The 115,343-nt window shown below is 62.3% G+C and carries 93 protein-coding genes and 1 other RNA gene (2 of these 94 running past the window's edge); 50 read left to right on the top strand and 44 right to left on the bottom strand.

Annotated features, from left to right (window positions below):
• Positions 1-1,547: the 5' portion of an electron transfer flavoprotein-ubiquinone oxidoreductase gene (locus tag I6L38_RS09530; RefSeq protein ID WP_216989469.1), read on the bottom strand. The gene continues 97 nt to the left of window position 1, outside the view; only the first 1,547 of its 1,644 coding nucleotides appear in the window; it begins with the start codon at positions 1,545-1,547; its stop codon lies off the left edge, out of view.
• A gap of 123 nt (positions 1,548-1,670) precedes the next feature.
• Between I6L38_RS09530 and I6L38_RS09525 the strand changes: the two genes are divergently transcribed.
• The 5 genes from I6L38_RS09525 (at position 1,671) to aroG (ending at position 7,484) form a co-directional block, all read left to right on the top strand.
• Positions 1,671-2,420 (top strand): electron transfer flavoprotein subunit beta/FixA family protein, encoded by a 750-nt coding sequence (locus I6L38_RS09525; RefSeq protein WP_024941955.1) that lies wholly within the window; start codon positions 1,671-1,673, stop codon positions 2,418-2,420.
• 100 nt (positions 2,421-2,520) lie between these two features.
• The gene (locus I6L38_RS09520; RefSeq protein WP_216989468.1) at positions 2,521-3,447 is read left to right on the top strand and encodes an electron transfer flavoprotein subunit alpha/FixB family protein; all 927 of its coding nucleotides are present in this window, start codon (positions 2,521-2,523) and stop codon (positions 3,445-3,447) included.
• 224 nt (positions 3,448-3,671) lie between these two features.
• A complete protein-coding gene (serC, locus tag I6L38_RS09515; RefSeq protein ID WP_216989467.1) occupies positions 3,672-4,760 on the top strand; it encodes a 3-phosphoserine/phosphohydroxythreonine transaminase in 1,089 nt (362 codons plus the stop codon).
• Between the two features lie 171 nt (positions 4,761-4,931).
• Complete coding sequence (gene aroA, locus I6L38_RS09510) at positions 4,932-6,215, top strand: 3-phosphoshikimate 1-carboxyvinyltransferase (protein ID WP_010633771.1); 1,284 nt, start codon at positions 4,932-4,934, stop codon at positions 6,213-6,215.
• A 213-nt stretch (positions 6,216-6,428) separates the two neighbouring features.
• The gene (aroG, locus tag I6L38_RS09505) at positions 6,429-7,484 is read left to right on the top strand and encodes a 3-deoxy-7-phosphoheptulonate synthase AroG (RefSeq protein ID WP_005301605.1); all 1,056 of its coding nucleotides are present in this window, start codon (positions 6,429-6,431) and stop codon (positions 7,482-7,484) included.
• 91 nt (positions 7,485-7,575) lie between these two features.
• Here aroG and I6L38_RS09500 read toward each other — a convergent pair whose 3' ends face one another.
• The gene (locus I6L38_RS09500) at positions 7,576-9,171 is read right to left on the bottom strand and encodes a methyl-accepting chemotaxis protein (protein ID WP_005301603.1); all 1,596 of its coding nucleotides are present in this window, start codon (positions 9,169-9,171) and stop codon (positions 7,576-7,578) included.
• A gap of 260 nt (positions 9,172-9,431) precedes the next feature.
• Between I6L38_RS09500 and hutW the strand changes: the two genes are divergently transcribed.
• A complete protein-coding gene (hutW, locus tag I6L38_RS09495) occupies positions 9,432-10,802 on the top strand; it encodes a heme anaerobic degradation radical SAM methyltransferase ChuW/HutW (RefSeq protein ID WP_216989466.1) in 1,371 nt (456 codons plus the stop codon).
• Between the two features lie 72 nt (positions 10,803-10,874).
• On the opposite strand, the gene xseA is transcribed toward hutW, so the two are convergent.
• The 6 genes from xseA to I6L38_RS09465 form a co-directional block, all read right to left on the bottom strand.
• Positions 10,875-12,239, bottom strand: coding sequence for an exodeoxyribonuclease VII large subunit (gene xseA, locus I6L38_RS09490; RefSeq protein WP_017779637.1), 1,365 nt, complete (start codon positions 12,237-12,239; stop codon positions 10,875-10,877).
• A gap of 101 nt (positions 12,240-12,340) precedes the next feature.
• Complete coding sequence (locus tag I6L38_RS09485) at positions 12,341-13,270, bottom strand: DMT family transporter (RefSeq protein WP_216989465.1); 930 nt, start codon at positions 13,268-13,270, stop codon at positions 12,341-12,343.
• Positions 13,271-13,408: 138 nt separating this feature from the next.
• Positions 13,409-13,828: a biopolymer transporter ExbD gene (locus I6L38_RS09480; protein ID WP_216989464.1), complete on the bottom strand. Its 420-nt coding sequence runs from the start codon at positions 13,826-13,828 to the stop codon at positions 13,409-13,411.
• Entirely contained in the window at positions 13,828-14,583 is a 756-nt protein-coding gene (locus tag I6L38_RS09475) for a MotA/TolQ/ExbB proton channel family protein (RefSeq protein ID WP_216989463.1), read from the bottom strand. The genes I6L38_RS09480 and I6L38_RS09475 overlap by 1 nt, the downstream gene beginning before the upstream one ends.
• 2 nt (positions 14,584-14,585) lie before the next feature.
• A complete protein-coding gene (locus tag I6L38_RS09470; RefSeq protein WP_216989462.1) occupies positions 14,586-15,398 on the bottom strand; it encodes an energy transducer TonB in 813 nt (270 codons plus the stop codon).
• 235 nt (positions 15,399-15,633) lie between these two features.
• Entirely contained in the window at positions 15,634-17,520 is a 1,887-nt protein-coding gene (locus I6L38_RS09465; protein WP_216989461.1) for a potassium transporter Kup, read from the bottom strand.
• Between the two features lie 446 nt (positions 17,521-17,966).
• On the opposite strand from I6L38_RS09465, the gene guaB reads away from it, so the two are divergent.
• The 3 genes from guaB (at position 17,967) to I6L38_RS09450 (ending at position 21,754) form a co-directional block, all read left to right on the top strand.
• Positions 17,967-19,430, top strand: a complete 1,464-nt coding sequence (gene guaB, locus I6L38_RS09460; protein ID WP_005301581.1) for an IMP dehydrogenase — start codon at positions 17,967-17,969, stop codon at positions 19,428-19,430.
• 83 nt (positions 19,431-19,513) lie between these two features.
• On the top strand, positions 19,514-21,103 hold the full coding sequence (gene guaA, locus I6L38_RS09455; RefSeq protein WP_043172061.1) for a glutamine-hydrolyzing GMP synthase: 1,590 nt from the start codon (positions 19,514-19,516) through the stop codon (positions 21,101-21,103).
• Positions 21,104-21,481: 378 nt separating this feature from the next.
• Positions 21,482-21,754 (top strand): hypothetical protein, encoded by a 273-nt coding sequence (locus I6L38_RS09450; protein ID WP_010633780.1) that lies wholly within the window; start codon positions 21,482-21,484, stop codon positions 21,752-21,754.
• A gap of 89 nt (positions 21,755-21,843) precedes the next feature.
• On the opposite strand, the gene I6L38_RS09445 is transcribed toward I6L38_RS09450, so the two are convergent.
• The 4 genes from I6L38_RS09445 to I6L38_RS09430 form a co-directional block, all read right to left on the bottom strand.
• Positions 21,844-23,004, bottom strand: coding sequence for a UvrD-helicase domain-containing protein (locus I6L38_RS09445; protein WP_216989460.1), 1,161 nt, complete (start codon positions 23,002-23,004; stop codon positions 21,844-21,846).
• A complete protein-coding gene (locus I6L38_RS09440; RefSeq protein ID WP_216989459.1) occupies positions 22,994-24,622 on the bottom strand; it encodes an ATP-dependent endonuclease in 1,629 nt (542 codons plus the stop codon). The genes I6L38_RS09445 and I6L38_RS09440 overlap by 11 nt, the downstream gene beginning before the upstream one ends.
• A gap of 433 nt (positions 24,623-25,055) precedes the next feature.
• Positions 25,056-25,883, bottom strand: coding sequence for a bifunctional transcriptional activator/DNA repair enzyme AdaA (locus tag I6L38_RS09435; RefSeq protein ID WP_216989458.1), 828 nt, complete (start codon positions 25,881-25,883; stop codon positions 25,056-25,058).
• Between the two features lie 51 nt (positions 25,884-25,934).
• Positions 25,935-26,699 (bottom strand): SDR family oxidoreductase, encoded by a 765-nt coding sequence (locus I6L38_RS09430; RefSeq protein ID WP_216989457.1) that lies wholly within the window; start codon positions 26,697-26,699, stop codon positions 25,935-25,937.
• Between the two features lie 314 nt (positions 26,700-27,013).
• Here I6L38_RS09430 and I6L38_RS09425 point away from each other — a divergent pair, with 314 nt between their 5' ends.
• Both I6L38_RS09425 and I6L38_RS09420 read left to right on the top strand, forming a co-directional pair.
• Positions 27,014-28,363 (top strand): leucine-rich repeat-containing protein kinase family protein, encoded by a 1,350-nt coding sequence (locus I6L38_RS09425; protein WP_216989456.1) that lies wholly within the window; start codon positions 27,014-27,016, stop codon positions 28,361-28,363.
• Between the two features lie 216 nt (positions 28,364-28,579).
• Complete coding sequence (locus I6L38_RS09420) at positions 28,580-29,233, top strand: thiopurine S-methyltransferase (protein WP_017779648.1); 654 nt, start codon at positions 28,580-28,582, stop codon at positions 29,231-29,233.
• A 320-nt stretch (positions 29,234-29,553) separates the two neighbouring features.
• Here the strand turns inward: I6L38_RS09420 and I6L38_RS09415 are convergent, their stop codons facing one another.
• Positions 29,554-32,328 (bottom strand): insulinase family protein, encoded by a 2,775-nt coding sequence (locus tag I6L38_RS09415; protein WP_216989455.1) that lies wholly within the window; start codon positions 32,326-32,328, stop codon positions 29,554-29,556.
• Between the two features lie 162 nt (positions 32,329-32,490).
• On the opposite strand from I6L38_RS09415, the gene sixA reads away from it, so the two are divergent.
• From sixA to I6L38_RS09400, 3 genes are all read left to right on the top strand, one after another.
• Positions 32,491-32,958 (top strand): phosphohistidine phosphatase SixA, encoded by a 468-nt coding sequence (gene sixA, locus I6L38_RS09410; protein WP_017764303.1) that lies wholly within the window; start codon positions 32,491-32,493, stop codon positions 32,956-32,958.
• 133 nt (positions 32,959-33,091) lie between these two features.
• Positions 33,092-33,298 carry a DUF1107 domain-containing protein gene (locus I6L38_RS09405; protein ID WP_005301545.1) on the top strand — a complete coding sequence of 69 codons (207 nt, stop codon included), beginning with the start codon at positions 33,092-33,094 and terminating at the stop codon, positions 33,296-33,298.
• A 201-nt stretch (positions 33,299-33,499) separates the two neighbouring features.
• Positions 33,500-34,417, top strand: a complete 918-nt coding sequence (locus tag I6L38_RS09400) for a DMT family transporter (RefSeq protein ID WP_017781390.1) — start codon at positions 33,500-33,502, stop codon at positions 34,415-34,417.
• A gap of 48 nt (positions 34,418-34,465) precedes the next feature.
• Here the strand turns inward: I6L38_RS09400 and I6L38_RS09395 are convergent, their stop codons facing one another.
• Complete coding sequence (locus I6L38_RS09395; protein WP_043171653.1) at positions 34,466-36,082, bottom strand: peptide ABC transporter substrate-binding protein; 1,617 nt, start codon at positions 36,080-36,082, stop codon at positions 34,466-34,468.
• A 384-nt stretch (positions 36,083-36,466) separates the two neighbouring features.
• Here I6L38_RS09395 and fbp point away from each other — a divergent pair, with 384 nt between their 5' ends.
• Entirely contained in the window at positions 36,467-37,501 is a 1,035-nt protein-coding gene (fbp, locus tag I6L38_RS09390) for a class 1 fructose-bisphosphatase (RefSeq protein ID WP_017781392.1), read from the top strand.
• Positions 37,502-37,587: 86 nt separating this feature from the next.
• Here fbp and mfd read toward each other — a convergent pair whose 3' ends face one another.
• Positions 37,588-41,052, bottom strand: coding sequence for a transcription-repair coupling factor (mfd, locus tag I6L38_RS09385; RefSeq protein ID WP_043171654.1), 3,465 nt, complete (start codon positions 41,050-41,052; stop codon positions 37,588-37,590).
• 9 nt (positions 41,053-41,061) lie between these two features.
• Positions 41,062-41,637, bottom strand: coding sequence for a hypothetical protein (locus tag I6L38_RS09380; RefSeq protein WP_010633791.1), 576 nt, complete (start codon positions 41,635-41,637; stop codon positions 41,062-41,064).
• Positions 41,638-41,713: 76 nt separating this feature from the next.
• Here I6L38_RS09380 and I6L38_RS09375 point away from each other — a divergent pair, with 76 nt between their 5' ends.
• From I6L38_RS09375 to lolE, 3 genes are read left to right on the top strand one after another with little or no spacing between them, the layout of a single operon-like run.
• On the top strand, positions 41,714-42,949 hold the full coding sequence (locus I6L38_RS09375; RefSeq protein ID WP_005301533.1) for a lipoprotein-releasing ABC transporter permease subunit: 1,236 nt from the start codon (positions 41,714-41,716) through the stop codon (positions 42,947-42,949).
• A gap of 40 nt (positions 42,950-42,989) precedes the next feature.
• Complete coding sequence (lolD, locus tag I6L38_RS09370; RefSeq protein ID WP_005301532.1) at positions 42,990-43,688, top strand: lipoprotein-releasing ABC transporter ATP-binding protein LolD; 699 nt, start codon at positions 42,990-42,992, stop codon at positions 43,686-43,688.
• On the top strand, positions 43,688-44,929 hold the full coding sequence (lolE, locus tag I6L38_RS09365; protein WP_043171656.1) for a lipoprotein-releasing ABC transporter permease subunit LolE: 1,242 nt from the start codon (positions 43,688-43,690) through the stop codon (positions 44,927-44,929). The genes lolD and lolE overlap by 1 nt, the downstream gene beginning before the upstream one ends.
• Before the next feature lie 86 nt (positions 44,930-45,015).
• On the opposite strand, the gene yfbR is transcribed toward lolE, so the two are convergent.
• Positions 45,016-45,606: a 5'-deoxynucleotidase gene (gene yfbR / locus I6L38_RS09360; protein ID WP_010633794.1), complete on the bottom strand. Its 591-nt coding sequence runs from the start codon at positions 45,604-45,606 to the stop codon at positions 45,016-45,018.
• A gap of 72 nt (positions 45,607-45,678) precedes the next feature.
• Positions 45,679-46,113 carry a YccF domain-containing protein gene (locus tag I6L38_RS09355; RefSeq protein WP_005301529.1) on the bottom strand — a complete coding sequence of 145 codons (435 nt, stop codon included), beginning with the start codon at positions 46,111-46,113 and terminating at the stop codon, positions 45,679-45,681.
• Between the two features lie 428 nt (positions 46,114-46,541).
• On the opposite strand from I6L38_RS09355, the gene tig reads away from it, so the two are divergent.
• From tig to ppiD, 6 genes are all read left to right on the top strand, one after another.
• On the top strand, positions 46,542-47,852 hold the full coding sequence (tig, locus tag I6L38_RS09350; protein ID WP_017781395.1) for a trigger factor: 1,311 nt from the start codon (positions 46,542-46,544) through the stop codon (positions 47,850-47,852).
• A gap of 86 nt (positions 47,853-47,938) precedes the next feature.
• The gene (gene clpP / locus I6L38_RS09345) at positions 47,939-48,562 is read left to right on the top strand and encodes an ATP-dependent Clp endopeptidase proteolytic subunit ClpP (protein WP_005301526.1); all 624 of its coding nucleotides are present in this window, start codon (positions 47,939-47,941) and stop codon (positions 48,560-48,562) included.
• 146 nt (positions 48,563-48,708) lie between these two features.
• On the top strand, positions 48,709-49,983 hold the full coding sequence (clpX, locus tag I6L38_RS09340) for an ATP-dependent protease ATP-binding subunit ClpX (RefSeq protein WP_005301524.1): 1,275 nt from the start codon (positions 48,709-48,711) through the stop codon (positions 49,981-49,983).
• 141 nt (positions 49,984-50,124) lie between these two features.
• Entirely contained in the window at positions 50,125-52,479 is a 2,355-nt protein-coding gene (lon, locus tag I6L38_RS09335) for an endopeptidase La (RefSeq protein WP_005301522.1), read from the top strand.
• A 240-nt stretch (positions 52,480-52,719) separates the two neighbouring features.
• Complete coding sequence (gene hupB, locus I6L38_RS09330; protein WP_005315375.1) at positions 52,720-52,992, top strand: nucleoid-associated protein HU-beta; 273 nt, start codon at positions 52,720-52,722, stop codon at positions 52,990-52,992.
• 151 nt (positions 52,993-53,143) lie between these two features.
• Positions 53,144-55,057 (top strand): peptidylprolyl isomerase, encoded by a 1,914-nt coding sequence (gene ppiD / locus I6L38_RS09325; protein ID WP_043171658.1) that lies wholly within the window; start codon positions 53,144-53,146, stop codon positions 55,055-55,057.
• 249 nt (positions 55,058-55,306) lie between these two features.
• Here the strand turns inward: ppiD and I6L38_RS09320 are convergent, their stop codons facing one another.
• The 5 genes from I6L38_RS09320 to I6L38_RS09300 all read right to left on the bottom strand — a co-directional run bounded on the left by I6L38_RS09320 (position 55,307) and on the right by I6L38_RS09300 (position 61,624).
• Positions 55,307-56,899, bottom strand: coding sequence for an ABC-F family ATPase (locus I6L38_RS09320; RefSeq protein WP_010633798.1), 1,593 nt, complete (start codon positions 56,897-56,899; stop codon positions 55,307-55,309).
• Between the two features lie 235 nt (positions 56,900-57,134).
• Positions 57,135-58,790, bottom strand: coding sequence for a cation acetate symporter (locus I6L38_RS09315; protein WP_043171659.1), 1,656 nt, complete (start codon positions 58,788-58,790; stop codon positions 57,135-57,137).
• Positions 58,787-59,098 carry a DUF485 domain-containing protein gene (locus I6L38_RS09310; protein ID WP_005301514.1) on the bottom strand — a complete coding sequence of 104 codons (312 nt, stop codon included), beginning with the start codon at positions 59,096-59,098 and terminating at the stop codon, positions 58,787-58,789. The genes I6L38_RS09315 and I6L38_RS09310 overlap by 4 nt, the downstream gene beginning before the upstream one ends.
• Before the next feature lie 109 nt (positions 59,099-59,207).
• Positions 59,208-59,834, bottom strand: coding sequence for a 3'-5' exonuclease (locus I6L38_RS09305; protein WP_005301512.1), 627 nt, complete (start codon positions 59,832-59,834; stop codon positions 59,208-59,210).
• Positions 59,835-59,836: 2 nt separating this feature from the next.
• The gene (locus I6L38_RS09300; protein WP_216989454.1) at positions 59,837-61,624 is read right to left on the bottom strand and encodes a putative nucleotidyltransferase substrate binding domain-containing protein; all 1,788 of its coding nucleotides are present in this window, start codon (positions 61,622-61,624) and stop codon (positions 59,837-59,839) included.
• 176 nt (positions 61,625-61,800) lie between these two features.
• On the opposite strand from I6L38_RS09300, the gene I6L38_RS09295 reads away from it, so the two are divergent.
• Positions 61,801-62,607 carry a crotonase/enoyl-CoA hydratase family protein gene (locus I6L38_RS09295; RefSeq protein WP_043171661.1) on the top strand — a complete coding sequence of 269 codons (807 nt, stop codon included), beginning with the start codon at positions 61,801-61,803 and terminating at the stop codon, positions 62,605-62,607.
• Positions 62,608-62,673: 66 nt separating this feature from the next.
• On the opposite strand, the gene I6L38_RS09290 is transcribed toward I6L38_RS09295, so the two are convergent.
• Positions 62,674-64,173, bottom strand: a complete 1,500-nt coding sequence (locus I6L38_RS09290; RefSeq protein WP_017779667.1) for a sodium:alanine symporter family protein — start codon at positions 64,171-64,173, stop codon at positions 62,674-62,676.
• Positions 64,174-64,489: 316 nt separating this feature from the next.
• Between I6L38_RS09290 and I6L38_RS09285 the strand changes: the two genes are divergently transcribed.
• On the top strand, positions 64,490-64,927 hold the full coding sequence (locus I6L38_RS09285; RefSeq protein WP_043171662.1) for a GNAT family N-acetyltransferase: 438 nt from the start codon (positions 64,490-64,492) through the stop codon (positions 64,925-64,927).
• A gap of 18 nt (positions 64,928-64,945) precedes the next feature.
• Positions 64,946-65,755, top strand: coding sequence for a zinc-dependent peptidase (locus I6L38_RS09280; protein ID WP_043171663.1), 810 nt, complete (start codon positions 64,946-64,948; stop codon positions 65,753-65,755).
• Positions 65,756-65,837: 82 nt separating this feature from the next.
• Here the strand turns inward: I6L38_RS09280 and I6L38_RS09275 are convergent, their stop codons facing one another.
• From I6L38_RS09275 to I6L38_RS09235, 9 genes are all read right to left on the bottom strand, one after another.
• Positions 65,838-66,434, bottom strand: a complete 597-nt coding sequence (locus I6L38_RS09275; RefSeq protein WP_017764320.1) for a GPR1/FUN34/YaaH family transporter — start codon at positions 66,432-66,434, stop codon at positions 65,838-65,840.
• Between the two features lie 660 nt (positions 66,435-67,094).
• Positions 67,095-69,995: a DUF748 domain-containing protein gene (locus tag I6L38_RS09270; protein ID WP_201881850.1), complete on the bottom strand. Its 2,901-nt coding sequence runs from the start codon at positions 69,993-69,995 to the stop codon at positions 67,095-67,097.
• A gap of 48 nt (positions 69,996-70,043) precedes the next feature.
• Positions 70,044-70,805 carry an ABC transporter substrate-binding protein gene (locus I6L38_RS09265; protein WP_043171664.1) on the bottom strand — a complete coding sequence of 254 codons (762 nt, stop codon included), beginning with the start codon at positions 70,803-70,805 and terminating at the stop codon, positions 70,044-70,046.
• Positions 70,806-70,843: 38 nt separating this feature from the next.
• On the bottom strand, positions 70,844-71,266 hold the full coding sequence (locus I6L38_RS09260; protein WP_005301493.1) for a MerR family DNA-binding transcriptional regulator: 423 nt from the start codon (positions 71,264-71,266) through the stop codon (positions 70,844-70,846).
• Positions 71,267-71,277: 11 nt separating this feature from the next.
• Positions 71,278-72,234: a hydroxymethylglutaryl-CoA lyase gene (locus I6L38_RS09255; RefSeq protein ID WP_043171665.1), complete on the bottom strand. Its 957-nt coding sequence runs from the start codon at positions 72,232-72,234 to the stop codon at positions 71,278-71,280.
• Complete coding sequence (locus tag I6L38_RS09250; protein ID WP_043171667.1) at positions 72,231-74,195, bottom strand: biotin carboxylase N-terminal domain-containing protein; 1,965 nt, start codon at positions 74,193-74,195, stop codon at positions 72,231-72,233. The genes I6L38_RS09255 and I6L38_RS09250 overlap by 4 nt, the downstream gene beginning before the upstream one ends.
• 109 nt (positions 74,196-74,304) lie before the next feature.
• A complete protein-coding gene (locus I6L38_RS09245; protein WP_043171668.1) occupies positions 74,305-75,144 on the bottom strand; it encodes an enoyl-CoA hydratase-related protein in 840 nt (279 codons plus the stop codon).
• A 9-nt stretch (positions 75,145-75,153) separates the two neighbouring features.
• On the bottom strand, positions 75,154-76,755 hold the full coding sequence (locus I6L38_RS09240; RefSeq protein ID WP_043171669.1) for a carboxyl transferase domain-containing protein: 1,602 nt from the start codon (positions 76,753-76,755) through the stop codon (positions 75,154-75,156).
• Positions 76,752-77,900 carry an isovaleryl-CoA dehydrogenase gene (locus I6L38_RS09235; RefSeq protein WP_043171670.1) on the bottom strand — a complete coding sequence of 383 codons (1,149 nt, stop codon included), beginning with the start codon at positions 77,898-77,900 and terminating at the stop codon, positions 76,752-76,754. Before I6L38_RS09235 ends, I6L38_RS09240 begins: the two co-directional genes overlap by 4 nt.
• A gap of 246 nt (positions 77,901-78,146) precedes the next feature.
• On the opposite strand from I6L38_RS09235, the gene I6L38_RS09230 reads away from it, so the two are divergent.
• The 9 genes from I6L38_RS09230 to ffs all read left to right on the top strand — a co-directional run bounded on the left by I6L38_RS09230 (position 78,147) and on the right by ffs (position 87,681).
• Positions 78,147-79,658 carry a CoA-acylating methylmalonate-semialdehyde dehydrogenase gene (locus tag I6L38_RS09230; RefSeq protein ID WP_043171671.1) on the top strand — a complete coding sequence of 504 codons (1,512 nt, stop codon included), beginning with the start codon at positions 78,147-78,149 and terminating at the stop codon, positions 79,656-79,658.
• 80 nt (positions 79,659-79,738) lie between these two features.
• On the top strand, positions 79,739-80,896 hold the full coding sequence (locus tag I6L38_RS09225; protein ID WP_025201631.1) for an acyl-CoA dehydrogenase family protein: 1,158 nt from the start codon (positions 79,739-79,741) through the stop codon (positions 80,894-80,896).
• Positions 80,897-81,019: 123 nt separating this feature from the next.
• Positions 81,020-81,832, top strand: coding sequence for an enoyl-CoA hydratase (locus I6L38_RS09220; RefSeq protein WP_195878530.1), 813 nt, complete (start codon positions 81,020-81,022; stop codon positions 81,830-81,832).
• A 59-nt stretch (positions 81,833-81,891) separates the two neighbouring features.
• Positions 81,892-82,995: an enoyl-CoA hydratase/isomerase family protein gene (locus tag I6L38_RS09215; RefSeq protein WP_216989453.1), complete on the top strand. Its 1,104-nt coding sequence runs from the start codon at positions 81,892-81,894 to the stop codon at positions 82,993-82,995.
• A gap of 27 nt (positions 82,996-83,022) precedes the next feature.
• Positions 83,023-83,943: a 3-hydroxyisobutyrate dehydrogenase gene (gene mmsB, locus I6L38_RS09210; RefSeq protein ID WP_216989452.1), complete on the top strand. Its 921-nt coding sequence runs from the start codon at positions 83,023-83,025 to the stop codon at positions 83,941-83,943.
• Positions 83,944-84,014: 71 nt separating this feature from the next.
• Entirely contained in the window at positions 84,015-84,776 is a 762-nt protein-coding gene (locus tag I6L38_RS09205; RefSeq protein ID WP_042006412.1) for an SDR family oxidoreductase, read from the top strand.
• Between the two features lie 389 nt (positions 84,777-85,165).
• Positions 85,166-86,602: an arginine-ornithine antiporter gene (gene arcD / locus I6L38_RS09200; RefSeq protein ID WP_010633821.1), complete on the top strand. Its 1,437-nt coding sequence runs from the start codon at positions 85,166-85,168 to the stop codon at positions 86,600-86,602.
• Between the two features lie 91 nt (positions 86,603-86,693).
• Positions 86,694-87,482 (top strand): sulfite exporter TauE/SafE family protein, encoded by a 789-nt coding sequence (locus tag I6L38_RS09195; protein WP_019840551.1) that lies wholly within the window; start codon positions 86,694-86,696, stop codon positions 87,480-87,482.
• 102 nt (positions 87,483-87,584) lie between these two features.
• An RNA gene (gene ffs, locus I6L38_RS09190) (signal recognition particle sRNA small type) lies at positions 87,585-87,681 on the top strand.
• Between the two features lie 409 nt (positions 87,682-88,090).
• Here ffs and I6L38_RS09185 read toward each other — a convergent pair.
• On the bottom strand, positions 88,091-89,011 hold the full coding sequence (locus I6L38_RS09185) for a LysR family transcriptional regulator (protein WP_216989451.1): 921 nt from the start codon (positions 89,009-89,011) through the stop codon (positions 88,091-88,093).
• Positions 89,012-89,134: 123 nt separating this feature from the next.
• Here I6L38_RS09185 and I6L38_RS09180 point away from each other — a divergent pair, with 123 nt between their 5' ends.
• Genes I6L38_RS09180 through I6L38_RS09170 form a run of 3 tightly spaced genes read left to right on the top strand, consistent with a single transcriptional unit; the run spans position 89,135 to position 91,725 of the window.
• On the top strand, positions 89,135-90,052 hold the full coding sequence (locus tag I6L38_RS09180) for an alpha/beta hydrolase (protein ID WP_201880767.1): 918 nt from the start codon (positions 89,135-89,137) through the stop codon (positions 90,050-90,052).
• 49 nt (positions 90,053-90,101) lie between these two features.
• Positions 90,102-91,031: an alpha/beta hydrolase gene (locus I6L38_RS09175; protein WP_026141351.1), complete on the top strand. Its 930-nt coding sequence runs from the start codon at positions 90,102-90,104 to the stop codon at positions 91,029-91,031.
• A 55-nt stretch (positions 91,032-91,086) separates the two neighbouring features.
• The gene (locus I6L38_RS09170) at positions 91,087-91,725 is read left to right on the top strand and encodes an SDR family oxidoreductase (protein WP_201880765.1); all 639 of its coding nucleotides are present in this window, start codon (positions 91,087-91,089) and stop codon (positions 91,723-91,725) included.
• Positions 91,726-91,773: 48 nt separating this feature from the next.
• Here the strand turns inward: I6L38_RS09170 and I6L38_RS09165 are convergent, their stop codons facing one another.
• Positions 91,774-92,754 (bottom strand): LysR family transcriptional regulator, encoded by a 981-nt coding sequence (locus I6L38_RS09165; RefSeq protein WP_080761011.1) that lies wholly within the window; start codon positions 92,752-92,754, stop codon positions 91,774-91,776.
• 193 nt (positions 92,755-92,947) lie between these two features.
• Between I6L38_RS09165 and I6L38_RS09160 the strand changes: the two genes are divergently transcribed.
• The gene (locus tag I6L38_RS09160; protein ID WP_216989450.1) at positions 92,948-93,931 is read left to right on the top strand and encodes an aldo/keto reductase; all 984 of its coding nucleotides are present in this window, start codon (positions 92,948-92,950) and stop codon (positions 93,929-93,931) included.
• A gap of 119 nt (positions 93,932-94,050) precedes the next feature.
• On the top strand, positions 94,051-95,079 hold the full coding sequence (locus tag I6L38_RS09155) for an MBL fold metallo-hydrolase (protein ID WP_254204200.1): 1,029 nt from the start codon (positions 94,051-94,053) through the stop codon (positions 95,077-95,079).
• Between the two features lie 109 nt (positions 95,080-95,188).
• Here the strand turns inward: I6L38_RS09155 and I6L38_RS09150 are convergent, their stop codons facing one another.
• The 3 genes from I6L38_RS09150 to I6L38_RS09140 all read right to left on the bottom strand — a co-directional run bounded on the left by I6L38_RS09150 (position 95,189) and on the right by I6L38_RS09140 (position 98,490).
• Positions 95,189-97,012 carry an ATP-binding protein gene (locus tag I6L38_RS09150; protein WP_254204199.1) on the bottom strand — a complete coding sequence of 608 codons (1,824 nt, stop codon included), beginning with the start codon at positions 97,010-97,012 and terminating at the stop codon, positions 95,189-95,191.
• An 8-nt stretch (positions 97,013-97,020) separates the two neighbouring features.
• Positions 97,021-97,260 carry a hypothetical protein gene (locus tag I6L38_RS09145; protein ID WP_235589348.1) on the bottom strand — a complete coding sequence of 80 codons (240 nt, stop codon included), beginning with the start codon at positions 97,258-97,260 and terminating at the stop codon, positions 97,021-97,023.
• A gap of 357 nt (positions 97,261-97,617) precedes the next feature.
• On the bottom strand, positions 97,618-98,490 hold the full coding sequence (locus tag I6L38_RS09140; protein ID WP_216989448.1) for a LysR family transcriptional regulator: 873 nt from the start codon (positions 98,488-98,490) through the stop codon (positions 97,618-97,620).
• 158 nt (positions 98,491-98,648) lie between these two features.
• On the opposite strand from I6L38_RS09140, the gene I6L38_RS09135 reads away from it, so the two are divergent.
• Positions 98,649-100,082, top strand: a complete 1,434-nt coding sequence (locus I6L38_RS09135; protein WP_216989447.1) for a glycoside hydrolase family 1 protein — start codon at positions 98,649-98,651, stop codon at positions 100,080-100,082.
• Positions 100,083-100,179: 97 nt separating this feature from the next.
• Here I6L38_RS09135 and I6L38_RS09130 read toward each other — a convergent pair whose 3' ends face one another.
• Entirely contained in the window at positions 100,180-102,105 is a 1,926-nt protein-coding gene (locus tag I6L38_RS09130; RefSeq protein WP_216989446.1) for a bifunctional diguanylate cyclase/phosphodiesterase, read from the bottom strand.
• The gene (locus tag I6L38_RS09125; protein ID WP_017781427.1) at positions 102,105-102,590 is read right to left on the bottom strand and encodes a molybdopterin-dependent oxidoreductase; all 486 of its coding nucleotides are present in this window, start codon (positions 102,588-102,590) and stop codon (positions 102,105-102,107) included. The genes I6L38_RS09130 and I6L38_RS09125 overlap by 1 nt, the downstream gene beginning before the upstream one ends.
• A 302-nt stretch (positions 102,591-102,892) precedes the next feature.
• Here I6L38_RS09125 and I6L38_RS09120 point away from each other — a divergent pair, with 302 nt between their 5' ends.
• The gene (locus tag I6L38_RS09120; protein ID WP_216989445.1) at positions 102,893-104,203 is read left to right on the top strand and encodes an HD-GYP domain-containing protein; all 1,311 of its coding nucleotides are present in this window, start codon (positions 102,893-102,895) and stop codon (positions 104,201-104,203) included.
• On the opposite strand, the gene I6L38_RS09115 is transcribed toward I6L38_RS09120, so the two are convergent.
• Positions 104,200-104,955, bottom strand: coding sequence for an SDR family NAD(P)-dependent oxidoreductase (locus I6L38_RS09115; protein WP_216989444.1), 756 nt, complete (start codon positions 104,953-104,955; stop codon positions 104,200-104,202). The two genes, I6L38_RS09120 and I6L38_RS09115, sit on opposite strands and share 4 nt — an antisense overlap.
• Positions 104,956-105,080: 125 nt before the next feature.
• On the opposite strand from I6L38_RS09115, the gene I6L38_RS09110 reads away from it, so the two are divergent.
• From I6L38_RS09110 to I6L38_RS09100, 3 genes are all read left to right on the top strand, one after another.
• Positions 105,081-106,016: a LysR family transcriptional regulator gene (locus I6L38_RS09110; RefSeq protein WP_216989443.1), complete on the top strand. Its 936-nt coding sequence runs from the start codon at positions 105,081-105,083 to the stop codon at positions 106,014-106,016.
• A 160-nt stretch (positions 106,017-106,176) separates the two neighbouring features.
• On the top strand, positions 106,177-107,022 hold the full coding sequence (gene nfo / locus I6L38_RS09105; protein ID WP_139397083.1) for a deoxyribonuclease IV: 846 nt from the start codon (positions 106,177-106,179) through the stop codon (positions 107,020-107,022).
• A gap of 33 nt (positions 107,023-107,055) precedes the next feature.
• Positions 107,056-108,045: a Gfo/Idh/MocA family protein gene (locus tag I6L38_RS09100; RefSeq protein WP_216989442.1), complete on the top strand. Its 990-nt coding sequence runs from the start codon at positions 107,056-107,058 to the stop codon at positions 108,043-108,045.
• A gap of 114 nt (positions 108,046-108,159) precedes the next feature.
• Here the strand turns inward: I6L38_RS09100 and I6L38_RS09095 are convergent, their stop codons facing one another.
• Positions 108,160-109,068 (bottom strand): LysR substrate-binding domain-containing protein, encoded by a 909-nt coding sequence (locus I6L38_RS09095; protein WP_216989441.1) that lies wholly within the window; start codon positions 109,066-109,068, stop codon positions 108,160-108,162.
• A gap of 99 nt (positions 109,069-109,167) precedes the next feature.
• On the opposite strand from I6L38_RS09095, the gene I6L38_RS09090 reads away from it, so the two are divergent.
• The 4 genes from I6L38_RS09090 (at position 109,168) to I6L38_RS09075 (ending at position 113,528) form a co-directional block, all read left to right on the top strand.
• Complete coding sequence (locus I6L38_RS09090) at positions 109,168-110,148, top strand: TDT family transporter (RefSeq protein ID WP_010633860.1); 981 nt, start codon at positions 109,168-109,170, stop codon at positions 110,146-110,148.
• A 253-nt stretch (positions 110,149-110,401) separates the two neighbouring features.
• On the top strand, positions 110,402-111,391 hold the full coding sequence (lpxM, locus tag I6L38_RS09085) for a lauroyl-Kdo(2)-lipid IV(A) myristoyltransferase (RefSeq protein WP_017764371.1): 990 nt from the start codon (positions 110,402-110,404) through the stop codon (positions 111,389-111,391).
• Between the two features lie 170 nt (positions 111,392-111,561).
• The gene (locus tag I6L38_RS09080; RefSeq protein ID WP_162519809.1) at positions 111,562-112,557 is read left to right on the top strand and encodes a lauroyl-Kdo(2)-lipid IV(A) myristoyltransferase; all 996 of its coding nucleotides are present in this window, start codon (positions 111,562-111,564) and stop codon (positions 112,555-112,557) included.
• Between the two features lie 110 nt (positions 112,558-112,667).
• Positions 112,668-113,528, top strand: coding sequence for a PA4780 family RIO1-like protein kinase (locus I6L38_RS09075; protein ID WP_017782756.1), 861 nt, complete (start codon positions 112,668-112,670; stop codon positions 113,526-113,528).
• A gap of 51 nt (positions 113,529-113,579) precedes the next feature.
• On the opposite strand, the gene I6L38_RS09070 is transcribed toward I6L38_RS09075, so the two are convergent.
• Together I6L38_RS09070 and I6L38_RS09065 are read right to left on the bottom strand one after the other, a co-directional pair.
• Positions 113,580-114,122, bottom strand: coding sequence for a GNAT family N-acetyltransferase (locus tag I6L38_RS09070; protein WP_216989440.1), 543 nt, complete (start codon positions 114,120-114,122; stop codon positions 113,580-113,582).
• A protein-coding gene (locus I6L38_RS09065; RefSeq protein WP_216989439.1) for a GGDEF domain-containing protein crosses the window boundary here: on the bottom strand, positions 114,119-115,343 show its 3' portion. Its footprint extends 14 nt past the window's final position; 1,225 of the gene's 1,239 nt are visible here — the last part of the coding sequence; its start codon lies beyond the right edge, outside the window; the stop codon is at positions 114,119-114,121. The genes I6L38_RS09070 and I6L38_RS09065 overlap by 4 nt, the downstream gene beginning before the upstream one ends.

Genomic DNA, 115,343 nt, shown 5'->3' with positions numbered 1-115,343 from the left:
CAGTTGGCCGCGTTGATCTGCAGGCGGGGCTGGCTCTCCGACCCCAGGATCTCGAACACCCCGGCCGGGCAGTAGCGCTGGGCGGGTTCGGCCCAGGTGGGCAGGTTGACCGCCACCGGGATCGTCTCATCCTGCAGCTTGAGGTGGCAGGGTTGATCCTCGTCGTGGCTGGTGTTGGCCAGATAGACAGACGAGAGCTTGTCGAAGCTGAGCTTGCCGTCTGGCTTGGGATAATCGATGGGCTGGCAGCGGCTGGCCATGCGCAGCTGGCGGTAGTCCGGCTCCTTGTCCAGCAGGGTGAACGGCGACGAACGAGCAAACAGCCGTTGCTCCAGCCAGTTGAAGGCGCCACCGAGCCAGGGGCCCCAGCGGTGCAGGGCGGCGCCGAAGTTGCGCGCCGTTTTGAGCTCATGAGCCAGCCAGCTCTGTTGCAGCGCATCGCCGTATTCGGCCAGATCCCGGCCCCCTTCATCGCCGCCGCGCAGGCTCATGGCGACTGTCTTGGCCGCCAGCATGCCGGACTTCATGGCGGTGTGGATCCCCTTGATGCGGGAGAAGTCGAGGGTGCCGGCATCGCAACCGATGAGCAGGCCACCGGGAAAGTGCATGCGGGGCAGGGAGTGCCAGCCCCCCTTGGCGATGGCGCGGGCGCCGTAACTGATGCGCTCGCCCCCCTGCAATGCCGCGGCGATGAGCGGGTGATGCTTGAGGCGCTGAAACTCGTCAAACGGGCTGAGCCAGGGGTTGCGGTAGTTGAGATCGACAATCAGCCCGACCGCCACCTGATCCTGCTCCAGATGATAGAGATAGAAGCCGCCCTGGCTCTTGTCTTCCTTCCCCTCGGAGAGCGGCCAGCCGCTGCCGTGCAGCACTTGGCCCGCTTTGCCCTGGCCGGGGGGAAGCTGCCACAGCTCCTTGAAGCCGATGGCGTAGTGCTGCGGCTGGGCGCTGTTTTCCAGATGAAAGTCGGCGATCAGCTGCTTGCCGAGATGGCCACGGGCCCCTTCGGCAAACAGGGTGTAGCGACCGAGCAGCGCCATGCCGGGCACGTGATCCGCTTTCGGATTGCCCGCCCAATCTAGCCCGAGATCGCCGGTGATCACACCCTTGACCCGTCCTGCTTCCATGATGAGTTCGCTTGCGGTAAAACCCGGGTATATTTCGACTCCCAGCTGCTCGGCCTGCTGACCGAGCCAGCGACAGAGGTTGCCGAGGCTGATGATGCGGCTGCCCTCGTTGTGCATGCGTGGCGGCACCGCCCAGTTGGGCAGTTGTAGGGCGCGGCTGTCGCTTTGCAGCAGGTGCACCTGATCGTCGTTGACCTCGACCCCGAGCGGGGCCTGTTGCCAGCTCTCTGGCAGCAGCTCCTTGAGGGCGACGGGATCCAGCAGGGCGCCGGAGAGCAGATGGGCGCCGATCTCCGCCCCCTTCTCCAGCAGGCAGACCGACAGCTCGGCATTGTGCTGCTTGAGGGCGATGGCGGCACTGAGTCCCGCCGGGCCGCCACCGACGATGACGACATCAAATTCCATTGCTTCGCGTTCCATCTTGCCTCTGTGCTCGACTTGGCCTAGGGTAGTGCTGGTAGTTTACGTAAACGTAAAGTAAATGTAAGCAAAAAATGTGAGGGTTTTCATGGATTCACTCAACAGAAGCGAGGGATGCGCGTCATGAAGCTGCTGGTCGCGGTCAAGCGGGTGCTGGATTACAACGTCAAGGTCCGGGTCAAGAGCGATGGTTCGGACGTGGAGCTGGCCAACGTCAAGATGGGGATCAACCCGTTTTGTGAAATTGCGGTGGAAGAGGGGATCAGGCTGCGCGAAGCCGGCGTGGCGAGCGAGCTGGTGGTGGTGACCTTCGGCCCCGAGGCGGCGGCCGAACAACTGCGTCACGCCCTGGCGCTGGGGGCGGATCGGGCCCGTCATTATGTGACCGGCGAGACCCTGACCCCGCTCACCGTGGCGCGCGCCCTGCAACAGGTATGCGAGCAGGAAAAGCCCGATCTGGTGCTGCTCGGCAAGCAGTCCATCGATTCCGACAACAACCAGGTGGGCCAGATGCTCGCCGCCCTCAATGACTGGCCGCTCGCCACCTTCGCCTCCGCCATCAAGCTGGTGGAGGGGGAATTGCAGGTGACCCGCGAGATTGACGGCGGACTCGAGACCCTCGGCATGGCGCTGCCGGCGGTGGTGACAGTGGATCTGCGCCTCAACGAGCCGCGCTTTGCCTCGCTCCCCAACATCATGAAGGCCAAGCGCAAGCCGCTCGAGAGCGCGCCTTTCGCCGACCTCGGCGTCGAGCCGGCCGGTCAGACCCGGCTGCTCGGGGTGATGGCCCCCGCTGCCCGCAGCGCCGGCATCATGGTGAGCTCGGTGGACGAGCTGCTGGACAAACTCAAGCACGAAGCGAAGGTACTCTGATGCTGCCAGCAATCAACAGAACCCCGCCCGCCGGCAGCAAGCTCGGGGGCGTGATGGGCACACAGGCAGGGACATCAACGGACGATAGCAAGGGGCAGTCATGAGCGTATTGATCATTGCCGAACATCATCAGGGCCAGTTGGCCGACAACGTGGCCCGTCTGGTCACCGCTGGGGGCCAGCTGGGCGGCGAGGTGCATCTGCTGTTGCTGGGGCAGGGGTTGACCGAGGCGGGTGAACAGGCCGCCGCCCTGCAGGGGGTGAATCGGGTGCTGCTGGCCGAGCACCCCATGCTGGCAGAGGGGCTGAGCGACGGAGTCGATCCGCTGCTGGCCCATATCGCGCGGGATTATCAGCACTGCCTGATGGCCGCCAGCACCCAGGGCAAGGATCTGCTGCCGCGGGTGGCGGCCAGGCTCGGGGTGGAGATGCTCTCCGAGGTGACCGGCATCGAGAGCGGCGACACCTTCCTGCGCCCCATCTACGCGGGCAACGCCGTTGCCCGGGTGGCGAGCAGCGCCCCCATCAAGGTGCTCACCATCCGGCCCACCGCCTTCGCCAAGGCGGCGAGCGGCGGCCAGGCAGAGGTAGATCGGTTGCCGGTGAGCGAGGTGGCCTGCCGTACCCGCCTCATCGAACGGCGCGCCGTGCGCTCCGCCAGACCCGAGCTCGCGGCGGCGCGGGTGGTGGTCTCCGGCGGGCGGGCGCTCGGCTCCAAGGCGCAGTTCGCGCTGATCGAGGCGCTGGCTGACAAGCTGGGCGGCGCGGTAGGGGCGTCGCGGGCGGCGGTGGATGCGGGCTTTGTCGCCAACGATCTGCAAGTGGGCCAGACCGGCAAGGTGGTGGCGCCTGAGCTCTACATCGCGGTCGGCATCTCGGGCGCCATCCAGCATCTGGCGGGGATGAAAGAGTCCAAGGTGATCGTCGCCATCAACAAGGACAGCGAAGCCCCCATCTTCCAGGTGGCCGACTACGGGCTGGTGGGGGATCTCTTCACCTTGCTGCCGGAGCTCACCGCCAAGCTGTAACCTGATGAAAAAAGGGGGCCTGGGGCATTGAGCGCCGGCAGGTGCCCATTTCCATGCATGTTCTCTGCAAGCCCTGACCCGTTCAGGGCTTTTTTCTGCCAAGAGCTCTGGCTGCGGGTCGGCAAAAGGTTGAGCCAGCTCCCAAAAAGCCTTTGATCCGGGGGCTGCACTTGTGTAAAACCAGACAAGTCCCCGATCACACTCATCCACTCACGGAAAGCGTCATGAGCAAACAGATTTACAACTTCTGCGCCGGCCCCGCCATGTTGCCGGTCGAAGTCATGGAGCGCGCCCAGCGCGAATTTTGTAATTTCCAGGGGCTGGGAGCCTCGGTCATGGAGCTCTCCCACCGCGGCAAGCCCTACATGGCGGTCGCCGAGAAGGCCGAAGCGGATCTGCGCGAGCTGTTGGCGGTGCCGGACAACTACAAGGTGCTGTTCATGCACGGCGGTGGCCGCGGCCAGTTCTCCGCGGTGCCCATGAACCTGCTGGGGGGCGCCAACAAGAAGGCCGACTTCCTGCTGACCGGGGTCTGGTCACAGAGCGCGGTGGATGAGGCCAAAAAGTATGGCGATATCCAGACCTTCCAGGGGGTTGCCAAGAACGAACAGGGGATCTCCCACCTGCTGCCGACCCCGGCGTTTCGCGCCGATGCGGCCTATGTGCACTACTGCCCGAACGAAACCATCGACGGCATCGAGATGTTCGACATCCCGGCCACCGGCGAGGTGCCGCTGGTGGCGGATCTCTCTTCCACCATCCTCTCCCGTCCCATCGACGTGAGCCGTTTTGGCATCATCTATGCCGGTGCCCAGAAGAATATCGGCCCCTCTGGGCTGGCCATCGCCATCGTGCGCGACGATCTGCTGAACCAGGCCCGCGCCGATGTGCCGTCAATCTTCGACTATCAGCTCACCGCCAAGAACGACTCCATGTTCAACACCCCGCCCACCTACGCCTGGTATCTGGCCGGGCTGGTGTTCGAGTGGCTCAAAGAACAGGGCGGCCTTGCGGCGATGGAAGCGCGCAACAAGGAGAAGGCCGATTTCCTCTACGGCTATCTCGATCAGTCCAGCTTCTATGGCAACCAGGTGGATGCCAGCTGCCGTTCGCGGATGAACATCCCGTTCCAGCTGAAAAATGCCGAGCTGGACAAGCTGTTCCTGGCCGAATCGGAAGCCGCCGGCCTGCTGGCGCTCAAGGGACACCGCATCGTCGGCGGCATGCGCGCCAGCCTCTACAACGCCATGCCGCTGGAAGGGGTGAAGGCGCTGATCAGCTTTATGGACGGCTTTGCCAAGCGCCACGGCTGAGGCGTTATTCCCCGATTGCCGACGCCGGGGACTCCCCGGCGTCTGTTTTTTCCCTGATGCCGGACCGGCCGCCCCCGCGGCCTGCTTTTGTGCCACCCGCAGTCTTGCCGAGCAGGGCGCGGGCTGCTAACGTCCGGTCAGGTCATTTTTTTGAGATCGTACAGGAAGTCTATGAATTCGTTGCGTTTGGAACCCATTTCTCGTGTGGCCGGTGAGGTCAATCTGCCCGGCTCCAAGAGCGTGTCCAACCGGGCCCTGCTGCTGGCAGCCCTGGCCCGTGGCACCACCCGGCTCACCAACCTGCTCGACAGCGATGACATTCGTCACATGCTGGCGGCGTTGACCCAGCTCGGGGTCAAATACAAGCTCTCCGCTGACAAGACCGAGTGCACCGTGCACGGTCTGGGTCGCAGCTTCGCGGTGAAGGAGCCGGTCAATCTGTTCCTCGGCAACGCTGGCACCGCCATGCGACCGCTGTGTGCCGCACTGTGTCTGGGCTCCGGCGAATACACCCTGGGCGGGGAGCCGCGCATGGAAGAGCGCCCCATCGGCCATCTGGTGGATGCCCTGCGCGAAGCGGGCGCCCATATCCAGTACCTGAAGAAAGACGGCTATCCGCCGCTGGTGGTGGATGCCAAGGGGCTGTGGGGCGGCGATGTCCATGTCGACGGTTCCGTCTCCAGCCAGTTCCTGACCGCCTTCCTGATGGCGGCGCCCATGGCGGCGGGCGACACCCGCATCCACATCAAGGGGGAGCTGGTCTCCAAGCCCTACATCGACATCACCCTGCACATCATGAAGCAGTTCGGGGTGGTCATCGAGCACGACAACTACAAGCTGTTCTACATCAAGGGCAACCAGAGCTACGTCAGCCCGGGCGACTTCCTGGTGGAAGGGGATGCCTCCAGCGCCTCCTACTTCCTCGCGGCGGGCGCCATCAAGGGCAAGGTACGGGTCACCGGCATCGGCAAGCACAGCATTCAGGGCGATATCCACTTCGCCGACGTGCTGGAGAAGATGGGTGCGCGCATCACCTGGGGCGATGACTTCATCGAGGCCGAGCAGGCGCCGCTGCACGGCATCGACATGGACATGAACCACATCCCCGATGCGGCCATGACCATCGCCGTGGCTGCCCTGTTCGCTGAGGGACCCACCTCGATTCGCAACATCTACAACTGGCGGGTGAAGGAGACCGACCGCCTGCACGCCATGGCGACCGAGCTGCGCAAGCTGGGCGTCGAGGTGGAGGAGGGGCGTGACTTCATCACTGTCACCCCGCCAGCGCAGCTCAAGCATGCGGCCATCGATACCTACAACGACCACCGCATCGCCATGTGCTTCTCGCTGGTGGCGCTGTCCGATACTGCTGTCACCATCAATGATCCGGGTTGTACCTCCAAGACCTTCCCGGACTACTTCGACAAGCTGGCCAGCATCAGCCAGCGTGCATGAGTCAACCAGGCCCGCCTCGCTGCGGGCCTGTTTCTTTGGGCTGCCCCGGCCTGCTGTTCCCCTCTTTTCATCCTCGCTTAGCAGCATTATTCAAACTTGCAAGGTGGGTTAAGAAAATTCCTTATCCGATAATGTAATTTTCTATTTACACCGCTGCTTGTGCGGGCTAGATTGAAGTTTCTTTATCGCAGTCATCTAGCAGGAAGCCTTATCATGCAGCATCAAACCGACGACGTTCGTATTAGTGAAATCAAAGAGTTATTACCCCCGGTTGCGGTGCTTGAGAAGTTTCCGGCCACCGAGGTCGCATCCAATACCGTCTTTGAATCCCGTCAGGCCATCCATCAGATCCTGGCCGGTGAAGATCAGCGCCTGCTGGTGGTGATCGGCCCCTGTTCCATTCACGACCCGGCCGCCGCGCTGGAGTACGGCAAGCGCCTCAAGGTGCTGCGTGACGAACTCAAGGGCCAGCTGGAGATAGTGATGCGGGTCTATTTCGAGAAGCCGCGCACCACGGTGGGCTGGAAGGGGCTGATCAACGATCCTTACCTCGACAACAGCTGCCAGATCAACGACGGCCTGCGCATCGGTCGCAAGCTGCTGCTGGATCTCAACGACATGGGGCTGCCGACAGCCTCCGAGTTCCTCGACATGATCACCCCGCAATACGTGGCGGATCTGATGAGCTGGGGCGCCATCGGGGCCCGCACCACCGAATCCCAGGTGCACCGCGAGCTGGCCTCCGGTCTCTCCTGCCCGGTGGGCTTCAAGAACGGCACCGACGGCACCATCAAGGTGGCCATCGATGCCATCGGCGCCGCCAGCGCGCCGCACCACTTCCTGTCTGTCACCAAGTATGGCCACTCCGCCATCGTCGCGACCCGGGGCAACCCGGACTGTCACATCATTCTGCGCGGCGGCCGTGAGCCGAACTACAGCGCCGCCCACGTGGACGAGGTGGTGAAGGGGCTGGACAAGGCCGGTCTGCCGCAGAAGGTGATGATCGACTTCAGCCACGCCAACAGCAGCAAGCAGTTCAAGAACCAGATGCTGGTGGCCGAGGACGTGGCTGGTCAGCTGCGTGCCGGCAGCAAGGCGGTGTTCGGCGTCATGGTGGAGAGCCACCTGGTGGAGGGTCGTCAGGATCTGGTGGAAGGGTGCGAACTCACCTTCGGTCAGAGCATCACAGATGCCTGCATCGGCTGGGCCGACACCGAGATCCTGCTGCGCAATCTGGCCGATGCGGTGGCCACCCGCAACGCAGGTTAATGTCGGCCAGGCGTGCCTGAAACAACACGCAAAACAAAAGCGCGACCCTGAGTCGCGCTTTTTTATTGGCCGCCGCGGGCGGCAGGCATGATCACCAGCGGTAGGTCTTGAGCAGCTGCTCGAGCTTGCGGCACTGCTCCACCAGCTGGACGCTGGCGAGATTGGCGGCGTGGGCCTGGCCCAGGGTGTCGTTGGAGGTGTTGCGAATGTCGCTCACCGAGCCGTCCACCTCGCTGCAGACCCTGTCCTGCTCCTCGGCGGACTGCGCCATCTGGGCGTTGAGATCGTTGATGCTGCTGATGCGGCCGATGATGTTCTGCATGGCGGCCAGGGTCGCCTCCGTCTTGTGGATGCTCTCGTCCGCCTTGGCCTTGGCATCCCCGATCACCGACACCGCGCTCTGGGCCTCGTTCTGCAGGGCGGCGATCATCTGGGAGATCTCCTCGCTGGCGGCGCGGCTGCGGTTGGAGAGGGCGCGCACCTCGTCGGCCACCACCGCAAAGCCGCGGCCCTGCTCGCCGGCCCGGGCCGCCTCGATGGCGGCGTTGAGGGCGAGCAGGTTGGTCTGATCCGCGATCCCCTTGATCACCTCCAGCACCCCGTCGACCGCCAGACAGCGGTTGTCGAGCTGCTGGATCACCTTGTCGACCCGCTCTATCTCCGCCGACATCTCGCCCATGTCGTTGATGGAGTGCTGGGCGAGGCGACTGGTGTTGGCCGCATCCTGATTGGTGAGGGCGGAGAGCTCGGCGCTCTTGCGGGCGTGTTCGCGCACCTCGTGGGAGCTGGCGGCCAGCTCGCTGACGGCGGCGGCCACCTGTACCGTCATGCTCTCCTGCTGACGGGCCGAGCCTTCGGTCTGGGTCGCCACCTGGCGGATCTGGTTGGACTCCTGATAGAGCTGGTGGGTGGCGCTCTCCACCTCCTGCAGACTGTGGCGAAACCCCTGCACCATGGCGCTGACGGCGCGGGTCATCTCGCCCAGCTCATCCCGGTTGGGGTTTTCCAGGGGGAGGGAGAGGTCCCGCTCCTTGGCCATGCGGGTCATGGCCAGCTGCAGATGGCGCACCGGCCGCTTGATGTAGCGCTGCAGCACCCAGCCCAGCAGGCCGAAGCCGAGCCCGAACACTGCCACCAGGCTGCCGCTCAGGATCAGGTTGTTGCGATGGATCTCGCCAAAGGTGTGGCTGAGATCGTAACTGATGCGCACCGCCCCCATGACGGTGCCTTCCGCCACCTGGTGGCAGGTGGTGCACTGGGTACCGCGATACTCCTTGTAGGCCTTGAAGGGCTTGATCAGGGTGAGCTGGTTGCCCTGCTGCTCGAGAATGGTCTCGCCTTGGTTGATGGCGCGCTCGTCCAGCTTGTCTTCAATCTGCTGATCCGGGTGGCCTGGGCCGAACAGGCTGGTGACCGCCGGGGCGCGGATCAGGCGGGCCTCGACGATGCCGGCCTCGCTCTTGAGTTTGGTCTGCACGATCTGGCGATTGGCGATGGCCCCCGTCATCATCAACACGTTGAGCTGATCCATGTAGGTGTTGGCGGCGCTCTCCACCTTTTCACCCGCCAGCCGGATGGCGAGATCCCGTTGCAGCCAGGCGGAAAGCTCGAAGCTGAGGGCGAAGGTGCAGCCGATGACCAGGGCGAGGGGGAGAAAGATTTTCCAGTTCAGAGACAGATTTTGCATCGTTGGCAGGTCCATGCGCAGGTGAGCGATCGTCAATGGTTGATGACTCTCCCCCGTTTGCTCATCAGAACGGGGGAGATGGTTCTCTATCGGCTCACCCTACCTCATCTTGAGTAAATTAACTGTTAACTGGATCCATGATAGAGGTTAATGGTGCGTAGCAAACGAGGGCTGTTCGTCGTTGAGTTGATCCAGCACAAATTTGGCATTTATTGATAGTGGTTATCATTTGCATTATTTCACTCGATAGCCTGCCTGCGATGACACCACTGCTGACCCCGACCATGACCGGTCTTGCCACCCCGGATCCCCTCAAGTTCGCCTTTGGCGCCAAGACCTCGGCCCACGCCAGTCGCGGCGGCATGCGTCCGCTCACCCTCGACCATGCCGACTGGCAAGCCTGGTGGCGCCGCGAGAGCGAGGCGGACGAGCGGGCGCTCTATATCCACATCCCGTTTTGCCGCAAGCGCTGCAGCTTCTGCAATTTCTTTGAAAATGGTGCCAACCCGGCCCGCATCACCCGCTATGTCAACGCGCTCTGCGGCGCGCTTGCCAAGGCGGCCGAGACACCCTTCACCCAGAGCCGCCCCTTCTCGGCCGTCTATGTGGGGGGCGGCACGCCGACGGACATGAGCGCCGAGGAGCTGGCGATGCTGGCCGCCGCCATCCGTCGCTTTCCTTTGACTGCGGATGTGGAGGTGACCCTGGAGGGGCGCCTCAACGGTTTTGACGATGCCAAGTGGCACAGTGCGCTGGCGGGCGGCTTCAACCGCTTCTCGTTCGGGGTGCAGAGCTTTGATACCGAGGTGCGCCAGGCGGCGGCCCGCTTCGACGACCGGGAGACCCTGCTGACCCGGCTGGAGGCGCTGACCCGTCACGACGACGCGGTGATCGTGGCCGATCTCATCTTCGGCCTGCCTGGCCAGGATGATGCCGTGTGGCGTCAGGACATCGCGGATGTGATGGCGAGCGGGGTGCACGGGGTGGATCTCTATCAGCTCATCGCCATGGCCGGCACCCATCTGGCCCGTGCCGAGGCGAAGGGCAAGCTCGGTTGGGCCGCCGACGGCCAGCAGCGGGCTACCATGTATGCCTATGGCGCCCAGATGCTGGAACAGGGGGGCTGGCAGCGGCTCTCCTGCAGCCACTGGCGGCGCGGTGAGGCCGAGCAGAGCCGCTACAACCAGATGGCTAAGCGCGGCGCCGAGATCCTCCCCTTCGGGGCCGGGGCTGGCGGCAACGTGCATGGGCACGGCCTCATGTATGGCCGGGATCTGGCGCTCTGGCATGAGGCGCTGGCGGCGGATCTGCGGGCCCCCGGCATGGTGATGGGGCGCAATCCCAATGGCCGCCTCGATGGTCTGCTGCGCGGTGCGCTCGACAGCGGCTGGCTAGCGCTGGCCCGCTTGCCGACGCCGCTGCGGGCACATCTGCAACCCTTGTTCGAGGCCTGGCAGCTGCATGGGCTGGCGACGCTGAGCGAGGCACGGCTTGAGCTCACCTTGGCGGGGCGCTTCTGGAACGTCAATCTGCAGGCCGGGCTGTTTGAATACTTGCAGCTCAACCCGCTGGCGGGGTCGGGTACGGCGCCAGCCGATCCGGCGCAGGCGGTGCGCCACTCGCTGGTGTGAGTGTGCTGGCCGAGCGGGCCTGACAAAGAGAGGATGATAAACAAGGGGGCACCTGATGTGCCCCCTTGTGCGTTATGGCTGGTGGACCTCTTCCACCCGCACCCGCAGCTGTCCCTCTGCAAGCTGGGTGACCAGCGTCTGGCCGGCATCGACCTGGGCGGCGCGGCTGATCACCTCACCGCTTTGGGTGCGGGTGATGGAGTAGCCACGGCCCAGGGTGGCGAGCGGGCTCACCCCGTCGAGGCGGGCGCTGAGCATGGCGAGGCGGTGGTCGGCCAGATCCCGGCGCTTGGCGATGAGGGCATGAAGGCGCTCCTCGGCCAGCTGGTGGCGGCGCTTGCCGGCGGCCAGCAAGCGCTCCGGGCTCTTGCCCTGCAGGCGCAGCTCCAGGTTGGCGAGGCGCCGCTCCCCCTGATGCAGTTTGTGGTTCATCAGCTGCTGCAAGCGGGCGGAGAGCTCGTCGAGGCGCTGGGATTGCTGCTCCAGCCGCCGCTTCGGATCCTGATGGTCGAGCCGCTTTTGCAGCAGGATGAAATCGTGGCGGGCAGCGGTCTGCTGGCGGTTCATGGCCTGCAGCAGTTGCTGCTTGAGATGGGCGAGGCGCTGGGCACGGGCGCTCTGATCCGGCGCCACCAGCTCGGCCGCCGCCGACGGGGTCGGGGCGCGCAAGTCGGCGGCAAAGTCGCTGATGGTGACGTCCACCTCGTGGCCTACCGCGCTCACCACCGGGATGGCGGAGTGGGCGATGGCGCGCGCCACCGCCTCTTCGTTGAAGCACCAGAGATCTTCGAGCGACCCGCCGCCACGCCCTACGATCAGCACATCCACCTCGGCGCGGCGGTTGGCCAGGGCAATGGCAGAGACGATCTGGCCGATGGCGGCGCTGCCCTGCACCTGGGTCGGGTAGATAAACACCGGCAGATCCGGCGCGCGGCGTTTGAGCACCGTCAGCATGTCATGGAGGGCAGCACCGGTGGCGGAGGTGATGAGGCCCACCGCGCGCGGTTCGCGCGGCAGCGGTCGCTTGCGCCCCTCGTCGAACAGTCCCTCGGCGCCGAGGCGGCGCTTGAGCTCCTCAAAGCGCAGCGCCAGCACGCCATCGCCCGCCGGCTGCATCGATTCGATGATCAGCTGGTAGTCGCCGCGCGGCTCATAAAGCGAGACCCGCGCCTGCACCAGCACCTGCATGCCATCCTGTGGGCGAAAGGCCACCCGCCGGTTGTTGCCCTTGAACATGGCGCAGCGCACCTGGGCCGACATGTCCTTGAGGGAGAAGTACCAGTGGCCGGAGCTTGGCATCGCCAGGTTGGAGAGCTCGCCGGTCAACCACACCAGCCCCAGATCCTGCTCCAAGATCATGCGCACGGCGCTGTTGAGGCGGGTGACGGTAAAGACCTGCTGTTGTCTGCTTTGACTCGGTTCGTTGCGGTAGTTCAAGGCTGGTCCTGCGCTGTGTGCCCCGCCTTGGGGGCGGGGGCATAAAACAATGGCGCCATCTTAACGCAGTTCGGGGCGAACGCCGAGCGGCGCTGGCCCGTTCAGCGTGCGTCCGGATCCTGAGGTTGCGCCCAGGCCCGAGCGGCCGGGGTGCTGGCCTGGCTGGTCACCAGCCAGACCGAGAGGCAGACGACCAGGCCCCCCAGCACGAAGCCCTGGCTCAAGGTCTCGCCCAGCACCAGCGCGCCCCACAAGATGCCAAAAGGGGGAATCAGGAAGGTGACGGTGAGACTGCGCAGCGGGCCGATATCGGCGATCAGTCGAAAATAGAGCAGGTAGGCGAGGGCGGTGCAGACCACGCCGACCGCCAGCACGCTGGCCCAGGCGGTGGGCACGGCCCAGTCGACCACGGGGCCGGCCGCCAGCTGGTAAGCGAAAAAGGGCAGCAGGAAGAGGCTGGCACCCAGCTGGCTGCCAAAGGCCACCAGCTTGGCATCGAGCCCGCCGCGATGGGTGATCCAGCTGCGGGTGAGAAAGCCGGCAAGGCCGTAGCAGGCGGTGGCAAACAGGCAGGCCAGCACCCCGGGCAGCAGATGCCCATCGGCACTCACCTCGCCAGTAGTCGTGATGAGGCTGATCCCGATCACCCCCAATACCACCCCCAGCCATTTGCGCCTATCAAGGCGCTCGTTGAAGCAGGAAAAGCCGATGAGGGCCCCCATCAGCGGCGTGGTGGCGTTGAGGATGGCCGAGTAGCCGGCCGGCAGCCAGAGGGCGGCGATGGCGTACATCAGAAACGGGATGGCGGAGTTGATGACGCCAAGCAGCATGGCGGACTTGAGCTTGCCCTGAAACCCCATGGGGGCGCGCAGCAGCAGGAGCATGACGGCAAGCCCGATAAGGGCGAACAGTACCCGCAGGAAGGTGGTGTTGACGGCGCCAAACGCCGGGGCGGCGATGCGCATGAACAGGAAGCTGGCGCCCCAGATGGCGGCCAGCAGAAGCAGGCGCCCATAATCGGCAGGTTTCATTGAGTCGTCCTTGCGGTGATGGTCGCCAATATTGGCGCTGCGTCCGCATGATGCCGACAAGGTGCCTGTGCTGGCAACTGCCAGGATGGTAGCAGGGCATCCATGCCCTGCCATACCAGTGTGTGGGCGAAGGGAGCGTTACGGCTCCGGCTGGCTCACGAAGGCAATCTTGTGCAGACCGTGCCGGGAGGCCTGGGCCATCACCCTGGCGATGATGCCGTACTCCACCTTGCGATCGATGCGCAGCTGGATCTCGGGCAGCTCCCCCTCGGCCTGGCCGGCGCTCTCCATCTTGGCGAGCAGGGCGGCCTCGTCGACCTCCTGATCGTTCCAGTAGAGCTTGCCGGCCTCATCGATGGCGAGGTTGATCTCCTGCTTGTCTGGCTGGTTGAGCTGGCTGCTGGCCTCTGGCAGCTCCAGCTTGACCGCGTTGGTGAGCAGAGGGGCGGTGATCATGAAGACGATGAGCAGCACCAGCATGACGTCGATCATCGGGATCATGTTGATCTCGGAGAGGGGTTGATCGGCCCCCTCGTCCGACAGTTTGCCAAATGCCATCAGCCGCGCCCCTCTCTGGTTTTCCGCTCCATCAGCGGAGTGACCTTGGTGGTGGCGACCTGCTCGAAGCCGGTCACCAGCAGGGTGAACAGATCGTGGCCAAACTCCTCCAGCGCCGCGAGCCTGAGGCGATTGCGCCGCACGAAGAAGTTGTAGATGAGCACGGCCGGCAGGGCGACCGCGAGGCCGAAGCCGGTCATGATCAGCGCCTCGCCCACGGGGCCGGCAACCTTGTCCAGACTGCTCTGACCGGCGGCGCCGATGGCCAGCAGGGCGTGGTAGATGCCCCAGACGGTGCCGAACAGCCCGATGAAGGGGGCCGCCGAGCCCACCGAGGCGAGGAAGGCCAGCCCCTGCTCCAGCAGCACCCGCTCCTGGGTGATGGCCCGGCGCATGGCGCGCAGCAGATATTCATCCGGCGAGCCCAGCTTGCAGCTGACTGCACGCTCCTCGGCCCGCTTCAGCTGGGCCACGGCCGCCAACGCGGCGCCGGTCAGCCGGCCATAGGCCTCCTGCGGCGGCAGGTGTGCCAGCTGGCGCTCCATCTCCTGCACGCTGTCGTGCTGCCAGAAATCGGCGACGAAGCGGGCATTGAGGCGTTGTTCCCGCTGTGCGAGATAGCCCTTGAGCAGGGCGTAATAACAGGTGCCAAGGGACATCAGTACCAGCAGGATGAAGGGGATCAGCCCTACGCCGCTGTTCTGGCTGAGCAGGTGGGCGATGCCCATGCCGTTGCTTGCGATTTCAGGATCCATGTTCAAGCCCTTAATTTGAAAATGATGGTGACTCTTGCCGAGGCCTCGACGGCCACGTTGTTCTGTCTGGCAGGAATGAATTTCCAGCGGCTGACGGTCTTGCGGGCCGTCATGTCCAGCCGCCGATAGCCGCTGCTCTTGGCCACCTCCACCGAGGCGGCGGTGCCCTCGGCCGTCACCCGCACATTGAGGATGACCCGCCCCTCTTCTCCCCGTCGTCTCGACTCATAGGGGTATTGGGGCTCGGGGTTGTTGAGCCGTGCATCACGGGCTATGGGGGCGCTGTTGCCGGCGCCGCCGCCAGCCTTGCGGGCAGGATGCTGACTGGCACTTTCGCCGCTCGCCTGTGCGGCCGTTGCCGCCGTCGCAGGGGCGGGCGAGGTGACCGGTGGTTGCGGACTGCTCACCGGCATGACCTTGGCGGGCTGCACCGGCGGGGGACTGTGTTTAAGCGATTTGACCACCGGCTTGACGCTCTTTTTGACTTGCTTGAGCGGCGGTTTTTTGGGTAGTGGCAACGGCCTGGCCTTTTGCTGCACTTTTTGTACTTGCTGCTCTCGCTGCACTTTTTGTATTTGCTGCGCTGTGGTAGCAGGGGCGGGGGCCGCCTTGGCAGGCGCTTCATTGGTTGCAGCTTCGCCGACCCAGCGGGCCGACAGGGTCAGCGGCAAGGGCGGGGTGATGGGCGCAGGCTGGTGCGCATAGAGCCACCAGAAGGCGGCAAGATGCAGGGCGATCGCGATGGCAAGGCAAACGAGACGGGCGGCGTCGGGATCGTTGGCGGGCAGTGTTGGTCTCGGGCTGCAGGCGTCCATCACTGGGCTCCCTTCCTGGTCTTCATATTAATACTCAAACGGCTGGTGTGAGGGCGCCCGAACCGGCGCCGATGCCGCAAGCTTGCCCGACGAATAGCCCGTCAAACAATAACTATTATCAATCGTGTTTTAATCGTAACAGGATGAAAAACAGGAAGATAAGTATCGATACTGGGCCCCTTTACCACCTCACTGGTTGCAACGCCGGCTTCTGGTAATGAGTGATGGCTGCGGGTTACAGCTCCAGCAATACCCCGAGCTCCACCACCCGGTTGGCGGGAATATGAAAGAAGTCGGTCGCCTTGAGGGAGTTGCGGTTCATCCAGACGAACAGACCCTCCCGCCAGCGCGCCATGCCGGGCAGATCGGTGCTGACCAGGTTCTCGTGGGAGAGGAAGAAAGAGGTCTTGGCCATGGTGACCTTCAGATCCTCCTGGGCGCAGGCCTGGAAGATCTCCTCCATGGAGGGCACCTCCTTGTAGCCGAAGTGGGCGACCACCTGCCAGAACCCCTCGCCAAGGTGGGTGAGTTCGATGCGCTCCTTGAAGGAGAGCCAGGGCTCGTCCTTGATCTGAACGGTCAGGAAGATGACCCGTTCGTGCAGGATCTTGTTGTGTTTGAGATTGTGCAGCATGGCGTGGGGCACCACCTGCACCGACTTGGAGAGAAACACGGCGGTGCCGGGTACCAGCAGTGGCGGGTCTGCCTGCATGTTGTCGACAAACCCTTTCAGCGCCAGTGACTTGTGTTCCAGCTTGTCGAGCACCAGCTCCCGTCCGCGCTTCCAGGTGGTCATCACCAGGATGGCCAGCAGCGCAAACAGGATGGGGAGCCAGCCACCGGCCAGAAACTTGGTGGTATTGGCGGCAAAGAAGGTGACATCGACCAGCAGCAGCGGCGCGCATACCAGCGCAATGAGCCAGCGCGACCACTTCCAGCGGCGGGCGGCCACCACCATCAGCAGCAGGGTGGTGAGCGCCATGGTACCGGTCACCGCGATGCCGTAGGCGGCCGCCAGGTTGCTTGAACTCTTGAACCAGAGGATGACGATGACGATGCCCCCCAGCAGCAGCCAGTTCACCAGCGGCAGGTAGATCTGGCCTATCTCGTGCTCCGAGGTGTGGCGGATCTCCTGGCGCGGCAGGTAGCCGAGCAAGATGGCCTGGTGCACCACCGAGTAGGTGCCCGAGATCACCGCCTGGGAGGCGATGACGGTGGCCAGGGTGGCGAGGATCAGCAGCGGAAAGGCCAGCCAGGAGGGGGCGAGCAGGTAGAAGGGATTTTCGATGGCGGCGGGATTGCGCAGCAGCAGGGCCCCCTGGCCGAAGTAGTTGAGCAGCAGGGCGGGCATCACCAGGGAGCCCCAAGCCAGCTGGATGGCGCCACGGCCAAAGTGGCCCATGTCGGCGTAGAGCGCCTCCGTGCCGGTGACGCAGAGCACGACCGCCCCCAGGGTGATGAAGGCGACCCCCGGTCGGCTGGCCATGAAATCGAGGGCGTAGAGCGGGTTGATGGCCTGCAAAATGGCGGGATTCTGCCCGATCTCATAGGCGCCGAGCGCCGCCAACACTCCGAACCAGAGCAGCATGACCGGGCCGAACAGGCGGCCGATGCCGGCGGTGCCGTAATGCTGGGCCCCGAACAGGATCACCAGTACGGTGAGGGTGATGGGCAGCACGAAGGGCGCCAGCTCCGGGGTGATCACCTGCAGCCCTTCGACCGCCGAGAGCACCGAGATGGCGGGGGTGATCACCGCATCCCCGATAAACAGCCCCACGCCGACCAGACCCAGCATCATGAGCAGGGCGCGCGACCTGGCCGGAAGGCGGCGGGAGGCCAGCGAGGCGAGGGTGAGGATCCCCCCTTCTCCCTTGTCGTCGGCCCGAAGCACCAGCAGCACATATTTGAATGAGACCACGATCATGATGGTCCAGAAGAAGAGGGAGACGATGGAGAGGATCCCAGCCGGGGTGGGTTGCAGGCCCAGGTGTCCGGCGAAACTCTCCTTGAGGGCATAGAGCGGGCTGGTGCCGAGATCGCCATAGACGACCCCCAGTGCCGCCAGGGTTATGGCCATGCGCCCTTGCGGGTGTCCGTGATTCATCATGAAATTCCATTTCAATTCAGAATGTTAATCATGATACGCAGGCGCCGGCTCAAAGCAAACCCGCGCCGTGAAAAGGTCACTTAGCTGAACGTGCCAACCCGGGTGAACCAGTTTGGATACGGCGCAACTTGGCTTAGTTGTTGACGGACTTGCCAGAGGCGAGTGACCCGGTTTACGAGGGCGCTCGACAGGTGCCAACGGGTCTGCAAAGGGGGAGGGGTTGCGGGGGGGCCTGAAAAAATTAAACGGGGGCTTTTTTGCATAAAACCGCAATGAGGCAACTCTTTTGCCTGCAAACGGCCGTTTTATGACGAAAATTGTTGGGTTTTTAGCGCCTTGGCGGCTGAAAAGGTCAAAACGCCATAAAAAATTCAAAAAACTTCTTTACCAGTGACCAATGCGTGAGTAAACTTCGTCGGCAATATTTTACACCCCCACTTCCTCAACGGTGAGATATTGCCATGCTCAGGATTGCCAAAGAAGCGTTAACCTTCGACGATGTACTGTTGGTTCCCGCCCACTCCGAAGTTCTTCCCAATACTGCCGATCTGCGTACCAAGCTGACCTCTGCCATCAGCCTGAACATCCCCATGATCTCCGCTGCCATGGACACAGTGACCGAAGCCCGTCTGGCTATCGCACTGGCCCAGGAAGGCGGTATCGGCTTTATCCACAAGAACATGTCCATCGAGCAGCAGGCTGCAGAAGTGCGCAAGGTCAAGAAGTACGAGAGCGGCGTGGTCACCGACCCCGTCACCGTACGCCCTGACCTGACCATCGCCCAGATCAAGGAGCTGAGCCACAAGAACGGTTTCGCCGGCTATCCGGTGGTGACCGAAGGCAACCAGCTGGTGGGCATCATCACAGGTCGTGACGTGCGCTTCGTGACCGATCTCTCCCAGACTGTCGAACAGATCATGACCCAGAAGGATCGTCTGGTCACCGTGCGTGAAGGGGCGCCTCGTGAAGAGGTGGTTGGCCTGATGCAGAAGCACCGTATCGAGAAGGTGCTGGTGGTCAACGCCGACTTCAAACTCAAGGGCATGATCACCGTCAAGGACTTCCAGAAAGCCGAGCGCAAGCCGAACGCCTGTAAAGATGACAAGGGTCGTCTGCGGGTCGGTGCCGCCGTCGGTGCCGGTGCTGGCAACGAAGAGCGCGTCGCCGCCCTGGTGGAAGCCGGTGTGGACGTGCTGCTGATCGACTCCTCCCACGGCCACTCCCAGGGCGTGCTGGATCGCATCAAGGCGACCCGCGAAGCCTACCCTGATCTGCAGATCATCGGCGGCAACGTCGCGACTGCCGCGGGCGCCAAGGCGCTGGCCGCTGCCGGTGTCAACGCCGTCAAGGTCGGTATCGGCCCGGGCTCCATCTGTACTACCCGTATCGTGACCGGCGTGGGCGTGCCCCAGATCACTGCCATCTCCGACGCCGTCGATGCGCTGGAAGGCACCGGCATCCCGGTGATTGCCGATGGCGGCATCCGCTTCTCCGGTGACGTGGCCAAGGCCATCGCCGCTGGCGCCAGCTGCGTCATGGTGGGCTCCATGTTTGCCGGTACCGAAGAGGCGCCGGGCGAGATCGAGCTCTACCAGGGCCGCTCCTTCAAGTCCTACCGTGGCATGGGTTCTCTGGGCGCCATGTCCAAGGGCTCCAGCGACCGTTACTTCCAGACCGACAACGCCGCCGACAAGCTGGTGCCGGAAGGGATCGAAGGCCGCGTGCCGTACAAGGGCCGCCTCAAAGAGATCATCCACCAGCAGATGGGCGGTCTGCGCTCCTCCATGGGCCTGACCGGCAGCGCCACCATCGATGACATGCGCACCAAGGCCGAATTCGTGCGCATCTCGGGCGCCGGGATGAAAGAGTCCCACGTCCACGACGTGACCATTACCAAAGAAGCCCCCAACTATCGGATGGGCTGATAAAACGGGGCTGCGGCCCCGTTTCTCCACCCCTTTTTTATCCCGTGCTTTTTGTGACAACAGCAGCCTGATGCAGGAATAAAATGACTAAAGACATTCACCAGCACCGTATCCTTATCCTCGACTTCGGTTCCCAGTACACCCAGCTGATCGCCCGCCGCGTGCGCGAAATCGGCGTCTACTGCGAACTGTGGGCCTGGGATGTGACCGAAGAGCAGATCCGCGAATTCAATCCGAGCGGCATCATCCTCTCCGGCGGCCCCGAGTCCGTCACCGAAGCGGGCAGCCCGCGCGCCCCCGAGTACGTGTTCAACGCCGGCGTGCCGGTGTTTGGCATCTGCTACGGCATGCAGACCATGGCCGAGCAGCTGGGTGGCAAGGTGCAATCCTCCACCGAGCGTGAATTCGGTTACGCCAAGGTGGAAGTGCTGGGCAACGCCGGCAAGACCAGCGCGCTGCTGCGCAACATCGAAGATGCCATCGCCGACAACGGCAATGCCCTGCTGGATGTCTGGATGAGCCACGGCGACAAGGTCACCACCATCCCGGCCGACTTCACCACCATCGCCCAGACCGCCACCTGCCCGCATGCCGCCATGGCCAACGAGGCCAAGCGTTTCTACGGCGTGCAGTTCCACCCGGAAGTGACCCACACCCGTCAGGGTGCCCGCATGCTGGAGCACTTCGTCAAAGACATCTGCGGCTGCGAATGCCTGTGGACCCCGGCCACCATCATCGACGACGCCGTTGCCCGCATCCGCGAGCAGGTGGGTGACGACGAGGTGATCCTGGGCCTCTCCGGCGGTGTGGACTCCTCCGTGGTTGCCATGCTGGTGCACCGCGCCATCGGCGATCGCCTGACCTGCGTCTTCGTCGACAACGGTCTGCTGCGCCTGAACGAAGGCACCCAGGTGATGGAGATGTTTGGCGATCACTTTGGTCTGAACATCGTCAAGGTCGATGCCGAAGAGCGCTTCCTCTCTGCCCTTGCCGGTGTTGATGAGCCGGAAGCCAAGCGCAAGATCATCGGCCGCGTGTTCGTCGAAGTGTTTGACGATGAAGCGAAAAAGCTGAAAAACGCCAAGTGGCTGGCACAAGGTACCATCTATCCTGACGTCATCGAATCGGCTGCCAGCAAGACCGGCAAGGCCCACGTCATCAAGTCTCACCACAACGTCGGCGGCCTGCCGGAAGAGATGAAGATGGGGCTGGTAGAGCCGCTGCGCGAGCTGTTCAAAGACGAAGTGCGCCGCGTGGGCCTCGAGCTGGGTCTGCCCTACGACATGCTCTACCGTCACCCGTTCCCGGGCCCGGGTCTGGGCGTGCGGGTGCTTGGCGAAGTGAAGAAAGAGTACTGCGATATCCTGCGCCGCGCCGATGCCGTCTTTATCGAAGAGCTGCGCAAAGCCGACCTCTACAACCAGGTCAGCCAGGCGTTCGCCGTGTTCCTGCCGGTGCGCTCCGTCGGCGTCATGGGCGATGGCCGCAAGTACGACTGGGTCATTGCGCTGCGCGCCGTCGAGACCATCGACTTTATGACTGCTCACTGGGCTCACCTGCCGTACGACTTCCTAGGTCACGTGTCGAATCGCATCATCAACGAGATCAACGGTATCTCCCGCGTGGTGTACGACGTCTCCGGCAAGCCGCCCGCAACCATCGAATGGGAATAAGCGGCTAACGCCCTTTCGCCCTTCAAGCATAAAAATGTAAAAAAGACGCCCTTGCGGCGTCTTTTCTTTTTCCAATCGTTTGCGCCTCATTTTTCCTCTCGCTAGCCGCTTTCTTGCCTCCCTGCCTCTGTCAGATATGACAGGGGGTGTTTTATGGATCTCGCACTAGGCTCAGCCATGCCAATTGAGACCGATGCTGTGAGGCGAGGGTCGTGGCAGCAGGGGAGAGTGACGACAGCAACGCCTTTATGTGCACTGTCGACACCGGACATGCCAAATCTGGTATGACCCCCGGTGGAGTCCGGACACCACTTGAATAAACGGGGCGGAACCCGAACAGCCAAACGAGTAGGGACAAGAGATCACGGAGGGTTTGTTATGTCAGAACAAGCAGTGTTGTTGGGCGGATGGACTGCCTACCACAAGCTGAGCGCCAAAGATCAGGCCGTATTCAACCAGGCACTGGAAGGATTTGTCGGGGTGCAGTACACCCCCTTTGAAGTCTCCACCCAGGTCGTCGCCGGCACCAACTACCGTTTCAAATGCAAAACTACTGTGCCGCTGCCCAACCCGATCCATGGGGAAGCCGTGGTGCAGATCTTCCAATCCCTGGATGGCTCGGCCCATATCACCTCCATCACCCCGATCTGATTGGGTTGCGGGGCAAGGTGGGGAGGGGGAGATCTCCTAACCGGTTTGTTCTAACAACCAGCAATAAGAAAGACGCCTTAGGGCGTCTTTTATTGTTTATAAAACTCTGCACCTTCAAATATTTCACTGGGGTCATAGTCTAACACAATAGCTACACTGTAACGAGCACGAGTTAATGCCACGTATAGCTTAGCACGAGTGGCGGGTTTTAATTTTTCGGGTTGATCTGTGTGGCGAAACCAATCTTCCATATCATCTGTCGGATATATAATTGCACGGTCTACAGTGAGACCTTTAGACTCACCGAAATTCATTGAATCATAGGATTTATCTATTTTTGATGCTGAGTTCCAGCGTAACTGTATTGGCTTATATGTTCTTAAGTATTCAGGGCATAGTTTTTTTGAAACGATGAAGACTCCTTGGTGCTGAATGTTATCTTTACGGCAATCAACACACTCACATGCATCTACAGCAGGGAGTTGAGGGTAAAGTTTTGAGGAGAAATCACATATACTTTGGCAGCAACGATGAGATTTATTTAAAATCGTTTCATCTATCTGACATGTGATACGTTTTCCTAGCATTTTTTCAGATTTAACAAAATCTTTAATGTTTCCATTACTATACTCAGCATGTTTATTCGTATTATGGGTCTGATAAGTAACTTGCCTTGGATCTCCCACTATTATCACTTGGGAATTTGACTTGAAGAGGAGCTTTATTAACTCTAAGTCAAAACCAGCCAGATCTTGAACTTCATCTATGCATATAATGCTATACAGAGATGTAATTCTATTAACTACAGCTTGATTACTGGCTTTATTTGCTTCAAAAGCAAATTTTGAAATCTTGTCAGAATATAGTTTAAAGTCAGAGGTGAAATAATATTTATTGAAGTTGTTTTTATCTGACCAATAAACATTTTGCCCATTCTTATTTGTATACCTTAGTCCTGAACGCTGATTAACTAGAATAAAACCAATGCGTATTTTAGCTAAAGAGCTATTTAGTTGGCACTGGTATGGTCTAACCCAGTGCTTTAGGAGAAATGAAAACCATGTGGTAATAGTTACATTGGGTGGTACTGCGCCAACCTCAGATATGAATTTTCGTTTAATCTCTTGTTCATTTGACTCAGTGTAAGTTGTAATCAAAATTGATTCATTAGGCTTTTTTAACGCAATATCTACCAAATAAGTTGTTTTTCCAGAGCCCGCGGCTGCAATTATAAGACTATTATCTTTCATTGCACCACTCCACTGCGTTAGTGATGTATTGTGGATAATTAAAGGTTATTTTTGATTCGAAAACATTGAGAGCCCAGCTAGTTTTCTGTGTTTGTAGTTTTTCTGATAATAACTCAGCGGTATTAAATTTACCTATATCTAAACTAAGTACTTTACATAATTCAATTAAATTATCTTTGTTTGCATCAACAAACTGTGGTTCAAGTGTGTTTAGGTGGTTTCGATTGTCTGAAAAGATTTTTATGTGAAGGCTGTCATGATAATCTCGATATTTTTTTATGATTCTCTCATCATGATTACCATCGTTATCTGTTATTACAGCTACGTTTTTGTTTATTTTTTTTGCAATTTCCAAAAAACGCTTGAATGTCAATTTCACAGAAATAACATCAATACCATGCTCAATAGGTAATGATCCAAGGTTTTTATCCATATAGGCTTTTTGAAATATGAGTTCATCTGAATCACCCTCAACAAGCACCGCTCTTCTACAAAGGAGAAGCCTTAATGTTTGGTAACCTGGTAGTTTTTTAAAAAAATCAAAAGTGTCTTTTGATAAATCAGTGAACTTTGTGACCTTGTGATCATTTAATAAAATTAAATTTTCAAGGCCAAGTTTATTGGCTACAAAACTACTGTGTGTTGAAATAATAACTTGTTTGTCAGCTGAGTTATCAACTATTGATTTTAACAAATGATTTAACTTGGAATGTGATAGGTGATTCTCAGGTTCTTCTATTAATAACAGACTAGCCTCTTTTGCTTTTTTGTGAGCTAGAGCAAGATTCGTTTTTATGATGCACTGATACCCTTTGCCTATTTGATGGAAAGGAATATCTCCCAAATAGGTCATTAAACTGGATTCCCAAGCATTTTGAGACCCTAAGTCAACGGAGATACGAAGATGATCACCTTGGACATTTGATTTACCATCAATTTTATTGTTAATTACTTTAACCGCATCATCTTCAGAAAAGCTATCTTTCATCTTTCTATATGCCTGAGATAGCTTAACTTTTTCACTATCGTCTAAGTCATTTTTTATAATTCTTGATATATATATATCAGAACCGTTTTGATACTTACTGGATGTTGAATCTATTAGAACAGATTTAATTGGAATGCTTCTTGATGTAACTGCGTCTCTATCGAAAGATGACCAAGATATTTTATAGTACTCTATTGGCAGTGTATTTATTTTCTCTCCACTGCGTATTAGCTCTGAATACTCATCAGTATAAGTGTCATCAAACTCGACTTTGAATGATACACCACATGCATCACTCCGTTCCTTGTTACCCGTGCCTTGTAATTTTGGTGCGGAAGCCTTTTCAAAAAAAACTTCTATACAAACTTCTGGTAAAAAACTCGGCTCGCGATTGTTAACTTTTTCTAAATATTCGGCGACAGCCTTGTTGTTGAATATATATTGGGTTAGTTCGTTTTTTAAATATCTACCGTATAATATACCACTCAATGCTAAATGAGCTGCCTCAAGGATTGTTGATTTTCCAGAACCATTGTCACCGACAAGAATATTTACGCCTTTGTTAAAGTCGATTGAGAACTTGCTGTAATAGCATTTGTAGTTATAAATGTTAATCTTTTCTATTTTCATTGAACACTCCTATTTATATAGATATTAATTTGGAGGCTATGTATTTAAATTTGTTAGCCAGTGTACAATTATCCTTGGTGCTTTTTGAAGCACTACATGCTGAGTCTGTGAGGTCACAATACGTAATCCGATAGGAGTAACGTAAATTGCTCCGCGAATTTGATCTTTGGTCTCAGCCCAAAATCCGCTCAGCAAACGGTGCAATGCGCTGCGCTTATTGCACCCTACGTGTTTCGTCAATCCGATGGGGGTGGTGGTGTGGAACGCCATGTCCCGTCACCAAGGCAACAAAAGGGGCGATCTGTGCCCCGATTCTTCTCATATTCCCGTTTTATATCACTGCCTGCTCGTTCGGCGTGACCTTGATAGTTTGCTGACTCACCACCAACACTCCTGTTTCTCCCCCATCAGGGCGAGCAGAAAAAGGCCAGGTTCACTCATACCTCGCCGCTTCCCAGGCGTGTATCGCCTGTTTGCGGGTCTCGCCCCAGTGATAGCCGCCGAGCTTGCCGTTTTGCTGAATGACTCTGTGGCAGGGGATCATCAAGGCGACGGGGTTGGCGCCCACCGCCAGCCCCACGGCGCGGGCGGCCTTGGGGTTGCCGACGGCGCTTGCCACCTGGGCGTAGCTCACCACCTTGGCGGGCGGGATCTGCAGCAGCGCCCGCCAGACGCTGATCTGAAAGTTGGTACCGCTCACGTGCAAGGAGATGGGGCGATCCGGTGCCTTGCTGCCATCGAACATGGTGTCGATGACCCCCTGAGTACGTGATGGCGCCTCCCTAAGTTCTGCCTCTGGCCAGTTGTGGGCGAGGGTAGTCAACGGCGCCTCTGGGGCCTGGTCATCGAGAAACGAGAAGTTGCACACCCCCCGCGGGGTCAGGGCGACGAACGCCTGGCCGAAGGGGGTGTCGTGCACCCCGTGATCGATGATCAGCCCGGCCCCGCGCTGTTTGTACTCGCCCGGCGTCACCGCTTCTAACTGCACGAAGTGATCGTAGAGCCGCGAGCCGCTGCTCAGGCCCAGGGTATCGGCCACCTCCAGCAGCGGGCGCGACTCCTGCAGCAGCGCCTTGGCCCGCTCCAGGGTCAGCACCTGCAGATAGCGTTTGGGCGTTACCCCGGCCCAGCGGCTGAACAGCCGCTGGAAGTGAAAGGGACTTAAGTGAACGTGCGCCGCTATCTCGTCCAGGGTGGGCTGGCGCGCCACCTGGCTTGCGATAAAACGGATGGCATCGGCGATGCGGGCGTAATCAGACATAAGGCGCTCTCACGATAAGTTTGCAGCCGCAGGATCTTGGGTGCGACAAGGTCATGTGCGACAAATAGATACCCCACCATCGGCCAGCAGGGCAATGCCGGTGGTAAAGCTGGATGCATCGGACGCCAGATAGAGGGCCGAGCGGGCGATCTCCTCCGGTTGGGCCAGCCGTTTGAGGGCATGCATATGCTGCACAAAGGCGAGACTCTCCGGTGTATCGGTAAAGGCCCGCCCCATGGGGGTGTCGGTGCCCCCCGGCAGCAGGGCGTTGACCCGCACCCCTTGTGCCCCGAACTCTGCAGCCAGCACCTGGGTCAGACCGATGAGACCCGCCTTGCTCGCGGCATAGGCCGCCATGCCGGGCAGCCCCAGGGTATGGCCGACGAAGGTGGAGGTGAAGATAAGCGAGCCGCCCCCGCGTGCCTGCATGGCGGGGATCTGGTACTTGGCCCCCACAAAGGCGCTGGTGAGGTTGGTATCCAGGGTCTCTTGCCACTGCGCCAGTTCAAGCGCCGGCACGCTGCCCGGTGTCCCCGTGGTGCCGGCGTTGTTGAAGGCGATATCGAGTCCGCCGAAACGAGTCAGTGCGAGATCCACCAGGGCGCGGGCATAGGTTTCGCTTTTCACATCTCCCGCCAGGCTCACCGCCTGCCCCCCCTCATGGCGGATCTCCTCCACCAGCAGATCCAGCTCGGGCTGGCGGCGGGCGCCGACGACGACGCTGGCCCCCTCCCTTGCAAACAGGATGGCGCTGGCGCGGCCGATGCCGGAGCTGGCGCCGGTGATGATGGCGACCTTGTTGGACAGTAATGACATGGCAGTTCCCTCGCTGGTGTGTTGTGCAGGCGCACAGGGTTGGTAATGGATTCGACCCTCGATAGGTTCGACCCCACTCTGGTTCGGCTCCACTATGGCAACCGGCCCTCGCAGACACGACCCGGATCTTGCTCTCTTTGCCCCCATGCCGCTTTGCTGGGCGCAGATAGCGGCCCTTGCGGCAACAAAACAGGGGATCTTCGGCCGTCATTCTCTATAATGCCTCCTCTTTTTTTGACTGCCGGTTTGACTGCTGGGCCAACCACCGGTAGCGCCGTTGGCCGCGAGCCGGTCACCCCGATAGAGACGATGTCATGCATACCCTGGAACAGTTGCGCGCAGGTGAACTCTGCGGCGCCCGCCACCTCAAACTCGCCGAGAACCTGACGGTGTTCCCGCCCGAAATCTTGAGTCTCAAAGAGACGCTGGAGGTGCTGGATCTCACCGGCAACCAGTTGAACCGGCTGCCCGACGAGCTGGCCGAGTTCAGCAAGCTGCGCATCATTTTCTGCTCCGAGAACCGCTTTACCGAGCTGCCCGAGGTGCTGGGGCGCTGCCCAGCGCTCACCATGGTGGGCTTCAAGGCCAACCGGATCGCCAAGGTTCCCGCTACGTCGCTGCCGGCGGGGCTGCGCTGGTTGATCCTGACCGACAACGCCATCGAGCAGTTGCCCGATGAGCTGGGTCAGTGCGGCGCCCTGCAAAAGCTGATGCTCTCGGGCAATCGCCTGCGCGAGCTGCCGGCAACCCTAGCCAACTGCCAGCGTCTGGAGCTGGTGCGCATCGCCGCCAACCGGCTCGACGCGCTCCCGGATTGGCTGGCGAGGCTGCCGCGTCTCGCCTGGCTGGCGTATGCAGGCAACCCCTTCAGCGACAGGCAGGAGCAGCGGCTGGGCCAGTGCGCCTCGGTGGCCGATATCCCGTGGGCTGCACTGACGGTGGGGGAATTGCTGGGGCAGGGGGCATCCGGTGTCATCCATCGCGCCGAGCTGGCCACGTCGGCGGGGCCGCGGGCGGTAGCGGTCAAGTGTTTCAAGGGGGCCGTGACCAGCGATGGGCTGCCCCGCTGCGAGCTGGCGGTGTCGCTGGCGGCTGGTCGTCATCCCCATCTGGTCGGGGTCGAGGGGCGGGTGGGCGATCACCCCTCCGGCATTCCGGCGCTGGTGATGGCGCTGATAGACCCCGACTTTATCAACCTGGCAGGGCCGCCGAGCCTGGACTCCTGCACTCGCGATATCTACCAGGGCGATGCCTGCTTCACCCCGGCTGCGCTGCTGGCCATGGTGCAGGGGGTGGCGAGCGCCGCCCTGCATCTGCACGGGCGTGGCATCCTGCACGGCGATCTCTACGCCCACAACATGCTGCACTCCTCACAAGGTGAGGGCCGGCTGCTGCTCGGGGATTTCGGCGCCGCCTCCTGTTATGAGCGAACCAACGGCGAGCTGGCCGGCTTGCTGGAGCGACTGGAAGTGAGAGCCTTCGGCTGCCTGCTGGAAGAGCTGCTGGCCCGCTGCGTCCCCCGTGATGACCGGCTGGACGTCCTGCATGCCCTGGTGGATGACTGTCTCGCCGAGGTGGTGGCGGCGCGTCCAGATTTTACCGAGATTGTGGCAAGGCTTGCTGCGGTGGCGCCGGTAATGTGCGCCGAGCCAGTTTTGCTCTGATCCGGCTCGCCCTGCCGTCGCGGCAGCAAGCAGGCAAAAAGCAGGCGAGCAAGAGCAGGAGTGGATGACAAAAAGATGTCAAAAGGGGGCCTTCGGGCCCTTTTTTGTTTTGCCGTGTTTTTTTGGGCAAAAGTTGCGGCTGCGGCCCTGTTGGTGCTTGCGCGCAGCGAACTAAGTTGTGATATTGAGGCATCTTTACATGACAGGGGTGACGGGATGGAAGCGGCTTTTTGGCATCAGCGTTGGGAAGAGAACCGGATCGGCTTTCATCAGGCGGATTTCAATCGCTGGCTGCAATCCTGGTGGTCGGCCCAGCAGCAGGGCGAGCCCGTGCTGGTGCCCCTGTGCGGCAAGTCCCGCGACATGCTCTGGCTGAGCGGGCAGGGCCATCCGGTCGACGGGTTCGAGCTCTCGTCCGTCGCCATCAACAGCTTTTTCAGCGAGAACAAACTGAGTGAAACGGTGAGTGCCGAGGGGCCCTATCAGTGCCATCAGCACGACAGCCTGCGCATCTATGAGGGGGATTTTTTCGCCGCCCCCGAACTTGGCCGCCGCTATCGGCTGGCTTACGACAGGGCGGCCCTCATTGCGCTGCCGACCGCCATGCGCCGTCAATATGCCGAGCTGATGAGCCGGCTTATCGAGGCGGGTGGTCAGATCCTGCTGGTGACTCTGGAATATCAGCCGGAGCAGCAGCGTCAGCCGCCGTTCTCGGTGGGGGAGATGGAGGTGCGCACCCTGTTCGAGCGCCACTTCCAGGTAGAGGTGCTGGGACGAGCGGCCGAGCTCGATCACCCCAGGGTGCTGTCGGGCCAGCTCTCCTACTTCGACGAGGTGGCCTACCGGCTGGTGCGCCGTCCACAGGCCTGACCAAAAGCCTGACCAAAAGCGTGAGCTGAGGCGATAAAACTGGCCATAAAGCTGCAGCTGGTTGACTCTTTATTACCTCCTTTGACATAGATCAACGTGACAAGGGAGGGGAGTGCCTAAGATGAGCCTGTTTCTCAATCACTGTTGTCATCGGCAGGCGCGCTCTGGTTTGGGACTGCCCGCCGACCATCAACTCAGTGTCTGATTTTCACGCTCATGTTCACTTTTGGCGGCTCTGGTCGCAATTGATTATGGTTTTTCCAGCCGACCCCACGGGGTCGGCTTTTTATTGGCTGCAAGAAGGGGAACCGGAGGCCTGATCAGGCCTCGAAGGTGGCGGCGTTGAGCCGGAATGCGCGCGGGTCGTCGATAAACTGGCCGGTGATGCGCTCGTCGTGCTCGTGGCCCTGACCATAGCTGCAGAGGATCAGCCGATCCGACGTTCTCGATCTCAGCTGGGTGATAAAGCGCACCAGATCGGCACGGCTCAGGTTGCCGACTTCCTCGCACACCCTTTCGCGCTGATCAAAGCCCAGATCCTTGTTGCCGATGCTGACCCAGAGCCGCTGGCCGCGGCTGCGCAGGTTGGCATCCCGCTCGCTCAGCTGGGCTTGCAGGCCCGCCTTGCTGTCCTGCCACTGGCGGGCAGTGAGCTCGAGCATGGCCAGCGGAAACAGATCGATGAACTCCTCCACCGCATCCAACAGGATCTGCGGCCCGGCCACTGGCGACTGGATGTAGAAGATGAGGCCGGGATGGCGGTTGAGGGGCAGGTTGCCGGCCCCCACCACGTAGCCGAGCTGCTGACGGGTGCGCAGCTCGTGAAAGAAGGTGGAGGACATGATGTGGTTGGCCAGGGTGAAGCAGGCCAGATCCCGTGCCCGGGTGGTGCGCGACTGGTAGTAGACCAGCAGGGCCGAGTCTTCATGCTCGCAGCCCTGTTCGCGAATGAGGGTGCCCCTGTCCTGGATGGAGATGAGCGGGCGACGGGTCTCGGCACTGGGCTGGCTGTTGACGCCGAGGTGGCGCTCCAGCAGAGCGGCGAGCTCGAGGGCCTCGGCAGCGGTCCAGTCGCCGTGCACCAGGGTCTCTACGTGCACCTCGGCAAAGAGGCTCGCCACGAAGGCGGGCATCTCGCCCAGCTCGACACTGCGAAGGTGGCGCAGCAACTGCTCGAACGGCGGGTTGTTGGGCTGCAGCAGGCTGGTGAGCTGGTTGAACAGCTGGGAGATGGGGCGCGCCTTGGACTGGTTGTCCCAGTTGCGGATGAGCTGCTCCTTGATTTCGGCAAAACGGGCCGGATCCGGGTAACCCAGGGTGCGGTTGCCGAGGATCATGTCGAGCAGCAGCGGCTGCTTGTCGGCAAAGCCGCTCAGGTTGATGGTAAAGCCGCCCTGATGGGCATAGATCTGGTAACCGAGCCCCGCCAGCTCCGCCGGGTAGGTGAGGGCGTTGAGGTGGTCGGTGAGCAGCTCCACCGCGAGGCGTGCCATGGCGATGTGGCGCGGGCTCTTGACCGCGTGCTCGCTGTCGATGGAGATGTAGAGGTTGCCCTTGGGCACGCTGAACTGATGCTCATGCAGGTGCCAGAGCCGAAAACCGGGCCGATCGATGAGGCAGGCGGGCATGTCGGCGGCAAGCTCGGGCGTGCGCACGTCGAGCCGGTTGCTGATAAAGGGGTTGGGCAGCGGCAGGGCCAGCGCGGGATCCGGCTCGCTCTGCTGCCAGCGGATCTTCTCCGCCTCGGTGATGATGGAGACGCTGTAAGGGGTCTGATACCAGCGGGCCAGCCGGTCCGTGCCGAGCTCCGGCGCCGTGACTGTCATGCGCAGGTTGTGGGGGGTGAGCTTGGCGAGCAGGCGGCGAATGAGCGGCTCGTCGTATGCGCGCATCATGTAGTCGCCGTAGAGCAGGTCATCTGGGGCGTAGCTGAACAGGTTCAACACCAGCCCGGAGACGGTGTCGAGCGCCCGGCCCCGCTCCTGAAAACGAAACGCCGATTCGAGTACGGTGCGTTTCTCGTCATAGCGCCAGGCTTCCACTCCGCCGCGCTCGATGAGCTTCAAGTAACCGAACAGGGCTGCCACTATCTCGTTGACGTGCTCGAGCCCGAGCGGGGTCAGCCCGAAGTTGACGCCAAAATCCTTGAAGTTGGCGCCGCTGATGCCACCGCCGGCGGAAAGCTGGTTGACCCAGCCCTTCGCTTTCAGCAGAGAGAGCAGGCTGCCGTCCCCTTCGTAACCGATGAGGTGGCTCAGGAAGGTGAGGGGCTTCTTGTCGTAATACTCATCCACGTTGGGCAGCGGGAAGGTGAGCGCGAGCTTGCGGGTCTCCTTGACCGGGTTGATCTGGATGCGAATGCCCAGGTCATCGAGCCGGTAGAGGGGCATGTCGAGGGTCGGCGTTCCCAGATTGCGATTCAAAATGGGAGCGAAAAAGCGATCGCACCAACCCAGCTGGGTCTCGATGGCGGCAGGAGAGATCATCACCAGCGCCATGCGATCCGCGCTGTAGTGGGTTTCGTAAAACCGGATAAGGTCGGAGCGCAGATCCCGGCCGGGCAGATCGGCCAGGGTATCCAGGTTGCCCACCGAGAATTTGGCGAAGGGGTGGGCGGGATTGACCGTCTCCTTGTGCACCTGGTAGCTGCGGCGCACGTCGTCCTGCAGCTTGAGGCGGTATTCGGAGTCGACCGCGTTGCGCTCCTTGTCCACCCACTCGGGATCGAAGGTGGGGCAGATGAAGAACTGGGAGAAGCGATCCAGCCCTGCCTCGAAGAAGCCGTTGTCAATTTCGAAGAAGAAGTTGGTGAACTCGGTGCCAGTCCAGGCGTTGTTGCTGCCGCCATGACGGCTCATAAATTGCTGGTATTCACCAGGTTTGGGATAGGTGAAGGTGCCAAGGAACAGCATATGCTCAAGGAAATGAGCCATCCCCTGCCGGTCCGCCGGATCGTCGAAATGGCCGGTGTTGACGGCCAGGGAGGCGGCGGACTTGTCGGTGTCGGGATCGCAGATCAACAAGACCCTGAGCCGGTTCGCCAGCTCCAGATAGTGGTATTGCCGATGGTCGTTGGGACTGGCATATGGGCTCATTGGCGCGTGACTCTTGTTGGATTTATTTGAATTTAAACATGATTATCGACCCCGCTACCCAGTGAGGCAAACCCTTTTCTGAGAGGTAGCGCAATTGTTTCCCCCGGCATGGCGGGGTAAGATCCCCCCGCTATCAAAACAGGCCCGTTGGGCGAGGTTGTAATGAAAATCTACATCATGCGTCATGGCCAGGCTGGCATGAATGCGAAAACAGATGAACAGCGTCCACTGACCGAGCAGGGAATTGAAGAGTCCATCCACATGGCCCGCTGGCTGGCCCCCCAGCTTGGCGGCAAGCTGGATCGGGTGATCCACAGCAACTATCTGCGCGCCAGACAAACCTGGCAGAGCATATGCAGTGAATTACCCAAGGCGGGGGCCGTCGAAGAGAGCGGTGACATCACCCCTTACGGTGATCCGGCCTTCGTGGCGAGCTACCTCACTACGCTGGCAGCCAAGCACGACAGCATCCTGATGGTGAGCCACCTGCCGCTGGTGGGATACCTGGTGCAGAGCCTCTGTCCGGCGGCCGGTGCCCCCATGTTTGCCACCTCGGGCCTGGCCTGTATCGAGTGGCAAGATGGCAAGGGGGCCTTGCTCTGGTTGGAAGGACCACATACAATACGCTAAAAGTTAATAAAAAGTTATAGATTGGTTTTTTGGGGACGAGAGTTGCGATTTTTCCGGATTTTTATACAGATTTGACGGAATTATTTCGCAGAAGCTGCTGTCATACGGATACAACTGCAAGAGGTTGCAAACGATGAGAGTATTCAAGAAGTACCTGCCACTGATGGTGGCAAAACATGTCAAAACCTTCTTCAAGGGGCGGATTTACATCCACGGCAGAGGACGCTTCGACTTCCAGTCCGGCTTGCTGATGATGCCCACGTCGGCGGACATTCCCCACCGCCAGACCGTGGTCGAGGTCAACGCGTTGATCTCGAGACTGCACATGGATGCGGCGTGATTGCTTCGTCACCTCGCTGATCCGTATCATGCCCGCCACCGTGCGGGCATGATTGTTTTTGGGGCCATTCCGGCCTCTTTGGCGCTGTTCGGTTCCCCTTTTTGTCAGGCAATCCACCCTAGACGGTGTGGCGCTTGCTAATCCTGCCGGCCTCCCTATACTCCCGCCTGAAATACCCGCTGGCTTTTTCTGGATATAGCGATGCCCCTTGCCTTCTTGTTTCCCTTCTCCTGCATGGCCATCTGGGCCGGCAACGCCATCGTCAGCAAATTGGCGGTGGGGGTGCTCTCGCCAGCGGCGCTGGCCTGGTCACGCTGGATGGTGGCTGCCATCGTGCTGACCCCGTTTCTGGCCCATCGGGCCTGGCGCGAGCGGGCCAAACTGCGGGCCGGCTTCTATCAGCTGGCGGCGCTGGCCCTGCTCGGCATGGTGCTCAACCAGACCTTTGGCTACTACGCGGCGCAGACCCTGGGGGCGACCGAGATCGGCCTGATGATGGGGCTGACGCCGTTGATGACTGTGCTGCTCAGCATCTGGTTGCTGCGCGAACGTCCCACCTGGGGTGCGCTGTTAGGCGGCGTCATCTCCATTCTGGGATTGGCCATTTTGCTGGGGCAGGGGGATCCCGCCCGCCTCTTTACCCAGGGCATCCACATCGGCTCCGTCTACATGCTGCTGTCGGCGGGCACCTATGCGCTCTACAGCGTGCTGCTCAAGAAGTGGGATCTGGGGCTCGACAACTGGTCCATGCTCTACGGCCAGGTGCTCTGCAGTCTGCTGTTCCTCACCCCGTTTTATCTGCTGGTGGATGGACACTGGCCGGACGGGCGGGCGCTCTGGCTGATCCTCTATGCGGGGATCCCGACCTCAGCCCTGTCCCCCTGGCTCTGGATGCAGGGCATTGCTCTGCTCGGGGCAAGCCGCACCGCCATCTTCATGAACCTGTTGCCGGTGATGACAGCGGGCCTGGCCATCAGCTGGCTCGGCGAGAGATTGACCAGCTACCACCTGATCGGCGGTGGCATGACCCTGTTTGGGGTCTTGCTGGCCCAGCTGCTGGTACAACCTGTGGTGCTGCGCCGGCGCAGGGTGGCACTGGCCGCCTGCCAGGAGGATTGAAAAAAAGACCGCCGAATGGCGGTCTTTTTTTATGCGGGATAGCTAGCCTCACTGCGCGGTGAGGTAGAGGTCCTTCGAGTAGACCAGATCCTGCGGATTCTGGTAGGGGTAGCCCTTGATGTTGGGCTTGAGCAGGCGGGACTTGACGTAGAAGTAGACCGGGGCGATGGGGGCGTCGGCCTCGATCACCGCTTCCGCCTGTTGATAGAGGCGGTTGCGCTCGGCGCCATCCTGCGAGTCGTGGGCCTTGCTCAGCAGGGCGTCGTACTCCTTGTTGAACCACTTGCCGCTGTTGGCGCTGCTGCTGGAGGTCAGGATATCGAGGAAGGTGGAGGCGTCGTTGTAGTCCCCGTTCCAGGAGTAGCGACTGACCCCGAAATCCCCTTCGTTGAGGGCCGAGACCATGGTTTTCCACTCCATGTTGTTGAGCTTGGCCTGGACACCCAGGTTGTGCTTCCACATGGAGGAGATGGCCAGCGCTATCTTCTTGTGCCCCTCGTTGGTGTTGTAGAGGATGTCCACCGTCAGCGGCTTGTCCGGGCCGTAGCCCGCCTCGCCGAGCAGCGCCTTGGCCTGCTTGATCCGCTCCTCCTTGCTCATCAGCTCGCTGGCCGGTCGCTTGAGCTCGAAGCCGTCGACGATGGGCGGGGTCAGGCTGAAGGCGGAGATCTGACCCTGTCCCAGGATCTTCTCGGTGATGGTGTCCCGGTCGATGGCAAGCGACAGCGCCTTGCGCACCTTGGGGTCATCGAACGGTTTGCGCTGGGTGTTGAACACGTAGTAGTAGGTGGCCAGGGTCGGCACGCTCACCAGCTCCTGCGGGCTCTGTTGCTTGAGCTGCTTGTACTGCTCAAGCGGGTAGCTGGTGTAGTGCAGCTCGCCGGCGCGGTAGCGGTTGTAGGCGGCGGTATCTGAGACGATCTCCAGATAGAGCACCTTGTTCAGCACCGTATTCTTGTTGTCCCAGTAATGGGGGTTGCGCTCGGCGATGAGGCGTTCGTTGGGGGTCCACTCCTTGAGCACGAAGGCACCGTTGGAGACGATGTTGCCCGGCTTGACCCACTCATGACCGAACTTCTCGATGGTCGCTTTGGGCGCCGGGAAGGTGGTGTAGTGGGAGAGGGTCTTCAGGAAGAAGGGGACCGGGTTTTTCAGGGTGATCTGCAGGGTATGGGCATCGAGCGCCTTGATACCCAGCGTATCCGGGCTCTGCTTGCCCTGGATGACCTCGGCGGCATTGGTGACGCCGGTCAGCTCGATGAACCAGGCGTAGTTGGAGGCGTTCTTGGGATCCGCCGCCCGCTGCCAGCCATAGACGTAATCGGCTGCCGTCACCGGCTCGCCGTTGGACCACTTGGCATCGGGTCTGAGCTTGAAGGTGTAGACGGTGCCGGTGGGATCGAGCTGGTAACCCAGGGCGCCGGCAGGTTGCAGCTTGCCGTCCCCGTCCAGGGTGTAGAGCCCCTCGAACAGATCGTTGACGATTTCGCTGCCCGCGCTCTCCTCCACCATCTGGGGATCGATGGAGGCGGGTTCGGTACCTATGTTGCGGATGAAGGTTTGCTGTTCTGCGGGTAACAGCTTGGTACCGGCCGGTACCTGGGCCGCCAGGACGGGGAGTGCGAACAGTGCGGCCACCGTGCCGGCAATGAGAGTCCTTTTCATTGAATATCCTTATGTTTTTTTGCTTCCAAAGCCTGGCCAGTGTGCGGGATTGATGGCGAGATCTCAAGAGGCAGACCGGTCTCCTTTGGCATGCGCCCCAGATAGGGGGCAGAGCGGGGATCTTGGCGCCTTCATGGCAACATCTTCGTGATTTTTTGCCACGAATTAACATTCTAAAAGTTACCGATTGAAACCAGTTTATGGCGAGTTCCGGGCAGAAAAAATGGCGGGAATGTGCATTTATCAAGCGGCTTAATTCGCTGCAAAAACAAAAAACAGACGTTACATTAGGTTACAAAACAACGCTGCCGAGGATCGGCACTTTTTTTGCTGATGCTTGCAAACGTTTTCAATGCCAACGGAAACGATCTTAAAGGAACCATAATGCGAAACATGATCACCATGGGCGAGTTCATCGTCAAAAAGCAGGCGGATTATCCCACTGCGACCGGCGAGCTGACCTCTCTGCTCAGCTCCATTCGCCTGGCTGCCAAGGTGGTGAACCGGGAGATCAACAAGGCGGGGCTGGCGGACATCATCGGCTCCATGGGTGCTGAAAACGTGCAGGGCGAGGTGCAGCAGAAGCTGGACGTCTACGCCAACGAGCGCTTCAAGGCGGCGCTGGAAGCCCGTGGCGAAGTGTGCGGCATGGCCTCCGAAGAGGAGGAGGATTTCGTCTCCTTCGATTCCGAGCTCTCCCGTCACTCCAAGTACGTGGTGCTGATAGATCCCCTCGACGGCTCCTCCAACATCGACGTCAACGTCTCCGTCGGGACCATCTTCTCTATCTATCGCCGGGTCAGCAAGCCGGGTGCCGGCGTCACCCTGGAAGACTTCCTGCAGCCGGGCAACCGCCAGGTTGCCGCCGGTTACGTGGTCTATGGCTCCTCCACCATGCTGGTCTACACCACCGGCTTTGGCGTCAACGGCTTTACCTACGACCCCTCCATCGGCTGCTTCTGCCTCTCCCACGAGAACATCCGCATTCCGGAGGAGGGCAAGATCTACTCCATCAACGAGGGCAACTACATCAAGTTCCCGGACGGGGTGAAGAAGTACCTCAAATATTGCCAGGAGCGGGACGAGGCGACCCACCGCCCTTATACCTCTCGCTATATCGGTTCTCTGGTCTCCGATTTTCACCGCAACCTGCTCAAGGGTGGCATCTACATCTATCCGTCCGGCACCAACTCGCCGAACGGCAAGCTGCGTCTGCTCTATGAGTGCAACCCCATGGCGTTCCTGGTGGAGCAGGCGGGTGGCAGAGCCTCCGACGGCTTCAACCGCATCATGGATATCCAGCCCACCGCGCTGCACCAGCGCACCCCCTATTTCGTGGGCTCCACCAAGATGGTGGAACGGGCCGAGGCCTTCATGCGGGAGTTCTCCGCCCACGAGAACCCGGCCGAGCAGGCTTGACCGCTTGTGTCACGGGATAAAAAACGGGAGCCAATATGGCTCCCGTTTTATTTGGGTGAGTGGCTAGCCGCTCAAGGAATGCCACCTCAGGGGCTGGCGTGGCTGGCGAGATCCGCCAGCAGACCATCCACCAGTTTGAGGCGCATGGCCCGCTCCTGAGTCGGCACCTGGAAGCGCAGCCGGGTCGGTCCGTCCATCTTGTAGATGCGCGGTTGCTCGGAGAGCAGCTTGACCAGATAGGCCGGGTTGACGCGGGTCTCCTGGGTGAAGTCCAGGTAACCGCCGCGCTCACTCATCTCCACCCGGCGAATGCCAAGGGCAGTTGCGCGCTGGCGGAAGGCGGCCAGCTCCATCAGGGTTTTGGTCGCCTCCGGCAAGAGGCCGAAGCGGTCGATCAGCTCCACTTTGAGTTCGCGCAGCTCCTGCTCGTCCGCCGCACTGGCGATCCGCTTGTACATGGAGAGCCGCATATTGACGTCCGGGATGTAGTCGTCCGGGAGCAAGGCCGGCAGGCGCAGCTCCACCTCGGTGTGTTGACTCATGAGCTGTTCGAGGGACGGCTCCTTGCCATGTTTGAGCGCCTCCACCGCCTGCTCCAGCATCTCCATGTAGAGGGTGAAGCCGACCGATTCGATCTGGCCGCTTTGATCGTCGCCCAGCAGCTCGCCTGCGCCGCGGATCTCCAGATCGTGGGTGGCGAGCGCAAAGCCGGCGCCGAGATCTTCGAGCGACGCAATGGCCTCCAGCCGCTTGGCCGCATCCTTGGTCATCAGCTTGGGATGAGGGGTGAGCAGGTAGGCATAGGCCTGGTGGTGGGAGCGGCCGACCCGGCCCCGCAGCTGGTGCAGCTGGGCCAGGCCCAGATGATCCGCCCGGTCCATGATGATGGTGTTGGCGCTTGGCACGTCGATGCCGGTCTCGATGATGGTGGTGCAGACCAGCAGGTTGAAGCGCTGGTGGTAGAAGTCAGACATCACCCGCTCGAGCTCCCGCTCGCGCATCTGGCCGTGGGCGATGCCGATGCGCGCCTCCGGCACCAGCTCGGCAAGATCCGCCGCACACTTCTCGATGCTCTCCACGTCGTTGTGCAGGTAGTAGACCTGACCGCCACGCTTCAGTTCCCGCAGCACCGCCTCGCGCACCACCGCCGGCTCGTGCTGGCGCACGAAGGTCTTGATAGCCAGGCGCTTGGCGGGCGGGGTGGCGATGATGGAGAGATCCCGCATGCCCGACATCGCCATGTTGAGGGTACGCGGAATGGGGGTCGCCGTGAGGGTGAGGATATCCACGTCGGCGCGCAGCGCCTTGATCTTCTCCTTCTGGCGCACCCCGAAGCGATGCTCCTCGTCGACGATGAGCAGGCCCAGATCCTTGAAGGTGAGCTCGGCGCCCAGCAGCTTGTGGGTGCCGATGATGATGTCCACCTTGCCCTCGGCCATCTCCTTCATCACCGCGCTCTGCTCCTTGGCGGAGCGGAAGCGGCTCAGCACCTCGACCCGCACCGGCCAGTTGGCGAAGCGGTCGCGGAAGTTGTCATAGTGTTGTTGGGCCAAGAGGGTGGTGGGCACCAGCACGGCCACCTGCTTGCCGCCATGCACGGCCACAAACGCCGCCCGCATCGCCACCTCGGTCTTGCCAAAGCCCACGTCGCCGCACACCAGCCGGTCCATGCTCTTGGCCTGACACATGTCGCCGAGCACAGCATTGATGGCGTTGAGCTGATCGTCGGTCTCCTCGAACGGGAAGCCAGCGGCAAACTGGCGATAGGCCTCGCGGTCGTGCTTGAAGGCAAAGCCGGCGCGGGCCGCGCGGTGGGCGTAGACATCGAGCAGCTCGGCCGCCACGTCGCGCACCTTCTCGGCCGCCTTGCGCCGCGCCTTGACCCAGGCCTCGCCGCCGAGCTTGTGGCTGGGCGGATTGTCGGATCCTGTATAGCGGCTGATGAGGTGCAGGCTGGTGACCGGCACGAACAGCTTGTCGCCACCGGCGTATTCGAGGGTCAGAAACTCGGTGGGCAGGCCGCCGGCGTCTATGGTCTCCAGCCCCAGATAGCGGCCGACCCCGTGATCCAGATGCACCACCGGCTGACCCTGGGTCAGCTCGCCAAGGTTTCGGATCACCGCATCGGAGCTTAAATTCTTGCTCTTCTCCCGTTGCCGTTTGCTGCGGATCTTGCCGCCCAGCAGTTCGGTTTCGGTGATGAGCGCCAGCTCCTCTTGCCCCGGCTCTCGCAGCAAGAAACCGCGTTCGAGCGGTGCCACCAGCAGGCCGTGGCGGGCCTTGCTGGTGATGAAGGCATCGAGCGAGGTGAACTCCTTGGGTTGCAGCGCGATGCGCGCCAGCAGATCCCCCAGCACCTCGCGCCGACCTTCGGACTCCACCGCAAACAGGGTGCGGCCGGCAAAATCTTGCAGGAACTGGCTGAGGGCCAGCAGCGGCTGCTCCTTGCTGTGATCGAGCTGAAGATCCGGTAGCGCCGAGAGGGGCAGGTCGTGCTGGCCTGCATCACCGGCGGTGGGGGCCTCCTGCAGCCGTACGGCCGCGTACTGGCCGAGCGCCGCAAACAGCTGCTCCACCGGCAGGTAGATCTGCTGGGGCGGCAGCAGGGGACGGGTATTGTCCCAGCGCCTGTCTTCGTAGCGCTGGCCGATGTCGTTCCAGAAGCGCTGGGCGGCGGGGTAGATCTCCCCCACGGTCAGCAGCAGGGTGTTGTCCGGCAGGTGATCAAACAGGCTGGCGGTCTGCTGGAAGAAGAGCGGCAGATAGTACTCGATGCCCGCCGGCCAGCGCCCCTTGCTCACCTCCTGATAGATGGAGCCCTCGGCGCGGGAGATCTCGAACTGTTCGCGATACTGGCCGCGAAACAGCTCGATGGCGGCTTCATCGGTGGGAAACTCCCGGGCCGGCAACAGGCTGACGCTCTTGACCGGCTCGCTGGAGCGTTGGGTCTCGGGGTCGAACGGGCGGATGGAGTCCACCTCGTCGTCGAAAAAATCGATGCGATAGGGGCTGCTGCTGCCCATGGGGAAGAGATCGAGCAGGGAGCCGCGGGCGGCAAATTCGCCGTGCTCCAGCACCTGCTCCACCGCCACGTAACCAGCCTCGGCCAGGCGTGCGCGCAGTTGCTGCAGGTTGAGGCGCTGGCCGCTCTTTACCATCAGGCTGTATTTGTCGAGATAGACCCGGGGCGCCGTGCGCAACATCAGGGTGGAGATGGGCACGATCAACACGCCGCTGCTCATCTGCGGCAGCTTGTAGAGGGTCTCGAGCCGCTGGGAGATGATGTCCTGATGGGGGGAGAAGGTGTCGTAGGGCAGGGTCTCCCAATCCGGGAACAGCAGTACCGGGCAGCCCTTGTCGGCCAAGAGGTACTGCAGTTCCTGTTCGAGGCGCAGGGCACTCGGGGTATCGGCGGTCACCAGCAGGACGGGGCGATGAGCCTCCTCGGTGAGGCGGGCGGCCATCAGCGAGAGGCTGCTGCCTGTCAGCTGGCCGAGCGTTAACTTTTGGCCCGCCTTGGCGGGCAAGGCGGGGAGCTTCATTGGCATCATTCGATTCTTTTAACGTTGACGGTCTTGCGCACGAAGTTTGAGTTGTTTGGACTGGATATGCAGGCTGGCGCGTACCAGCAGTTCGCGGTCATCCTCGCGGATCCGCACATAGTCGAGCACCACCTGGGTGCCGTGCTCGCTCGGTTCCAGCTGCTTGACCTGGCCGTAGCAGTAAATGGCGGAGGCCTCTTCGCGCAGAAAGATCTTGAGCCGCACTATCTGGTGCAGGTGCGGTGCCTCGCCGTGGCCCTGGCGCGGGTGCAGATAGGTGAGCTGGCCGGCGCCAAAGCGCAGGGTGTGGAAGCGGTGCTCCGGGTGATCCTGCACCGACAGCACATAGCCCATGATCATGTCGATCTTGCGCGACTGCTGGTTGATGATCTCCACCAGATCGTGCATCGACTCACTCTGGTTGCGGAGCAGGCGACTGGTCACCATGTCGATGGAGGTGATGGAGGAGGCGATGCGAAAGGGTTCGGGCAGCTCGGCTTCCAGAGCCTCCAGCGAGGGCAGGTGAAAATCGCCGGGCATGGGGATCACATTGACCGGCGTGGCATGGGTGACACTGAAGAACTGTTCCTGCATGGAGGCTATCCCTTGTTGTCATAGACGGTTTCCCTTTATTATCCGGTATCTTATTTTGTTGGCAACGTAGATATCCTTGAAGACTGGACTTTTTCAGCCACTGTCGCTGGCCATCGGCCTGCGTTACGCAGGCTCGCGACGCAGCAATCGCTTCGTGTCATTTATCTCCCTGTTTTCCACTTTCGGCATTGCCATCGGGGTCGCGGCCCTGATGGTGGTCATCTCGGTGATGAACGGTTTTGAAGGGCAGCTCAAGGGGCGCATCCTCGGGGTGATCCCCCATGTGGTGGTGACCAGCCCGGCGGGGCGCATCGACGCCGCGCCGCAGGGGCTGCCGGACTTGGCCAGGTTGCCCCACGTGATCGCCCATGCTCCCATGCTCGACAGCGAAGGCATGTTGCAAAGCCCCGGTCAGCTCACCGGCGTGAGCGTGCAGGGCATCGATCCCGCCCAGTGGCCCAAGGATGACATCCTGCACGCCCAGATGCAGATGGGGCGTCTGGACAGCCTGCAAGCTGGCGAATACCACATAGTGCTGGGGCAGGGGGTGGCCAATCGTCTCAAGGTCTCCATGGGCGACCAGGTCCGTCTGATCCTGACCGAAGGCACCCGTTTCACCCCGTTTGGCCGGGTGCCGGCCCAGCGCCTCTTCACCGTCTCCGGCATCTTCGGGGTCGGCGCCGACGTGGACAGCCAGGTTGCCCTGATTGCGCTGGGAGATGCCCAGCGTCTGCTGCGCCTGCCTGCGGACAAGGTAGGCGGCATTCGCCTTTGGCTGGATGATCCCTTCGCCGCCGACGAGGTGGTGAAGACGGCGCTGCCGGACGGGTTGGAGTGGCAGGACTGGCGCCGCGAGCGCGGCGAGCTGTTCCAGGCGGTGGCCATGGAGAAGCGGATGATGGGGCTGATGCTGGTGCTGATCATCGCGGTCGCTACCTTCAACATCCTCTCCGCCCTGGTGATGGTGGTGACCGACAAGGAAGGGGAGGTCGCCATCCTGCGAACCATGGGCATGAGCGAGTCTGGCATCGTCAAGATCTTCATGGTGCTGGGAGCCTCCAGCGGCGTCATCGGCGCCCTGTTCGGGGGGCTGGCGGGGCTGGCACTCTCCATGGGGCTCAACCCTCTGCTCAATGCGGTGGGGCTCAACCTCTATATGACGGCCGGCGGCTCGGGCCTGCCGGTCATCGTCGAACCCGCCCAGGTCGTGACCATTTTGCTGGGCGCCGTGCTGCTCAGCTTCAGCGCCACCCTCTACCCGGCAGCCCGTGCGGCCCGGGTCAAACCGGCGGAGGCGCTGCGCTATGAATAATTCATCTTCTGTTGTTACTGGTGCAAGTGGAGCCCCCTTTATGAATCAATCCGTCTCCTGCGAGCCGCTGCTGCGCTGTCAGGCCCTCAACCATGTCTACAAAGAGGGCGATCTGGAGACCCAGGTACTCAAGGGCATCGATCTTAGCGTGGCGCCCGGTGAGATGCTGGCGGTGGTGGGTAGCTCGGGCTCCGGCAAGACCACCCTGCTGCACCTGATGGGGGCGCTCGACAACCCCTCCAGCGGCGCCGTGCTGTTCAAGGGGCAGGACATCCACCGCTGGGACAGCCGCACCCAGGCGAAGTTTCGTAACCAGGAGCTGGGGTTTGTCTACCAGTTCCACCACCTGCTCTCCGAATTCAGTGCGCTGGAAAATGCTGCCATGCCGCTGCTGATCGCCGGCGAGTCGGTGGCGAGCGCCACCGAGAAGGCGAGCAAGATGCTGGGGCGGGTAGGTCTCTCCCATCGTCTCAACCACAGACCGTCCGAGCTCTCCGGTGGTGAGCGCCAGCGGGTGGCCATCGCCCGCGCCCTGGTCAACGAACCCAGCCTGGTGCTGGCGGACGAGCCCACCGGCAACCTGGATCACGCCAGCGCCACCGCCGTCTATGAGCTGCTCTGCGAGCTCAACCGCGAGCTCGGCACCGCGTTCGTGGTGGTGACCCACGACTTGAGCCTGGCGGCCAAGCTCCATCGCCGGGTGACCTTGGTGAGCGGCGTGATGGCGGAGGTCGCCTGATGTTCAAACCGCTGCCCCTGTTTCTGGGCCTGCGTTACAGCCGCTCCCGCCGTCGCAACGGCTTCATCGCCTTTATCTCCGCCTCCTCCCTCATCGGCATCGCCCTCGGGGTGATGGCGCTGATCCTGGGACTCTCCGCCATGAACGGCTTTGAGCGGGAGCTCAAAAACCGGGTGCTCTCCGTGGTGCCCCACGGCGAGCTGATGGGGATGGAGGCGCCGCTCCCCAACTGGCCCAAACTGCGGGATTACCTGCTGGCCCAGCCCGGAGTGGAGGCTGCCGCCCCTGTGATCCGGCTCGACGGCTTGCTGGAGCACGGCAGCGCCCTCAAGGGGTTGCAAGTGCGCGCCGTGCTGCCGGAGCTCGAGGCTAATCTCTCCGATGCGGGCAACTACATGACGGGGCGCGGCCTGCGCGAACTGCAAGCCGGCGAGCACGGCCTTATTCTCGGCAAGACCATCGCCGACAAGCTGGGGGTCAAGATAGGGGATACCGTCACCCTGCTGCTGCCTCAGGGGGGCGATGCCACCGGCATCAAGAACCCGAAGCGCGAGTCTCTTACCGTGGTGGGGCTGCTCGAGATCGGTGGTCAGCTCGATGGGGTGCTCGGCTTCATGCATCTGGCGGATGCCCAGGCCATCACCGGCATGGGTAGCGCGGTAGAGGGTTTCAGCCTCAAGGTGAACGACGTGCTCAAGGCGCAGTCCATCACGGTGGCGGCCGCCCAGAAGTTTCCGCACTACGTCTACATCAGCAGCTGGATGAGCCGCCAGGGCTATCTCTATCAGGACATCCAGATGGTGCGCACCGTGATGTACGTGGTGATGCTGATGGTGGTGGCGGTGGCCTGCTTCAACATCGTCTCCACCCTGGTGATGGCGGTGAACGAGAAGCGCAGCGAGATCGCCATCTTGAAGACCATGGGGGCGAGCCCGGGCCAGATCCGGCTCACCTTCGTCATTCAGGGGATGGTGAACGGGGTGGCAGGGGCTCTGCTCGGCGCCCTGCTGGGCGGCCTGCTCTCCAGCAAGCTGACCCAGATCCTGAGCGCCATTGAAGGGGTGATCGGCCACCGTTTCCTCAATCCGGACATCTACTTCATCGACTTTCTGCCGACCGAGCTGCACATGCAGGACTTGCTCATCGTGACCGGCGCCGCCATCCTGATGAGCCTGGTGGCGACCCTTTACCCCGCCTGGCGGGCGAGCGGGCTGGTGCCGTCGCGCGAGCTGGGGCACTGATACGCGGCATCTTGTCTGCTGAGAAAAACGAAAGACCCGCCGGCGCAAACCGGCGGGTCTTTCTGTTTTGAGGGGAGCTGGCTGGTTTAATGGGCGTTGAGTTCATCGAGTGGCAGGGAGAAGCTCGCCACGAAGATGTCGATGAAGTAGCGCATCTCGTCGCTCATCCGGGCGGCCAGCATCTGCTCGAGGCGCTTGCGCGCCGGCTCGAACTCCCGGTTGCCGGCGTTGATCTCCTCCAGGCACTTGGTATAGGCGCAGAGAGTGTCGGCATCCTTCACCAACCTGGCCAGCTCGCCGTCCTGGGCACCCGAGTCCAGCAGCGGGCGAAAATCCTCCACCAGCTCAGGCGGCAACATGCCGAGCAGGCGCTGCTCGGCCGCCAACTCAATCTTCTTGTATTCGCGGGCAATCTCGGGATTGAAGTACTTGACCGGGGTGGGCAGATCGCCGGTCAGCACCTCGCTGCTGTCGTGATAAAGGGCCATCACGGCGGCGCGATCGGCATCCACACTGCCGCCAAAGAGCCGGTTTTTGATGAGGCCGAGGGCGTGGGCCACCATGGCCACCTGCAGGCTGTGCTCGGCGATGTTCTCGGGCTGGATGTTGCGCATCAGCGGCCAGCGGTAGATGAGTTTCATGCGGGCGAGATTGGCGAAGAAGTGGCTGGGCAGCATGGGGTACCTCAAGATGGCAATGAAAAAGGGCAGACCCTAGTCTGCCCTTTTTTGCGGTCGGCGGCATCGCCCTTAACGAATATAGCGACCGGATTCGGCTTCCTGATTGGTGACGATCATCTGGCCGATGGGGGCCAGGCTGATGAGCGCCAGCTTGAGGTGCTGAATGCCGAACGGGATGCCGATGATGGTGACGAAGCAGGCCAGCGCCGAGGCGATGTGGCCGATGGCCAGCCAGATCCCGATCAGCACGAACCAGATGATGTTGCCAATCAGCCCCATGGTGCCGGTGCCCATGTCGCTCAGCCCCGTCATGGTCTTGCGGTTGACTGCCTGCTTGCCAAACGGGAAGAAGGTGAAGGTGCCGATGACGAAGCAGGCGCGTCCCCAGGGGATGCCGATGAGGGAGATGAAACAGAGCAGTCCGGCCAGCCACCAGGCCAGCCCCATGAAGACGCCTCCCAGTACGAACCAGAGCAGATTGAACAAGAAGCGGAAAAAGGCCATGTCGGTGACTCCAGACTTATCAAGATGGCTGCCACCATAACGAGCGATGGTTATGGACGCAATGGTTGAAGGGGCGGGGCGGACAATTTGGGTCGCAGCCTGCACGCCGTGGCCGGTCTGCCGGCTGATGAGCTGAAAAAGTAGGCTCTTGCACGAAAAAAGGTGAGCAAGTGCAAATTCTTGCAGTCTGCATCCTTGAAGTCGGGCTCGGTTTTCCCCATATAAGGGGCAGTTTTGCGCGAATTGTGCCATTGCCAGCCCGGTTTGGGGACGTGTGGCTCGACTCGATCAAAGTGCGCCGCTATAATGTCGCGTCATATTTTCTCATCACAAAGACAGTCGTTGTCTTTATAAACAGGAAGACTCCGGGCTTTGCCCAGGGGCAATAAAGGGTCAGCACGCAGTGCTGAGTTGAACGAGGTAGAAGAATGCAAGTTTCTGTAGAGACAACCCAGGGTCTGGAACGCCGTCTTACCATCACCGTACCGGCCGCTACCGTTGACGCCGCCGTGCGCAAAGAATTGAACGGCCTGGCCAAAACCCGTCGCATCGACGGTTTCCGTCCTGGCAAGGCTCCGGTTGCCATCATCAAGAAAATGTTCGGCGCCATGGCTCATGCTCGCGTTGCTGACGAAATGATGCAGAGCAACTTCATCAAGGCCATCATCGACAACAAGCTGAGCCCGGCCGGTGCCCCGACCATGGATCCGAAAGAGATCAAAGAGGGTCAGGATTTCGAATTCACCGCCACTTTCGAAGTGTACCCGGAGTTCGAAGTTGCCGGTCTGGAGACCATCAAGGTCGAGAAGCCGGTTGCTACCGTGAAGGATGAAGATCTGGCCAACATGATCGACACCCTGCGCAAGCAGCACGCTACCTGGAGTGAAGTGGACGCCGCCGCTGCCGATGGCATGCGTGTGACCATGGACTTCGTCGGTTCCATCGACGGTGAAGAGTTCGACGGCGGCAAGGCCGAAGGCTTCAACCTGGTGCTGGGCGCCGGCCGCATGATCCCTGGCTTCGAAGACGCCATCCTGGGCAAGAAAGCAGGCGACGAGTTCACCATCGACGTAACCTTCCCGGCTGACTACCACGCTGAAAACCTGAAAGGTAAAGCTGCCAAGTTCGCTTCCAAGCTGAACAAGGTGGAAGAGCAGATCCTGCCTGAGCTGACCGAAGAGTTCGTCAAGCGTTTCGGCATCGAGAGCGGCAGCGTTGAAGAGCTGAAAGCCGAAGTGCGCAAGAACATGGAGCGCGAACTGGCTCAAGCCCTGAAAAACAGCGTGAAAGAGCAGGTGCTGAACGGCCTGGTTGAAGCCAACCAGATCGATCTGCCGAAGGCTGCCGTTGCTCAGGAAATCGATGCCCTGCGTCAGCAGGCACTGCAGCGTTTCGGCGGCTTCCAGGGCGGCAACGCACCTGAACTGCCGGCCGAGCTGTTCCAGGCCCAGGCCGAGCGTCGCGTACGCGTAGGTCTGCTGCTGGGCGACGTGATCCGTACCAACGAGATCAAGGCTGACGACGCCCGCGTCAACAGCATCATCGAATCCATGGCCACTGCCTACGAAGATCCGAAGGAAGTGATCGAGTACTACCAGAAGAACGAGCAGATGCTGAACGGCGTTCGCAACCTGGCGGTAGAAGATCAAGCCATCGACCTGATCCTCTCCAAGGCCCAGGTGACCGAGAAAGAAGTTGCATTTGACGAAGTGATCAACAAGTCCGGTGCCGCTGCCTAAGAACATTTGACTTAAGGTCAAGACTGTTAAGTATAATGGCTCGTGTGATCTCCACTCGGGCCATTTTATTTTAGGGACAATGCCTTATGTACAAGAACTATAACGATGTGACTGAATCCCCACGCAATGCGCTCATCCCGATGGTGGTAGAGCAAACCGCGAAAGGGGAGCGTTCCTACGACATCTATTCTCGTCTGCTGAAGGAGCGGGTGATCTTCCTGACCGGTCAGGTTGAAGATCACATGGCGAATCTGGTGGTGGCTCAGCTGCTGTTCCTGGAGTCCGAAAATCCGGATCAGGACATCAGCATCTACATCAACTCTCCGGGTGGGGCCGTCACGGCCGGTATGTCCATTTATGACACCATGCAGTTCATCAAGCCGGACGTCAGCACTGTGTGCATGGGGCAGGCCTGTTCCATGGGCGCCTTCCTGCTGGCCGGTGGTGCCAAGGGCAAGCGTTTCTGCCTGCCCAATGCCCGCGTGATGATCCACCAGCCGCTGGGCGGTTTCCAGGGCCAGGCATCTGATATCCAGATCCACGCCCAGGAGATCCTGAAGATCAAGAATACCCTGAACGAGCGTCTTGCCTTCCATACCGGACAGGACATGGCCACCATCGAGCGTGACACCGACCGTGACAACTTCATGTCCGCCGAGCAGGCCGTGGCCTATGGTCTGGTTGATGGTGTCCTGAGCCGCCGCGGCTGAGCCACGAGCTAGCCCGTACCATCATTGAGGACATCATCTGATTTGGTGATGCCCTCAATCGGCAGATCAGGCATGGGCAGGGTGTTCCGGACTGTTGTAAACTCAACAGGACAATCCATCCTCTATTGATAAAACGAGGTTGCTGAATGACAGAAAAACGCAAGGGTGAGGGTGATAAGCTGCTCTACTGCTCTTTTTGCGGCAAAAGCCAGCATGAAGTGCGCAAGCTGATCGCTGGCCCTTCCGTCTACATATGTGATGAGTGCGTCGAGCTGTGCAACGACATCATCCGCGAGGAGATCCGTGAGATCTCGCCCAAGCGCGATGGTAGCGAGCTGCCGACCCCTCATGAAATCCGCGCTCATCTGGATGACTATGTGATCGGGCAGGAGTACGCCAAGAAGGTGTTGGCGGTAGCCGTCTACAACCACTACAAGCGGCTGCGCAGCGGCAGCGAGTCTGGTGGTGTGGAGCTGGGCAAATCCAACATCCTGCTGATCGGTCCGACCGGCAGCGGCAAGACCCTGCTGGCCGAAACCCTGGCCCGTCTGCTGGACGTGCCGTTCACCATGGCCGACGCCACCACATTGACCGAAGCCGGTTACGTGGGTGAGGACGTGGAGAACATCATCCAGAAGTTGCTGCAAAAGTGCGACTACGACGTGGAGAAGGCCCAGCGCGGCATCGTCTACATCGACGAGATCGACAAGATCTCCCGCAAGTCGGACAACCCCTCCATCACCCGCGACGTCTCCGGGGAAGGGGTGCAGCAGGCCCTGCTCAAGCTGATCGAAGGGACCATCGCTTCCGTGCCGCCGCAAGGTGGTCGCAAGCACCCGCAGCAGGAGTTCTTGCAGGTTGATACCTCCAAGATCCTGTTCATCTGTGGTGGCGCCTTTGCCGGTCTGGACAAGGTGATCGAGCAGCGCTCCGTCAAGGGCACCGGCATCGGTTTTGGTGCCGAGGTCAAGTCCAAGAGCGCCAAGGCGACCTTGAGCGAGAGCTTTGCCAAGGTGGAGCCGGAAGATCTGATCAAATACGGTCTGATCCCCGAGTTCATCGGTCGTCTGCCGGTGGTCGCGACCCTGACCGAGCTGGACGAGGCTGCCCTCATCCAGATCCTGAAAGAGCCGAAGAACGCGCTGACCAAGCAGTATGCCGCGCTGTTCGATCTGGAAGGGGTGGAGCTGGAGTTCCGTGACGACGCCTTGAACGCCATTGCCCGCAAGGCTATGGAGCGCAAAACCGGCGCTCGCGGTCTACGTTCCATCGTGGAAGCCGTGCTGCTGGATACCATGTATGACCTGCCGTCGCTGGACGGTGTCAGCAAGGTGGTGATCGACGAGACCGTGATCAAGGGGGACTCCGCGCCCTTGATGATCTACGAAAATCCCGAGACCCAGGCCGCAGCATCAGAGTAAATGTCTGATTTTTAATCAAATGAAAGGGGCTTTTTGCCCCTTTCATGCTTTTTGCGGTTTCGGCGATTGAATCTCATCTAAGCGCCCCCATATACTCAGTCAAGCGCTTTGCCAACGGTATAACAAGCCGAGAGGACATATATGAACCTAGAGCGTTCAGAACGCATCGAGATTCCCGTCCTGCCTCTTCGTGACGTGGTGGTTTATCCCCACATGGTCATTCCACTCTTTGTGGGGCGGGAAAAATCCATTCGCTGTCTGGAAGCGGCCATGGAGCAGGACAAGAAAGTTCTGCTGGTGGCCCAGAAGGATGCGTCAACCGATGAGCCGACGGTGGAGGAGATCTTCTCCGTCGGGACAGTGGCCAATATTCTGCAGATGCTCAAGCTGCCCGACGGCACCGTCAAGGTGCTGGTGGAAGGGGGCCAGCGTGCCCGTCTTGAGCGGATGATCGACGACCGGGACTTCTTCGTTGGCGAGGCGCAGTACATCGCCTCCAAGGCGATCGACGAGAAGGACCAGGACGTGCTGGTACGTTCTGCCATCGGTCAGTTTGAAGGTTACATCAAGCTCAACAAGAAGATCCCGCCCGAGGTGCTCACCTCGATTTCGGCGATCGACGACGCGGCGCGCCTGGCCGATACCATGGCTGCCCACATGCCGCTCAAGCTCGAAGACAAGCAGAAGGTACTGGAAATCGCCTCCGTGTCCGAGCGCATCGAGTTTCTGATGGCCATGATGGAGTCGGAGATCGACCTGCTGCAGGTCGAGAAGCGCATCCGCTCCCGGGTCAAGAAGCAGATGGAGAAGAGCCAGCGCGAGTACTATCTCAACGAGCAGATGAAGGCCATCCAGAAAGAGCTGGGTGAGCTGGAAGACAGCCCGGATGAGTTCGAGGCCCTCAATCGCAAGATTGAAGAGGCCGGCATGCCGGAAGATGCGCGTGAGAAGGCGCAGGCCGAGCTTGCCAAGCTGAAGATGATGTCCCCCATGTCGGCGGAAGCCACCGTGGTGCGCAGCTACGTCGACTGGATGGTGCAGGTGCCGTGGAAGGCGCGTTCCAAGGTCAAGAAAGACCTGGGCAAGGCGCAAGAGGTGCTGGATGCCGATCACTATGGCCTGGAGAAGGTCAAGGATCGCATCCTCGAGTATCTGGCGGTGCAGGCGCGGGTCAACAAGCTCAAGGGCCCCATCCTCTGTCTGGTTGGGCCTCCCGGTGTGGGCAAGACCTCGCTCGGTCAGTCCATCGCCAAGGCCACCGGTCGCAAATATGTGCGTATGGCGCTCGGCGGCGTGCGTGACGAGGCGGAGATCCGCGGTCATCGTCGTACCTACATCGGTTCCATGCCCGGCAAGCTCATCCAGAAGATGGCCAAAGTCGGCGTGAAGAACCCGCTGTTCCTGCTCGACGAGATCGACAAGATGAGCTCGGACATGCGAGGCGATCCCGCCTCCGCCCTGCTGGAAGTGCTGGATCCCGAGCAGAACAACAGCTTCAACGATCACTACTTGGAAGTGGATTATGACCTGTCGGACGTGATGTTCGTGGCCACCTCCAACTCCATGAACATCCCGGGTCCACTGCTGGACCGGATGGAAGTGATCCGTCTGTCCGGTTACACCGAAGACGAGAAGCTCAACATCGCCAAGCAGCACCTGGTCTCCAAGCAGATCCAGCGCAACGGCCTGAAAGAGTCCGAGATCACCATCGAGGATTCCGCCCTGGTCGGGGTGATCCGCTACTACACCCGCGAGGCGGGGGTGCGTAGCCTGGAGCGCGAGATCTCCAAGATTTGTCGCAAAGCGGTCAAGCGCATCCTGCTGGACAAGAGCATCAAGCATGTTCAGGTCAATCAGGCCAACCTCAAGGAGTTCCTCGGGGTACAGCGCTTCGACTACGGCAAGGCGACCGACCAGAACCAGGTGGGTCAGGTCTGTGGTCTGGCGTGGACCGAAGTGGGGGGCGATCTGCTCACCATCGAGACCACCAACATGCCGGGCAAGGGCAAGCTCACCTACACAGGCTCCCTCGGTGACGTGATGCAGGAGTCCATCCAGGCGGCCATGACGGTGGTGCGGGCCCGTGCCGAGAAGCTGCGCATCAATGCGGACTTCTACGAGAAGCGCGACATCCACGTGCACGTACCGGAAGGGGCCACCCCCAAAGATGGTCCTAGCGCCGGTATCGCCATGTGTACCGCCCTGGTCTCCAGCTTGACCGGTAATCCGGTTCGTGCTGATGTGGCCATGACGGGGGAAATCACCTTGCGCGGCGAAGTGCTGCCCATCGGCGGTCTCAAAGAGAAGCTGCTGGCGGCTCATCGTGGTGGCATCAAGCGTGTGCTGATCCCGAAAGAGAACGAGCGGGACCTCGAGGAGATCCCGGACAACGTCAAACAAGACCTTGAAATTCATCCGGTTCGCTGGATTGACGAGGTGCTGGAACTGGCGTTGCAGGACAATCCGCAAGGGTTTGAGCGCGTTTCTGTCGTATAAATGTTGATGCGCCGCAAATTTGGCGCATTCGGGCGGTGGTTAAGGCTTGCATGCTCCGGATAACGGAAGTAGCCTTGACCACCGATCGGGAACTCATGATGAGTCGCAAGGCGTGATGTGGCGCGGGTTTGCGCCAGATTGTCACTTGCAACTGATCAGGAGGCTTGCTATAAAACCTCCACTTGTTGTGGCCAGGGAAATCGGCGCCGCAGCGATGTTCGATAAAAGGGGAATATAAGAGTGAATAAATCTCAACTGATTGACAAGATTGCAGACGGTGCTGATATCTCCAAAGCCGCTGCTGGCCGTGCGCTGGATGCTTTCATTGACGCCGTCGGTGAAGCTCTGAAAGAGGGTGACCAGGTTGCTCTGGTTGGTTTCGGTACTTTCGCCGTGCGCGAACGTGCTGCCCGTTCTGGCCGTAACCCGCAAACTGGCGCGACCATCGAAATCGCCGCTGGTAAAGTTCCTGCCTTCAAAGCCGGTAAGGCCCTGAAAGACGCGGTCAACTAAGCCGGGCGCTGATTCTACATCGGCTACCGTCCTTGGTCACAGACCAGACAAGTGAGAGGGCTCTCCCTCATACTGATTGACCAAGGCGCATCGCAATCGGTGCGCCTTTTCATTATTTACGCCCATCGAGTTCGGGAGCATAAGTACAAACATGATGTTGGATAAACTACGCGAAGGGGCGCAGGGCAAGGTGGCCAAGGTTATCTTGGGCCTGATTATCCTCTCCTTTGCCTTGGCCGGTGTAGGTAGCTATCTGAACGGTCCGGCCCGTACCGCCCCCGCCACCGTCAACGGCACGGATATCACTGCCGCGGCACTGGAAAATGCCTACCGCAACGAGCGCGCCCGCATGGAGTCCCAAATGGGGGAGTCCTTCAATCAGCTGGCCGCCAATCCCGATTACATGAAACAGTTCCGTCGCGGCGTACTGGACAGACTGATCGATCAGGCCCTGTTTGACAGCAAGGCCCGTGAACTGGGTCTGCGGGTCAGCGATGAGCAGATCAAGCAGGCCATCGTCGCCATGCCCGAGTTTGCCGAAGAGGGCAAGTTCAACAACGATCGCTACCTGCAGCTGATCCGCCGTGCCGGCATGACCCCCGAGATGTTCCGTGACTCCCTGCGCCAGGACATGGTGCGTCAGCAACTGATGGGCGCCCTGTTGGGCACCGAATTTGCGCTCAAGGGTGAAGCCGAGCAACTGGACAAGCTCTACAACCAGACTCGCGATCTGCGTCTGGTGCGCCTGGCCGCCTCCGCCTATCTGGGTGACGTAAAAGTCTCCGATGAAGAGGTGGAGCAGTACTACAAGGCTAACAGCAACCGCTTCATGAACGACGAGCAGGTTAAGGTCGACTATCTGCTGCTGGACGCCGCCACCCTTGGCAAAGACGTCAAGGTGAGCGAGCAGGATGCCCAGGACTACTACGATCAGCACCAGGATCTGTTCCAGCGTGCCGAGCGTCGCCACGTGGCTCACATCCTGATCCCGTTTGGCAAGGACGAGAAAGCCGCCGAGCAGAAGGCTGAAGCCGTACTGGCCAAAGCCAAGGCGGGTGACGACTTCGCTGCCCTGGCCAAGGCCGACTCATCCGATACCTTCTCCGCCAAGAAGGGCGGCGAGCTGGACTGGTTCGAGAAAGGGGTGATGGATCCGGCGTTCGAGAAGGCGGCCTTTTCCCTGGCCAAGGCCGGCGATCTCTCCGCCGTCGTCAAGAGCCCGTTCGGCTTCCACGTCATCAAGCTGCTGGGGGTTGAACCGGCCCAGACCAAGCCGTTTGCCGATGTGAAGGCAGAGACCATCAGCCGTCTGCAGAGCGACAAGGCCAAGGAGCTGTTCTTTGCCGAGCAGCAGAAGATGGCCGACAGCAGCTTCGAGAACCCGGACTCGCTGGACTTGACCGCCGAGACCATGGGCCTCAAGGTGCAGTCCACCGGTTACTTCAGCCAGGCTGATGCGCCGGCACCGCTCAACGATCCCAAGGCGCTCTCTGCGGCCTTCTCCGAGCAGCTGCGCGATGACAACACCAACTCCGACGTGATCGAGCTGGCTGACGGCAAGGCGCTGGTGATGCACATCACCGGTCACCAGCCGAAAGCGGCCAAGCCGCTGGCGGAAGTGAAAGATCAGGTGATTGCCGCCATCAAGCACGACAAGGCCAGTGAAGTGGCCCGTGGCAAGGCGCAGGGTCTGCTGGACAAGCTCAAGGCTGGCGAGAACATCCAGCCCGAGCTGACCGCACTGGGTCTGAAGGTGGAGAGCCACGATGGCGTCGCCCGTTTCGCCCAGGATCTGGACCAGAACCTGGTGGCACAGGCCTTCCGCATGCCTCATCCGGTCGATGGCAAGCCGAGCGTCGAGCTGGTGACCGAAGCCAATGGCGACCGCGTGGTGGTGGCCCTGGACAAGGTGACCGTCGCCAAGGAGCCGTCCGGCATGGCCAAGCTGCTGCAAGGCCAGCTGGGTCAGGGCAAGGCTCAGGTGAGCTACAAGTCTCTCATCGACGAGCTGCGCAAGTCTGCCAAGATTGAGTACTTCACCGACGTGGAAGCCACGGTCGAATAAGTCGAACCGATCCCAGTCGATATGAGAACGGCCCCTTGATGGGGCCGTTTTTTTATCTGCACGCGGCAGAAGGGGCGGGATGTGCTGCTCCTTCTGACCGAAATAAGCTGCCTTGCCGAAGATAAGCTGCGGGAGCCAAACCCTTGGCTCTTCTGGTCTGCATCCCAAGAGGGAGTCTTGCCAACAGGCATAAAAAAACCGGCACTCAGGTGCCGGTTTTCATTGACGGGATATGCGGGCAGGAGGGCGTTACACCACGCCCTGAGTGCGCAGGTAATCCTCGTAGGTGCCGCCGAAGTCGCGGATGCCGTTCTCGGTCAGCTCCAGGATTCTGGTCGCCAGAGAGGAGACGAACTCACGGTCGTGGGAGACGAAGATCAGGGTGCCCTTGTACATCTCCAGCGCCAGGTTCAAGGATTCGATGGATTCCATGTCCAGGTGGTTGGTCGGTTCATCCATGATGAGGATGTTGGGGCGCTGCATCATCAGCTTGCCGAACAGCATGCGGCCCTGTTCACCACCGGAGAGCACCTTGACCGGCTTCTTGATATCGTCCTGGGAGAACAGCAGGCGGCCCAGCACGGAGCGTACGGCCTGCTCATCTTCGTTCTCCTGTTTCCACTGGGCCATCCAGTCGAACACGTTGAGGTCGGTGTCGAAGTCCTCGGCGTGATCCTGGGCGTAGTAGCCGATCTGGGCGTTTTCGGACCACTTGATGGTGCCGGTATCCGGTGCCAGAGCCCCAACGAGGGTCTTGATCAGGGTGGATTTACCGATACCGTTGGTACCCAGAATGGCGACCTTCTCGCCTACTTCCAGCATCATGTTGAGCCCCTTGAACAGGGGGCCGTCGCCATAACCCTTGGAAACGCCTTCGATCTCCAGGATGTTGCGGTAGAGCTTCTTCTCCTGCTCGAAGCGGATGAAGGGGTTCTGACGGCTGGAGACCTTCACTTCCTCAATCTTGATCTTGTCGATCTGCTTGAGGCGAGAGGTGGCCTGGCTGGACTTGGAGGCGTTGGCGCTGAAACGGGAGACGAAAGATTGCAGATCGGCGATCTGGGCCTTCTTCTTGGCGTTGTCGGCCAGCAGGCGCTCACGGGCCTGGGTGGCGGCGGTCATGTACTCGTCGTAGTTGCCCGGGTAGACGCGCAGCTCGCCGTAGTCCAGATCCGCCATGTGGGTGCAGACGGAGTTCAGGAAGTGACGGTCGTGAGAGATGATGATCATGGTGCTCTCGCGATCGTTGAGCACCTGTTCCAGCCAGCGAATGGTGTTGATGTCCAGGTTGTTGGTCGGTTCGTCCAGCAGCAGGATGTCGGGGTTGGAGAACAGCGCCTGTGCCAGCAGCACCCGCAGTTTCCAGCCCGGCGCCACTTCGCTCATGGGGCCGTTGTGCTGCTCGATGGGAATGCCGGCACCCAGCAACAGCTCGCCTGCGCGCGCTTCGGCGGTATAGCCGTCATACTCGGCGACCAGGCCTTCCAGCTCGGCAGCCTTCATGTAGTCGTCGTCGGTCGCTTCCAGGTTGGCGTAGATGGCATCGCGCTCGGCGATGGCGGCCCACAGCTCGGTGTGACCCATCATGACCACGTCCAGCACGCGCATCTCTTCGTAGGCGAACTGATCCTGACGCAGCTTACCGATCCGCTCGTTGACGTCCAGGCTCACATTGCCGCCAGTGGGCTCCAGATCGCCGCCGAGGATCTTCATGAAGGTGGACTTGCCACAGCCGTTGGCGCCGATGAGGCCGTAGCGGTTGCCGCCACCAAACTTGACGCTGATGTTCTCAAACAGCGGCTTGGCGCCGAACTGCATGGTGATGTTGTTGCTTGAAAGCACTGGAATGTCCCGGTTGATCTGTCAAATGGCGCGCATTATGGCACAGATCCCCCGAAAGTTTTAGCAAGAACTGTGATCCGGGTCTATTGCAGGGGGGATTTGGATGGTGGTGCTGGGCACTCGCGCACCCTGGCGGCCATGACCGCGTCGTTCGGACAGCAATGGGCGCTAACCGTAGCCTGTCGACATGAAAAAAGCCGGCCCTGAGGCCGGCTTGCAACTGTCAATGGAAGGCTCAGTGGGAGCTGGCGCTGGCGGCGCCAAGCCCGGTCTGGGAGCGAACGAACTGCGGGAAGAACTTGGCGTGCTCGTCGGCAGCATTTTGTGACTTGTCGGTCACCGAGAAGAACCAGATCCCGACAAACGCCAGCCCCATGGAGAAGAGGGCGGGGTACTCGTAGGGGAAGATGGCCTGGGCGTGACCCAGCACCTTCACCCACACGGTCGGGCCCAGGATCATCAGGCTGACTGCGCTCACCAGTCCCAGCCAGCCGCCATAGACGGCGCCGCGGGTGGTCAGGCGTGACCAGAACATGGAGAGGAACAGCACCGGGAAGTTGCAGCTGGCGGCGATGGAGAAGGCCAGTCCCACCATGAAGGCGATATTCTGCTTCTCGAACAGGATGCCCAGCCCGATGGCGACCACTCCCAGCACTATGGTGGTTAGCTTGGAGACGCGCAGCTCGTCGGCTTCGTTGGCCTTGCCCTTCTTGATGACGCTGGCGTAGAGGTCGTGGGAGACCGCAGAGGCACCGGCCAGGGTCAACCCGGCCACCACCGCCAGTATGGTGGCAAACGCCACGGCGGAGATGAAGCCCAGGAACAGGCTGCCACCTACCGCATCGGCCAGATGAACGGCCGCCATGTTGGTGCCGCCCAGCAGGGCGCCGGTGGCATCCTTGAAGTCGGGGTTGGTGCTGACCAGCAGGATGGCGCCAAAGCCGATGATGAAGGTGAGGATGTAGAAGTAGCCGATAAAACCGGTGGCATAGAACACGCTCTTGCGGGCCTCTTTGGCGTCACTCACGGTGAAGAAGCGCATCAGGATGTGGGGCAGGCCGGCGGTACCGAACATCAGGGCGAGACCCAGCGAGATGGCGGAGATGGGATCGGCGACCAGGCCGCCCGGGCTCATGATGGCGATGCCCTTCTCGTGCACTTTCACCGCTTCGCTGAACAGGGTACCGATGTCGAAGTTGACCGACTTCATCACCATGATGGCCATGAAGCTGGCACCGGAGAGCAGCATCACCGCCTTGATGATCTGCACCCAGGTGGTGGCCAGCATGCCGCCAAACAGTACGTAGAGCACCATCAGGATGCCGACCAGCACCACGGCCACGTGGTATTGCAGGCCGAACAGCAGCTCGATCAGCTTGCCGGCACCGACCATCTGGGCGATCAGGTAGAGGGCGACCACCACCAGGGAACCGCTGGCGGAGAGGGTGCGCACCTCGGTCTGCTTGAGGCGGTAAGAGGCCACGTCGGCAAAGGTGTACTTGCCGAGGTTGCGCAGCCGTTCGGCGATCAGGAACAGGATGATGGGCCAGCCCACCAGAAAGCCGATGGAGTAGATGAGACCGTCGTAGCCGGAGGTGTAGACCAGCGCCGAGATGCCGAGGAAGGAGGCGGCAGACATGTAGTCACCGGCGATGGCCAGGCCGTTCTGGAAGCCGGTGATGCGCCCGCCGGCGGCGTAGTAGTCGGCGGCCGAGCGGTTGCGCTTGGAGGCCCAGTAGGTAATGAACAGGGTCGCCGCCACGAAGACCACGAACATGATGATGGCCGGGATGTTGAGGGGCTGGCGATGCACTTCGCCGGTCAGCGCATCGGCTGCCAGCAGGGGGAACGATGCCAGCAGGGCCGGCAGCAGCAGAAACTTGCCTTTCATGATTTCACTCCCTTGAGGATCTTCTGGTTCAGTTCGTCAAACTCGCCGTTGGCCCGAAACACGTAGACACCGGTCAGCACGAAGGCGGACAGGATGAGACCGATCCCGACCGGGATGCCGCGGGTGACGGAAGATCCTTCGCTCAAGGGGGTGCCAAGCCAGCCGGGGGCAAAGGCGATGAGCAGGATGAACGCCAGGTAGAGCCCCAGCATCAGGATGGAGAGGGACCAGGCGAAGCGCTGGCGCTTGGCGACCAGCGCCTGGAAGTTGGGATCTTGCTGGATCCGAAGATAAGGTTGCTGTTCCATTGCAGTGCTCCATGACGTTGAGTGTCAGCGGTGGATGAGGGGGTTCCCTACCGGGCAGCCTAAGCCGCCCATGTAACCAAAATGTGAATCAAATGTTATTTGTGGACAATTAGACTTTGGGATAAGCCAGTGGCCCGCCCTGATGCAGGCGCAGGAAGATGAGGGCCGCGGTGATGGCGTCGCTGAGGGCGTCGTGGGCGGGCAGGGGGGGAAGTGCCAGATGGTGGCAGATCGCCGCGAGATGAAGATCGATGACGGCCTCAGGATAGCGGCGATAGAGCTGATCGTGGTAGAGCCGGCTCACTTCTATGCCTCGCTGCGCCAGGGTCAGCCCCCACAACTTGCGGCAGGCCAGGTTGAGGATGCGCAGATCATAGGCGATGTGATACCCCACCAGTTCACGGGGGCCGATGAAGGCAAGCAGCTGATGCAGCGCGGCTTCCAGCTCCATGCCCTGTTGCAGATCCTGATGGCGCAGACCGTGGATCACCACTGACTCGGCGGTGAGGTTGCCGGGTGGCAACACCCGCAGGGAGAGCGCTTCGCCGGTCAGCAGCCGGTTGCCCCGAATGCGCACCGCCCCGATGGCGACGATCTCGGCCCGGTCGGGATCCAGGCTGGTGGTCTCGAAGTCGAGGGCCACCCACTCGTCGGCCGGGGGGGCGGCAAAGAGCGGGGCGAACGCCGAGGCGTGAAAGCGGCGGCCAAGCCAGTGACGACGCAGGCGGCTCAACACGGCTATTGCCTCAGACGAAAGTGCAAGGTGAGCCACTGCTGGAATTTCTTCACCTGATGCAGCGCCTGGCGCAGCAGGTCCCGCTCGCCATGGCTGAGATCATTGACCTGCACCCGGCTCTCCCCCTCCTTGAGCTGGCTGCGCAACCTGAGCCGCACGAACAGTCTGAACGTCTCCGCCAGATCGGCGCCAAAGCTGGCGCTGAGCCGCTCTGCCGCCACCAGCGCCTCGATGCGCCCCAGGGTGGAAGTCTCCAGGATGGCCGCTTCCAGCGCCAGCATGCGGATGCCGTGCACCAGCGGGAAGAGGCCGCCACGTTTCAGATCCAGCCCCTCCGGAGCCCGCTCCAGCCGGCCAAACAGGGTGAGGGGAGCGTGAAAGGCGACCGCCGGCCGCACCATCTCTGCCAGCAGATCTCCCCGCTCGGCCAGCTGCTCGCGCAACTTGCGGGCAACGGGGGGAAGGAGGGCGCGATCGCCGGCGATGGGGTGGGCGTCGGCCAGGGTGGCCAGCCAGAGCAGATCCGCCTCTCTGGCTTCGACGCAGGCCCGCTCGATCTCCTGCAGCCAGCCGTCGAGGGGTTTGACCCAGGCGGGGTTGTTGACCATCACCCGGCCGGGGCAGGGCGGGTAGCCGAGCCTGGCCAGCAGCTCGCTGAAGGCGGCCAGATCGGCCTGCTGGGTGGGCCAGGACAGGTCGGCGGGCAGGATCAGGGCATTGTCCTGATCGGTTTTGAGGATCTGCTCGCCGCGCCCCTCTGAGCCCAGCATCAGCAGGCAGACCCGCTCCTGCACCTCGGGCGGGATCACCAGCGCGAAGGCCTTGGCGATCAGCTGCTCGTTGATGGTGGCGATGAGCTTCATCAAGAAGGCGGTGTGGATCCCCTGGGCGAACAGGGAGCGGGTCAGCTGCTGTTGTTCACGGGCCACCGCCTCCAGCGCTGGCAGGGTGTCGGCGCGGGCGATGCGCAGGGTCAGCACGTGGGAGTGGGTGGAGAAGAGGCCGAGCACCTGGGTCAGGTGCAGGATCCCCGCTACCTCCTGTCCCTGCCAGACAACCAGCCGCTTGATGCGGTGGCGGGTCATCAGCAGCAGGGCATCGAACAGATAGCCGCCTTGGGCCAGCCCGATCAGCGGGGTGGGGGTCAGCACCGCCAGCGGCGCCGTCAGCGGCAATCCCTTGAGGGTGAGGGCGTGCAGCAGGGTCTTGCGGGTTGCGAGACTCAGGCTGCCGTCCGTGGCGGGGTAGAGCAGGCAATCGGTGCCCCTGGCCACCATGGCCTCGGTGGCGGCCAGGAGCGACAGGCGGCTGTCGACGATGAGCGCCGGCTGCAGATGGCCGGGCTCGATGCGGGTCAGGATGAACTCCGCCAGATTCTTCTGGCCCAGCTGGGCGCGCTGCTCCTGCAGCTGCTGCCGCTGTGCCAGGCTGGCGGTGAAGTAGCAGGCGAAGGTGTCGTTGCCTTCACACAAGGCCAGGAAGGTATCGCGGGGGATCAGCTGGCAGAGCAGATCTTCCAGCGCGTTGAACTGGTGGCGACAGTGGCCGTCGAACTGGGCGCGCACGTCGAACATGTCCCCCTCGCCGTAGTCGCCGAACTGATGGTGGGGGGTCGACTCCTCCACCGCCCCCTTGATGACGAGGTAGAGGCCGGGCGGGGCGTCGCCGGCCTTTAACACCGGCTGGCCGGCGCGAAAATAGCAAATGGAGAGGGCCTGCCCCAGTTGTTGGCGCTCAGGCTCGCTCAGGCACTCAAACGGCGGACGGGCAAAGTTGAACAGGGTGGTCATGGCAATCCTTGGCCGGTGGCGTCAAATCAGTCTGACAAAGCGGCGTGCTGCCGGCCAGCCGACTTTAGTCGCACGCGCCGTAGCGATGGGAAACCGGGCTCCTCGCTGTACCTGGCGATAACACTCTGATAACGTGGTGGTATGACCAGTGTGAGTTCAGGAGAGGACAGGGGAAAATGGAAAAACCAAGGGTCAAATGCGAGATCCGGGACGGCATCGCCGAGGTGATGCTGGCGCGGGGCGACAAGCTCAATGCGCTGGACAGAGGCATGTTCAGCGCCATTGACGAGGTACTCGAGCAGCTACGCCAGCACAAGGGGTTGCGGGCGGTGATCCTGCACGGGGAGGGGCGGGCCTTTTGCGCCGGGTTGGATGTGAAATCCATGCTCAAGCAGCCGGTGGCGGCGCTCGAGATTTTAAAACGCGAGGCGGACGAAGCCACCAACCTGGCCCAGCGGGTGGCCTATGGCTGGCATCAGCTGCCGGTGCCGGTGATCGCCGTGACCCAGGGGGTCTGCTTTGGCGGCGGGCTGCAGATCGCCCTTGGCGCCGACTTTAGGTTCAGCACCCCCGATTGCCGCTTCTCGGTGATGGAGATCAAGTGGGGCATCATCCCCGACATGAGCGGCAGCGTCACCATGCGCAACCTGATGGGGGTGGATACCGCCATGGAGCTGGCCATGAGCGGGCGCGAGCTGGCGGCGCCGGAGGCCAAGTCTCTCGGGCTGGTGAGCCGGGTCTGCGACGATCCGCTGGCTCAGGCGCAGGAGTTCGCGAGAACTCTCATCACCAAGTCGCCGGACGCGCTGGCGGGGATCAAGCAGCTCTACAACCAGGCCTGGGCCCGCAGCGACGAGGCAATGCTCAAAGAGGAGACCCGGTTGCAAAAGCAGATCCTGGGACGCCCAAATCAGTGGCGTGCCACCCTCAACAGCCTGTTTCGCTGGCGCCTGCCGTTCGGGCCGCGCCGCAATGCGCTCTGAGAGACAGGAATGAACAAAAGAAATGGCAGCCGAGGCTGCCATTTTTGTTGGGTGAGTCTTAAGCGATCAGGAGATCTTGCGATCCTGATCCGGCTCGAACGAGTGACCGGATTTCTCCTGCTCCAGGTTGTCTTCGGAGCGGTGACCAGACCAGTAGTCGGCGTTCTTGATGCCGAGCTTCTCCGGGTGGAACACCGGATCCAGCCCCTGGGCCTGCTGGGCCTCGTAGTCTTTCAGACAGGTGAAGGCGGTCTTTTGCAGCAGCAGGATGGCGATGATGTTGAGCCAGGCCATCAGGCCGACCCCGATGTCACCCATGCCCCAGGCCAGATCGGCGGTCTTGACGGTGCCGTAGACGATGGCCGCCATCAGACCAAGCTTCAACAGGAAGGTGAGCCAGGGGCGGTTAATCTTGCGGTTGACAAACGCTATGTTGGTCTCGGCGATGTAGTAGTAGGCGACGATGGTGGTGAACGCGAAGAAGAACAGCGCGATGGCGACGAACATGCTGCCAAAGCCTGGCATCATGCTCTCCATGGCGGTCTGCACGTAGCCCGGGCCCGCAGCCACGCCGGCAATACCGGTGTAGAGCGCCGCGCCATCCGGCCCCTGCACGTTGTAGAGGCCGGTGATCAGCAGCATGAAGCCGGTGGCGGAGCAGACGAACAGGGTGTCGATGTAGACCGAGAACGCCTGCACCAGGCCCTGCTTGGCCGGGTGGCTTACCGCGGCGGCGGAGGAGGCGTGCGGACCGGTACCCTGGCCTGCTTCGTTGGAGTAGACCCCGCGTTTGACCCCCCACATGATGGCCAGACCCAGAATGGCACCGAAGCCGGCATCCATCCCGAACGCGCTCTTCCAGATCAGCAGGATCACGCCCGGCAGCGCATGGATGTTGAGGGCGATGATGACGCAGGCGACGATGATGTAGCCGAGCGCCATGAAGGGCACCACGGTACTGGCGAAGCTGGCGATGCGCTTGACGCCGCCGAAGATGATGAAACCGAGCAACAGCGCCAGACCGGCGGCGGTGACGTTCGGATCGATATCAAATGCAGTCTGCAGACTGGCTCCGATGGAGTTGGCCTGCACCCCTGGCAGCAGCACGCCGCAGGCGAAGATGGTGGCGATGGCGAAGGTCCAGGCGAACCAGCTCATGCCAAGTCCCTTCTCGATGTAGAAGGCCGGGCCGCCGCGGTATTCGCCGTTGATCTTCTCCTTGTAGACCTGACCCAGGGTGGACTCCACGAAGGCGGAGCTGGCGCCGAGGAAGGCTACCATCCACATCCAGAACAGGGCGCCCGGGCCACCGAAGGTGATGGCGGTGGCGACCCCGGCGATGTTGCCGGTACCGACGCGACCGGCCAGAGTCATGGCCAGCGCCTGGAAGGAGGAGACCCCCGCATCCGTGCTCTTGCCATCAAACATCAAGCGGATCATCTCCTTGATGTGACGCAGTTGCAAAAAGCGGCTGCGCAGGGAGAAGTAGAGGCCTACCCCCAGACACAGGTAGATGAGCGCAGGGCTCCAAATCACACCATTGATGGCATTGACGATCTCATTCATGTACAACAACTCCTTTGTTGTGCTGTCTTGTTGGCGGGGTCTCTGCCCCGCTCCCTTAAATTTCAGGTGACCCAGGGGTCACTCGTTATGATTGGGGGCCGGTTGGTGGCGGAAGTTTCCACTGGCCAGTCCGCGGGTTTTAACATATCGATTTGTGCAAGGGCTTCCTAGCGAAATATGTTGTCACCTTGTTAATTTGTGAATTGACATTAACAAATCGTGATGTGGTTGGACAAAATGCGGTGTCAACCCGGTATCATCTCCTCTTTCATCGGCATGCCCGTGGGGGAGAAGCAGAGCAAAATCGAGGCCAAGGATGCAAACAGAGAGAGAGACGGCGGTGATCCGCCAAGCCTGCGCCGGGGATGTGGCCGCCATGGCCGACATGTTCGGCCAGCTGGGTTACCCGGTCAGCCCACAGGAGCTGGAAGACCGCTGGCTGACGCCGGATCCGGCCAGCGAGGTGCTGGTGGCCTGCCTGGATGAGAGGATCACAGGCGTCTTGGTGTGGCACTGGCTGAACCCGCTGCACGTTGCACCAGAGTGGGGCCTGATCTCGGCGCTGGTTGTCGATGAGGGTGCAAGGGGAAGCGGAGTGGGGGCCGCCCTGTTGGCCGTGGCAGAGAGCCATGCACAGGCGCGGGGGTGCAGCCAGCTGGAGCTCTCCAGCAGCCTCAAGCGGGAAGGGGCCCATCGCTTCTATCTGGCGCAGGGGTATGTCGAGCGTCCGAAACGGTTTGTGAAAACAGTCTGATCAGCAAGAGGAGTCTGCGTGTTCTGGTCTCGCTTACGAAGTGTGTTTGGTGGTGCGTCCCGGCAAGATGAGCAGGGGCCGGATGCCCTGGAGTGGCAGCAGGCCCTGGCCGCAGTGCCCATTTTGCAGGGCTTTTCCCGGGAGGAGGAGCAGACCCTGATCGGGTTGGCGCAGCAGCTGCTGGCCCGCAAGACCCTCACCCAGATCGGGGTGACGCTTACCTCCCGCCAGCAGGCGGTGCTGGCCCTGCAGGCGGTGCTGCCCATTCTCCATCTGGGGCTCGACTGGTATCGGGGCTTTCACGAGATCATCCTGATCCCCGAGCCTGTGGTGCGCCGCCAGCAGGTACAGGACGAGTTCGGGCTGGTGAGTGAGGTGGAAGAGGAGAACGCCGGCGAATCCTGGCCCCAGGGGCCGCTGGTACTGGCCTGGAGCGAGCTGCAGCAGGACGGTGACTGGGACGGCTTCAATCTGGTGATCCACGAGCTGACCCACAAGCTCGACATGCTGGGAGGGGAGGCCGACGGGGCGCCGCCGCTGCCGGCAGGCATGGATCCGCGCCAGTGGACGAGTGCGCTGCAGTCGGCATTCGATGCCATGCAGGCGCAGCTGGATCGCCACGAACCCACCGCCATCGACCCTTACGCCGCCTCGCACCCGGCCGAGTTCTTTGCGGTGTGCTGCGAGTGCTTTTTTACCGATCCGCTGCGCCTGCGCGACACCTATCCGGCGGTGTACCAGCAGTTTACCCGCTTCTTCGGCCAGCAGCCGGCGACGCGTTTTCCGGCGATCCGACTGCTGGCGGGGGAGCCCGAGTATCACGGCTAGTCGGGTGAACCTGGCAAATCGCGCCCAACAAAAAGGCACCCCGCGGGGTGCCTTTTTCGTGACAGCTGTGTCGGCCGGGTGCTTAGGCAGCGGCTTTGAGCTGAACGGCGGCGGCTTTCTTGTGATCGCCAATGGGCAGCACGGTGCGGCCGAACTGCTCGTTGATCACGGTGGCCATGGCCAGATAGATGGCGCTGGCGCCGCAGATGATGCCTTCGAAACCGGCGATGGTGCCGATCAGGGTGCTGCCGGTGAAGTCACGGGCGGCCAGCAGGAAGAACAGCACGGTCAGGGAGGCGAACACGAACTGCTTCACGCGCGGGTAGTTGACGGTCCCGATCAGCATGAACAGGGTGAACATGCCCCACATCAGCAGGTACCAGCCCATGTAGGCGTGCGGAGTGGCTTCGGCCAGACCCATGGTCGGCATCACCAGCAGGAACACCAGGCTCCACCAGAAGGTGCCGTAGGAGATGAAGGCAGTCACACCGAAGGTGTTGCCGCGCTTGTACTCCATGATACCGGCGATGATCTGGGCCAGACCGCCATAGCACAGACCCATGGCCAGGATCATGGCGCTGATGGGGAAGAAACCTGCGTTATGGATGTTCAGCAGAATGGTGGTCATACCGAAACCCATCAGACCCAGAGGGGCAGGGTTGGCCAATTTTTCGCTCACGTGGCGTTCTCCAAAAATAGAGGTGGGGGTTGATAAAAGACGCGCGATTTTAGGCAGGCTCTTGGCCCCGGGCAAGAGGCGGAAGGGACGAAACAGTAAAAAAATAACGGAATTTTTTACCCGGCTGACCATTCGTGCGATCCAGGTAGATGGCAGGTAAATGAATGGTGAGGACAAGGTTGATAAATTGTATTAAGCGGAACGTTTCTGAAAGTTTCATACAGCTCGAGGCGATGGGCTGAGCCGCGCTGTCTACCGTATTTCCACCGCCAAGCCTGAGCACACCTGAGGCCAAAAAACACGCTCATATGCCATCAGACAAGAGGCGTCAATGACCGGTTCAATACAAACGACCTGACTGCCTGTCCGCGGCTTCGGCATGGTTGAGCAAGGGGTATTGTGCCGGGCGAGTGAGCTGACGAGGTGGATATCTGAAACAAGGGGTCAGGATGGGAGTGATAAAGCGTTGAACGCGAGCTTGGGTCCTGCAGTTGGCCTTATGCAGTGACGCAGATTGTTGCTGGATAGCCGAGAGGGCTGGCCGGATGAAGGGGGAAAGAAGGAACGCGGGCATGTGCTCGGCAACAGCCCTTGAAAGAAGGGCTCAATCCCAAAGAAGAGGGGGAATGGCATCCCCCTCATCCTGCTGATGTCACCGGCTCAATCGTCCAGGGTCAGTACCACCTTGGCCTCCTTGTCGGCCTCCTTGACCTGGCTGTCCAGCACAAACAGCCGCTCCGGCGCGATCCCCTGGCGGTCTACCAGAAACTCCTTGGTGTTCTGGGCGCGGCGCATGGCCAGATTGCGCAGGGACTTGGCGGTGATGAGCTGCTGATCCCGAAGCAGGATAACCGCCTGGGCGCGCAGGGCCGGACTCGCTTCATCGAGCTTCAGCCGATCGGCCAGATCCCCGAGATCTTCGTTGAAGCGCGCCTCATAGGCCTCTGCCAGTGCCGATTGCATGGCGGGGTCTTGCTCCAGCAGATCGAGATCCACCGGGTTGCCGGTGATCTTGGCCAGCACCCGCTCGAGCTTCTGGCGCTGCAAGATGGGGCGCTCTTCGTTGAAGTTGACCTTGCCGCGAATGTTCATGCTGAGCTTGGGTCTGTCCTTGAGGGCTTGCGCCAGTTTGGTCAGCTTCTCCTGCTGGGTGGGGGTGAGATCCGGCTCACCGGGCAGGAAGGGCAGCTCGTCCAGATCCTCGCTGCCACCCGCCAGGGAGGCGAGCAGCGAGAAGGGGGAGGTGACCGCCTTGCGCAGGGTGTTGCCGAGCACGTCCCAGAAGATGTTGCCGAGGCTGAAGTCAGGCTGATCCAGATTGCCCTTTACCTTCAGGTTCATCTGGATGACGCCGTTGGCATCGCTCAGCAGAGCAACCGCCAGCCCCAGCGGCAGATCCTTGGCCTGCTCGCTCTTGACCTTTTCCCCCAGCTGCAGTTTCTTGATGGTGATGTCGTTGTCCCCCTCCAGCCGGTTGCCGTGCAACTGGTAGTTGAGCTTCATGGAGAGCTGGCCCTTGTCGATGGCGTAACCGGCGTAGGTGCTGGAGTAGGGGGTGAAGGTGGTGAGCTCCAGGTTGTTGAAGGTGACGGCCACGTCCAGCACCGGCTGCTCGATCAGCAGGTTGGTGCCGCCGCGAATGGTTACTGGGGCGTAGCGGTCCACCTTGCCGTTGAAGGCCAGCTCGGAGCGCTGGCCCGGGATGTTGCTGATGTGGCGACTCTGGCCGCTGAGGGAAGCGATGTCCACCACGAATTCCGGGCTCAGGCTGCGATCGGCAAAGCGTAGGTTGCCCTGCTCGGTGCGCACCTGGGCGATGCTGACGCGGGGGGCCGGGCCGCTGCTGGCGGGCTTGGTCGTGGCTGGTTGCGGCAGCAGCAGTTGCTGCACGTTGGTGACCCTGTCCTCGTTGATCTCGATGCGGGCGAAGGGTTTGCGCAGCAGGATGTCGTCGATCTTCACCTGCTGGCTGATGCCGTCGTAGTGCAGGCCGCTCAGTTGCAGTTGCTCAATTTGCAGCAGGCGCTGGTTGTCGGCCCGATCCAGCACGTTGAGCCGATCGATATCGAGCCCGCCGCTCAGCTCCAGCTTGCTCAATGCCCCCTTGGCATCGGTGGCCAGCGCCAGCTTGGTGCGGCTGGCAAGCTGGCCGTCGCGCACACTGATGCGCAGCAGATCTTGCAGATAGGGCTGGGCCCAGCTGAGCGGCAGACCCTGTTGCTTGATCTCGCCGTTGAGGCTGAAGGGGGCGAGGGCGAGGTCGCCGTCAAAGTCCAGTTTTGCCTGGTTGTTGAGCGCCCCGCTCAAGGTGAGCGGGCTGCGCTGTCCGCTCTGACTGCCCAGCGGACCCAGGGCCAGCGTCAGGGCGGAGAGCTCGCGCAGCAGCGGCTTGCCGCTGCTCGATTCGGTCAGCTTGAGCTGGCCCTGTTCGATGCGGGTCTGCTTGAGGCTCCAGCGCCAGGGTTTGGCAGGGGCGGCCGGTTTGGCGGCTTTACTGGTTTTGACCGGCGGCTGCGGGATCTGCAGGGTCGCCAGATCCAGCTGCTGGTTGGCATCGAGCACGGCACTGACGGCCGGGGCCTTGAGCGTCACCCGGTCGATCTGCAGCGCCTGCTTGCTGCCGTCGAGCGCGATGCCGGTCAGCGCCAGCTGCTTGAAGCGGGCAAATTCGCCGCCCTTGCTGCGCTGAAGCTGCCAGTCATTGAGGGTCAGCTTGCCCTTGGAGAGTTGCCAGCCCAGCCCCTGCTTGCCCTCGGTTATCTGGTAGGCAAGCTCGGCGTTGGCCTCGCCCCTGGCAAGCTTGATATCGAGATAGGGGGCCCAGAGCGGGGCGAAGGGGGTGAGCGCCAGTTTGCCCAGGCTGATCTTGCCCTTGCCGGCGCCGCTCATGATGTCGAGCTCACCGCTCGCCTTGAGCGGACTCTGCTTATTGAGGGTGGCTCCGAGCACGAAAGGGTTGGCGCGGCCCGGAGCGGTGGAAAAGCGTGGCAATTGCAGGTCTAGCCCGCTCAGGGCCAGGGTGGGCACCCAGCCGGGGCTGCTCTGCTTGCGGCTGTCCTGATAGGTGATGTGACCCTGCTCGGCCGCCAGCCGGTTGACTTGCACCAGCAGGGGGGCGCCGCTGTCGGTGGTCGCGGCGTTACTCGGCGCGAGCAGGCTGGCCAGCGCCTCGGTCAGGTTGAAGCGAACGTCTTGGCCGCGATCCGCCAGTCGTACCAGATTGACCGTCGGCTTGACCAGCAGTGCCTCATCGAGGATCAGGGCGCGCTGGCGCCAGCTTTCCCCTATCAGGGGGGTGAGCTGCAAGCGATCGAAGGCGACGAGGGGCTGTTGCTGGTCATCGAACAGGGTGGTGGGGCCGATGGCGAGGGAGGGGTGGCGCAGGCCGATGTCAATCTCCCCCAGGGTCAGGTGCAGACCGTAGTGTTTGGCCAGCCAGGCCGGCAGGTGGCGCTGGGTGAGGGTGGGGGCTTGCCATAACAGAATGAGCAGAGAACAGAGCAGGGCGGCGCAGAAGTAGAGAGCGTAGCGCAGCAGGCGGGCACGCAGGGGCTTGGGCATGAGGGTCTCCAATTGATGCGCATAGGGTAACAAACTTTCAGGTCATTATCATGGTGCCACTTGATTCTGTACGCCGTACCTTGTCCAGAGGCTTGCCAGTTTTCCGCTCTTTTCAAGCGCATCCAGCCACAGCTCCAGCTGCTGCACCGAGACCCTGCTATCCGGGCTGAGCAGGGCTCGCAGCGCGTATTGCTGATCCCATTTGTCCGATCGCAGCAGTCGTGCGGCCTGTTTCGGCTGTTCTTTCTCGAACTGGTTGAGGTAGGAGAGGTTGATGATGGCCACCTCGCCGCGCCCCTTGAACAGCCCCTGCAGGGCGCTGACGTTGTCCTTGACCAAGGTGATGTTGAAGCGTCGCTTCATGTTGCCCGGTGTCGCGTCGAAATCGGCGATGCCGTAGTGATAGCCGCTGACGCCGATCAGCTGGCGTTGCTCCAGATGATCAAAGACAGTTTGATCCCGCCCCGGCGCCTTGAGCGCAACATAGATCTCTCCACCCAGCAGCAGCGGACGGGTCATCAGCACCTCATCGGCATGCCAGTCCCAATGGATGTCTTCAAACAGGATCAGGGAGAAACGACCGAGGGCCAGCGCCTGGTAGCGGTGAGTGGCGGAGGTGGGCACGAAGACGAAACGCACGTCCCGCTGGATGTCGTTGAGCTGGGCGATAAGATCCAGGGTCAGCCCGTGATAGCCGTCGTTCGCATCCTTGATCACAAAGGGGGCATAGGGGTAGCCGCCGACCCGGATCACAGGGTGGCCCCATGCCCCGCAGCAGAGCAGCAGCAACAACCAGCACCAGCGTTTCATCGGGGCTCCCGGAAGGGGGGAAATAACCCCAGATTCGGTTAATCTGCGCCAGTTTTCAAGCCGTTAAGGGAATTTACGCAGCGCTGCTCGGCCGCCTCCAGCTCGGCCATCACCATCTGGATATCCTCCAGCTGCTGGCGCAGGGAGTGGCGCTTGGTTTCGATGAGCTGGATCATGGAGTTGAGCTGGGTCTTGCTGGATCGGTCGGTGTCATACATGTCGAACAGCTCGCGGATCTCCGCCAGGCTGAAGCCGAGGCGCTTGCCGCGCAGGGTCAGCTTTAGGCGGATCTTGTCCTTGTGGCTGTAGATGCGGGTCTGCCCCTCCCGGGTCGGGGTGATGAGCCCCTCGTCCTCGTAGTAGCGGATGGTGCGCGGGGTGATGTCGAACTCGTGAGCCAGCTCGGAGATGCTGTAGGTCACCTCCTTGCCGGCGAGTCCGTGGGCGAGGGTATTGGGCATGGCGGGGCTCCTTAATGCGGGGATGGCTGGCACAGCCGCGTGCGCAGCCGCTCGGCGTTGGCGTGCAGGGCCCGGCCGACCCGAGAGCCGTTGGGGCGGCCGAGCTGCTCGCTCACCCACTGACCGGTGGCGGCCAGCTTGTCGAGATCGACGCCTGTACTCATGCCAAGGCCGTGCAGCAGGTAGACCACCTCCTCCGAGGCGACGTTGCCGGAGGCGCCGGGGGCATAGGGGCAACCACCGAGCCCGGCCACCGAGCTGTCGATGGTGCGGATGCCGCGCTCCAGCGCCGGCAGCAGGTTGGCCAGCCCCTGGCCATAGGTGTCGTGAAAATGGACCGCCAGCCGGCCGGCCGGGATCTCGTGCAGCACCGCATCCAGCATGGGGGCCACCGTGCCAGGGGTGCCGACGCCTATGGTGTCGCCGAGGGATATCTCGTGGCAGCCCAGATCCAGCAGTCGCTCGGCCATGGCGGCGACCCGCTTGGGCCGGGTCGGGCCATCGAACGGGCAGGCGATGACGGTGGAGAGGTAGCCGCGCACCTTGATGCCGAGGCTGCGCGCCTCCTGCACCAAGGGGGCGAAGCGCACCAGCGACTCCTCCACGCTGATGCCGATGTTGGCCCGGGTAAAGCCGTCCGAGCAGGCGGTAAAGAGGCCTATCTCGTCGGCGCGGGCGGCGATGGCGGCCTGCAGCCCCTGCAGATTGGGCACCAGGGCGCCGTAACGGGTTGCAACCTTGCGCGGCAGGGCGTCGAACAGTGCGGCGGAATCCGCCATCTGCGGCACCTTTTTGGGTGACACGAAAGCGCCCACCTCGATGCGCTGCAGCCCGCTCTCGGCCAGGCGGGCGATGAGCTCCAGCCGCTGCACCAGCGAGAGGGTCGCGGCCTCATTCTGCAGGCCGTCCCGCGGCCCCATCTCCACCAGGCTGACCTTGTCGTCCCGGTTCTCCTGTGCTCGGTTCATGAACGCACCTCCTGCCCGGTCTGCTCTTCGGCAAAGCGCACCAGCACGGCGCCCTGACTCACCTGTTCGCCCTGGCGGCACTGCAGCGCTTCGATCACCCCATCCCGGTCGGCCTTGAGGACGTGCTCCATCTTCATGGCCTCCAGCACCAGCAGGGGCTGCCCCTTACTGACCGGCTGGCCGGCCTCGACCTGCAGCGCCACCACTATGCCGTGCATGGGGGCCAGGATGCCGGCGGCGCCGCCCACCTGGTGATCATGGTGCAGCTGATGATGCTGATCATCGGCCGAGAAGCGGATACGCCTGCCCGCCAGTTGCAGCAGATAGTCGCCCTCGCCGAGGGACTGCAGCGGGTAGCGCAGCCAGTTGCCGTCCTGCTGCAGGCGTATGTGATCCGGCCCAAGCTCGAACGGGATCTGTTCACCCTGCCAGAGCAGGGCGCCGGCTTGCTCGGTGAGGGTCAGCACGCGGGCCTCCTCGTCGATGCGCACCGCTGCGCTGAAGCTGCGGTTGGGGCCGAGCCGAAAGCCTGTTGCCTGCTGCCAGGGGGAGGCATCGCGCTGGCGACTGGCGAGCCAGAGGGCGGCGAGCGGCCAGGCGAGCGCCGGAACGGGCAGAGTATCGGTGGGAATGGGCCACTGGGTGTGGTGGCCCATCGCCAGCACCTCTGGCTCTTCGCACAGGCGCAGCAAGAGCGGACCGTTGTGCACCAAGGGGCCGAGCTCCAGCGCCGCCAGCGCGTCGGCCAGGCTGGCAAAGGCTTCGCTGCGACTCGGTGCATGGGCGATCAGCTTGGCGATCATGGGGTCGTAATAGGGGCTTACCGCATCGCCGGCGCTGACCCCGGTATCGATGCGCACTCCTTTGGGCCAGCTGAGCCACTGGATGGGGCCGCTGGCGGGCAGAAACCCGGCGGCCACGTCTTCGGCGTAGAGGCGCGCCTCCACCGCGTGGCCGCGCAGCACCACCTCCTCCTGGGTGAGTGGCAGCGGCTTGCCTTCGGCCACCGCCAGCTGCCAGGCTACCAGATCCTGGCCGGTGACGGCCTCGGTGACCGGGTGCTCCACCTGCAGCCGGGTGTTCATCTCCATGAAGAAGAACTCCTCCCCGCACAGCAGAAATTCGATGGTGCCGGCTCCTCGATACTTGATGGCGCGGGCGGCGGCGACGGCCGCCTCGCCCATGGCACGGCGCAGCGCCGGAGGAATGTCGGGGGCGGGGGCCTCCTCGATCACCTTCTGGTGGCGGCGCTGCAACGAGCAGTCCCGATCCCCCAGATAGATGGCGTTGCCGAGGGTATCGGCAAACACCTGCACCTCTACGTGGCGGGCGCAGGCGAGATAGCGCTCCAGCAGCACATGGTCGTCACCGAAGGCAGAACTTGCCTCCCGCTTGACCGCTGCCAGGGCCGCGTCAAAGTCGGCCAGCTGATCGACCCGGCGCATCCCCTTGCCACCGCCGCCACTGGCCGCCTTGATAAGGAGCGGAAAGCCCACCTGGCTCGCCTGATCGCGCAAAAAGTCGGGGTGCTGATCCGCGCCGTGATAACCGGGCAGCACCGGCACGCCGGCGGCCTGCATCAGCGCCTTGGCACCGGACTTGTCGCCCATGGCGAGGATGGCGGCGCCGCTTGGCCCGATGAAGCGCAAGCCCCGCTGCTCGCAGGCGGCGGCAAAGTCGCTGTTCTCGGAGAGGAAACCGTAGCCCGGGTGGATGGCGTCGGCGTTCGCCTCTTTGGCAATCTTCAGCACCTTGCCGGTGTCGAGGTAGCTCTCCCGGGCGGGGGCCGGCCCCAGATGCCAGGCTTCGTCGGCTTCGCGCACATGCATGGCGCTGGCGTCGGCGTCCGAGTAGAGGGCGATGGTGTGAATGCCGAGGCGCCGGGCGGTCTTGATGATCCGCACGGCGATTTCGCCACGATTGGCGATCAGCAGACGCTTGATTGGAGCGTGATGGGTCATGCTGGCTCCCTGTCGTTCAAGGCGCACAAGTGCGAAGCGTGTTGATCCACACGCCAGTTATATTGACCACAGCTGGCGATCAGCAGGTGCTTGATGGGGTGGTATTGAGTCATGTCTCATCCTTGAAACGGGGACGCCAGCTGGGGGAGCGTTTGTCGAAGAAGGCTTGCATCCCCTCCTGGGCTTCGAGACCGACCCGTACCCGGGCGATGGTCTCGACGGTTTTCTCTTCGTGCAGGCTGGCGCTGTGGCTCTCGAGGGCGGCCAGCAGCCGCTTGGTCTCTTTCATCGCCTCTGGCCCGTTGCGGCACAGACGCAGGGCCTGCGCGCGTCCTTCGGCCAGCAGCTGATCCGGCGGGCAGCGCCGGTGCGCCACGTTGAGGCGGCAGGCAGTGACCGCATCGAACGGGTCGGCGCTGAGCATCAGGGCACGGGCCTGGCGCATTCCCATGGCGCGCACCACGTAGGGACTGATCACCGCGGGCACCAGCCCGAGGCTCACCTCGGAGAGGCAGAAGCGGGCGTCATCGGCGGCCAGCACCAGATCGCAGGCACAGACCAGGCCAAGCGCTCCGCCATAGGCGGCCCCCTGCACCAGCGCCACCGTGGGGAAAGGAAGCTCGTCCAGGGTTTGCATCAACCGGGCCAGTACCCGGGCGTCTTCCCGGTTGTGCTCGAAATCGGCATGGGCCTGGTTGCGCATCCAGTTAAGATCGGCGCCGGCGCAAAAATGCTTGCCTTCGGCGCGCAGCAGCAAGGCGTGGGGGCGGTCGGCGAGGGCCTGGCCGTGGGTGTGGGCCAGCTCGTCGAGGCAGTCCAGCAGCCCCAGCATGAGGTCGGCGTCAAAGGCGTTGTGGCGGGCCGGGCGCGACAGCACCAGCTCGGCCAGCGGGCCGTGTCGCTCCAGCCGAAAACCGGGCTGAATGTCGTGACTGAATGGATCGGACATGTGAACTCCTTACATCCGGAAGATGCCGTACTGTTCCGGGCCGGTCTCGGCCCCCTGACAGGCCGCCAGCGCCAACGCCAGCACGGTGCGACTCTGGGCCGGGTCGATGACGCCGTCATCCCATAGGCGAGCGCTGGCGTAGTAGGGGTGACCCTGACGCTCATACTGCTCGATCACCGGGGCGCGGATGGCGGCCGCCTCCTGCTCGCTCAACGGCTTGCCCTCGGCGGCCAGCTTGTCCCGGCGCACCTGCACCAGCACCCCGGCTGCCTGCTCGCCTCCCATGACGGAGATGCGGCTGTTGGGCCAGCTGAACAGAAAATCGGGGTCGTAGGCGCGCCCGCACATGCCGTAGTTGCCGGCGCCAAAGCTGCCGCCGACGACCAGGGTGATCTTGGGCACCCGGCTGCAGGCCACCGCGGTGACCAGCTTGGCACCGTGCTTGGCGATCCCTTCGCGCTCAGCCGAGCTGCCCACCATAAAGCCGGTGATGTTCTGCAAAAAGAGCAACGGGATGGCGCGCCGGTTGCAGAGCTGGATGAAGTGGGCTCCCTTCTGGGCGCTGTCGCTGTGCAGCACCCCGTTGTTGGCGAGGATCCCCACCGGCATGCCGCAGATCCGGGCAAAACCGGTCACCAGGGTGGTGCCGAACAGCGCCTTGAATTCGTCAAAGTCAGAGCCATCCACCAGTCGGGCGATCAGCTCCCGTGCGTCATAGGGGCGCTTGAGGCTGGTGCCCACCAGGCCGTAGAGCTCCTCGATGGGGTAGCAGGGGGACTCGTAGCCGGGGTTGGTCTCTACCGGCTCATTGCCCAAGTGGGTCACCAGAGTGCGGGCGATGGCCAGGGCATGGGCATCGTCGCGGGCCATGTGATCCGCCACCCCGGAGTGGGCGCAGTGCACCTCGGCGCCGCCCAGGGCCTCGGCGCTGATCTCCTCGCCGGTGGCCGCCTTGACCAGCGGCGGGCCCGCCAGAAAGATGGTGGCCTGCTCCCTGACCATGATGGACTCATCCGCCATGGCGGGCACGTAGGCACCACCGGCGGTGCAGAGCCCCATCACCACCGCCAGCTGCGGGATGTTCTGGGCCGACATGCGGGCCTGGTTGTAGAAGATGCGGCCAAAGTGATCCCGGTCGGGGAACACCTCGTCCTGCATCGGCAAGAAGGCGCCGCCGGAATCCACCAGATAGAGGCAGGGGAGGCGCAGCCGCTCGGCAATGGCCTGGGCGCGCAGGTGCTTTTTCACCGTGAGCGGGTAGTAGGTGCCGCCCTTCACGGTAGCATCGTTCACCACCAGCATGCACAGGCGCCCAGAGACCCGGCCGATACCGGTGAGGATGCCGGCGGCGGGCACCGGCTCGTCATAGACCTGCCAGCCGGCCAGCGCCGAGAGCTCGAGAAACGGGGAGCCCGGGTCTAACAACTGGTTGATGCGCTCGCGGGGCAGCAGCTTGCCGCGGGCCTGATGGCGGGCGTTGTTGGCCGCGCCGCCGCCCAAGGCTATCTCCTCCAGGCGGGCATTGAGATCGTCGACCAGGGCCTGCATGGCGGCCTGATTGGCTTCGTAGTCGGGACTGGCGGTGTCGAGACGGGAGTGGAGCCTGCTCATGCATTATCCCCCATCAGCTCGCGACCGATGAGCCAGCGGCGGATCTCCGAGGTGCCGGCGCCTATCTCGTAGAGCTTGGCGTCCCGCAGCAGGCGGCCGGTGGGGTATTCGTTGATGTAGCCGTTGCCGCCGAGCAGCTGGATGGCATCGAGCGCCATCTGGGTGGCATTTTCGGCGGCAAACAGGATGGCGGCGGCACAATCCTTGCGGCTGGTGCGGCCCTGATCGCAGGCGCTCGCCACCGAATAGACCAGCGCCCGGCTGCTGGCGAGGCGGGTATACATGTCGGCAAGCTTGCCCTGCACCAGCTGGAACTCACCGATGGCCTGGCCGAACTGCTTGCGCTCGCGCACATAGGGCAGCACCACGTCCATGCAGGCCTGCATGATGCCGAGCGGGCCGGCCGCCAGCACCACTCGCTCGTAATCGAGCCCGCTCATCAACACCTTGACCCCGCCGTGCAGGGGGCCCAGCAGGTTTTCCTGCGGCACCCGGCAGTTGTCGAACACCAGCTCGCAGGTGCTGGAGCCGCGCATGCCGAGCTTGTCGAGCTTCTGGGCGGTGGAAAAACCTGGGGTCTCCGCCTCGACGATAAAGGCAGAAATCCCTTTGGGCCCAGCGGCGGGATCCGTCTTGGCATAGATGACGAAGGTGTCGGCATCGGGCCCGTTGGTGATCCACATCTTGTTGCCGTTCAGCACGAAGTGATCCCCCTCGCGCACCGCAGTGAGGCGCATGCTCACCACGTCGGAGCCGGCGCCTGGCTCGCTCATGGCGAGCGCCCCCACATGCTCGCCGCCCACCAGCGGCGGCAGGTAGCGCGCTTTCTGCGCCGCCGTGCCGTGGCGGTGGATCTGGTTGATGCAGAGGTTGGAGTGGGCGCCGTAGGAGAGGCCGACCGAGGCGCTGGCGCGGCTCACCTGCTCCATCACCAGCACGTGGGCCAGATAGCCGAGGCTCACCCCGTCATACTCCTCCGCCACCGTGATGCCGTGCAGCCCCAGCTCACCCATCCGGGGCCAGAGATCGCGGGGGAAGATGTTGCTCTGATCGATGTCGCCGGCCCGCGGCGCGATCACTTTCTGGCAGAAGGCCTCGACCTGCTCGGTCAGGGCGCACAGGGTCTCGTCCATCACTGCATGCATCCTTGCTCTCCTCATATGAAGGGGGTGACAGCCTGGCGGCCGAGCCGAAACAGGGGGCCAAACTGGTCAGTCCATTTGTGATTTAAGTTTACGTTAGCGTAAACGTAAATTGATTGTTAGTCTAAGGTAAATTTGTTGCGCCATGACGGCAAGGACGATTGCCCGGTCGTGATGGTCCCCCGTCACAGGAGTGCTCATGGCCCGCCCGCAAACGGCCCATGATGTGCCAGCAAGGAGAGAGTGCCCATGAACAACCATCAGACCCGGTTCGGTGACGTGCCGCTGCACATCGGCGGGGAGGCGTACCCTTCCGCGAGCGAACAGTGGATCGAGGTGACCGACCCGGCGGATCAGAGCCTGCTGGCGCGAGTGCCAAAGGCCACTTCGGCAGAAATTGCGCTGGCGGTGCGCACCGCTCACGACGCTTACCTGCTGTGGCGAGAGGTGCCGGCCTCCGAGCGGGCCCGGGTGATGTTCAACTACCAGCATCTGTTGAAGACGCATCACGACGAGCTGGCGGCCCTGCTGGCTCAGGAGACCGGCAAGAACCTGGCGGATGCCAAAGGGGATGTGTGGCGCGGCATCGAGGTGGTGGAGCAGGCCTGCGCCATCGCCAGCCAAACCCTGGGGGAGACCATGGGCAACGTGGCCCGCCGGGTCGACGGCCACTCCTGGGTGCAACCGCTCGGGGTCTGCCTTGGCATCACCCCCTTCAACTTTCCGGCCATGATCCCGCTCTGGATGTTCCCGTTGGCGGTGGCCTGCGGCAACGGCTTCGTACTCAAGCCCTCCGAGCAGGATCCGCTCACCCCCATGCGCCTGGCCGAGCTGTTTGCCGAGGCGGGGGCCCCCCGGGGCATTCTGTCGGTGGTGCACGGCGGCGCCGAGCAGGTGGATGCCCTGCTGGCCCATCCCGACATCAAGGCGGTCAGCTTTGTCGGCTCGGCCCGGGTCGGCGGCCACGTCTATCGCAGCGCCACTTCCCAGCTCAAGCGGGCCCAGTGCTTTGTCGGTGCCAAGAACCACATGGTGATCATGCCGGATGCCAACAAGGCGCAGGTGCTGAGCAACCTGGTGGGGGCCGGGGTCGGCGCCGCCGGTCAGCGTTGTATGGCCATCAGCGTGGCGGTGTTCGTGGGGAGCGCCCGGGAGTGGATCCCCGAGCTTGCCGCCGAGTTTGCCAAGGTGAAGCCCGGTGTCTGGCACGATCCCGAAGCCGCCTACGGCCCCCTTATCAGCCCGGAGGCCAAAGTCAGGGTGGAGGGGCTTATCGAGGCGGGGATCGCCGAGGGGGCCGAGTGCCTGCTGGACGGCCGCTTCTGCGACGTGCCCGGCTACCCGGTGGGCAACTGGGTGGGGCCGACCCTGTTTCGCGGCGTGACTCCCGAGATGCGTATCTACAAGGAGGAGATCTTCGGGCCCGTGCTGGCCTGCCTCGAGGTGGCGAACCTCGATGAGGCGCTCGCCCTCATCAACGACAACCCCTACGGCAACGGCACCTCCATCTTCACCGGCTGCGGCGCCGCCGCCCGCAAATTCCGTCACGAGGTGGCGGTGGGCCAGGTGGGGATCAACGTGCCCATCCCGGTGCCGCTGCCGTTCTTCTCCTTCACCGGCTGGCGCGGCTCCTTCTACGGGGATCTGCACGCCTACGGCAAGCAGGCGGTGCGTTTTTACACCGAGACCAAGACGGTGACCGAACGCTGGTTCGACGAAGACATCCCGACCGGCCCCAACATGACCATCCAGCTGCGCTGACGGCAGGATGCCGCCCGGGTTGTCCGGGCGCCCAATTGACAGACACGGAACGACCGAACAAGTAAAAGGAAGCAAACAAGATGGATTTTAACCTGACCCCGGATCAGCAGGCCTATGTGGAGGCCGCCAGCGCTTTTGCCGAGGAGGCGCTCAAGCCCCACGCCGCGCGATGGGACAAGGAACATGAGTTTCCCGTCCCCACCATCAAGCAGGCGGCGGCGCTCGGCTTTTGCGGCCTCTACACCCCGGAGCAGTATGGCGGCCTCGGCCTGCCGAGACTCGATGCCAGCCTTATCTTCGAGCGCCTCGCCATGGGCTGCACCTCTACCACCGCCTATCTGACCATCCACAACATGGTGAGCTGGATGCTGGGCAGCTGGCTGCCTGCCGAGGTGGCCGAGGAGTGGGTACCCAGGCTGGCCAGCGGCGAGCTGCTGGGCTCTTATTGCCTCACCGAGCCGGGGGCCGGCTCCGATGCGGCGGCCCTCAAGACCCGCGCCGTGCGCGATGGCGAGGATTACGTCATCGATGGCAGCAAGGTGTTCATCTCGGGTGCCGGCAGCACCGACGTGCTGGTGGTGATGGCCCGCACCGGTGGCGAGGGGGCGAAGGGGATCTCCGCCTTCATGGTGCCGGCCCAGACCCCCGGCGTGAGTTACGGCAAGGCGGAGGAGAAGATGGGCTGGAACAGCCAGCCGACCCGGGAGGTGAACTTCAGCGCCGTGCGCATTCCCGCCCGTTACCGGCTGGGGCAGGAGGGCGAGGGGTTCAAGTTCGCCATGCAGGCACTCGATGGCGGGCGCATCAACATTGCCACCTGTTCGGTCGGCACCGCCCAGCAGGCCCTCGACGATGCCCTGGCCCATGTGCAGCAGCGCCAGCAATTTGGCCACCCGATCAGCGAATTCCAGAGCGTGCAGTTCCGCCTGGCCGACATGGCCACCGAGCTCGCGGCCGCCCGGCTGCTGGTACGTCAGGCGGCCGCGAGACTCGATGCTGGCGCGCCGGACAAGAGCGCCTGGTGCGCCATGGCCAAGCGCTTTGCCACCGATGTGGGCCACCGCATCTGCGACGACGCCCTGCAACTCTTTGGCGGCTATGGTTATATCCGCGAGTACCCGCTCGAGCGCTACCTGCGCGATACCCGGGTTCACCGCATTCTGGAAGGGACGAATGAAGTGATGCGGCTCATCATCGCCCGCCGTCTGCTGGCCGAGCCCGGTCTGGCGCTGGAGTAGCGAGAGGGTACAGCCCTGACGACGCGGTTGGCGTGACGCGTCGTCAGGCTTTGTGAGCCAGCCGCAGGTCGGCTCCATTCAACCCTGTCATCATGGGGCAGGTTTTTTGACAAGGACAACGCAATGACAAGGATCAGGCTCGAATATCACGGTCACGTGGCCTACATCACCCTCGACCATCCTCCCGCCAACACCTGGACGCTCGCCAGCCTGCAGGCCTTCTTGCAGATGATGGTGGAGCTCGACGGCCGCCCCGACGTGGTGGCGCTGGTGATCCGCGGGGCCGGGGACAAATTTTTCTGTGCCGGCGCCGATCTCAACATGTTTGCCGACGGCAACCTGGAACACGCCCGCGAAGTGGCCGAGGCCTTTGGCCGCGCCTTCGAGGCGCTGGCCCGTTTTCATGGCGTCAGCATCGCCGCCATCAACGGCTACGCCATGGGGGGGGGTCTCGAGGTAGCGCTGGCTTGCGACATCCGCATCGCCGAGCAGCAGGCCAAGCTGGGCCTGCCGGAGGCCTCGGTGGGCTTGCTGCCCTGCGCCGGCGGTACCCAGCGCCTCACCGAACTGGTGGGACCGGGCTGGGCCAAGCGGATGATCCTCTGCGGCGAGAAGGTGAGCGCCACCCTGGCCTACGAGATGGGGCTGGTGGAGGAGGTGGTGAAGGAGGGCCACGCCTGGGAGGCGGCGCACCAGATGGCCCAGCTGGTGGAGCGCCAGAGCCCGAGCGCCCTGCGCGCCTGCAAGACCCTCATCAATCAGGGGCGCAGCGGCCATCGGGACGCGGCGCTGCCGCTCGAGCGCAGCCTGTTCCTCACCCTGTTTGAGGATGCCAACCAGCGCGAAGGGGTGGCCGCCTTCCTCGAGAAACGGGCCCCGCGCTGGCACTACGACCAATCGAAGCCTGTGAAGAGTGAGGGAGTGAAGGATGAATGAGGTAATGATGGCGGCCCGCCGTGTCGCAGGGGCTGATACCCGGTCTGCGGAGGCTAGCCATGAGTGAGCCTGTGCGCATCGATACCCTCCCCACGGCGGATGGTCGCCACATCGGCATGCTGACCCTGGCCAGCCCCGCCTCCCTCAATGCCCTGAGCCTTGAGATGATCCAGTTGTTGCAGGCAGCGCTGACCCGCTGGGAGCAGGACCCGGCCATCGTCTGCGTGCTGCTGCAGGGGGCCGGCGAGAAGGCGTTTTGCGCCGGCGGCGACATCCGCTCTTTTTATTACCGCAAGCAGGAGGCGAGCGAGTCGGCACTGTTCGGCTATGCTCGCGACTTCTTTGAGCAGGAGTACCGGCTCGATCACCACATCCATTGCTACGGCAAGCCCCTCATCTGCGTGGCGGACGGCATCTGCATGGGGGGCGGTATCGGCCTCTTTGCCGGGGCCGGTTTTCGGGTGGTGACCGAGAAGAGCCTGTTCGCAATGCCGGAGGTGACCATAGGCCTCTACCCCGACGTGGGGGCCAGCTGGTTTTTGAGCCGCATGCCAGGCCGGCTCGGGCTCTGGCTCGGTCTCACCGGGGCCCGCTTCAACGGGGCGGACGCCATCGGTCTGGGTCTGGCGGATCACGCCATGGCGAGCCACGAGCGGGCGGAGCTGCCGGCGCGCCTCGCCGCCCTCGACTGGTCCGGCGCTGTCGATGCCAGCGAGCAGATCGAGGGACTGCTGGCCGGTTTGCAGCAATCTCTTGGCCAGACGCTGCCGGCCCCCGTGCTCTTGCCCCACCAGGCCCGCATCGATGCGCTGTTGGCGGGACGCACTTTGGAGGGAGTGATGACTAGGTTGCGCGAGGCTGAACTTGGCGATGCGAATCTAGTTCAAGCGTGGGCAAATTGCTTAGACGGCAGCCCCATCAGCCGCGCCATCCTCTGGCGCCAGTTCTGGCAGGCTCGGCGCCAGTCCCTGGCCGAGGTGTTTGCCGACGAGTTGACCCTCTCGGTCAACTGCGTGCTCAGAGGGGACTTCGTGGAAGGGGTGCGGGCCCTGCTCATCGACAAGGACAAATCCCCCCGCTGGCAGGCCCCGCAGACTGGTGAGGCCTGGCTGGATGCCTTCTATCGTTGGCCCGAGGGGGACAACCCCTTGCGCCCCCGTTGACGCGGGATCACACACAAGGAACAGACCATGACAAGGATTGGATTTATCGGGCTTGGCAACATGGGGGGCCCCATGGCCGCCAACCTGGCCAGGGCGGGGCACACAGTGCAGGTGTTTGATCTGGTGGCCGAGAGCCTGGCCCGCGCCATCGAGGCTGGCTGCATCGCTGCCGGTGATGCCCGCGAGGCAGTGAGCGGCTGCGAGCTGGTGATCAGCATGCTGCCGGCGGGGGAGCATGTGCGCAGCCTCTGGTTGGGTGAAAGCGCCGGTGAGCGGGGCGGGCAGGATCTGCTGGCGGCCCTGCCGCACGGCGCCCTGGTCATCGACTGCTCCACCATAGACGTGGCCTCGGCCCGCCAGGTGGGGGCGGCGGCGCAGGCGCGCGGCATCCGTTTTCTCGATGCTCCGGTGTCGGGAGGGGTGGCCGGCGCGGCGGCGGGGACGCTGACCTTCATCGTCGGCGGCGAACAGACGGATTTTGAGGCGGCCAAACCCGTGCTCGCCTGCATGGGGCAGAACCTGTTTCACGCCGGGGCGCTCGGCGCCGGCCAGATCGCCAAGATGTGCAACAACATGCTGCTTGCCATCCACATGGCGGGCACTGCGGAAGCGCTGGCGCTCGGGGTCAAGGAGGGGCTGGATCCGGCCGTGCTCTCCACCATCATGGGCAAGAGCTCGGGCAACAACTGGAGTCTCGAGCGCTACAACCCCTGGCCCGGGGTGATGGAGAACGTGCCGGCGTCGCGCAACTATCAGGGGGGCTTCATGACCCGGCTGATGGTCAAAGACCTGGGGCTCGCCATGGCCTTGGCCGAGCATGCCCACAGCGCCGTGCCCATGGGGGCGCTGGCGCGCAACCTGTTCAACCTGCACGCCACCAAGGGGCAGGGGGCCCGGGATTTTTCCAGCATCGTCGAACTTTATCTGGACAAAACAGAGCCGGGTTAAGGGCTGCTATCTACCTTTTTACCCGATAGTCTTTGACTCGATAGTCACCGGCCATCTCACCAGGAGCATTTATGGATATCAAACAAAAAGTCATCGCCATCACGGGGGCGGGCAGGGGGCTGGGCCGCGCCATTGCCCTGAGTCTGGCGGAACAGGGGGCGCAGCTTGCGCTCATTGACGTCAACCGCACCGATCTGGAGGTGACCGAGGCGGAGGTGCGCAGCCGTGACGGCCGCTGCGCCCTGTTCGTCTGCAACGTGGCCAGCGAGCCGGAGGTCGAGGCGACCTTCGCCGCCATCAAGGATCAGTTCGGGGCCCTGCACGGCCTCGTCAACTGCGCCGGCATACTGCGGGACGGCATGCTGATCAAGGTGAAGGAAGGGTTGCTTGCGGAGAAGATGAGCCTGGCCCAGTGGCAGAGCGTCATCGACGTCAACCTCACCGGCACCTTCCTGTGCGGGCGCGAGGGGGCGGCGCTGATGGCCACCGGCGGGGAGGGGGGCGTCATCATCAACATCTCCTCCATCGCCCGCGCCGGCAACATGGGCCAGAGCAACTATGCCGCCAGCAAGGCGGGGGTGGCCTCGCTGGTGGTCACCTGGGGGAAGGAGCTGGCCCGCCACGGCATCCGGGTGATGGGCATCGCCCCCGGGGTCTTCGCCACCGACATGACGGCGGCGATGAAGCCCGAAGCCATGGCCCGCATGCAGCAGGCCATCCCGGTGGGGAGCCTCGGGCAGGCGGCGCAGCTGGCTCAGACTGTGCATTTTATTCTCGCCAATGACTATCTGTCGGGGCGGATGATCGAGCTCGACGGCGGCTTGCGCCTCTAGATTCCGGCTCTCTTTTGCAGATGCCCCTGGCCCTCGGTGCAGGGGCATTTTTATTGAAACGTTTGTCAGCAGTCAGGTTTGCCGAGCTCGGCTGCAAGCTGCATTCTCATGCAGGTCTTATCCGCAAAAAGGGGGCTCAGGTCATGGAAAAATGTGAAATATCAACGGGTCTTTCTTAATTTGAACCAGCTCACAGGCCCCCGGGGTCAGTGCTGTAAAATTGCGCGCGGTCAAGGCGGTGCATGATTGACGGTACGAGGGATTGCGGTCGGAATAGTCATGCAATATAGTTGCCGCCTTTTTCACGGGGTACGGATTTCTAGCCCCTCCCATATTGCGCGCAGTATGAATACGGACGCTCTGCCGCCGCCTAATTAAACAGGATTGAGATGGACAAGAAACTGGGGCTTGGCGCCCTCATCTCGCTGGTGATCGGCTCCATGGTCGGTGCCGGGGTCTTCAGTCTGCCGCAAAACATCGCCGCTCATGCCAGTGCCGGGGCCGTCGCTTTGGGATGGGCCATCACAGGTATCGGCATGATCTGCCTCGCGCTGGTGTATCAGAATCTCTCCATGCGTCGCCCGGATCTCGATGGCGGCATCTTCAGCTATGCCAAGGCCGGTTTCGGCGATTTCATCGGCTTCAACGCCGCCTGGGGCTACTGGCTCTGCCAGCTGCTGGCCAACGTCTCCTACGCCATCGTGGTGTTCAGCGCCCTCAGCTACTTCTTCGACACGCCGGACAACGTCATCTTCGGTGACGGCAACACCCCGGTGGCCATCACGCTCGCCTCCATCCTCATCTGGTCGGTACACGCCCTGGTGCTGCGCGGCATCCAGGTGGCGGCGCTGGTGAACATCGTCACCACCATCGCCAAGATGGTGCCCCTCATCGTCTTCTGCGTGGCCATCCTGCTCGCTTTCAACATGGATACCTTCACCCTGGACATCTGGGGTCAGGGCACGCCTGAGCTGGGTTCGGTGATGGATCAGGTCAAGTCCACCATGAAGGTGACGCTCTGGGTCTTCATCGGTATCGAGGGGGCCGTGGTGGTCTCCGCCCGTGCCCGCCATCGCAAGGACGTAGGCCGTGCCACCGTGCTGGCACTGCTGGGTGCCCTGACGCTCTACGTCATGGTGACCCTGTTCTCGCTGGGGGTCATGAACCAGCCGCAACTGGCGGCCCTCAAGAACCCCTCCACCGCCATGATCCTGGAAGCCGTGGTCGGCCCCTGGGGCGCCTGGCTCATCAACATCGGCCTGGTCATCTCTGTGATGGGGGCCCTGCTGAGCTGGACCGTGCTGGCGGCGGAAGTGCCCTACATCGCGGGCAAGACCGGCGTCTTCCCCGGCTGGTTCGCCAAGGAGAACAAGAACGGCTCGCCGCAGGTGTCGCTCTGGTGCTCCACCTGCCTGGTACAGACCTTCCTCATCATCATCTACTTCCAGAGCAGCACCTATCTGGCGCTGGTCAACATCGCCACCTCGGCGGCGCTGGTGCCCTACGTCTTCTCCGGCGCCTACGGGCTGAAGCTGGCGTTGAAAGGGGAGACCTACGCAGGTCAGCCCCATCAGCGCAAGCGCGACCTGTTCCTGGCGCTGGTGGCGACCGTCTATGGCTGCTGGCTGGTCTATGCCGCCGGGGTCGAGTACCTGCTGCTGGTGGCGCTGCTCTACAGCCCCGGCATCTTCATCTACTGGAAGGCGCGCCAGCACCATGGGCTGCGCGGCCTCAACCGGCTGGAGCAGGGGATGACGGCGGCCCTGCTCGGTTGCGCCGTGCTGGCCTTCTACAAGGTGATGGACGGTACCATTCCCTTGAGTTAACCGGCACAATGAAGAGATGGCCCAAGGGCCATCTCTTTTTTTATGTGCTGCACACGACTCGGTGCGCGGCAGAGCCTCGGAAGGAATTTTTATGCTGTTTATGGGTTATCTGCTGCTGGGGGCATTCGCCGGCATGCTGGCGGGATTGTTCGGCATCGGCGGCGGTCTCATCATAGTGCCCGTGCTGGTACTGAGCTTTCACGCCCAGGGGGTCGCCCCCGACATCATTACCCATCTGGCACTCGGCACCTCGCTGCCCACCATGATCTTCACCGGCTTCAGCTCCCTGCGCGCCCATCAGGAGGCCGGGGCGGTGGACTGGGTGATGATCCGCCGGCTTGGCGCCGGCATGCTGATCGGGGCCTGGCTCGGCGGCATGACCGCCAATCTGCTCAGCGCCAGCACCCTCAACATCATCATCGGCTGCTTCGCCTGGACCATGGCGCTGCAGATGGGGCTCAACCTCAAGCCCAAGGCGGAGCGCCATCTGCCGGGGGCGCTCGGCACCGGCATCGCCGGCACCCTCATCGGCTGGATGTCGGCACTGTTTGGCATCGGTGGCGGCTCGCTGACCGTGCCTTATCTGAGCTGGAACAGCGTGCCGATGCGCAACGCCGTGGCGGCCTCCGCCGCCTGCAGCATGCCCATCGCCCTGGCAGGCAGCCTCAGCTACCTCTACGCCGGCTGGGGCAACCCGGATCTGCCAGAGTGGAGCCTGGGTTACATCTATCTGCCGGCGCTGCTTGGCATAGTGCTCACCAGTACCCAGTTTGCCCGGGTGGGGGCCAAGCTGGCGCACCGACTCTCTCCCCAGCGGCTCAAGCAGGCGTTCGCCCTGTTGATGCTGCTGGTGGGGGCCAAATTCATGCTGTTTAGCTGAACCCTTGGCCAGATTGTTGAAAAATAAGGCGAACGGCATGAGCGAGGGCAGAAAGCCGTTGCATTGATGGGCCAGTTTGCCTATTCTCCTCGCCGGTGGTCCTATTGGTCCTCTCGCATTGATAACCCGTCGACCTGGTCAGGACCGGAAGGTAGCAGCCAAGGCGGGGGACTCGAGTGCCGGGATGTGGCTGGTAGGGCCACCACTTGTTTCTGCAATTCAATAAGTTACCTATCAATCTCTCTTCAGACCTCTTGGTCATCCACTTGATGTGGATGAGCCTGGCGTCTTCATCCCATATTTCCGATTCTCTGCCGCAAGCTCTCAGGTGCGACCGCAAGGTGGCTCTGGCGTCCAGCGCAAACGTCCTCTTGATCTTCCACGTAGTTCCCTTGGGATCATGTTTCCCTCAGTCACTGCCCGTGGCCTCTATTGCCATTGCATTCTCTTTGTTCTCACCACGCTACAACCCCTTTTTGAAAGAGAAGGGCTTGCCGTACGCCTACGCCCAAGTGCAGGAAAGCGCCAGACCGTCGGCAAGCCCGAGCACTGACTGGTGGCGCGTGAACCACTTGCTGGCCTGACGGGCAACGGCCAGCACTGGGGGATCAGGACAGCAGCGCTCGCTTCTCGATCAGGAAATCCATCAGCGCCCGGATCTTGGCCGGCATCTGGGCCCGCGACGGCACATAGAGATAAAACCCAGGGAAGGGGGGGCACCAGGGGGCGAGTACCCGCACCAGTGAGCCGTCACTCAGGTGCTGGCGCACCCGCAGATCCAGGTGTTTGACCAACCCCACCCCCTGCAGGGCCGCCTGCAGCATGCTGTCGTCGTCGTTGAACACGGCGTTGCCCTTGGGATCGACGATCTGAGTGTGCTGCTCCTCATCGGGGGAGGTAAACGACCAGCGGTCTATGGTATTGCTGGAGGTAAAGCGGTAGGCCAGGCAGTTGTGCCGGGTGAGATCGCCCGGGGTCTGCGGCGTGCCATGCTGCCTGAAATAGTCGGGTGAGCCGACGATGGCCATGGTCAGAGGGGGGGTGATAGGCACCGCCACCACGTGTTCATCCAGGCTCTCCCCCAGGCGAATGCCGGCATCCATCCCGTCGGCGATGATGTTGGAAAACCCGTCCGCCATCACCAGCTCCAGCCGCAGCTTGGGATGGCGCGCCAGAAACTCACCCATGTGGGGCTCGAGCAGCAGCCTGGCGGCGATGCGCGAACTGTTGATGCGAATAAGTCCCGAGGGCTCGAGGTGGGAGTCATTGAGCTCGCTCACCACCCGCTCGATGGCCGTGAGGGAGGGTTGCAGCACATCCAGCAGGCGCCGCCCCTCCTCGGTCAGCGACATGTCGCGGGTGGTGCGGTTGAGCAGCCGCACCTGCAGCTTCTGCTCCAGCCCCTTCAGGTGTTGGGAGAGGGCGGCGCGGGTCACCCCCATCTCGGTGGCGGCCTTGGTGAAGCTGCGGTGACGGGCGATGTGGGCAAACCACGTCAGTGACGCGACGAGTGAAGGTTCTATGGGCATTTGTTTAGCCTGGCTAATCAGTCATGTCTGGATAGGTGCGTATATCTAGCTCAATAGACTTACTACTATGTGCTTGAACTCGCGTCAACCAAGACGATCTAGAACCTAACGGAGAGCCCGACCATGTCCCACGTCACCTTCCCCAATCGCAACGGCCAAGGCATCACTATGGCTGCCATCCTTCACTTCCCGCCGCACTTCAATGAGCGCAAGCAGTACCCGGCGGTCGTGGTCTCCCACCCCGGCGGCGGGGTGAAGGAGCAGACCGCGGGCCTGTACGCCAGCAAGCTGGCCGAGCAGGGCCTCATCGCCATCGCCTTTGACCGCTCCTATCAGGGCGAGAGCTCGGGCGAGCCGCGTCAGCTGGAGAACCCCCATGTCAGCACCGAGGACGTCAGCGCCGTGGTGGACTACCTGACCACGCTGCCCTATGTCGATCAGCACAAGATCGGGGCCATGGGCATCTGCGCCGGTGCCGGCTACAGCGCCAATGCCGCCATCCAGGATCGCCGTATCAAGGCGCTCGGCATGGTCAGCGCGGTCAACATCGGCCAGATGTTCCGCAATGGCTGGGACAACAGCGTCAAGGATGCCGATGCCATGGGCTATCTGGACTTCGGCTCCCAGGCGCGCACCACGGATGCGTCAGGCACCGCCTACGCCACCATCCCCTTGGCGCCCCTGCGTGAAGAGGATGCCCCCAACGAGGAGCTGCGCGAAGCCTGGGAGTACTACCATACCCCGCGCTGCGAGCACCCCAACGCGCCGGGCTTTGCGCTGACCCGCAACCTGAACCAGATCATCACCTACGACGCCTATCACAAGGCCGAGGCCTTCCTGACCCAGCCCATTCTGGCGGTGGCTGGCAGTGTGGCCGGCAGCAAGTGGATGAGCGATGACCTGCTGGAGCGCGCCGCGAGCACAGACAAGACCCTGCATGTGGTGGAGGGGGCCAATCACATGTCCCTCTACGATGTGCCCCGCCATGTCGACGAGGCCGTCGCCAAGCTGGCCCCCTTCTTCCTGCGAACCCTGAACTAATCGGCCCGCGAGAGGGGGAGGCCCCTCTCGCTTATCGAGGAGCATCATCATGAGCCATGTATTGAACCTGACCTATCAGAACCTGGGCTGGCAGACGGCGGCCGACCTCTACCTGCCGCCCGATTTCGACGAGCAAAAGCGCTACCCGGCCATCGTCAGCACCCACCCCATCGGCAGCTGCAAGGAGCAGACCGCCGGCAATGTCTACGCCAAGGGGATGGCCGCGGCAGGGTTCGTGGTACTGGTGCCCGACGCCAGCTTCCAGGGCGCCAGCGGCGGTGAGCCGCGCTTTATCGAGGATCCGGCCATTCGGGTCTCCGACATCCGCTTCGCGGTGGACTATCTGCAATCCCTGCCTTATGTGGACAACGATCGCATCGGCGCCATCGGCGTGTGCGGCGGCGGCGCCTACACCATCCATGCGGGCATCACGGATCACCGCCTCAAGGCGCTGGTCTCCATCACCGGGGTCAACTATGGCCGCCTGATCCGTGAAGGCTTCGCCCAGTTCAAACCTCTTGAGCTGGCCCAGAGCATCGCCCGGATGCGCACGGCGCAGGCACAAGGTGACGCCACTGAGCCCGCCGAACTGCTGCCAGAGTCCGTGGCGGCGGCCACCGCGGCAGGCATCACCGACATCGACGTGCTGGAGGCCACCGAGTACTACAAGACGGCGCGCGGTCAGCAGCCCCATGGCGCGACCCGCCAGCTGATGTCCTTCACCGGCGCCGCCATGGGGTGGGATGCCTTCCTCCATGCCGAGGTGCTGCTGACCCAGCCGCTGATGGTGGTGATCGGCGACAAGGCAGGGGGCTTTGGGGCCTATCGTGATGGTTGGGAGATCTACGGCCGCGCCGCCTCCACCGACAAGCACATCGTCGTGGCCGAAGGCTGGTCCCACTACGACCTCTACGACAAACCCGAGCCGGTGGCCATCGCCATGGCAAGCGTGGTGCCCTTCTTCCAGCGCACCCTGTGATCCCGCGGTGGGGGCATCCCCGCCCATTCAAGCGACAAACGAAAGGTCAACCGATATGCGAAACGTATTGATCCTCGGCGCCAGCGGCCAGATAGCCCGGTGGGTGGTCAAGGGGCTCGCCGGGCAGGGCGACCTCCGCCAGACCTTGCTGCTGCGCGATCCCAGGAAATTGAGCGGCCGTGAGCCGGCCAACGCCAGGGTGGTGATCGGCAGCGTGCTGGACAAGCCGCTGCTCAAGGAGGCGATGGCAGGACAAGAGATCGTCTACGCCAACCTCAGTGGCGACAACCTGGACAAGCAGGCCCAGGCGATCATCACCGCCATGCAGGCCGCCGGAGTGAAGCGCCTGGTCTTCGTGCTGTCGCTCGGGATCTACGACGAGGTGCCCGGCAAGTTCGGCGAATGGAATCGCGGCATCATCGGCGAGGAGCTTAAACCCTACCGGCGCGCGGCGGACGCCATCGAGGCATCGGGGCTGGATTACACCATCTTGCGCCCGGCCTGGCTGACCGATGAGGATGAAGTGGATTACGAGCTGACCGCCAAGGGCCAGCCCTTCTTGGGCACTGTGGTGTCGCGCAGGAGCGTGGGGGAGCTCATCACCCGGATCCTGGTCTCGCCCGAGCTGCATCTGGGGGAGAACCTTGGCATCCACCAACCCGGCAGCGAGGGCGACAAGCCGTACTTCATGTAAGGGAAGGCCTGGGCGCTGGTCTGCGGCGCCGGGACGGGGGCGCGGGCGTCATGTCGCTTGCAGCGACGCCATGCCGGCCCGATGGGCCTGCTCCAGTTCATCCAGGTCGAGCACATAGGCGCGGTTGTCCGCGAGGCTGGCGATCGCCAGATCGATGAAGTGGCGCACCCGGGCGGGCTGGGCGGCGCGACTGCCGTAGTAGAGAAACAGGCCGAGCCTCTGGGTCATGTGCTCGAGCAGCAAGGGCACCAGGCGGCCGGCGCGGATATGCGCCGCCGCCGTCGGCCCGGCTAGCTGGCCGATGACATCGCCGGCCAGTACGGCCCCCAGCTCCACCATCTCGTCGTTGGTGGAGAGTGCCGGGCGCACCGGATGCTCCTGCAATTCGTCCCCCATCTTGACGTACCAGGGGATCAGGCGTCCGTTGCCGGCGTGGCGAAAGGCACTGCAGCGATGCAGGGCAAGATCGTGCAGGGTGAGGGGTACGCCATATTTGCGCAGATACGCGGGGGCGGCGCAGATGATGAGCTGCATGGGGAACAGGCGGCGCGCGATCAGCCCCTCCTGGGGCGAGATGCCGATGCGCAGCCCCACATCGACCCGCTCCTCCACCCAGTTGCCGACCCTGTCATCGAGCCGGATATCCGGCTGCACATCGGGATAGCGGCGGCAGTACTCCTCCAGCAGCGGCCCTATGACCGTCTGCACCACGGAGCGCGGGCCCACTATTCGCAGCGGGCCGGCGAACTCCTCACGGGTCTGGCGCGCCGCCGTCAGGGCCTGTTGCAGGCCGAGCAGGGCAGGCTGCGCCGCCTCCAGAAATCGTTGCCCCTCTTCGGTCAGCGACATGCTGCGGGTGGTGCGATGAAACAGGCGTACCCCCAGATAGCTTTCCAGCTGCCCGAGCGCCTTGCTGGCGGCCTGGGGAGAGATCTGCTGGGCCTCGGCCGCCTTGCTGAGGCTGCCCAGCTCGGCCGTGTGTACGAAGGTGGTGATGGAGCGCAATTCGTTGATCATGGTCTGGCTCATGGATTTACATCATTTGGTTGTAACTGATTCCGCCATTTACCGTCTAGTTCGATGTTTATCCCATCTCTATAGTGCGTCCATCGACCGCGCCAGCCTTTAGCGCTTGACTCCCCTTCGGGTTGGTTGAGACAAGGGGCTGTGCATCCATGGTTACCAGGGCAGTTCCGGCTGCATTGTGAGAAAAGGAGCAAGCATGCAAACACGTCAATTGGGTCACAGCGGGCTGACGGTATCCGCCATCGGTCTGGGCTGCATGGGCTTGAGCTTTGGTTATGGCCCCGCCACCGACAAAGCGGAGGCGATCGCCCTGATCCGGCGCGCCCATGAGCTCGGGGTCACCTTCTTCGATACCGCCGAAGCCTATGGCCCGGGCGACAACGAGTTGCTGCTGGGGGAGGCGCTGGCCCCGTTTCGCGACAAGGTGGTGATCGCCACCAAGTTCGGCTTCAAGCACGGCAAGGTACCCGATGGGCTGGACAGCCGGCCGGAGAATATCCGCGCCGTGGCCGAGGCCTCCCTGCGCCGGCTCAACACCGATGTCATCGATCTCTTCTATCAACACCGCGTCGATCCAGAGGTGCCGATGGAGGAGGTGGCCGGCACAGTACAGGATCTGATCCGCGAGGGGAAAGTGCGCCACTTCGGTCTGTCCGAGGCCGGCGTCGATTCCATCCGCCGTGCCCACAAGGTGCAGCCGGTGGCGGCGCTGCAGAGCGAATATTCCCTCTGGTGGCGTGAGCCCGAGCAGACGATCCTGCCGCTGCTCGACGAGCTGGGGATAGGTTTCGTGCCGTTCAGCCCGCTTGGCAAGGGCTTTCTGACCGGGGCCATCAAGGCCGATACCCGCTTCGAGGCGAACGATTTTCGCAGCATAGTGCCGCGCTTTGCCGAGGAGGCCCGCGCCGCCAACCTGCGCCTGGTGGAGGTGCTGGGGGATCTGGCCGCCAGCAAGGGGGTGACGCCGGCCCAGATTGCGCTTGCCTGGCTGCTGGCCCAGCGGCCCTGGATCGTGCCCATTCCGGGCACCACCAAACTGCACCGGCTGGAAGAGAACCTGGGGGCCGCCGCCATCAGGCTCGGCAGCCACGAGCTGACCGACATTGACGCCGCCGTGGCAGGCATCGAGCTGGAAGGGGGGCGCTACCCGGCGCATCTGGGAAAACTGGTGGGGCGCTGAGGCGCCCTGTTTGAAAGCGAGCCGTGCAAGGCACCCGGCCACTGCCGCGTGTCTTGGCAACGCTCGCGTCACCCCGGTTCGCCGGGGCCCTTATGTTGTTATGACTCACAGGAGCCGCGATGGCCGGTATTATCTCGTCTGTATTGCAATCGGGTCTGCCCGAACACCAGGACTCAACCCAGTATCGGGCGGGCCGGTTTCACAATCTGGTGGCGCCCCCCGCGCGCAGTGTCTGGAAAGAGGTCGGGATCTGGCGTGACTTCCTGTTTGGCAAGCCCGCCGGTACCCTGCCGGATCGCGCCATCCCGGTGCAGGCCATGACCCTTGCGGATGTCATGGCGGCTCCGGATCTCAGCGTCTGGCGGCTGGGCCACTCCAGCCTGCTGCTCAAATTGTGCGGCCAGTTCTGGTTGACCGATCCCGTCTTCAGCGAGCGTGCCTCACCGCTCTCATGGCTTGGCCCCAGGCGCTGGCACGCCCCGCCCATGGCCCTTGAGGATCTGCCGCCCCTGGCCGGGGTGATCCTCTCCCACGATCACTATGACCACCTGGATCACGCCACCATAGTGGCGCTGCAGGGGCGGGTGGCGCACTTCATCACCCCGCTCGGGGTCGGGGCCAGGCTCCGCGCCTGGGGCGTGCCGGCGCACAAGATCAGGGAGCTGGACTGGTGGCAGCAGACCCGGGTCGATGGCATCGAGCTCATCGCCACGCCGGCCCAGCACTTCTCCGGCCGCGGCTTGAGCGATGGCAACCAGACTCTGTGGGCCTCCTGGGTCATTCGCAGCGATGAGTGCAAGCTGTTCTTCAGCGGCGACAGCGGCTATTTCGCCGGCTTCAAGGAGATAGGTGAGCGCCATGGCCCGTTTGACATGGCCTTCCTCGAGACGGGGGCCTACAACGAGCGCTGGGCCCATGTGCACATGTTTCCGGCCCAGACCGCGCAGGCGTTTCATGATCTGCGCGCAGCCTGGCTCTATCCCATCCACAATGGCACCTTCGATCTTGCCATGCACCCATGGGATGAGCCGCTGGAGCAGATCACCCGGCTGGCGGCAGAGCAGCAGATCCCGCTGACCACCCCCATGATGGGGGAGCCGCTGACCTTGCAGGCTCCCCATGGCGGCAGCCCCTGGTGGCGGGAGTGAACCTGGGTCTGGCTCAAGCGTGAAAACGGGCGCCCATGGCGGGTGCCCGCATCGTCGAGCCAGCGCCTGCTACCTTCACGCCGCTGCGTTCGGGCGCAGCGGCGCCGCTTCAAGTCTGATTGCCCAGGGTCATAGTGCGCTTGCGCTGCTCGCGCACCAGGTGACGGTTGATCTCCCCCAGCAGCGTCTCCTTGCTGATGGGCTTGGTGATGTAGCCGTTCATGCCGTGGGACAGGTAGTACTGCTTCGATTCGGGCATGGCATCCGCGGTCAGGGCGATGATGGGAATGTCGGCCCAGCTCTGGCGCGAGGCGCGAATATGAGTGGTGGCCGCCAGCCCGTCCATCACCGGCATCTGCACATCCATCAGCACGATGTCGAAGGTCTCTTGCGCCAGTCTGGCCAGCGCATCTTCCCCCTGCAGCGCCAGCGTCACCCGATGGCCGGCAGACGCTAGCATGGCACCGATGACCTTGCGATTGGTGGCATTGTCGTCCACCAGCAAGATGCGATAGCTCTCCTGACTGATCGGCTTGCTGGGCAGGCTGGTCATCGACGGGGTGGTCGCCTGGGCAGGCCAGAGATAGGTAAAGGTGCTGCCGAACCCCTCGTGGCTCTCGACCGAGATGTCGCCCCCCATCAGGCGGGCGAGGTTGCGGGAGATCTCGAGACCCAGCCCCGAGCCACCATATTGGCGGGTGATGGAGATGTCGGCCTGGGAGAATCGCTGGAACAGGTTGCCCATCTGGTACTTGCTCATGCCGATGCCGGTGTCCTGAATCGCGATCCGAATCGAATGACGCTCCTTGTCCAGCGGCTGGCTGTCCACCCTGATGTTCACCTCGCCCTGATGGGTGAACTTGATGGCGTTGCTGAGCAGGTTGAACAGGATCTGGCGCACCCGCAGGGGGTCCATCATCAACCATTCCGGCGTGTTGGGGGCCAGGGTCAGGCTGAGCTTGATCCCCTTCGCATCGCAATTGCTCTGCATCAGGGCCCGGATATCCTCCAGCAGCTTGGGCAGATGGTGGGGCACGAGTTGCAGCTCGATGCGCCCCTCTTCCAGTTTCGAGATATCCAGAATGTCGTTGAGCAGCCCCAGCAGATGGTTGGCTGACTCCCGGGCCGTCTCCAGGTACTCCCGCTCTCTGGGGGCCATAGTGCGATCCGCCAGCAGCGACAACATGCCGAGTATGCCGTTCATGGGGGTGCGGATCTCGTGGCTCATGTTGGCCAGAAAGCTGCTTTTCGCCCGCTGACCCGCTTCGGCCTCGCGGTTGGCCCGCACCAGCTTCTCGTTGAGCTGCTGCATCAGCTTGTGCTGCAGGAACGAGATATTCATCTGCCGCCAGATGAGCAGGGCCAGCACGAACAGCAGGGCAAACTGCAGGACCGCGATCAGGCTGGTGGTGATGATCTGCTGGCGAACCCCCTCGCGGCGGGCGACGTCAAGCAGGGTCGCCTGCTCGTTGACCTCCAGGGTCAGCTGGTGGAGCTGGGGGAGCAGGGCGGTCAGCTGTTGATCAAGCTGCTGGCGGGCCGCCTGATCCAGCGGCTCGTGCTGGACCGGCCCGAGCCAGAGATCGGCCAGGGCGATGAAGCGGCGCATCTCCTTGCTGGCCTGCTGATAAATCTGGGTATGTTGCAGCAGGTTGCGATCCTTGCTCTCCAGCACCAGCTCAATTCGGCTGACCAGAATGTCGTATCTGAGCTGGAACTTGACCTGCGGCTCATTTTTCAGGGCATTTTGAAAGCGCAGCGCCTCGTTGTAGAGCTGGAAATAGTTCCACATGACGTTGTCTTCACCCTGACTGGTGCTGTGCTGCAGCTCTTCGAACTGCCGGTACTGGACGGTACCGATACCGGCAAACGCCAGCAACAGCACGCAGAGCACGACGAACAGGGAGCGCTGACTGGCTGCCATGGATTGCATGATGCGGTTCACTCCACCTTGATCTTGTTGATCTGCCAGATGGCACGGCCGTAATAGAGCTTGTTGCGAAGCTCGGGGTATTGATCGAACGGGTAGATCAGGAACAGGGGCCCCTTGTCACGCACCGACAGCGGCTTGCCATCGATGCTGCGGGCCAGGATCACCTGATACTGGGCGGCATCGCTGGTGGGCACCTGGATCGAGTAGTCGTTGAGCGCCGTGATGGTCAGCTGGGGGGCTTCAAACACATTGAACCTCATTACTTTCCTCCATGAAGTCGTGAGAAACAGATGCCAGGGCAACAGCAAACTAGGCATGAGAGGAAAGGCAATAAGTGTGCCTGATAGTAGAAATCAGTTATGGCGTGGTGTTGTTGGGAGTGAAGGAGGGAGAAAATCACTATTTCATCGCATTTTGCAATCAGAAGGATGAGAGCTGTTGCAAATTGATAAGTACATTTTTCCTTTAGATTACCAATGTACCCCTTTGGAGATGCCCAATGTGGTCATAGGGGGGAATGCCAGACAGCATGCCGCGATGCCCCGCTGCGCCATCCCTGCCGCCCTCATAGATGTTTGCCCGCTGGTCCTTGCCCGGACCTTTCCTTATGGCAGGGCCGGCTCGCTCATGCTGGCGACTGTCTGCCAGAAGGCCTCGATCAGCGGCCCCTTGCTGTGGGGCGGGCGAATAAGGCCTATGGTCCAGCAGGCTTCTCCTTCGGTCAGCGGCAGGGTCAGCACGTCCGGGTGCTCTATGGTGGTGGAGGAGGGCACCAGGGTCCAGGCGATATCAGCGGCGGCGGTGGCGACCCCGGCGGCGAAGTCGTTGACGTACTGGATATCGCGAAAACGCAGCCCGCTCTGGGCCAGGTAGTGCATCAGGTGATCGTAAAACGAGGGGGCCTTGTCCCGGCGCAGGATCGCCAGCGGTTTGTCCACCAGATCAGCCAGCTTGCTCACGCCGGCGTAACTGGCGGGCAGCACGGCGACAAAATGGGCCCGCACCACCGGCAGACACGGCCACCCCTTGGGGGCGGGCAGGCGGCAGAAGCCGAGATCCAGCTTGCCTTCGCTCAGGGCCAGCAACTGATGGTGGGTGGAGAGATCGTTGAGCTCTATGGTCACCTGGGGGCGTTCGGCCCGAAATTGCGCGATGGCGGCGGGCACCAGCAGCTTGGTGGCGACCCCGAAGCCGATGCGCAGGGTGCCGCTGTTGCCAGCCAGCACGTCGCGGGCGCTGCGTGCTAGCTGCTCGCTGGCCGCCACCAGGGCGCGGGCATCCTCATAGAGGGCGCGCCCCAGCACGGTGAGACGGGTGCTGCTGGCATTGCGCTCGAACAGCTCGCCGCCAAATTCCTCTTCCAGCCGGCGGATCTGCTTGCTCAGCGCCGACTGGGTGACATGCTGGCGCACCGCCGCCTGACCGAAGTGCAATACCTCCCCCAGGGTGACGAAGGCCTTCAGATCCCGCAACTCCATGTCGGCTCCTGTGATTCCTGTTTGGAATGTTGAATGGTTAAATTTGTCATTGGACGGAATTTTAGAACTGTTCGATGCTAATGCCAATTCCATTGGGCACCGCCAGTCGGTGCATAGATAGGTGGCCATCGCCACCGCCGCAGAAGGAGCAACCCCAGATGCATCACCACAAGTTCAACGACTTCCCGCAAGATTTTCTGTGGGGCGCCGCCTCCGCCGCCTATCAGGTGGAAGGAGGCTGGGACGCCGATGGCAAGGGGCCCTCGGTGTGGGATCGCTTCACCAAGCTGCCTGGCAAGACCTTTGAGGGGAGCAACGGCGACGTGGCGGTGGATCACTACCACCGCATGGAGGAGGACGTGGCGCTGATGGCCGAGATGGGGCTCAAGGCCTACCGCTTCTCGGTAAGCTGGCCGCGCATCTATCCGACCGGTCGTGGCGAGGTGAACGAGGCGGGGCTCGCCTTCTATGAAAAACTCATCGACACCCTGCTGGCTCGCCAGATTGAGCCGGTGCTCACCCTCTATCACTGGGACCTGCCCCAGGCGCTGCAGGATGAGTACGGCGGCTGGGAAGACAGACGGATCATCGCCGATTTCGAGCGCTACTGCGTGACCCTCTATCAGCGCTTTGCCGGCAAGGTGAAGTACTGGGTGTCGCTCAACGAACAGAACTACAACCTGACCAACGCCTATCAGCTCGGCACCCATCCGCCCGCGGTGCAGGATCGCAAGCGCTTCTTTGCCGCCAACCACATCGCGTTTCTGGCCAACGCCAGGGCCATCAAGGCATTTCGCCAGCACGTGCCGGGGGGGCTGATCGGCCCAAGCTTTGCCTATTCTCCCGCCTATCCGGCCTCGTGCGACCCCAAAGACATGCTGGCTTACGAGAATGCCGAGGAGTTCACCAACCTCTGGTGGCTGGATGCCTACTGCTTCGGTCGCTACCCCCAGGCGGCGCTCGCCTATTTGCGGGAAAATGGCGAGGCGCCGGAGATCCTGCCGGGCGATCTCGAGCTGTTGCGGGAAGGGACCCCCGACTACATAGGCGTCAACTACTACTACACCCTGACCTATACCGACAACCCGCTCGGCGGCCAGACGATGCAGCGCATCAACACCACGGGCAAGAAGGGCACTACGCCGCCAAGCGGCATTCCCGGCCTCTACAAGACGGCCCCCAACCCGCACCTGGAGACCAGCAACTGGGACTGGGCCATCGATCCGACCGGGATGCGCATCGCCCTGCGCCGGCTATCTTCTCGCTACGGCCTGCCGCTGATGATCACCGAGAACGGCCTCGGCGAGTTCGACAAGCTGGCGGCAGGAGACAGGGTGCACGACGACTACCGCATCGACTATCTGCGCAGCCACGTCAAGGCGTGCCAGGAGGCGCTGCAGGACGGGGTGGAGCTCTTGGGCTATTGCGCCTGGTCGTTCACCGACATCCTGAGCTGGCTCAACGGCTACCAGAAGCGCTACGGCTTCGTCTATGTTGAGCGGGACGAGCAGGGGGGCTCCCTGCGCCGGCTCAAGAAGGACAGCTTCTACTGGTACCAGACGGTGATAAGCTCGGGCGGCAAGACACTGTAACCCAATCCATCCCCTCGATGGGCCCCGCCAACTGGCGGGGCCCGTTTTTTTGGCGGGTCGATACGGCAAGCAAGAGATGAGAGAGGCAGGTTAAGGCTCAGTGATAACTGACGTCCACGTTCTCTTCTGCGTTGTGGGCCAGATGGGTCATGGCGTAGATGAAAAACTCAGCTGGAGAGAGGGGTTTGGAGTAGTAGTAACCTTGTATTTCATCCACCCCGATGTGGGCCAGCTGCTGCAGTTCATGCAGGCTCTCCACCCCTTCTGCCACTACCACCAGGCCCAACTGATGGGAAAGCTTGGTAATAGATTCGACGAACATGAACTGCCTAGGGTCGCTTTCTATGTTGCTGACGAAGGACTTGTCAATCTTGAGCTTGTCAAAGCTCAGGGACATCAGATAGGAGAAGGAGGACCAGCCGGTTCCGAAATCATCCAGCGCGATGCGCACGTGGATGTGTTTGAGTTCCTTGAAGATGCGTTGGCTGAGCGGCAGATCGTCGAGTGCGATGGTTTCGGTCAGTTCCAGAATGAGCTGTTCGGCGCGCAGCGGGCTTTGTTGTAGCATGTCATTGACCTGGTGGAACAGGGCCGGGGTGAACATGGAGTTGGAGAGATTGATGGCCAGCTCAAGTTTGTCGATAAAGCTGGCCGGCAGTTGCGACATATCGTGGTTGACCCGGCTGAAAATCCATTTTCCGAGCAGTTCGCCGAGGCCGTTTTCCTCGGCCATGGAGATGATGTCCAGCGGGTTGATGAAGCCGTATTCGGGGTGATGCCAGCGGATCAGCACCTCGGCCCCGATGTTGTAGGGATTGCCCGGTTTTATCACTGGTTGGTAGTGCAGATAAAGAGTGCTGTTGGAAATAACGTTCAGATGTTCACGCAGTTCGGCAGCCAGCTTACGGTTGCGGCTGTAGTGTTCGAACATCCGGTGGTTGAACACCTGCAGGTGATTCTCCTTGAGCTTTTTGGCGTTGGCGAGGGCAAGATCAGCAAACAGGATCAGCTCCTCAATCTTGTGGGCCGTGATGGGGTGCTGGCTTATCCCCATGCTGACGCGAACCCGGTGTGCTGGATCGGCCTGAAAGACGGTGGGCTTGAGTTCATCCAGCAGATGGACAAGGTAGGGAACACGGTGTTCGATGGGCATGGCGCCATAGATGAAGAGGGCAAATTCATCGCCGCCCATACGAGCGATGAAAGCTGTCTCATGGGCGTACTCCCTGATTTGGTTGGCCACCATGGTCAGCAGTTCATCCCCTGCGGCATAGCCCAGACTATCGTTGACCTCCTTGAAGTTGTTGAGTTCGATCAGGCAGATGGTCAGGGTTTTATCACTGGACCGCTTGCTGTGTGAGATTCGCTCGAGTCTTGAAATAAAGGCTGCGCGGTTGGGTAGCAAGGTGAGTGGATCGTTCCAGGCCAGAAAATGCTGCAGTTTCATCTCTCGCGAGACCACAAACAGGATGAGCAGTCCGATGGCCAGCAGGACAATCAGGACTAGGACGTGGCCTTCTCTCGATTGTTGCAGCTCCTGGCGCTGCTTGATGGCAGAAGGGCCAGTGAAGTTCATTACCATAAGGTCGCGTATGGAAGGTAAAAGCTTGCTTATTCTTGCTTCCATCTCGGTAAGCCGAGGGGCATCGGGCTCTGGATTGACGACGTCCTGTTCATACTCTTTGAGTACATCAAAGAAGGCGCCAACCTTCTCACTAGCGTGATAACGCCCACGAATGATGGCTGTTTCCTGCCCGGTCAGGAAGATGTCCAGCCGGTTCCAAGCAATGTCATAGGCTTTGTTCAACTGCGCGGCATCGGATTCGCCACTGCGATAAAGCGACAACTGCTCATCAAAACTGTGCAGCTCCAGCTCAAGCTGGGCAAGAGACCAAGCGGAGAGCTGATTGTACTTCACCAGTTCATTGAAGGCTCGATCGTAATTAAAAAGTGACCAGATGGTCACCCCTAGAAAGGAGACCATGATGAAGGCAAGGGAGATGAACTTGCCTTTGATCATCATTACATCCCTTCGAGCTTGATGACTTGCCACACCATCAGGCTGTGATACTGCTCAATATCCAGCTCTGGATGGTCCGATAGGGGGTAAATGACCCAAATAGGGCCCTTGTTGCGAAGGGTTAGTGCCTTGCCATCTTCTTCGATGGCCAGCAGTACGGGATATTTTTCGACATCTTCTCGCGGGATTACGGCGAAGTAATCATTTTGGGCCATCACTTTTATCTTGTCGGTAGTGATGCCGAGGGTATCAAGCACCGTCTTGAGCAAGACGCCGCGATAGATATGAGCATCTTTGGTCCAAGGGGTGGTGGTAGTGACGCTGCTTTGTGGTAGGGCCTGCAACTGGGCGCGGCTGTACTCCATCTTGCCGGCGTTGTTGCAGCAACCCTTGGCGGCGACGCTGAGGATGACCTCATCGGCGCTGTAGGCCTGGCCGCAGAAGAGTAAAGACAAGAGGTAAAACAGGGGGAGGGTTAGCGCTTTCATAGTTGGTTCCTTTATGGGCAACTTGTTGATATCCAGACTGTTGGGGCCATTTCGCTCTAACCATAGACCATTTCCGAATGAATATTACTGATGGTTTCAGGTAACCCAAAAGCCTCATTTCATTTACAACCATTACACAGCCGGCACGTACTTTGTCAGATTGATACAAATCATATTTTTGTCAATTAGGTGGGTGGTATCTGGGTGAGGCTGCTACCAGAGTCCACTTTCTGATTTAAATTCATGGTGTTTACTCGGCCCCCGACACGGGATTTTCACGTTGGTAGATGTGGAAGTGAATCATGAACAGCAACATCCCTAACACTCGCAGGAGTGAACACATTTCCCAGCAGGTTGATCTGCGCCAGCTGGTATACGCCCTGTCGGCATCGCTGGATCTGGTCGGCATCGGCGATGTGGCACACGGCAAGCGGGTCGGCATCATGGCCGCCGAGTGTGGCAAGGCTCTGGGGGCCGGTGAGAGCGAGCAGGCCTGCCTGTTCGAGCTGGGGGTGCTGCATGACATCGGCGTCTCCTCCACCTTCATCCACAGCCATCTGGTCAGCGAGTTCGACTGGGAGTCTTCCCAGCGTCATTGCGAGGTCGGTTACGATCTGCTCAAGGATTTCCCGCCGCTGGCCCCGCTGGCGGAGCCCATCCGCTATCACCACACCCACTGGCATCAACTTGTTCGGCAGCAGGGGGTGACGGCCACGGTGCGGCGCCAGGCCAACCTCATCTTTCTGGTCGACCGGGTCGATGCCTTGGCGGCCCCGCATTATGGGGACGGCTCCCTGCTGATGCACACCCAGGAGATCCGGCAGCGGATCGAGGCGTGCGCCGGCGAGTTCTTCGACCCCGAGCTGGTGGCGGCCTTTTTGCGGGCCTCCCTGCCGGAGGCATTCTGGCTGCAGCTGGAGGGGCGCGCCATCACCGACTACATGCGCGGCATGTTGAGCGAGCGGGAGCCCTGCCTCACCTGCAACGGCGAGCTCAAGCAGCTGGCACGCATCTTCTCGGCCATCGTCGATGCCAAGAGCCCCTTCACCGTGGCCCACTCCCTCGGGGTGGCCAGGTTGGCGCGGCGGCTGGCCCAATGGATGGGGGTTGAGGAGGGTCGCTGCGAGCAGCTGGAGATCGCCGGGCTGCTGCACGATCTCGGCAAGCTGCGGGTACCCGACGAGATCCTCGACAAGGCGGGAAAACTCGATGAGCGGGAGCGGGCCATCATCAACACCCACAGCTTTGAAACCTATCAGATTTTGCGCCACATCGACGGCTTCGAGGAGATTGCCCTGTGGGCCTCCTATCACCACGAGGAGCCCAATGGCTGCGGCTACCCCTTCCACCTGACCGCCGAGGCGATGCCGCTGGAGGCGAGGATCCTGCGGGTGGCCGACATCTTCCAGGCGATGGTGCAGCACAGACCCTACCGGGTGGGGCTGAGCGCCGACGCGGCGCTCGCATTCTTGCAACAGCTGGCGAGCCAGGGGCGGGTCGATGTCGACGCCGTGGCTACCCTGGCGGCGCACTTGCCCGAGGCTCACCAGGCCGCCAGCGGTCAGACGCAGGCGGCCCAGAGAGATCTCGGCGTCGGTGAGCGGACGCCTTAGAGGAACATGCCGCCGGAGGCCTCGATGCGCTGGGCATTGATCCAGCGACTGTCGGGGGAGAGCAGGGCGGCGATGACGCCGCCGATGTCCTCCGGCTGGCCCACCCGACCCAGCGCGGTCTGGCTGGCGATGAAGTCGTTGACCGCCTGATTGTCCCGCACCACACCCCCGCCAAAATCGGTCTCGATGGCCCCCGGCGCCACCACATTGACGGCGATGCCACGCGGCCCCAGCTCCTTGGCCAGATAGCGGGTCAGCACCTCGACCCCTCCCTTCATGGCCGCATAGGCGGCATAACCGGGCAGCGCGAAGCGGGTCAGCCCGCTCGACAGATTGAGGATGCGCCCGCCATCGCGCAGAAGCGGCAGCAGTTGTTGGGTCAGAAAGAAAACCCCCTTGAGGTGAATGTTGAACAGGGTGTCGAACTGCTGCTCGCTGGTCTGCTCGATGCTGGCGTGAATGCCGATGCCGGCGTTGTTGACCAGAAAATCGAACCGATCCCGCTGCCACGCGCCCAGCTGCTCGCGCACCTGGCTGGCGAACGCGGCAAAGCTGCTGCTGTCGGCCACATCGAGGGGCAGGGCATGGGCCCTGACGCCGAGGGTGGTCGCCTCGGCCACCACGGCCGCCGCTTCATCGGCCTGACTGCGATAGGTGATGATGAGGTCGACGCCGCGGGCGGCGAGGGCCAGCGCCGCCTGTTTGCCAAGGCCGCGGCTGGCGCCGGTGATGAGTGCGATGGGATGGGTCATGAGAGGACTCCTGTCTGTGGTCATTGGCTCGGGATGAGCCGGTGTGATCACTCTATTGCCCGTTGTTGATTGGATAAATAAGGCGATAATGAATGCACTGTTCCGATTAGCGAGACAATGGCGGCATGGATCAACTGGATGCGATGAGGATGTTTGTGCGGGTGGCGGAGCTGGAGAGCTTTACCCGCAGTGCCGAACAGTTAGGAGTCCCCAAGGCGACGCTCTCGGCGGCCATCCGCCGGCTGGAGGAGCAAATGGGTACCCGCTTGCTGCAGCGCACCACCCGGCGGGTACAGCTGACCACGGATGGCCGGCTCTGTTATGCCCGTTGTCAGGATCTGCTGGCGGACATGGAGGAGTTCAACGGGCTGTTTCGCCAGCAGGGGCAGCTGAGTGGCCAGCTGCGGGTGGACATGCCGGGCCGGATGGCCCGCCATCTGGTGATGCCGGCGCTGCCCGCCTTTTTGGCGGCGCATCCCGCCTTGCAGTTGATGTTGAGCAGCACGGACCGGCGGGTAGACCTGGTGCGGGAGGGGTTTGACTGCGTGATCCGGGTCGGGGCGCTTGAGCCCTCCAGCCTGGTGGCGCGCCCCCTCGGCCACTACCGCCAGATCAACTGTGCCAGCGCCGCCTACCTGGCCCGCTACGGAACGCCCCGCAGCCTGAGCGAGCTGAGCGGCCATCGGCTGGTGCACTACGGCAGCAGCAGCGGGCCCAGAGAGAGCGGTTTCGAGTATCTGCAGGCGGACGGTTCGCGCGCCGTGTTGGCGATGAGCGGGGCGCTCACGGTGAACGACAGCGAATCCTATCTGGCGGCGGCGCTGGCCGGGCTTGGCATCATCCAGCAGCCGCGAGTCGGGGTGGAGCCACTGCTGGCCATCCTGCCAAAGTGGCAGGCGCCCCCGCTGCCCATTCACGCCCTCTATGCCCATCGCCGTCAGCTGGCCCCTAGGGTGCAGGCCTTCATCCAGTGGCTGAGCGGCATCCTGGCGTCAGCGCTGGGCCCCGACGGCCCGCGCGATGGCCTGGCGACGCGGGCAGGGATGGACGCGGCCGATTGATGGCTTGACGCCAATCCCCACCTGCGGCGGGTCTCTCTATGGCTGCCATCGACAATCCCGGTTTGGCGCCGGCCGGGCGGCTTGGCATAATGGCGCCCCACACGGGTTGGCTGCCCCTTTGCGGTGTGGCCAGACCCAGCAACAGTGCAGAGGAGATGTGATGAAATTTATCGGAGCCCACGTCAGTGCGGCCGGCGGGGTGGAGAACACCATCGCCCGCGCCCAGGCCATCGGGGCCAACGCCTTCGCCCTGTTTACCAAGAACCAGCGCCAGTGGCAGGCGGCGCCGCTCTCCGAGACCAGCATTCGCGCCTTCAAGCTGGCCTGCGAGAAGGGGGGCTTTCGCCCCGAGCAGATCCTGCCCCACGACAGCTACCTCATCAATCTGGGTCATCCCGACCCCGATGGCCTCGCCAAGTCCCGCGATGCCTTTCTGGACGAGATGAAGCGCTGCGAGCAGCTGGGGCTTTGCTACCTCAATTTTCATCCGGGCAGCCACCTGAAGCAGATCCCGGAGGCGGCCAGCCTCAAGCTGGTGAGCGAATCCATCAACTGGGCGCTGGAGCGCAGCGAAGGGGTGACGGCGGTGATCGAGAATACCGCCGGCCAGGGCACCAACCTCGGCTGGTCGTTCGAGCACCTGGCCACCCTCATCGACGGGGTGGAAGACAAGAGCCGGGTCGGCATCTGCTTTGATACCTGCCACGCCTTTGCCGCCGGCTACGATCTGCGCACCGCGGAGAGTTGTGCTGCCGTCTTTGCCGAGTTCGACCGGACGGTAGGCTTCCAGTACCTGAAAGGGATGCATATCAACGGCGCCAAGTGCACCTTCGGCAGCCGGGTCGATCGCCACCACAGTCTGCGTGAGGGGAACCTGGGGGAGGCGGTGTTCCATCACATCATGAATGATCATCGCTTCGACGGCATTCCGCTGATCCTGGAGACCATTGACGAGTCCATCTGGGGCGACGAGATCCGCTGGTTGCGCAGCCTGGCGCAGGCATGATGATTGACCGGCAGAGCGTATAAGGAGACAGGGATGCAACAGAGATCAAGCGAACAGCCGCTGCGCTGGGGCATTGCCGGCGCGGGGGCCATCGCCCGCCGTTTTTGTCAGGATGTGAACGGACACGCCAGTGGCAGCCGGGTGGTGGCGATCGCCGCCCGTGATCAGGGGCGGGCGCAGGCCTTTGCCGACGAGCAGGGCTTGCCCCACGCCCATGGCAGCTATCAGGCGCTGGCGGCGGATCCCCTGGTGGAGGCGGTCTACGTGGCGGTGATCCACCCGGAGCACGCCGCCCTGATCGAACTCATGTTGCTGGCGGGCAAGCATGTGCTGGTGGAAAAGCCGGCGGTGACTCGCGTCGCAGATTGGGATCGGCTGGTGCGGCTCGCCGCCGAGCGGGGCCTGCTGCTGATGGAGGCGATGAAGGTGATGTGCTTCCCCGCCATGCGCGCATTGCTGGGGCGACTGTCGGCCATGCCAGCCCCCGACAGGCTAAAGGCTGCCTTCGGCTCGGTGCAGACGCGGGACGGCAAGCTGTTCGATCCGGCGCTGGATGGCGGCGCCGCCTGGGATGTGGGGGTCTACCCGCTCTGGCTCTATGCCGCCCTCTGTCACCAGTTGGGGTTGGCGGCGGGTGAGTCCGAGGTCACGCTGTCTCGCCGTGAGGGCGAGGTGGATGAAGCCGCCCGCTTTGCTTTTGCCGGCCCGCTCAAGGCCGAGCTGGTGGCCTCCATCGTGGCGGATCTCGACAAGTCGGCCTGGCTGTCCGGGCCCGGCTGGGCGCTGGAGCTGGTAGGCAAGTGGTGGAACCCCCAGCAGATCGTCTGGCTTGGTGGTGACCCTCTGCCGGCCTGGCCCCACGACATCGCGCTGCCGGTGGCGGGCGGTGGCATGCAGCACGAGGCGGATCACTTTGCCGCCTGCGTGAGGGCGGGCATCACCGACTCCCCCTGGGTGCCGCAGGCACTGACCAGACAGGTGCTGGGCTGGGTCGAGCGGGGATTGCTGCCCGCGAAACGCTGAGTCACAAGGCAGAATGACCAAGAGGGAGAGCCTAGGCTCTCCCTCTTCCATTGCTGCCGATACCTGGCGGCAAGGGCCATGCCGGGCAATAGGCTGCCCGATCATCCCATTGGCTCAGGTGCTGCTGATCTGGCTGGGTAACACGTCCTCCTGGGCGCGGCAAAATTGCAGAAAGCGGCGCAGGGTGGCGGAGTGATACTTCTGCCGGTGCCAGATGAGGGAGAGCTGGCGGGGAAAGCGACGGGCGAGGGGCAGGGCCACCAGACGGCCCGCCTGCAGCCGATCCGACACCGCCAGGTGGGAGATGAAGGAGATGCCGAGCCCCTTCTCGACCGCCAGCATCACCGCCTCCAGGGTGTTGAGCTCGAGCCCCGCCTGCCAGCGCGGCAGCTCGGGCTGGATCTGCTGCTCGAACTGCTCGCGGCTGCCGGACTGGGGCTCGCGCAGCACCCAGGTTTCGTCGCTCAGCTGGGCGAGGGAGAGGCGATGGCGGCCGGCGAGGGGGTGATCGGGCTGGGCCACGATCAGCATCTCGTCGTGGAGCCAGGGCTCGCTGACCAGATCCGGGTGGTGGTTCTCCCCCTCGATCAGCGCCAGATCCAGCTCGAAGTTGGCCAGCAGGTGGCAGAGCTGGTGGGTGTTGGTGATGGTGACCCTGGGCGGTTGTCCCAGCTCCTGCTTGCTGGTGGCGAGCAGGGCCGGCAGCCGGTAGTTGCCTATGGTCTGGCTGGCGCCCAGACGCAGCTGGCCGCTCGGTTCGGCATCCGGGCTGAACAGGGTTTCGATGTCCTGCATCCGGGTCAGCAGCTCTTCGGCCGCCGGTTGCAGCAGGCGTCCCTCGTTGTTGAGCTGCAGCCTGGGGTGAATGCGATCGAACAGCGGGGTGGCGAGCTGACGCTCCAGCTCCTGCAACGACTGGGAGACGGCGCCCTTGCTCAGGCACAGTTCATTGGCGGCCAGCCCCAGATTGCCGTAACGGGCGATGGTGGCAAAGACCTTGAGTTGTTGCAGGGTCAGCTTCATGTTTGGAAATCCTGAACGATTGATTTAATTCATTTAGATATCGTAAACGATGGCCGCTCATTATCCTATGTCCATCGTCTCTCACATGAGGTTTCAGACATGATCGCAAGAACCCGTCAATCCCTGGCCGCTGCTCCGACCCCCATGGCAGGACTGGCGCTCGGGATCGCCAGTCTCGGTTGGTGCTGGGAAAATGCCGGTCACTTCGATGGCCGCCTGCAGTTGCTGGGCGCCGCCGTTGCCGCCGTGCTGCTGGTGATCCTGACCTTCAAGTTTCTGCTGCACCCGCGCCTGCTGTGGCAGGATCTGGCTCACCCGGTGGTCGGCAGCGTGGTGCCCACCTATGCCATGGGCACCATGGTGGTCTCCAAGGCGGTTGGCATGCTCAACGCCGGTCTGGGGGAGGGGCTCTGGCTGTTTGCGGTGCTGCTGCACCTGGGGTTCCTGGCCACCTTCGTCTGGCATCGGGCCAAACAGTTTGAGATCCACCACATGGTGCCGAGCTGGTTCGTGCCGCCGGTGGGGATCATCGTCGCTGACGTCGCTTTTCCGGGCGGCCAGTATGCCGCGCTGGCCAACGGCCTGCTCTGGTTCGGCATGCTCTGCTACGGCCTGATGCTGCCGCTGATGCTCTATCGCCTCATCTTCAGCCATGAGGTACCGGATGCCGCCAAACCGACCATCGCCATCCTGGCGGCACCCGCCAGCCTGTCACTGGCCGGCTACCTGACCGTGAGCGAAGAACCTTCTCTGCTGCTGGTGGCCGTGCTGCTGGGGATCGCCGTGCTGATGACCGGCATCATCTACCTGGCCTTCATCAAGCTGCTGCGTCTGCCGTTCTCGCCGGGCTATGCCGCCTTCACCTTCCCGCTGGTGATCGGTGCCACCGCCCTGTTCAAGGTGAGCCATCTGGTCGAACAGTGGCCCCAGGCGGCCGAGTACGTCGAGCAGATCCGGCTGCTGGCCCATTTCGAACTGGGCGCCGCCACCCTGATCGTCGGTTACGTGGCCCTGCGCTACCTGATGTTCTTCCTGCCGCTGGGCAACGACGAGCTGGCATCCGGCATGGTTCGTCGCTAGGAAATGGCCGCAAGAGGGCCGGGATAAGGGGGTCGGTGAGCAGGTCTGCGCAAGACGGACGCCACCGAACAGATGACGACAAGGCGCTCCACCTCGGGTGGGGCGCTTTTTTTATGCACTTGCCTGCGCAAACCCGCCCGCTTTGTTGGTCCCGACCGGGGTGGCTCCTTCGCCAAAGCCATGATGAATTTAACTGGTATTACCTGTCAGGATGAATACAATGCAGCTCCCTTTCCCATGCTTGACCCCATCCATGTCTTCCCATGATCCCGTGTTTGACTCTCGTTTCGAGACCCGATTCCTGCATCCGCGTTACTGGTTCAGCTGGCTGGCGCTTGGCGTGCTGATGCTGCTGGCCTTCGTGCCGGTGAGGCTGCGCGATCGGCTGGCCGCCGCCCTGGCGCCGCTGGTGTTTCGCATCTCGAAAAAGCAGGTCTACATCGCCAGAACCAACCTGGCCCTCTGTTTCCCGCAAAAGAGCGAGGCCGAGCGCGACGCCATCCTGATGACCTCGATCCGGGTCGGCCTCAAGAGCCTGCTCGGCTTTGGCGAGTTCTCGGTGCGCAGCCCCGCCTATCTGATGAAGCGGATGCGGGTCACTGGCTGGGAACATATCGAGGCGGAGCAGGCGGCCGGCAGACCGGTGATCCTGGTGGTGCCCCATAGCTGGCCGGTGGACGCGGCCGGTTACTACTTCACCCGACGCGGGGTGCCCATGTGCACCATGATGAAACGGGCGCGCAACCCGGTGTTCGACTGGCATCTGAACCGTGCCCGGGCCCGCAACGGCTGCCGCGTCTATGAGCGCAGCGCCGGCATCAAGGCGGTGATCCGCACCATCAAGGAGGGGAACAGCTTCTTCTATCTGCCGGATCAGGATCATGGCCGCGAGAAGAGCATCTTCGCCCCCTTCTTCGGTCAGCCCAAGGCAACCCTGCCGGCCCTGCCGCGACTGGTGCAGGTGAGCGGCGCCAAGGCGGTGCCGCTGCTGGCCTGCTATGACGAGGCGCACCACTGCTACCGGCTGGAGATAGACGCCCCCTTTGACAACTATCCCACCGACGATGTGATGGCCGACACCTGCCGGATGAACGACATGGTGCAGCAGCAGCTCAGCCGGGATCCGGGCCAGTACATGTGGTTTCTCAAGATCTTCGATACCCGCGAGGATCAGGTCGGGCTGGATGGCCGCTACGAGGCGGGGATCCAGCGGATCCGTCGCGGGTTGCAGCCGCTCTCCTGATGAGCAATTCCTTGTTGGTACTATGGCCCTGCGGGGCCATTTTTATTGCCCCTCTGCCGGCTGGCAGGGCGAGCAGTCGAGCCGGCGCCTGCCCCAACCGGGCCCGCGCCAGCCCAAAGTGGAAAATTTTGTCAGGATAATTAAAATAACCGTTTATTTTCTATGACTTGATGGCGGCCATGTCCTCACACGATCCGGTTTTCGACACCTCATTTCATCCCCGTCTGCTCCATCCGCGCTGGTGGGGCAGCTGGCTGGCGCTCGGCCTGCTCTGCCTGCTGGGGCTGCTGCCTCATGGTCTGCGTGACCGGCTGGCCGACCGGCTGGCTCCCCCCCTGCTGCGTCTGTCCAGGAAGCAGGCCTATATCGCCGACACCAACCTCAAGATCTGCTTTCCCGAGTTGGATGAGGCGGGCCGTCAGGCCCTGTTGCTCAAATCGATCCGGGTGGGGCTCAAGACCTTCATGGGCTTTGCCGAGCTGACCCTGCGCAGCGCCGATCACCTGGCCGGCCGCATCAAGGTGCGCGGCTGGGAACACATCGAGGCAGAGCAGACCGCCGGCCGGCCGGTGATCCTGGTGGTGCCTCACACCTGGGCGGTGGACATGATAGGCCGCTACTTCGCCATCCGGGGCATGTCCATGTGCACCATGATGAAGAGCGCCAAGGATCAGGTCTTCGACTGGTACATCAACCGCGAGCGGGCCAAGGGGGGCAAGGTGTATGAGCGCAGTGCCGGCATCAAGCCGGCCATCAAGGCGATCCGCGGCGGCGCCAGCTTCTTCTACCTGCCGGATCAGGATCACGGCCGCGAGGCCAGCATCTTCGTGCCCTTCTTCGGCCATCCCAAGGCGACCCTGCCGGCCCTGCCCAAGCTGGTCAAGCTGACCGGCGCCAAGGCGGTGCCCATCCTCGCCTGCTATGACGAGGAGGAGGGGTGCTACCGGCTGGAGATCGAGGCCCCCTTCGATCCCTATCCCGGCACCGATCTGGAGGCCGACGTTCGCGCCATGAACGACATGGTGGAGCAGCAGCTGCGCCAGCACCCGGAGCAGTACATGTGGTTCCTCAAGATCTTCGAAACCATGGAGCATCCCCAGGGGCACGAGGGCTTCTACGAAGAGGGCATTAAGCGGATCCGCGGCGACCTGCCCCCCGAAAACTGACGCAATGGAAGGACCGGCGCCCGGGCGCCGGTGGCACGGCACAATCTGGAATAGGCAAGCGCACCGGAAGAGGCTATCTTCGGGGGCGCACACAGGGTGAAAGGGCGGGCATGAAAACTCCAAATCGAATCCAACCTCTGGTTGACGACGGCCTGGTTGACGAGGTGATCAGCCGGCTGATGAGCGGCAAAGAGGCCGATGTTTACGTGGTGCGCTGCGGCGACGAGATCCGCTGCGCCAAGGTGTACAAGGAGGCCGCCAAGCGCAGCTTCAAGCAGGCGGTGGTCTATCAGGAAGGGCGCCGGGTGCGCAGCAGCCGCGATGCCCGCGCCATGGAGAAGGGCTCCAAGTACGGCCGCAAGCAGCACGAAGAGGTGTGGCAGAACACCGAGGTGGATGCCCTGTTCAAGCTGGCCGCCGCCGGCGTGCGGGTGCCGCGGCCCTATGTCTGCCTCGACGGCGTGCTCTTGATGGAGCTGGTGACCGATGCCGATGGCAACGTGGCGCCCCGCCTCAACGACGTGGCCCTCAGCCGCGAACAGGCGCTGGCCGACCACGCCAGGGTGATCCGCTACGTGGTGCGCATGCTCTGCGCCGGCCTCATTCACGGCGACCTGTCGGAGTTCAACGTGCTGGTGGATGAAGAGGGGCCTGTCATCATCGACCTGCCCCAGGTGGTGGATGCCGCCGCCAACAACCAGGCGAAGGCCATGCTGGAGCGGGACGTCGACAACATGCGCAACTACTACGGCATGTATGCCCCCGAGCTGCTCAAGACCCGTTACGCCAGGGAGATGTGGGCCCTCTATGAAGATGGCAAGCTCACTCCCGACAGCGAACTGACCGGGTTGTTCGAAGAGAGCAACGAGCGGGTGGATCTTGACGCCGTACTGCACGAAATCGAGAGCGCCGAGGAGGAGGCCCTGGCCCGCCAGGCACGGCTGAAGGCGGAGCAGGAGGAGGGCTACTGACGCCCAGGCTCCTGCAACCAAGAGACGACTGAGCGCCTGCGGGCGCTCTTTTTATGGCTGCGAGTCAGCGGCGCCTTGCTGGCGGGCGGGGTGGGGCTGGATCCGGTAAAAGTTCACCCAGCAGCGATCGCCGGCATGGTAGCGGCGATCCAGCCATTGCCCGCCGACGGCGGCAATGACCTTGAGGGAGGCGGGATTTTCCTCGTCACAGCTGATGAGCACGGGGCCGCTCAGGACATGGCGTTGCAGCCAGCCGAGCAGGGTGCGGGCCACCCCTTCACCGCGGCGGGAGGGGCGGGTCTCGTATCCGATGTGGCCGAGCCACTGGCGGGTCGCCGGGGTGTCGCCGTGGCGCAGGCGCAAGGTGGCCAGGATCTCTTCCCCCTCGAGGGCAAAGTAGGTGGTGGTGGGCGGGTAGTCCGGCGGCAGGCGCTCGCCAGCGGCATGGGCGAGCAGATCCTGCAGCCACTGATCCGGGTCGAATTGCGCCACCTGATAGAGGGGCAGGCCGGCGGCGCCACACTCGGCCACATAGCGGCGATAGGCGGGGCCATCGGCAGGCTGCGCGGCCCGGCACTCGATGACGGCTGTCACGGGTGCAGCTCTGCCGCTTGCAGCAGGCGTGGCTCGCTGTGGTGGGCCTCGCGGATGCAGGCGCGCATGCGCCCGCTCTGCTTGGCGGCATAGAGCGCCTGATCCGCCCGCAGATAGGCCTGCTCGAAGCTCTCTCCCGTCTGCAGCGAGGTCAGCCCCATGCTGAGGCCGATGGGGCCGCCCGCCAGCGGGCGGGTGGCTTCGGTGACCCCCTGTTGCAGGGCGTGGCAGTAGCCAGGCAGCGTCTGCGGCGTTTCCATCACCAGCAGCGCCAGCTCGTCGCCACCGAGGCGCCCGGCCAGTGCCGCCGGCGGCAGGCTCTCCCGGATCACCCGGCCCACCGCCCGCAGCATGGCATCGCCGGCGGGGTGGCCGTGGCGGTCGTTGATCTGCTTGAAGTTGTCCAGGTCGATCAGCAGCAGCTGCCAGGGGCGGGCGCTGCGGCAGGCCCGCGCCGCCAGCTGCTGCTCGAAATGGTGGCGGCTGTCCAGCCCGGTCAGGGCATCCTGGTTGGCGCGCCGCTCCAGCTCGCGCTGGGTGGCAAGCATGGCCTGCTGCTGGCGGGTGTGCACCAGGCTCAGCAGGATGAAGCTGCGGGCAATGGTAAAGAGCAGGCTGAGCAGGATCACCGGGCCGAGCAGGGGGTCGGTCAGGCTGGAGGCGGCCGACTCCGGCCACCACTGATGCTTGGCCATCCTGAGCAGCTGCAGGGCCAGTTGCAGGGCGAGCAGCAGGATGGCGAAGCGCAGCACCCGGTAGGCGGGGGCCAGCCGCTGGTAGCGCCAGAGCTGCCACAGCAGCAGGCCAATCTGCAGCGAGAGCACGCCGGAGAGGGTGATGATCCGGTTGTGCACATCGGCCAGCGGTTGCTGCGAGGCCACCAGGGCAAACAGCAGGAAGCCGGCCAGGGCGAGGAGCGGGCAGAGCCAGCCGAAGCGGTCGGCCTCGCGCCGGAAAAAGTGGCGCAAGCCCCGCTCATAGAGCAGCGGGGTGGCGATGATCAGCAGGTTGGTGAGCAGGATATTGGCAAGGGACGTCTCCCCCGTGAGGGGGCGCAGCAGCAGGCAGCCAAAGGCGGCGGCGATGGCCAGCTCGCTGGCCGACCAGTAGAGCAGGGCGCGCAGCGGTCGCTGGGTATGCCACAGGTAGGCAAAAATGGCCGCGACCCCGACGTGGGACAGGCTGACAAACAGCACCAGGCTCAGCAACTGGGCCGAGGAA

Origin of the sequence: Aeromonas sp. FDAARGOS 1408, assembly GCF_019048665.1 — a bacterium.
In the GTDB taxonomy this organism is placed as follows: Bacteria; Pseudomonadota; Gammaproteobacteria; order Enterobacterales; family Aeromonadaceae; genus Aeromonas; species Aeromonas dhakensis.
Note: the sequence above shows the minus strand (reverse complement) of the source record. Positions and strands in the feature narration are given on the sequence as shown.

What these genes read in the sequence shown, in the direction of transcription:
- I6L38_RS09525 (WP_024941955.1), top strand. Translation starts at nt 1,671, where the DNA reads ATGAAGCTGCTGGTCGCGGTCAAGCGGGTGCTGGATTACAACGTCAAG.
- I6L38_RS09520 (WP_216989468.1), top strand. Translation starts at nt 2,521, where the DNA reads ATGAGCGTATTGATCATTGCCGAACATCATCAGGGCCAGTTGGCCGAC.
- serC (WP_216989467.1), top strand. Translation starts at nt 3,672, where the DNA reads ATGAGCAAACAGATTTACAACTTCTGCGCCGGCCCCGCCATGTTGCCG.
- aroA (WP_010633771.1), top strand. Translation starts at nt 4,932, where the DNA reads ATGAATTCGTTGCGTTTGGAACCCATTTCTCGTGTGGCCGGTGAGGTC.
- aroG (WP_005301605.1), top strand. Translation starts at nt 6,429, where the DNA reads ATGCAGCATCAAACCGACGACGTTCGTATTAGTGAAATCAAAGAGTTA.
- I6L38_RS09500 (WP_005301603.1), bottom strand. Translation starts at nt 9,171, where the DNA reads ATGCAAAATCTGTCTCTGAACTGGAAAATCTTTCTCCCCCTCGCCCTG.
- hutW (WP_216989466.1), top strand. Translation starts at nt 9,432, where the DNA reads ATGACACCACTGCTGACCCCGACCATGACCGGTCTTGCCACCCCGGAT.
- I6L38_RS09485 (WP_216989465.1), bottom strand. Translation starts at nt 13,270, where the DNA reads ATGAAACCTGCCGATTATGGGCGCCTGCTTCTGCTGGCCGCCATCTGG.
- I6L38_RS09480 (WP_216989464.1), bottom strand. Translation starts at nt 13,828, where the DNA reads ATGGCATTTGGCAAACTGTCGGACGAGGGGGCCGATCAACCCCTCTCC.
- I6L38_RS09475 (WP_216989463.1), bottom strand. Translation starts at nt 14,583, where the DNA reads ATGGATCCTGAAATCGCAAGCAACGGCATGGGCATCGCCCACCTGCTC.
- I6L38_RS09470 (WP_216989462.1), bottom strand. Translation starts at nt 15,398, where the DNA reads ATGGACGCCTGCAGCCCGAGACCAACACTGCCCGCCAACGATCCCGAC.
- guaB (WP_005301581.1), top strand. Translation starts at nt 17,967, where the DNA reads ATGCTCAGGATTGCCAAAGAAGCGTTAACCTTCGACGATGTACTGTTG.
- guaA (WP_043172061.1), top strand. Translation starts at nt 19,514, where the DNA reads ATGACTAAAGACATTCACCAGCACCGTATCCTTATCCTCGACTTCGGT.
- I6L38_RS09450 (WP_010633780.1), top strand. Translation starts at nt 21,482, where the DNA reads ATGTCAGAACAAGCAGTGTTGTTGGGCGGATGGACTGCCTACCACAAG.
- I6L38_RS09445 (WP_216989460.1), bottom strand. Translation starts at nt 23,004, where the DNA reads ATGAAAGATAATAGTCTTATAATTGCAGCCGCGGGCTCTGGAAAAACA.
- I6L38_RS09440 (WP_216989459.1), bottom strand. Translation starts at nt 24,622, where the DNA reads ATGAAAATAGAAAAGATTAACATTTATAACTACAAATGCTATTACAGC.
- I6L38_RS09435 (WP_216989458.1), bottom strand. Translation starts at nt 25,883, where the DNA reads ATGTCTGATTACGCCCGCATCGCCGATGCCATCCGTTTTATCGCAAGC.
- I6L38_RS09430 (WP_216989457.1), bottom strand. Translation starts at nt 26,699, where the DNA reads ATGTCATTACTGTCCAACAAGGTCGCCATCATCACCGGCGCCAGCTCC.
- I6L38_RS09425 (WP_216989456.1), top strand. Translation starts at nt 27,014, where the DNA reads ATGCATACCCTGGAACAGTTGCGCGCAGGTGAACTCTGCGGCGCCCGC.
- I6L38_RS09420 (WP_017779648.1), top strand. Translation starts at nt 28,580, where the DNA reads ATGGAAGCGGCTTTTTGGCATCAGCGTTGGGAAGAGAACCGGATCGGC.
- I6L38_RS09415 (WP_216989455.1), bottom strand. Translation starts at nt 32,328, where the DNA reads ATGAGCCCATATGCCAGTCCCAACGACCATCGGCAATACCACTATCTG.
- sixA (WP_017764303.1), top strand. Translation starts at nt 32,491, where the DNA reads ATGAAAATCTACATCATGCGTCATGGCCAGGCTGGCATGAATGCGAAA.
- I6L38_RS09405 (WP_005301545.1), top strand. Translation starts at nt 33,092, where the DNA reads ATGAGAGTATTCAAGAAGTACCTGCCACTGATGGTGGCAAAACATGTC.
- I6L38_RS09400 (WP_017781390.1), top strand. Translation starts at nt 33,500, where the DNA reads ATGCCCCTTGCCTTCTTGTTTCCCTTCTCCTGCATGGCCATCTGGGCC.
- I6L38_RS09395 (WP_043171653.1), bottom strand. Translation starts at nt 36,082, where the DNA reads ATGAAAAGGACTCTCATTGCCGGCACGGTGGCCGCACTGTTCGCACTC.
- fbp (WP_017781392.1), top strand. Translation starts at nt 36,467, where the DNA reads ATGCGAAACATGATCACCATGGGCGAGTTCATCGTCAAAAAGCAGGCG.
- mfd (WP_043171654.1), bottom strand. Translation starts at nt 41,052, where the DNA reads ATGATGCCAATGAAGCTCCCCGCCTTGCCCGCCAAGGCGGGCCAAAAG.
- I6L38_RS09380 (WP_010633791.1), bottom strand. Translation starts at nt 41,637, where the DNA reads ATGCAGGAACAGTTCTTCAGTGTCACCCATGCCACGCCGGTCAATGTG.
- lolD (WP_005301532.1), top strand. Translation starts at nt 42,990, where the DNA reads ATGAATCAATCCGTCTCCTGCGAGCCGCTGCTGCGCTGTCAGGCCCTC.
- lolE (WP_043171656.1), top strand. Translation starts at nt 43,688, where the DNA reads ATGTTCAAACCGCTGCCCCTGTTTCTGGGCCTGCGTTACAGCCGCTCC.
- yfbR (WP_010633794.1), bottom strand. Translation starts at nt 45,606, where the DNA reads ATGCTGCCCAGCCACTTCTTCGCCAATCTCGCCCGCATGAAACTCATC.
- I6L38_RS09355 (WP_005301529.1), bottom strand. Translation starts at nt 46,113, where the DNA reads ATGGCCTTTTTCCGCTTCTTGTTCAATCTGCTCTGGTTCGTACTGGGA.
- tig (WP_017781395.1), top strand. Translation starts at nt 46,542, where the DNA reads ATGCAAGTTTCTGTAGAGACAACCCAGGGTCTGGAACGCCGTCTTACC.
- clpP (WP_005301526.1), top strand. Translation starts at nt 47,939, where the DNA reads ATGTACAAGAACTATAACGATGTGACTGAATCCCCACGCAATGCGCTC.
- clpX (WP_005301524.1), top strand. Translation starts at nt 48,709, where the DNA reads ATGACAGAAAAACGCAAGGGTGAGGGTGATAAGCTGCTCTACTGCTCT.
- lon (WP_005301522.1), top strand. Translation starts at nt 50,125, where the DNA reads ATGAACCTAGAGCGTTCAGAACGCATCGAGATTCCCGTCCTGCCTCTT.
- ppiD (WP_043171658.1), top strand. Translation starts at nt 53,144, where the DNA reads ATGATGTTGGATAAACTACGCGAAGGGGCGCAGGGCAAGGTGGCCAAG.
- I6L38_RS09315 (WP_043171659.1), bottom strand. Translation starts at nt 58,790, where the DNA reads ATGAAAGGCAAGTTTCTGCTGCTGCCGGCCCTGCTGGCATCGTTCCCC.
- I6L38_RS09310 (WP_005301514.1), bottom strand. Translation starts at nt 59,098, where the DNA reads ATGGAACAGCAACCTTATCTTCGGATCCAGCAAGATCCCAACTTCCAG.
- I6L38_RS09300 (WP_216989454.1), bottom strand. Translation starts at nt 61,624, where the DNA reads ATGACCACCCTGTTCAACTTTGCCCGTCCGCCGTTTGAGTGCCTGAGC.
- I6L38_RS09295 (WP_043171661.1), top strand. Translation starts at nt 61,801, where the DNA reads ATGGAAAAACCAAGGGTCAAATGCGAGATCCGGGACGGCATCGCCGAG.
- I6L38_RS09290 (WP_017779667.1), bottom strand. Translation starts at nt 64,173, where the DNA reads ATGAATGAGATCGTCAATGCCATCAATGGTGTGATTTGGAGCCCTGCG.
- I6L38_RS09285 (WP_043171662.1), top strand. Translation starts at nt 64,490, where the DNA reads ATGCAAACAGAGAGAGAGACGGCGGTGATCCGCCAAGCCTGCGCCGGG.
- I6L38_RS09270 (WP_201881850.1), bottom strand. Translation starts at nt 69,995, where the DNA reads ATGCCCAAGCCCCTGCGTGCCCGCCTGCTGCGCTACGCTCTCTACTTC.
- I6L38_RS09265 (WP_043171664.1), bottom strand. Translation starts at nt 70,805, where the DNA reads ATGAAACGCTGGTGCTGGTTGTTGCTGCTGCTCTGCTGCGGGGCATGG.
- I6L38_RS09260 (WP_005301493.1), bottom strand. Translation starts at nt 71,266, where the DNA reads ATGCCCAATACCCTCGCCCACGGACTCGCCGGCAAGGAGGTGACCTAC.
- I6L38_RS09255 (WP_043171665.1), bottom strand. Translation starts at nt 72,234, where the DNA reads ATGAACCGAGCACAGGAGAACCGGGACGACAAGGTCAGCCTGGTGGAG.
- I6L38_RS09250 (WP_043171667.1), bottom strand. Translation starts at nt 74,195, where the DNA reads ATGACCCATCACGCTCCAATCAAGCGTCTGCTGATCGCCAATCGTGGC.
- I6L38_RS09245 (WP_043171668.1), bottom strand. Translation starts at nt 75,144, where the DNA reads ATGTCCGATCCATTCAGTCACGACATTCAGCCCGGTTTTCGGCTGGAG.
- I6L38_RS09240 (WP_043171669.1), bottom strand. Translation starts at nt 76,755, where the DNA reads ATGAGCAGGCTCCACTCCCGTCTCGACACCGCCAGTCCCGACTACGAA.
- I6L38_RS09235 (WP_043171670.1), bottom strand. Translation starts at nt 77,900, where the DNA reads ATGCATGCAGTGATGGACGAGACCCTGTGCGCCCTGACCGAGCAGGTC.
- I6L38_RS09230 (WP_043171671.1), top strand. Translation starts at nt 78,147, where the DNA reads ATGAACAACCATCAGACCCGGTTCGGTGACGTGCCGCTGCACATCGGC.
- I6L38_RS09225 (WP_025201631.1), top strand. Translation starts at nt 79,739, where the DNA reads ATGGATTTTAACCTGACCCCGGATCAGCAGGCCTATGTGGAGGCCGCC.
- I6L38_RS09220 (WP_195878530.1), top strand. Translation starts at nt 81,020, where the DNA reads ATGACAAGGATCAGGCTCGAATATCACGGTCACGTGGCCTACATCACC.
- I6L38_RS09215 (WP_216989453.1), top strand. Translation starts at nt 81,892, where the DNA reads ATGAGTGAGCCTGTGCGCATCGATACCCTCCCCACGGCGGATGGTCGC.
- mmsB (WP_216989452.1), top strand. Translation starts at nt 83,023, where the DNA reads ATGACAAGGATTGGATTTATCGGGCTTGGCAACATGGGGGGCCCCATG.
- I6L38_RS09205 (WP_042006412.1), top strand. Translation starts at nt 84,015, where the DNA reads ATGGATATCAAACAAAAAGTCATCGCCATCACGGGGGCGGGCAGGGGG.
- arcD (WP_010633821.1), top strand. Translation starts at nt 85,166, where the DNA reads ATGGACAAGAAACTGGGGCTTGGCGCCCTCATCTCGCTGGTGATCGGC.
- I6L38_RS09195 (WP_019840551.1), top strand. Translation starts at nt 86,694, where the DNA reads ATGCTGTTTATGGGTTATCTGCTGCTGGGGGCATTCGCCGGCATGCTG.
- I6L38_RS09185 (WP_216989451.1), bottom strand. Translation starts at nt 89,011, where the DNA reads ATGCCCATAGAACCTTCACTCGTCGCGTCACTGACGTGGTTTGCCCAC.
- I6L38_RS09180 (WP_201880767.1), top strand. Translation starts at nt 89,135, where the DNA reads ATGTCCCACGTCACCTTCCCCAATCGCAACGGCCAAGGCATCACTATG.
- I6L38_RS09175 (WP_026141351.1), top strand. Translation starts at nt 90,102, where the DNA reads ATGAGCCATGTATTGAACCTGACCTATCAGAACCTGGGCTGGCAGACG.
- I6L38_RS09170 (WP_201880765.1), top strand. Translation starts at nt 91,087, where the DNA reads ATGCGAAACGTATTGATCCTCGGCGCCAGCGGCCAGATAGCCCGGTGG.
- I6L38_RS09165 (WP_080761011.1), bottom strand. Translation starts at nt 92,754, where the DNA reads ATGAGCCAGACCATGATCAACGAATTGCGCTCCATCACCACCTTCGTA.
- I6L38_RS09160 (WP_216989450.1), top strand. Translation starts at nt 92,948, where the DNA reads ATGCAAACACGTCAATTGGGTCACAGCGGGCTGACGGTATCCGCCATC.
- I6L38_RS09155 (WP_254204200.1), top strand. Translation starts at nt 94,051, where the DNA reads ATGGCCGGTATTATCTCGTCTGTATTGCAATCGGGTCTGCCCGAACAC.
- I6L38_RS09150 (WP_254204199.1), bottom strand. Translation starts at nt 97,012, where the DNA reads ATGCAATCCATGGCAGCCAGTCAGCGCTCCCTGTTCGTCGTGCTCTGC.
- I6L38_RS09140 (WP_216989448.1), bottom strand. Translation starts at nt 98,490, where the DNA reads ATGGAGTTGCGGGATCTGAAGGCCTTCGTCACCCTGGGGGAGGTATTG.
- I6L38_RS09135 (WP_216989447.1), top strand. Translation starts at nt 98,649, where the DNA reads ATGCATCACCACAAGTTCAACGACTTCCCGCAAGATTTTCTGTGGGGC.
- I6L38_RS09130 (WP_216989446.1), bottom strand. Translation starts at nt 102,105, where the DNA reads ATGATGATCAAAGGCAAGTTCATCTCCCTTGCCTTCATCATGGTCTCC.
- I6L38_RS09125 (WP_017781427.1), bottom strand. Translation starts at nt 102,590, where the DNA reads ATGAAAGCGCTAACCCTCCCCCTGTTTTACCTCTTGTCTTTACTCTTC.
- I6L38_RS09120 (WP_216989445.1), top strand. Translation starts at nt 102,893, where the DNA reads ATGAACAGCAACATCCCTAACACTCGCAGGAGTGAACACATTTCCCAG.
- I6L38_RS09115 (WP_216989444.1), bottom strand. Translation starts at nt 104,955, where the DNA reads ATGACCCATCCCATCGCACTCATCACCGGCGCCAGCCGCGGCCTTGGC.
- I6L38_RS09110 (WP_216989443.1), top strand. Translation starts at nt 105,081, where the DNA reads ATGGATCAACTGGATGCGATGAGGATGTTTGTGCGGGTGGCGGAGCTG.
- nfo (WP_139397083.1), top strand. Translation starts at nt 106,177, where the DNA reads ATGAAATTTATCGGAGCCCACGTCAGTGCGGCCGGCGGGGTGGAGAAC.
- I6L38_RS09100 (WP_216989442.1), top strand. Translation starts at nt 107,056, where the DNA reads ATGCAACAGAGATCAAGCGAACAGCCGCTGCGCTGGGGCATTGCCGGC.
- I6L38_RS09095 (WP_216989441.1), bottom strand. Translation starts at nt 109,068, where the DNA reads ATGAAGCTGACCCTGCAACAACTCAAGGTCTTTGCCACCATCGCCCGT.
- I6L38_RS09090 (WP_010633860.1), top strand. Translation starts at nt 109,168, where the DNA reads ATGATCGCAAGAACCCGTCAATCCCTGGCCGCTGCTCCGACCCCCATG.
- lpxM (WP_017764371.1), top strand. Translation starts at nt 110,402, where the DNA reads ATGTCTTCCCATGATCCCGTGTTTGACTCTCGTTTCGAGACCCGATTC.
- I6L38_RS09080 (WP_162519809.1), top strand. Translation starts at nt 111,562, where the DNA reads ATGGCGGCCATGTCCTCACACGATCCGGTTTTCGACACCTCATTTCAT.
- I6L38_RS09075 (WP_017782756.1), top strand. Translation starts at nt 112,668, where the DNA reads ATGAAAACTCCAAATCGAATCCAACCTCTGGTTGACGACGGCCTGGTT.